This is a genomic window from Aureimonas sp. AU22 (genome assembly GCF_001463745.1).
In the GTDB taxonomy this organism is placed as follows: domain Bacteria; phylum Pseudomonadota; class Alphaproteobacteria; order Rhizobiales; family Rhizobiaceae; genus Aureimonas.
Genome location: NZ_BBWJ01000022.1, coordinates 1 through 87,845 on the forward strand (window position 1 = coordinate 1; position 87,845 = coordinate 87,845).

89 protein-coding genes, 1 tRNA gene and 1 pseudogene are annotated in these 87,845 nt (G+C 68.7%); 35 read left to right on the top strand and 56 right to left on the bottom strand.

Annotation, left to right across the window (positions count from 1 at the left end; translation table 11 throughout):
• The 3 genes from AUL34_RS08320 to AUL34_RS08330 all read left to right on the top strand — a co-directional run.
• On the top strand, positions 1–674 hold a 674-nt coding region (locus AUL34_RS08320), incomplete at its 5' end, for a DUF2252 family protein (protein ID WP_156420838.1).
• Positions 675–985: 311 nt separating this feature from the next.
• A complete protein-coding gene (locus AUL34_RS08325; protein ID WP_061933135.1) occupies positions 986–1,657 on the top strand; it encodes a response regulator transcription factor in 672 nt (223 codons plus the stop codon).
• A complete protein-coding gene (locus AUL34_RS08330) occupies positions 1,654–3,132 on the top strand; it encodes a HAMP domain-containing sensor histidine kinase (protein ID WP_061933138.1) in 1,479 nt (492 codons plus the stop codon). The genes AUL34_RS08325 and AUL34_RS08330 overlap by 4 nt, the downstream gene beginning before the upstream one ends.
• Positions 3,133–3,395: 263 nt before the next feature.
• Here AUL34_RS08330 and AUL34_RS08335 read toward each other — a convergent pair whose 3' ends face one another.
• Together AUL34_RS08335 and AUL34_RS08340 are read right to left on the bottom strand one after the other, a co-directional pair.
• A complete protein-coding gene (locus AUL34_RS08335) occupies positions 3,396–4,217 on the bottom strand; it encodes a class I SAM-dependent methyltransferase (RefSeq protein WP_061933141.1) in 822 nt (273 codons plus the stop codon).
• Between the two features lie 350 nt (positions 4,218–4,567).
• Complete coding sequence (locus tag AUL34_RS08340) at positions 4,568–5,518, bottom strand: NmrA/HSCARG family protein (RefSeq protein WP_370539034.1); 951 nt, start codon at positions 5,516–5,518, stop codon at positions 4,568–4,570.
• A gap of 66 nt (positions 5,519–5,584) precedes the next feature.
• Between AUL34_RS08340 and AUL34_RS08345 the strand changes: the two genes are divergently transcribed.
• Positions 5,585–5,998 (top strand): helix-turn-helix domain-containing protein, encoded by a 414-nt coding sequence (locus tag AUL34_RS08345; RefSeq protein WP_061933144.1) that lies wholly within the window; start codon positions 5,585–5,587, stop codon positions 5,996–5,998.
• Positions 5,995–6,120: a hypothetical protein gene (locus AUL34_RS22995; RefSeq protein WP_274532650.1), complete on the top strand. Its 126-nt coding sequence runs from the start codon at positions 5,995–5,997 to the stop codon at positions 6,118–6,120. Before AUL34_RS08345 ends, AUL34_RS22995 begins: the two co-directional genes overlap by 4 nt.
• A 10-nt stretch (positions 6,121–6,130) precedes the next feature.
• Here the strand turns inward: AUL34_RS22995 and AUL34_RS08350 are convergent, their stop codons facing one another.
• From AUL34_RS08350 to AUL34_RS08405, 12 genes are all read right to left on the bottom strand, one after another.
• Positions 6,131–6,901: an SDR family oxidoreductase gene (locus AUL34_RS08350; RefSeq protein WP_061933146.1), complete on the bottom strand. Its 771-nt coding sequence runs from the start codon at positions 6,899–6,901 to the stop codon at positions 6,131–6,133.
• Complete coding sequence (locus tag AUL34_RS08355) at positions 6,901–7,824, bottom strand: dihydrodipicolinate synthase family protein (protein ID WP_061933149.1); 924 nt, start codon at positions 7,822–7,824, stop codon at positions 6,901–6,903. Before AUL34_RS08355 ends, AUL34_RS08350 begins: the two co-directional genes overlap by 1 nt.
• Positions 7,821–8,501: an aspartate/glutamate racemase family protein gene (locus AUL34_RS08360; protein WP_061933151.1), complete on the bottom strand. Its 681-nt coding sequence runs from the start codon at positions 8,499–8,501 to the stop codon at positions 7,821–7,823. Before AUL34_RS08360 ends, AUL34_RS08355 begins: the two co-directional genes overlap by 4 nt.
• A complete protein-coding gene (locus AUL34_RS08365) occupies positions 8,498–9,961 on the bottom strand; it encodes an amidohydrolase family protein (RefSeq protein ID WP_061933153.1) in 1,464 nt (487 codons plus the stop codon). The genes AUL34_RS08360 and AUL34_RS08365 overlap by 4 nt, the downstream gene beginning before the upstream one ends.
• The gene (locus AUL34_RS08370) at positions 9,954–11,375 is read right to left on the bottom strand and encodes an ABC transporter substrate-binding protein (protein WP_061933155.1); all 1,422 of its coding nucleotides are present in this window, start codon (positions 11,373–11,375) and stop codon (positions 9,954–9,956) included. The genes AUL34_RS08365 and AUL34_RS08370 overlap by 8 nt, the downstream gene beginning before the upstream one ends.
• On the bottom strand, positions 11,372–12,388 hold the full coding sequence (locus AUL34_RS08375) for an ABC transporter ATP-binding protein (RefSeq protein ID WP_061933157.1): 1,017 nt from the start codon (positions 12,386–12,388) through the stop codon (positions 11,372–11,374). Before AUL34_RS08375 ends, AUL34_RS08370 begins: the two co-directional genes overlap by 4 nt.
• The gene (locus AUL34_RS08380; RefSeq protein WP_061933269.1) at positions 12,385–13,401 is read right to left on the bottom strand and encodes an ABC transporter ATP-binding protein; all 1,017 of its coding nucleotides are present in this window, start codon (positions 13,399–13,401) and stop codon (positions 12,385–12,387) included. Before AUL34_RS08380 ends, AUL34_RS08375 begins: the two co-directional genes overlap by 4 nt.
• 8 nt (positions 13,402–13,409) lie before the next feature.
• Positions 13,410–14,285: an ABC transporter permease gene (locus AUL34_RS08385; protein ID WP_061933159.1), complete on the bottom strand. Its 876-nt coding sequence runs from the start codon at positions 14,283–14,285 to the stop codon at positions 13,410–13,412.
• A 1-nt stretch (position 14,286) separates the two neighbouring features.
• Entirely contained in the window at positions 14,287–15,252 is a 966-nt protein-coding gene (locus tag AUL34_RS08390; protein WP_061933161.1) for an ABC transporter permease, read from the bottom strand.
• A 61-nt stretch (positions 15,253–15,313) separates the two neighbouring features.
• Positions 15,314–16,885, bottom strand: a complete 1,572-nt coding sequence (locus tag AUL34_RS08395; protein ID WP_061933163.1) for an ABC transporter substrate-binding protein — start codon at positions 16,883–16,885, stop codon at positions 15,314–15,316.
• Positions 16,886–16,944: 59 nt separating this feature from the next.
• Positions 16,945–17,337, bottom strand: a complete 393-nt coding sequence (locus AUL34_RS08400) for a VOC family protein (RefSeq protein ID WP_061933165.1) — start codon at positions 17,335–17,337, stop codon at positions 16,945–16,947.
• Positions 17,338–17,428: 91 nt separating this feature from the next.
• Positions 17,429–18,088: a GntR family transcriptional regulator gene (locus AUL34_RS08405; protein WP_061933271.1), complete on the bottom strand. Its 660-nt coding sequence runs from the start codon at positions 18,086–18,088 to the stop codon at positions 17,429–17,431.
• A gap of 138 nt (positions 18,089–18,226) precedes the next feature.
• Here AUL34_RS08405 and hydA (AUL34_RS08410) point away from each other — a divergent pair, with 138 nt between their 5' ends.
• Positions 18,227–19,663, top strand: a complete 1,437-nt coding sequence (gene hydA, locus AUL34_RS08410; protein WP_156420839.1) for a dihydropyrimidinase — start codon at positions 18,227–18,229, stop codon at positions 19,661–19,663.
• Positions 19,664–19,794: 131 nt separating this feature from the next.
• Entirely contained in the window at positions 19,795–21,378 is a 1,584-nt protein-coding gene (locus AUL34_RS08415; RefSeq protein ID WP_061933167.1) for a Na+/H+ antiporter, read from the top strand.
• Between the two features lie 376 nt (positions 21,379–21,754).
• Here AUL34_RS08415 and AUL34_RS08425 read toward each other — a convergent pair whose 3' ends face one another.
• Complete coding sequence (locus tag AUL34_RS08425) at positions 21,755–23,239, bottom strand: PAS domain-containing protein (protein ID WP_061933171.1); 1,485 nt, start codon at positions 23,237–23,239, stop codon at positions 21,755–21,757.
• A gap of 273 nt (positions 23,240–23,512) precedes the next feature.
• Between AUL34_RS08425 and AUL34_RS08430 the strand changes: the two genes are divergently transcribed.
• Positions 23,513–23,788 carry a hypothetical protein gene (locus tag AUL34_RS08430; protein WP_061933173.1) on the top strand — a complete coding sequence of 92 codons (276 nt, stop codon included), beginning with the start codon at positions 23,513–23,515 and terminating at the stop codon, positions 23,786–23,788.
• A 135-nt stretch (positions 23,789–23,923) separates the two neighbouring features.
• Here the strand turns inward: AUL34_RS08430 and AUL34_RS08435 are convergent, their stop codons facing one another.
• The 3 genes from AUL34_RS08435 to AUL34_RS08445 form a co-directional block, all read right to left on the bottom strand.
• Complete coding sequence (locus AUL34_RS08435) at positions 23,924–24,232, bottom strand: hypothetical protein (protein WP_061933175.1); 309 nt, start codon at positions 24,230–24,232, stop codon at positions 23,924–23,926.
• A gap of 192 nt (positions 24,233–24,424) precedes the next feature.
• A complete protein-coding gene (locus AUL34_RS08440; protein WP_061933176.1) occupies positions 24,425–24,952 on the bottom strand; it encodes a GAF domain-containing protein in 528 nt (175 codons plus the stop codon).
• A gap of 106 nt (positions 24,953–25,058) precedes the next feature.
• Positions 25,059–25,559: a hypothetical protein gene (locus AUL34_RS08445; protein ID WP_061933178.1), complete on the bottom strand. Its 501-nt coding sequence runs from the start codon at positions 25,557–25,559 to the stop codon at positions 25,059–25,061.
• Between the two features lie 127 nt (positions 25,560–25,686).
• On the opposite strand from AUL34_RS08445, the gene AUL34_RS08450 reads away from it, so the two are divergent.
• The gene (locus tag AUL34_RS08450; RefSeq protein ID WP_061933180.1) at positions 25,687–25,917 is read left to right on the top strand and encodes a hypothetical protein; all 231 of its coding nucleotides are present in this window, start codon (positions 25,687–25,689) and stop codon (positions 25,915–25,917) included.
• A 93-nt stretch (positions 25,918–26,010) separates the two neighbouring features.
• Here AUL34_RS08450 and AUL34_RS08455 read toward each other — a convergent pair whose 3' ends face one another.
• The 8 genes from AUL34_RS08455 to AUL34_RS08495 form a co-directional block, all read right to left on the bottom strand.
• Positions 26,011–26,301, bottom strand: a complete 291-nt coding sequence (locus tag AUL34_RS08455; protein WP_061933182.1) for a hypothetical protein — start codon at positions 26,299–26,301, stop codon at positions 26,011–26,013.
• A gap of 253 nt (positions 26,302–26,554) precedes the next feature.
• Positions 26,555–27,436: a manganese catalase family protein gene (locus AUL34_RS08460; protein ID WP_061933184.1), complete on the bottom strand. Its 882-nt coding sequence runs from the start codon at positions 27,434–27,436 to the stop codon at positions 26,555–26,557.
• 40 nt (positions 27,437–27,476) lie between these two features.
• The gene (locus AUL34_RS08465) at positions 27,477–27,974 is read right to left on the bottom strand and encodes a ferritin-like domain-containing protein (RefSeq protein WP_061933186.1); all 498 of its coding nucleotides are present in this window, start codon (positions 27,972–27,974) and stop codon (positions 27,477–27,479) included.
• 76 nt (positions 27,975–28,050) lie between these two features.
• Complete coding sequence (locus tag AUL34_RS08470) at positions 28,051–28,545, bottom strand: DUF4142 domain-containing protein (protein ID WP_082653244.1); 495 nt, start codon at positions 28,543–28,545, stop codon at positions 28,051–28,053.
• 272 nt (positions 28,546–28,817) lie between these two features.
• Positions 28,818–29,027, bottom strand: coding sequence for a cold-shock protein (locus tag AUL34_RS08480; RefSeq protein WP_061933192.1), 210 nt, complete (start codon positions 29,025–29,027; stop codon positions 28,818–28,820).
• A gap of 277 nt (positions 29,028–29,304) precedes the next feature.
• Positions 29,305–30,360 carry an acyltransferase gene (locus AUL34_RS08485; protein ID WP_061933193.1) on the bottom strand — a complete coding sequence of 352 codons (1,056 nt, stop codon included), beginning with the start codon at positions 30,358–30,360 and terminating at the stop codon, positions 29,305–29,307.
• 378 nt (positions 30,361–30,738) lie between these two features.
• A tRNA-Ala gene (locus AUL34_RS08490) sits at positions 30,739–30,814 on the bottom strand.
• A 159-nt stretch (positions 30,815–30,973) separates the two neighbouring features.
• Positions 30,974–31,405: a TIGR02300 family protein gene (locus tag AUL34_RS08495; protein WP_061933194.1), complete on the bottom strand. Its 432-nt coding sequence runs from the start codon at positions 31,403–31,405 to the stop codon at positions 30,974–30,976.
• Between the two features lie 249 nt (positions 31,406–31,654).
• Between AUL34_RS08495 and aroA the strand changes: the two genes are divergently transcribed.
• The 4 genes from aroA (at position 31,655) to AUL34_RS08515 (ending at position 36,809) form a co-directional block, all read left to right on the top strand.
• Positions 31,655–33,010 (top strand): 3-phosphoshikimate 1-carboxyvinyltransferase, encoded by a 1,356-nt coding sequence (aroA, locus tag AUL34_RS08500; RefSeq protein ID WP_061933195.1) that lies wholly within the window; start codon positions 31,655–31,657, stop codon positions 33,008–33,010.
• A 440-nt stretch (positions 33,011–33,450) separates the two neighbouring features.
• A complete protein-coding gene (cmk, locus tag AUL34_RS08505; protein WP_061933273.1) occupies positions 33,451–34,095 on the top strand; it encodes a (d)CMP kinase in 645 nt (214 codons plus the stop codon).
• A gap of 262 nt (positions 34,096–34,357) precedes the next feature.
• A complete protein-coding gene (gene rpsA, locus AUL34_RS08510) occupies positions 34,358–36,058 on the top strand; it encodes a 30S ribosomal protein S1 (protein ID WP_061933196.1) in 1,701 nt (566 codons plus the stop codon).
• A gap of 151 nt (positions 36,059–36,209) precedes the next feature.
• Complete coding sequence (locus tag AUL34_RS08515) at positions 36,210–36,809, top strand: N-acetyltransferase (RefSeq protein ID WP_061933198.1); 600 nt, start codon at positions 36,210–36,212, stop codon at positions 36,807–36,809.
• 25 nt (positions 36,810–36,834) lie between these two features.
• Here AUL34_RS08515 and AUL34_RS08520 read toward each other — a convergent pair.
• Positions 36,835–37,851: pseudogene (locus tag AUL34_RS08520) on the bottom strand (LLM class flavin-dependent oxidoreductase).
• Positions 37,852–38,184: 333 nt separating this feature from the next.
• Here AUL34_RS08520 and AUL34_RS08525 point away from each other — a divergent pair.
• From AUL34_RS08525 to AUL34_RS08540, 4 genes are all read left to right on the top strand, one after another.
• Entirely contained in the window at positions 38,185–38,574 is a 390-nt protein-coding gene (locus AUL34_RS08525; RefSeq protein ID WP_061933200.1) for a hypothetical protein, read from the top strand.
• 16 nt (positions 38,575–38,590) lie between these two features.
• Positions 38,591–39,448: an MBL fold metallo-hydrolase gene (locus tag AUL34_RS08530; protein ID WP_061933202.1), complete on the top strand. Its 858-nt coding sequence runs from the start codon at positions 38,591–38,593 to the stop codon at positions 39,446–39,448.
• Positions 39,449–39,521: 73 nt separating this feature from the next.
• Positions 39,522–39,707: a hypothetical protein gene (locus AUL34_RS08535; protein WP_061933204.1), complete on the top strand. Its 186-nt coding sequence runs from the start codon at positions 39,522–39,524 to the stop codon at positions 39,705–39,707.
• Positions 39,704–39,883, top strand: a complete 180-nt coding sequence (locus AUL34_RS08540) for a hypothetical protein (protein WP_061933206.1) — start codon at positions 39,704–39,706, stop codon at positions 39,881–39,883. Before AUL34_RS08535 ends, AUL34_RS08540 begins: the two co-directional genes overlap by 4 nt.
• Before the next feature lie 98 nt (positions 39,884–39,981).
• Here the strand turns inward: AUL34_RS08540 and AUL34_RS08545 are convergent, their stop codons facing one another.
• Together AUL34_RS08545 and AUL34_RS08550 are read right to left on the bottom strand one after the other, a co-directional pair.
• Positions 39,982–41,694, bottom strand: a complete 1,713-nt coding sequence (locus AUL34_RS08545) for a methyl-accepting chemotaxis protein (RefSeq protein ID WP_082653245.1) — start codon at positions 41,692–41,694, stop codon at positions 39,982–39,984.
• 150 nt (positions 41,695–41,844) lie between these two features.
• Positions 41,845–42,663 (bottom strand): lytic transglycosylase domain-containing protein, encoded by an 819-nt coding sequence (locus tag AUL34_RS08550; RefSeq protein WP_061933208.1) that lies wholly within the window; start codon positions 42,661–42,663, stop codon positions 41,845–41,847.
• A 243-nt stretch (positions 42,664–42,906) separates the two neighbouring features.
• Between AUL34_RS08550 and AUL34_RS08555 the strand changes: the two genes are divergently transcribed.
• A complete protein-coding gene (locus AUL34_RS08555; protein WP_061933210.1) occupies positions 42,907–43,344 on the top strand; it encodes a DUF2231 domain-containing protein in 438 nt (145 codons plus the stop codon).
• On the top strand, positions 43,341–44,666 hold the full coding sequence (locus tag AUL34_RS08560; protein ID WP_061933212.1) for a sorbosone dehydrogenase family protein: 1,326 nt from the start codon (positions 43,341–43,343) through the stop codon (positions 44,664–44,666). Before AUL34_RS08555 ends, AUL34_RS08560 begins: the two co-directional genes overlap by 4 nt.
• 40 nt (positions 44,667–44,706) lie before the next feature.
• Here the strand turns inward: AUL34_RS08560 and AUL34_RS08565 are convergent, their stop codons facing one another.
• Positions 44,707–45,585 carry an aldose 1-epimerase family protein gene (locus tag AUL34_RS08565; RefSeq protein ID WP_061933275.1) on the bottom strand — a complete coding sequence of 293 codons (879 nt, stop codon included), beginning with the start codon at positions 45,583–45,585 and terminating at the stop codon, positions 44,707–44,709.
• 268 nt (positions 45,586–45,853) lie between these two features.
• Between AUL34_RS08565 and AUL34_RS08570 the strand changes: the two genes are divergently transcribed.
• Positions 45,854–46,606, top strand: a complete 753-nt coding sequence (locus tag AUL34_RS08570) for a GntR family transcriptional regulator (protein WP_244492492.1) — start codon at positions 45,854–45,856, stop codon at positions 46,604–46,606.
• Positions 46,607–46,613: 7 nt separating this feature from the next.
• On the opposite strand, the gene AUL34_RS08575 is transcribed toward AUL34_RS08570, so the two are convergent.
• Positions 46,614–47,024, bottom strand: a complete 411-nt coding sequence (locus AUL34_RS08575; RefSeq protein ID WP_061933279.1) for a nuclear transport factor 2 family protein — start codon at positions 47,022–47,024, stop codon at positions 46,614–46,616.
• 162 nt (positions 47,025–47,186) lie between these two features.
• On the opposite strand from AUL34_RS08575, the gene AUL34_RS08580 reads away from it, so the two are divergent.
• The 5 genes from AUL34_RS08580 to hydA (AUL34_RS08600) all read left to right on the top strand — a co-directional run bounded on the left by AUL34_RS08580 (position 47,187) and on the right by hydA (AUL34_RS08600) (position 52,138).
• Positions 47,187–47,972 carry a transporter substrate-binding domain-containing protein gene (locus tag AUL34_RS08580; protein ID WP_061933214.1) on the top strand — a complete coding sequence of 262 codons (786 nt, stop codon included), beginning with the start codon at positions 47,187–47,189 and terminating at the stop codon, positions 47,970–47,972.
• A gap of 75 nt (positions 47,973–48,047) precedes the next feature.
• A complete protein-coding gene (locus AUL34_RS08585) occupies positions 48,048–48,722 on the top strand; it encodes an amino acid ABC transporter permease (protein WP_061933216.1) in 675 nt (224 codons plus the stop codon).
• Position 48,723: 1 nt separating this feature from the next.
• Entirely contained in the window at positions 48,724–49,476 is a 753-nt protein-coding gene (locus AUL34_RS08590) for an amino acid ABC transporter ATP-binding protein (protein WP_061933217.1), read from the top strand.
• Between the two features lie 47 nt (positions 49,477–49,523).
• Complete coding sequence (locus tag AUL34_RS08595; RefSeq protein WP_061933220.1) at positions 49,524–50,741, top strand: cysteine desulfurase-like protein; 1,218 nt, start codon at positions 49,524–49,526, stop codon at positions 50,739–50,741.
• Positions 50,738–52,138: a dihydropyrimidinase gene (gene hydA, locus AUL34_RS08600; RefSeq protein ID WP_061933222.1), complete on the top strand. Its 1,401-nt coding sequence runs from the start codon at positions 50,738–50,740 to the stop codon at positions 52,136–52,138. Before AUL34_RS08595 ends, hydA (AUL34_RS08600) begins: the two co-directional genes overlap by 4 nt.
• A 64-nt stretch (positions 52,139–52,202) precedes the next feature.
• Here the strand turns inward: hydA (AUL34_RS08600) and AUL34_RS08605 are convergent, their stop codons facing one another.
• The 8 genes from AUL34_RS08605 to AUL34_RS08640 all read right to left on the bottom strand — a co-directional run bounded on the left by AUL34_RS08605 (position 52,203) and on the right by AUL34_RS08640 (position 59,684).
• Positions 52,203–53,267, bottom strand: a complete 1,065-nt coding sequence (locus AUL34_RS08605) for an ABC transporter ATP-binding protein (RefSeq protein WP_061933224.1) — start codon at positions 53,265–53,267, stop codon at positions 52,203–52,205.
• A gap of 10 nt (positions 53,268–53,277) precedes the next feature.
• Positions 53,278–54,096, bottom strand: a complete 819-nt coding sequence (locus AUL34_RS08610; protein ID WP_061933226.1) for a carbohydrate ABC transporter permease — start codon at positions 54,094–54,096, stop codon at positions 53,278–53,280.
• Between the two features lie 14 nt (positions 54,097–54,110).
• Positions 54,111–54,989 (bottom strand): carbohydrate ABC transporter permease, encoded by an 879-nt coding sequence (locus tag AUL34_RS08615; RefSeq protein WP_061933282.1) that lies wholly within the window; start codon positions 54,987–54,989, stop codon positions 54,111–54,113.
• 47 nt (positions 54,990–55,036) lie between these two features.
• Positions 55,037–56,371 carry an ABC transporter substrate-binding protein gene (locus tag AUL34_RS08620; protein ID WP_061933228.1) on the bottom strand — a complete coding sequence of 445 codons (1,335 nt, stop codon included), beginning with the start codon at positions 56,369–56,371 and terminating at the stop codon, positions 55,037–55,039.
• 57 nt (positions 56,372–56,428) lie between these two features.
• On the bottom strand, positions 56,429–57,115 hold the full coding sequence (locus AUL34_RS08625) for a GntR family transcriptional regulator (protein WP_082653247.1): 687 nt from the start codon (positions 57,113–57,115) through the stop codon (positions 56,429–56,431).
• Positions 57,116–57,118: 3 nt separating this feature from the next.
• A complete protein-coding gene (locus tag AUL34_RS08630) occupies positions 57,119–58,006 on the bottom strand; it encodes a dihydrodipicolinate synthase family protein (protein ID WP_061933229.1) in 888 nt (295 codons plus the stop codon).
• 184 nt (positions 58,007–58,190) lie between these two features.
• A complete protein-coding gene (locus AUL34_RS08635) occupies positions 58,191–58,877 on the bottom strand; it encodes an MBL fold metallo-hydrolase (protein WP_202814940.1) in 687 nt (228 codons plus the stop codon).
• 72 nt (positions 58,878–58,949) lie between these two features.
• Positions 58,950–59,684, bottom strand: coding sequence for a GntR family transcriptional regulator (locus AUL34_RS08640; protein ID WP_061933231.1), 735 nt, complete (start codon positions 59,682–59,684; stop codon positions 58,950–58,952).
• Positions 59,685–60,097: 413 nt separating this feature from the next.
• On the opposite strand from AUL34_RS08640, the gene AUL34_RS08645 reads away from it, so the two are divergent.
• The 3 genes from AUL34_RS08645 (at position 60,098) to AUL34_RS08655 (ending at position 63,281) form a co-directional block, all read left to right on the top strand.
• Complete coding sequence (locus AUL34_RS08645; RefSeq protein WP_061933233.1) at positions 60,098–60,925, top strand: transporter substrate-binding domain-containing protein; 828 nt, start codon at positions 60,098–60,100, stop codon at positions 60,923–60,925.
• 78 nt (positions 60,926–61,003) lie between these two features.
• Positions 61,004–62,287, top strand: coding sequence for an FAD-binding oxidoreductase (locus tag AUL34_RS08650; protein ID WP_061933288.1), 1,284 nt, complete (start codon positions 61,004–61,006; stop codon positions 62,285–62,287).
• Positions 62,288–62,315: 28 nt separating this feature from the next.
• Complete coding sequence (locus AUL34_RS08655; protein ID WP_082653248.1) at positions 62,316–63,281, top strand: amino acid ABC transporter permease; 966 nt, start codon at positions 62,316–62,318, stop codon at positions 63,279–63,281.
• Positions 63,282–63,380: 99 nt separating this feature from the next.
• Here the strand turns inward: AUL34_RS08655 and AUL34_RS08660 are convergent, their stop codons facing one another.
• From AUL34_RS08660 to AUL34_RS08705, 10 genes are all read right to left on the bottom strand, one after another.
• A complete protein-coding gene (locus AUL34_RS08660) occupies positions 63,381–63,857 on the bottom strand; it encodes a VOC family protein (RefSeq protein WP_061933235.1) in 477 nt (158 codons plus the stop codon).
• Positions 63,858–63,969: 112 nt separating this feature from the next.
• Complete coding sequence (locus AUL34_RS08665; protein ID WP_061933237.1) at positions 63,970–65,562, bottom strand: DHA2 family efflux MFS transporter permease subunit; 1,593 nt, start codon at positions 65,560–65,562, stop codon at positions 63,970–63,972.
• A 4-nt stretch (positions 65,563–65,566) separates the two neighbouring features.
• Complete coding sequence (locus AUL34_RS08670; protein WP_370539035.1) at positions 65,567–66,757, bottom strand: HlyD family secretion protein; 1,191 nt, start codon at positions 66,755–66,757, stop codon at positions 65,567–65,569.
• A gap of 132 nt (positions 66,758–66,889) precedes the next feature.
• A complete protein-coding gene (locus AUL34_RS08675; protein WP_156420843.1) occupies positions 66,890–68,347 on the bottom strand; it encodes an MFS transporter in 1,458 nt (485 codons plus the stop codon).
• Positions 68,348–68,438: 91 nt separating this feature from the next.
• Positions 68,439–69,467: an aliphatic sulfonate ABC transporter substrate-binding protein gene (locus AUL34_RS08680; RefSeq protein ID WP_370539036.1), complete on the bottom strand. Its 1,029-nt coding sequence runs from the start codon at positions 69,465–69,467 to the stop codon at positions 68,439–68,441.
• A 90-nt stretch (positions 69,468–69,557) separates the two neighbouring features.
• Positions 69,558–70,412: an ABC transporter permease gene (locus AUL34_RS08685; protein ID WP_061933243.1), complete on the bottom strand. Its 855-nt coding sequence runs from the start codon at positions 70,410–70,412 to the stop codon at positions 69,558–69,560.
• Positions 70,413–70,425: 13 nt separating this feature from the next.
• A complete protein-coding gene (locus tag AUL34_RS08690) occupies positions 70,426–71,262 on the bottom strand; it encodes an ABC transporter ATP-binding protein (protein WP_061933245.1) in 837 nt (278 codons plus the stop codon).
• Positions 71,263–71,282: 20 nt separating this feature from the next.
• Positions 71,283–71,612, bottom strand: coding sequence for a ferredoxin family protein (locus AUL34_RS08695; RefSeq protein WP_061933247.1), 330 nt, complete (start codon positions 71,610–71,612; stop codon positions 71,283–71,285).
• Positions 71,609–73,243 (bottom strand): FAD-binding protein, encoded by a 1,635-nt coding sequence (locus AUL34_RS08700; RefSeq protein WP_061933249.1) that lies wholly within the window; start codon positions 73,241–73,243, stop codon positions 71,609–71,611. The genes AUL34_RS08695 and AUL34_RS08700 overlap by 4 nt, the downstream gene beginning before the upstream one ends.
• Before the next feature lie 26 nt (positions 73,244–73,269).
• Positions 73,270–73,857, bottom strand: coding sequence for a thioredoxin family protein (locus AUL34_RS08705; protein ID WP_061933251.1), 588 nt, complete (start codon positions 73,855–73,857; stop codon positions 73,270–73,272).
• A 312-nt stretch (positions 73,858–74,169) separates the two neighbouring features.
• On the opposite strand from AUL34_RS08705, the gene AUL34_RS21855 reads away from it, so the two are divergent.
• Complete coding sequence (locus AUL34_RS21855) at positions 74,170–74,769, top strand: DUF4142 domain-containing protein (RefSeq protein WP_244492493.1); 600 nt, start codon at positions 74,170–74,172, stop codon at positions 74,767–74,769.
• A 121-nt stretch (positions 74,770–74,890) separates the two neighbouring features.
• On the opposite strand, the gene AUL34_RS08715 is transcribed toward AUL34_RS21855, so the two are convergent.
• Positions 74,891–75,841, bottom strand: a complete 951-nt coding sequence (locus AUL34_RS08715; protein WP_061933296.1) for a LysR family transcriptional regulator — start codon at positions 75,839–75,841, stop codon at positions 74,891–74,893.
• Positions 75,842–75,926: 85 nt separating this feature from the next.
• On the opposite strand from AUL34_RS08715, the gene AUL34_RS08720 reads away from it, so the two are divergent.
• Positions 75,927–76,808, top strand: coding sequence for an oxidoreductase (locus AUL34_RS08720; RefSeq protein WP_061933253.1), 882 nt, complete (start codon positions 75,927–75,929; stop codon positions 76,806–76,808).
• Positions 76,809–76,888: 80 nt separating this feature from the next.
• Here the strand turns inward: AUL34_RS08720 and AUL34_RS08725 are convergent, their stop codons facing one another.
• On the bottom strand, positions 76,889–77,707 hold the full coding sequence (locus AUL34_RS08725; RefSeq protein WP_061933255.1) for an alpha/beta fold hydrolase: 819 nt from the start codon (positions 77,705–77,707) through the stop codon (positions 76,889–76,891).
• A gap of 232 nt (positions 77,708–77,939) precedes the next feature.
• Between AUL34_RS08725 and AUL34_RS08730 the strand changes: the two genes are divergently transcribed.
• From AUL34_RS08730 to AUL34_RS08745, 4 genes are all read left to right on the top strand, one after another.
• The gene (locus tag AUL34_RS08730; RefSeq protein WP_061933257.1) at positions 77,940–78,575 is read left to right on the top strand and encodes a TetR/AcrR family transcriptional regulator; all 636 of its coding nucleotides are present in this window, start codon (positions 77,940–77,942) and stop codon (positions 78,573–78,575) included.
• A 75-nt stretch (positions 78,576–78,650) separates the two neighbouring features.
• Entirely contained in the window at positions 78,651–80,879 is a 2,229-nt protein-coding gene (locus AUL34_RS08735; protein WP_244492494.1) for a prolyl oligopeptidase family protein, read from the top strand.
• A gap of 29 nt (positions 80,880–80,908) precedes the next feature.
• Entirely contained in the window at positions 80,909–81,226 is a 318-nt protein-coding gene (locus AUL34_RS08740) for a hypothetical protein (RefSeq protein WP_061933259.1), read from the top strand.
• A gap of 155 nt (positions 81,227–81,381) precedes the next feature.
• Complete coding sequence (locus tag AUL34_RS08745; protein ID WP_061933261.1) at positions 81,382–81,696, top strand: hypothetical protein; 315 nt, start codon at positions 81,382–81,384, stop codon at positions 81,694–81,696.
• Positions 81,697–81,772: 76 nt separating this feature from the next.
• Here AUL34_RS08745 and AUL34_RS08750 read toward each other — a convergent pair whose 3' ends face one another.
• The 3 genes from AUL34_RS08750 to AUL34_RS08760 form a co-directional block, all read right to left on the bottom strand.
• The gene (locus AUL34_RS08750) at positions 81,773–82,141 is read right to left on the bottom strand and encodes a hypothetical protein (protein WP_061933263.1); all 369 of its coding nucleotides are present in this window, start codon (positions 82,139–82,141) and stop codon (positions 81,773–81,775) included.
• Between the two features lie 67 nt (positions 82,142–82,208).
• The gene (locus tag AUL34_RS08755) at positions 82,209–82,967 is read right to left on the bottom strand and encodes an NNMT/PNMT/TEMT family class I SAM-dependent methyltransferase (RefSeq protein WP_244492495.1); all 759 of its coding nucleotides are present in this window, start codon (positions 82,965–82,967) and stop codon (positions 82,209–82,211) included.
• Between the two features lie 161 nt (positions 82,968–83,128).
• Positions 83,129–85,414, bottom strand: a complete 2,286-nt coding sequence (locus AUL34_RS08760; protein ID WP_061933265.1) for a bifunctional diguanylate cyclase/phosphodiesterase — start codon at positions 85,412–85,414, stop codon at positions 83,129–83,131.
• A gap of 124 nt (positions 85,415–85,538) precedes the next feature.
• On the opposite strand from AUL34_RS08760, the gene AUL34_RS08765 reads away from it, so the two are divergent.
• A complete protein-coding gene (locus tag AUL34_RS08765; protein ID WP_061933267.1) occupies positions 85,539–86,090 on the top strand; it encodes a hypothetical protein in 552 nt (183 codons plus the stop codon).
• Here the strand turns inward: AUL34_RS08765 and AUL34_RS08770 are convergent.
• Both AUL34_RS08770 and AUL34_RS08775 read right to left on the bottom strand, forming a co-directional pair.
• A complete protein-coding gene (locus AUL34_RS08770; RefSeq protein WP_244492496.1) occupies positions 86,083–86,850 on the bottom strand; it encodes a GNAT family N-acetyltransferase in 768 nt (255 codons plus the stop codon). The two genes, AUL34_RS08765 and AUL34_RS08770, sit on opposite strands and share 8 nt — an antisense overlap.
• 350 nt (positions 86,851–87,200) lie before the next feature.
• Positions 87,201–87,845: sugar-binding protein (locus AUL34_RS08775; protein ID WP_156420844.1), on the bottom strand; the 645-nt coding region annotated here is incomplete at its 5' end.

Sequence of the window (87,845 nt, forward strand, 5' to 3'; positions counted from 1 at the left end):
ACCCGCCGATCCTGACCGCGATCAACGAGGCGACGCGCGAGGCGGTGATCTCGGGACTGGAGCACTATGCAGAGTCCCTGCCGCGCGAGCGACGCTTCATGCTCAGCCGCTACCATGTGGTCGACGTCGTCCACCGCGTGGTCGGGGTCGGCAGCGTGGGCACGCGGGCCTATCTCGCCCTCCTGTTCGGCAATTCCGATCAGGATGCCCTGTTCCTCCAGGTGAAGGAGGCGATCACCCCGTCCCACGCGCCCTATGTCGCGCCGCTGCCCGAGCCCTATGGCTCCCATGACGGCGCGCGCGTCGTCTACGGCCAGCGCCTGCTGCAGGCCGTCGGCGATCCGCTCCTCGGTTGGACGACGATCGGCAAGCGGCCCTTCTATGTCCGCCAGATGAAGAACATGAAGGGCGAGATCCCGCATTCGCTGCTCGGCGGCCGCTCGCTGACGTTCTTCGCCTTCGGCTACGGCGCGCTCCTGGCGCGGGCCCATGCGCGTACCGGCGATGCGGCGGCCATCGCCGGCTATTGCGGCGGGGCCGAGAACCATGCCTTCGACGACGCGCTCAGCGACTGGGCCGAGGGCTATGGCGACCAGAACGCGCGCGACCATCAGGCGCTCGTGGAGGCCATGGCCACCGGGCGTCTTCCCGGTGGCGCGGCGGCGCAGGCTTGAGCGCCGCGGACGTTCGGCGGACGCCGGAAATCCGCCAGCGGCCGCTCGGAGCCCGACGGGCGCTCCGGATCCCGTCGGCGTGGCTCGTCGTGGAAGCACACCGGATCCACGTCTCGCGGCGGCACACACGCTTGTGTCGCCTCATCACCCCATGCGTTCCTTTGGGTCGCGGATCATCCTTGTCGAGCCGGCGCCCTCGAACCCTGGCTGAACCCGCTCGTTCAGCTTCGGTTCAAGCGGATGGCCTATCGCGGGACGCAAGGTGACCGGCCGTTCGCAAGTGTCTGACGAGGTCGTTGGGAGTTCCGGACATGCGTGTGCTTCTCGTGGAAGACGATCCCGTCCTCGCTCGCGAGATCGCGCATGCGCTGCGCGCCGAGAACTTCGCCGTCGACCATGCGTCCAATGGCGAGGACGGGCTGCACATGGGCGAAACGGAAGCGTTCGACGCCGCCGTGCTCGACCTCGGCCTGCCCAAGATCGGCGGCGTCGAGGTGCTGCGCGGCTGGCGAGCGGCCGGGCGCGGCCTGCCGGTCCTGATCCTGACCGCACGCGACGGCTGGAGCGAGAAGGTCCAGGCGTTCAAGGCGGGGGCGGACGACTATCTCGTGAAGCCGTTCCGCGTCGAGGAACTCGTGATGCGGCTGCGGGCGCTCGTGCGGCGCTCGCGAGGCCACGCGGACGCCCGCATCTCGTGCGGGCCGCTCAGCTTCGATGCCCAGGTCGGCACCTTCGAGCGCGACGGCCTGCCCCTGAGGCTGACGGCGCTCGAATGGCGCATCCTCTCCTGTCTCATGTTGCGCAAGGAGATCGTCGTCCCCCGTGCCGATCTGATCGAGCGCGTCTACGAGGGCGACGCGGACGTCGATTCGAACTCGCTCGAGGTCATCATCGCGCGGCTGCGCCGCAAGATCGGACGCGACATGATCGAGACCTCGCGCGGCCTGGGCTATCGGTTGACGGCGAGCGGAGGGGCGGCGTGAGCAAGGGGGGTGCCGGGGCATCGCCATCCCAGGCATGGTCGCTGCGCGCCCGCCTCGTCGCATCGGCCGCCGTGTTCGTGCTCGCCGCGATCGTGGTGGTCGCCTTCGTGCTGACCGCCATCCTGAACCGCACCGTGCGCGGCGAGATCGCGAGCCGCCTCGATCTCCAGATCTCGACCATCCGAAGCGAGCTTCTTCTGCCACAGCCTCCCCCGCCCGGATCCCCGCCTCGTCCCGGCCCGCCGCTGGGCGGGGACGAGAGGGTCCGCATCGCGGGCGCCCTCGCAGGTGGACGCCTCGATGCCCCGCCCTTCGACCGACGCAGGTCAGGCTGGTACTGGCAGGTGGACGGCATGGACGAACGAGGGACCTTCGAACCGGTGGCTGCCTCCCGCTCGCTCGCAGGACGAGCGCTCCGCCTCGGCGACGAGGAGGCCGATCGACTGGCGCCGGGGCGCGGGCCGCCGCATCGGCTGGAAGAGGCGGTGGGCGTTGCGGGAGAGCGTCTTCTGCTGCGCGCGGCGAACGTAGAGCTGGACGGCCGACCCTATCGCATCCTGGCGAGTGCGCCTGCGGGCGCCCTCCGCGACCCGTTGCGGGCGGCCGCCGCGGCTGTCGCGCTGACGCTGTTCCTGCTCGGCCTCGCGCTGGTCGCGGCGATCGTGGTGCAGGTGCGCTTCGGCCTCCAGCCTCTCGAGGCGCTGCGACGTCAGCTGGCGGCGGTTCGCGCCGGCGAGGTGGAGCGGATCGAGGGCCGCCAGCCCTCGGAACTGTCGCCGCTCGTGGCCGAACTCAACGCCCTGATCGAGCAGGATGCGGCGAATCTCCGCCAGGCGCGTCTCCACGTCGCCAACCTCGCGCATGGGCTGAAGACGCCGCTCGCCAGCCTGTCGGCGATGGTGGAGCGGCAACCGGCGGACGCGGGCCGCACCGAACTGCTCGGCTTGGCGGAGCTCATGGATCGCCGCATCCGCCATCACCTGCGCCGCGCCCAGACGGCGGCCCTCGGCAGCTCGACGCGCCGGCGCACGGACCTCGCTGTTCACGTCGCCGACCTCGCCGCCATGTCGCGCCGGTTCCATGCCGGCTCGCCGCTGTCGATCAAGACGCAAGGCCCGGATACGCTGTTCGTTGCGGTGGACGGCGAGGATTGCGACGAGATGCTCGGCAACCTCCTCGACAACGCGATCCGCCACGCTCGGGCCCGCGTCGCCCTGTCCTACGGCCGGACCGAGAACGAGGCCTGGATCCGTGTGGCGGACGACGGGCCGGGCCTTGCGGAACACGAGATCGCCGTCGTGCAGCAGGCGGGGCGTCGGCTCGACGAGAGCGAGCCCGGCCACGGCTTCGGCCTGCCGATCACGCGCGAGATCGCCGAGCTCTACGGCGGCAGGCTGGAGCTCGGGCGAGCCGACGAAGGCGGTCTGGCGGCGTGCCTGCGCTTGCCGACGGCCTCCGGCACCGATCCGCGTTGAGCCAAGGCACACGCTCCCGCCGCCCCGGACGCGACCGCGCGGGGGACGAAGCGAACGATCAGGATCGACCGCTTCCGTTCAACGATCGAAGGGTCTCCGCCGACTGCGCCGAGCCGAAACCCGTCTGACCACTCCCAGGCGTCCGCGTTCTCGCCCGTCCGAGGCCAGAACGGGTGGTTTCCCGACGGTTTGCTCTCGAACTGGGAACCGAGAAAGCTGCCGCCCGCAAGCAAAGGTGAGCGTTGCGAACGAACGATCCCCTTCTATGCCGCAGGCACGGAAACGGTCACTCGCAGAAACGTTGCCTCGATCACGGTAGTCGATTTCGAGGGGCTGGCATTCTGTCTCTCGAAGAGGTCTTCGAGCTCGCCTTGAAGATCAGCGTTCCGACCCGCGGCGGCGGCGGCCTCAAACGCATTCATTGTCGGTCCGTAGTACAGCCGGAACGCGTCAACGACCTTGGATGGTGGATCCGGAAACTCGAACCGGAACGAGTCCCTGTCGAACGAAATCCGGTCCGCGGCGATGCCAGCCGCTTCGAAACGCTCGGTGACATCTGCCTCGATGCCCCACCTCATCGGGCTGACGAAACCTTCGGGCGGAGGCGGTGAGTACGCGGAGCTTATTTTCAGAACCTGCGCCACGAGCGTCGGATCGTTCGGGATCCAATTGCCCATGAAGATGCGTCCACCAGGGCGCGTGACGCGGACCATCTCCTTGGCAACGTCGAAGGGTCGGGGGGCGAACATGGCACCGAAGACGCTGACGACCAGATCGAAGGTCTTGTCTTCCAGGTCCGAAAGGTCGCTGGCATCGCCTTCCTGGAACAGAATATTCGTGAGGCCCTGTTCCCGCGCCCGTCGATTTCCGGCCGCAACGAGATTGCTGGCGATATCGACGCCCAGCACATCTGCCCCTAGCTTCGCCGCCGGGATGGCGGTCGTACCGTCGCCGCAGCCGAGATCGAGGACCTTCATGTCCGATCTTATGCCCAGGCTGCCGACAAGAGCTTCGCCACTGCTGCGCATGCCGGTCGCGATGCGCGTAAAATCACCTTTCTCCCAAAGCGCTTTGTTCGGATTCATCACATCCTCCCATGAGACTGATGCCGACTATCTCTGCATTCTCAGCGCGAGCAGGACGGAAAATGGCATGGGGCAGGTCGCGAAATTGGCGGCGGCGGTCGAGTCAGGTTGTGAGCGGGCAACTCTCCCCGCATTCTACCCAAAGACATCGTGGTGACAGCGACGCCCAAGCATCGCCTGATCGCTCATGGATCATACCGCATTCGTTGTTGAGCGCAAAGCCACCGCCATTGGATGTCGCCCGAATGAAGTCTTAAGAAAAAGAAGGATCGAAAGTTGTCGGTCCACCCGACCAGAGACACCTCGGCCTTCAAACGGGTGGCCAGGGGATCGTCCGCTTTTCGGCGGCCTCAGGCCCTGTTGTAGGCCCAGCCGTCCTTGGCGCCGAGCGCCTTGGCGAAGGCGTCGCGGCCGGTGCCCGCAAGCCATTGCGAGAAGCGTTTGAGGTCCGGCTCGATCCGGCGCAGGGCGTCGAGATCCGCGTGTCCCGCGACCGGACCCTCGTCCATGAGCTCGGTCAGCTTGGCGAGAAAGGGATTGGCCGCCAGAACGTCGTCGGCAAAGCGCGCATAGGCGATGGGGCGGCCCGCCGCGTGGCTGAACAGCGCTTCCAGCTCGCTCCCCGTCAATGCGTCGCCTGCGATCTCGAACGTCTGCCCGCCGAACCGTTCCGGGCCCGCGAACACGGCGGCCACGATCCGGCCGATATCCTCGACGGCGATGAACTGCATCGACTGGTCGGGCCGGGCGAAGAAGGTGAAGCGGTCCTCGTCCAGCCCGAAGCCCGGCATCGTCAGCATCTCCATGAAGGTCGCCGGGCGCACGATCGTCCAGGTGATCGGCAGGGTGCGGATATGGGCCTCGATCCGCGCCTTCGTATCGAAGTGAGCGACGCCCGTCGGCTCCTCGCCTACCGCAGCGCCCGAACTGTAGACGAGATGCCGGACGCCGCTCTCCACCGCCAGATCCGCGACCGCGACCCCGTACCGGACCTCGTCCTCGTCCGTCACCTCGCCGGTCGGCGAACTCGGCTGGACGCTGAACACCCCCCGGACGCCCTCCATCGCGCGTTGCAGGGAGGCCCGGTCGTCGAAGCTGCCCTGCACCAGTTCGGCACCGGCCTCCGCAAGCGCCCTCGCCTTCGCGGACGACATGTCTCGCACCAGGGCGCGAACGGGTCGCTTCCCCCTCAAAAGAGCGTTCGCGACCGATCCGCCCTGTTGGCCGCTGGCGCCGAACACGAGAATGGGCAAGGGACGGGACATCGTGAGAACCCTTTGGTTGCTGCAAGGGTTCTCCATCTATACCCATGCAGCCCGGGTCGGAAGACGGCACACGAGCCACCCTCGGGCACAGGAATGATACGAATGGAGCGACGGATCCACGGACGGCCCTACGAGGAGACCGACAAGGGCCCCGTGTTCCGCCCGTGCGCCCCGAACAGTGTCCTCGCGCGGCTCGGCGACAAGTGGACGATCCTCGTCATGAGCCATCTGGCGGTGGCGCCGGGGCACCGCCTGCGCTTCTCGGCCCTGAAGAACGGCATCGAGGGCATCACGCAGCGCATGCTCACCGTCACGCTGCGCCATCTGGAGCGCGACGGGCTCGTGGCGCGCCATTACTTTCCCGAAGTGCCGCCGCGCGTCGAGTACGAGCTGACCGAGATGGGGACGGGCATGCTGCCCGCCCTGGAAGGCTTCACCTCCTGGATCCGGGACAACTGGCCGCGCATCGAGGCGTGCCGTCGCCGCTACGACGGCGGGGACGACGCCGCGCCATGACCCCGCGGATCCGACACCTCGTGCCGGTCGGCGGATGGGCGCCGCGTTCGCCGGGGCGCGACATCCGTTTCCCGATGGCGGAGGCCGCGCGTGCGCAGATCGCCGCGCCCGGCTGGAGATGAACCCCGTGCCCTAGATCGCGCGCGTCGCTCCGCCGTCGACGCGCAGCTTGGTGCCGGTGACGTAGGATGCCTGCTGCGAGGCGAGGAAGACCACGGCCGCCGCGAACTCGGCGGGCTGGCCGTAGCGTCCGGCGGGGATAGCGGCGATCGAGGCTTTCTGCACGGCCTCGACGCTGGTGCCGGAGCGCGTTGCGTTGGCCGCGTCGAGTTCGGCGAGCCGCGTCGTCTCGATGCGCCCGGGAAGCACGACATTGACGGTGACGCCGTCGCCCGCGACCTCCCCGGCCAGCGTCTTCGACCAGCCGACGACGGCGGCCCGGATGCCGTTGGACAGGGCGAGGTTCGCGATCGGCTGCTCGACGCCGGACGACGCCACCGTGACGACGCGGCCCCAGCGGCGCTCGCGCATCGGCGGCAGGAGGCGTCCGGTGAGGTGGAAGAGGTTGGCGGCCATCGTCTCGAACTGCGCCAGCCAGATGCCGCGCGCCACCGACGCGGCCGGGCCGGGCGGGGGGCCGCCGGAATTGTTGACGAGGATGTCGACGCCGCCGTCCGCCAGGAGCCGGTCGGCCAAGGCGTCGATCGTGGCGACGTCCGAGAGATCGGCCGAGACGGCGGTCAGCCCCGCGATGCCGCCGCCCCAGGCCTCGATCGCCTCGGCGTTGCGGGCGACGGCGGTGACCGCAACGCCCTCGGCGAGCAGCCCCTCGGCGATCGCGCGTCCGAGGCCGCGGCTCGCGCCCATGACGAGCGCGCGGCGGCCCGTGATTCCGAGATCCATCAGTTCAACTCCTTCAGGCGCTGTTCCTGCCGCGCCACCAGCCGTTCGATGTCGGCGACCGTCTGCGGCGTGAGGCTGCCGCCCGGCCGACGCAGCGCGGCGCTCGCAATGATGCCGCGACGTGCCATGACATACTTGCGCACCGCAAGGCCGACGCCCGGCTGCTGCTCGAAGCGGGCGAGCGGGAGATAGGCGTCGAAGAGGTCGTGCGCACGCTCGACCTCGCCGGCCTGCATGTGCCGGACGACGTCCACCATCATCTCGGGATAGGCGAAGCCCGTCATCGCGCCGTCCGCGCCGCGTCCCATCTCCTCGGGCAGGAACATGCCGCCGTTGCCGCACAGGATCGAGATGCGTCGGTCGAGCGAGCCCTCGGCACGCAGCGCCGTGATCTTGTCGAGCCCCGGCCAGTCCTCGTGCTTGAGGCAGACGCAGGTCGGCAGATCGCGCACGATGCGCCGGATCACCGGCACCGACATCTGCACGTTGGTGACGAGCGGGAAGTCCTGCAGCACGAAGGGCACGTCGCCGGTGAACTCGGCGGCCTGCTGGTAGTAGGTGACGATCTGGTCGTCGGTGCGCAGCGCGCCGGGCGGCGCGATCATCACGCCCGCCGCGCCGTCGTCCATCACCATCTTCGTCAGCGCGGCCATCTGCGCGAAGCCCGCCGCCGAAACGCCGACCACCACCGGCACGCGGCCGGAGACGCGGGCGAGAATGCGCCGGACGACCGTCTGCGATTCCTCGATCGTCAGCTTCTGCGCCTCGCCCATCATCCCGAGCACGGTGAGCCCCGTGGCGCCGCAATCGAGGTAGAAGTCCACCATCCGATCGGTGCTTTCGAGATCCAGCGCCCCGTCGTCGCCAAACGGCGTGACGGCGATGACGTAGACGCCCTTCGCGCTTTCGTTCAGTCGCATCACCGGTGTTCTCCTTGGTTCTGTTGGGCGCGGGCCAGCGCCACGCGGCCGATGGCCATGGCGGCCGCGGCCTCGCAGGGTTCGATGACGGGTCTGCCGACCGCGTCCTCCAGCGCGGCCCGAAAGCGGGTCATGCCGGCGCAGCCGAGGATCAGGACGTCGGCGCCATGCGCATCGCGTAGAGTCCGCCCGACCTCCTGGAGGCGCCCGAAGGTCCGCGTCTCGTCGGTGAGTTCGGCGACGCCGAGTTCGAGGGGCAGGTCGGCGGCGAGGCGGTCCATGACGCCCATGGCGCCGAGCATGCGCATGTGGCGCGGCACCGAGCGCTGGAGGATCGACAGGATGCCGAAGCGCTGGCCGACCGACATCGCCGTCAGGATCGCGCTTTCCGCAATACCGAGCACCGGGCGACGGCTCTGCTCGCGCAGTGCGGCAAGACCGGGATCGGAGAAGCAGGCGACCACGAAGGCCGAGGCTTCGTCTTCCAGCGCTGCGGCGCGCCGGAGGAGCGGCGCGACGACGCCGTCGACATGGGCCTGGGTCTCGATCCCCTTCGGTCCCTCGTCGAGCTGGATCGCCGCGATCGGCACGGGGCTGGAGGCGCGTAAGCCGTCCATCGCCCGGTCGATGCCGGCCGTCACCACCTCGCTGGAATTCGGGTTGACGATGAAGATGGTCATGGGCGCTTGCCCTCCGCGTCGGTTCGGGGATAGCGCGCCCGGCCCCAGAAGCCGTCCGGCAGCCCCAGCATGTCCTTCGCGCCGATCCGCGCGATCATCCGCTCGGCCTCGGCTTGCGCGTCGGCGAGGACGCCGGCCATGTCGGTGCGCACCGGCCGTCCGTTGCGCAACAGGACCTCGCCGCCGACCAGCACCGTGTCGACGTCGTTGCCGTTGGCGAAATAGGCGACGCGAAAGGGCTCCATGTTGGCGGGATAGAGATGCGGGCGCTGCATGTCGACGAGGATCAGGTCTGCCGCCTTGCCGGGCTCGAGCGAGCCGATCGCGTCGTCCATCCCGAGCGCCCTCGCCGCGTCGATCGTCACCATCTCCAGCGCCTTGCCCGGCGGCAGGACGCTCGCGTCGCGAAAATGCCGGCGATGGTAGTGCATGGCCTGCTGGACGTGGCGGAACATGTCGGCGGAGCGGTCCGGTGCCGTGGCGTCCGATCCGATCGCGACGACCGCGCCCGCCTCGATCAGCTCGATCGCCGGGCAGCGGCCGAGGATTGAGGCGATGGCGCTCGGGTTGTGGGCGATCCGCGTCTGCGTTCGGGCGCAGAGCGCGATCTCGTCCTCGTCGATGTCGATGCAGTGGGAGAGAAGCGCATCGGGGCCGAGGAGGTCGAGAGCGGCCGCGCGGCGGATCGAGCCGCGCCAATGGCCGTCCTGCGTGAACAGGAGGCCGTGCTCGCGCGAGGCGGCGCGCACGAGCCTGGCCTGCCGCAACGCCTCGGCATAGTCGGCCGGCGGCATCGCCGCCTCGTGCTCGTCGCGCAGCACGGGGTAGAGGAGGGCGAGGCTCACCGTGCCGCGCCCGTGCCAGTCCCGGATCAGGCTCCGGCACGTGTCCATCTGCTGCTCGAAGCTGACGGGATAGGGCAGGGGACGGTCGTGCGCGTCGCGCGTGGCGTAGGTGCGCGGATGCGGTGCGCGTGTCGGGCCGACGGCCACCACCGAGCGCGTGCCGATCTCCTCGACGCCCTCGCAATGGGCGGCGCCATAGGCGGGATCGTCCGTGCGCATGATCGTGTCGCCGCCGCCGAGCAGCGAGACGCCGCAGGTGACGCCGAAGCGCAGCCGCTCCATCGCGGCCAGCCGCGCTTCGGCGTACCAGAATTCCGGCGGCGATCCTTGCGTGTAGACCTCGCCGCAGATCCGCTCCCAATGGTCCCCCTGTTCCATGCCCATGGTCTTGATCAGACCGTGGCCGGCATGGGCGTGAACGTCGATGAGGCCCGGCAGCATCACCTGGCCCGCAGCATCGATCGTCCTGGCGGCGGGATGGCTCGCCGCGACATCCGCCCGTGGGCCGACGGCGACGATGCGGCCGGCCTCGATGGCCACCGCACCATCGGGGATGACCCGGCGCGCGGCATCCATCGTGACGACGTGGGCGCCGGAGACGACGAGGTCAGCCACGAAGCACCTGCGCCAGTCGCGTGACGTCGAGGACGGCGTCCTTCGGCAGCGTGAAGCCCGGATGATCCCCCCGCAGCCCCGTCACGCGGACCGGATTGTAGAGCGTCAGCCAGGCGGGATCGTGCTGCAGGACGCCGTAGGCCTGCGCGTAGATCGCGTCGCGCGCCGCCTCGTCCGTGGTTCGCCGCCCTCGGTCGATCAGGTCTTCGACCTCGGGGTTGTGGTAGCCCTCCCACCAGGACCCCTGGACCCGCGCATCGAGCTTCTCGACGAGGACGCGGTAGGTCGAGAGCGGGCTGGAATCGAACACGGCGAGGTCGCCGATCTCCTTGCGCCGCACCTGATGGGCATAGGCCTCGCGGTCCTCGTGATAGGTGACGTCGAGGGCGACGCCGATGGCGGAGAGCTGGGTTCCGAGCGCCGCCGTGAGCCGCACCGCCTCGTCCGGCAGGCGGGTCGGGCAGGAGACCGTGAGGGTCAGCGCGCCGGGATGACCGGCCTCCGCCAGAAGGGCGCGCGCCGCCTCCAGATCGCGCGCGGGCGCCGGGTCGCGCCCGGCGCCGAAATGAACGGGGCTGACGAAGCCGTGGAGCGGCGTCGCGCCGCCGTCCATGACGTCGCGCACCAGCGCGTCGCGGTCGAGCGCCAGCGAGAGGGCACGGCGAAGGCGCGGGTCCCGAAGCGGACCGCGCGCGGCGTTCATCAGGAAGATGATGGCGACCGGATTGAGTGTCTCGACCCGGGTCGTCCCGGGGCCGAGATCCCCTGCGAAGGGAAGGTTGGTCGCCACATCGGCCCTTCCGTCGTGCAGCGCCGCCAAGCGCGCCTCGGCATCCGGCATCGCCTGAAATACGAGCGAAGGCCGCGCGCCGCCCGCAAGGGGACGAAGGCGCACCGACCCTTCCGACACGGCATCGACACGGTAGGGGCCGGTTCCCGCGATCGCCGCGACGTCGCCGGCATCCATCCGGCGCAGGCTGTCCGGCGAAGCGATGAAGCCCTGCACGAGGACGTCGAGGAGATCGGCCATCGGCTCGGCGAGATCGATCCGGAGGTCGAGCCCTTCGCCCGCGATCTCGGCGTCGCCGAGATACTGGCGCCAGACGGCGGGGGCGCCGAGCGTGTAGCCCTTGTCCTCGCGCGCCATGCGGCGGAGAGATTGCGCGGCGGCATCCGCATCGCAGCGGCTGGCGTCGTGGAACGTCGCGCCGTCGCGGAGGCGGAACCGCCAGCCGCGGGCGTCCGGCTCGACCGACCAGCTTTCGGCGAGGCCGGGAACGAAGCCGGCGTCGCCGCGCCGCACGAGCGTTTCGCAGATCGCCGAGAGAATCGACAGGTCGTCCGCCGCGTCGGTGCAGTCGTGCGGGTCGACGAGATCGGCCCGCCGCTGGAGAATGGTGACGGGCGGCGTCATGCGAGGTCCCTTTCCGGCTCGTCGGTCAAATGGCAGGCGACCGACCGGCCGCCGCCGGCATCGCGCAGCGCGGGCCGCTCGGTCCCGCAGCGCTCGAAGGCGAAGGGGCAGCGGGTGCGGAAGCAGCAGCCATCGGGAAGCGACAGGGCGCTCGGCACCTCGCCGGTCAGCGCGATTTCCGTCTTCGCGCGGGCCGGGTCGATGCTCGGCGCTGCCGACAGGAGCGCGCGCGTGTAGGGGTGGCGCGGACCTTGGAACAGGGTGTCGCGAGGGCCGATCTCGACGAGGAAGCCGAGATACATGACGCCGATCCGGTCGGCGATGTGATGCACCACCGACAGGTCGTGGCTGATGAAGAGATAAGCCAGCGCGAATTCGTCGCGCAGGTCCATCATCAGGTTGAGGATCTGCGCCTGCACGGAGACGTCGAGCGCCGAGACCGGCTCGTCGGCGATGATGAGGCCGGGATTGACCGAGAGCGCGCGCGCGATGCCGATCCGCTGTCGCTGGCCGCCGGAAAACTGGTGGGGATAGCGACCGGCATGCTCGGCGTTGAGCCCGACCTTGGCGAGCAGCAAGGCGACGCGTTCGGCCACCTCGCGCGGGGCGAGCGTTCCTTGCGCGCGCAAGGGTTCGGCCACGATGTCGCGCACCTTCTGGCGCGGGTTCAGCGAGGCGAACGGGTCCTGGAAGATCATCTGCATCTTGGAACGGTGCGGCAGCAGCGCGCCTTGCGGCAGGGCGGCGATGTCCTGACCATCAAGCCGGATCGTGCCTGCGGTCGGCTCGTAGATGCGCGCCACGGACTTGGCGAGCGTGGACTTGCCGCAGCCGGACTCGCCGACGATCGCCAGCACCTCGCCCTTGGCGATCGACAGGCTCACCCCGTTGACCGCCTTCACCACGCGGTCCTCGAGGCGCAGACGGCCGCCTCGCAGGCTGATGCGTTCGAGAAGGCCGGGGTTGAGGCTGAACTCCTGGCGAAGGTCGCGGACCTCGAGCATCGCCGTCATGCCGGGCCTCCCGCGGCAAGAGGAAAGTGACAGGCCGCGAGGCCCCCGCCCGGCTGCGGCAGGAGCTGCGGCTCGACGCTGGCGCACAAGGGTTGCGCGCGCGGGCAGCGGGCGCGGAAGGCGCAGCCTTCGGGCAGGTGGCGCACGTCCGGCACGGTGCCGGGGATCTGCCGCAGGCGGGGCTGACGGTGATCGGGGTCGGGAATCGAATCGATCAGTCCGCGGGTATAGGGATGGGCCGGCGCTTCCAGGATCTGCCGCACCGGGCCCGTCTCGACCACGCGTCCGCAATAGAGGACGGTCACCTTGTCGACCATCTCGGCGACCACCGCGAGGTCGTGGGTGACGAGGATCAGCGAGGCACCCTGGTCGCGGATCTCGCGGCGCATGAGGCGCAGGATCTGCGCCTGGATGGTGACGTCGAGCGCCGTCGTCGGTTCGTCGGCGATGATGAGACGGGGCTTGGCGAGCAGCGCGATGGCGATCACCACGCGCTGGCGCATGCCGCCGGAGAACTGGTGGGGATAGCTGTCCAGCCGCTCGGCCGCGCGCGAGATGCCGTTCGCCTCCAGCATCTCGATGCAGCGGGCACGCCGCGCCGCCTTGTCGAGATCGGTGTGGAGGCGCAGCATCTCGTCCATCTGCCGGCCGATCGTCTGGACCGGGTTCAGCGAGGTCATCGGATCCTGGAAGATCATCGCGATCTCGCGCCCGCGGATCGCGCGCAGGCGCTTCTCCGATGCCTTGGCGAGGTCTTCGCCGCGGAACATGATCTCGCCGCCCTCGATCCTGCCCGGCGGGTCGATGAGGCCGAGCAGCGAGAAGCCGACGACGGACTTGCCGCCGCCCGACTCGCCGACGAGCCCCATGATCTCGCCGGCGCCCAAGTCGAAGCTGACGCCGTTCACCGCCTTCACGGTGCCGGAGAATGTGTGGAACCAGGTGCGCAGGTCGCGCACGGCAAGGAGGGGAGGGTGTTCGGCCCGGGGTTCGGGCGAGGGTCGGGAATGCATGGCCAACCCTATTTCAGCCGGGGATTGAGTTCGTCGCGCAGGAAGTCGCCGACGAGATTGATGCCGAACACCATCGCCATGATCATCAGGCCGGGGAACAGGGAGGTCCACCAGAGGCCGGAGAAGAGGACGTCGAAGCCGTTCTTGATGAGAAGGCCGAGCGAGGGCTGGGTGACCGGCACGCCGACGCCGAGGAAGCTGAGCGAGGCCTCGATCAGGATGAAGGTGCCGACCTGCACCGTCGCCACCACGATCAGCGGGGTCAGGACGTTGGGCAGGATGTGGCGGCGGATGATCGGCCCGGTGCGAAGGCCGGCGACGCGCGCCGCCTGGACGTATTCGCGGTTGCGCTCGCCGAGCGTCGAGCCGCGCACCGTGCGGGCGTAGACGACCCAGCCGACGGCGGTCAGCGAGATCAGGATCTTGTCGATGCCCGTACCGAAGGCCGACATCAGGAACAGCGCGATCAGCATGGACGGGAACGACAGCTGGATGTCGGCGACACGCATGATCACGGCGTCGATCCAGCCCCCGAAGTAGCCCGCCATGAGGCCGAGGAAGGTGCCGATGACGCAGGACATCAGCGTCGCGGCGAGCCCGATCAGGGCCGAGATGCGCGTGCCGTAGACGACGGCCGCCAGCACGTCGCGGCCCTGCCCGTCGGTGCCGAGCCAGTATTTCGGATTGCCGCCGTCCATCCAGGCGGGCGGCAGGTAGCTGTCCATCAGGTCGAGTTGCATGACGTCGTAGGGGTTCTGCGCCACCAGCGCGGGGCCGAACACGACGATGAAGGCGCACACGAGGATAATCGCGGATCCGACGATGGCGGAGGCGTTGCGCCGCCAGTTGTGGGCGAGCTGCGAGGAAAGGAGGCCCGTCGTCATCTCAGCGCACCGTGATCCGGGGGTCGATGACCGTGTAGAGAAGGTCGATCACGAAGTTGATGACCACGAAGATCAGCGCGACCAGCATGAGGTAGACGACGATCACCGGGCGGTCGGCGCGGTAGATGCTGTCGATCAGGAGCTTGCCCATGCCGGGCCAGGCGAAGATCGTCTCGGTGATGGTGGCGAAGGCGATGAGATCGCCGAGCTGCAGGCCGAAGATCGTCACCACCGGGATCAGCGCGTTGCGCAGGCCGTGCCCGTAGAGGACCTGGGATCGCGAGGCGCCCTTGGCCCGGGCGAATTTCATGTAGTCCTGCCGCGTCACCTCCATCATGCCAGCGCGCGTGATGCGCAGGAGGATGGCGAGCGTGCCGACCGAGAGCGTGACGGCGGGCAGGACGATGTGCTGCCAGCCCGACCAGGTGGCGAGCGAGGTCTCGATGCCGAGGACGGTGCCGACCGCGCCGCGCCCCGAGGAGGGAAAGATCCGGTACTCCACCGCCAGCACCCAGATCAGCATCATCCCCACCCAGAAGCCGGGCAGCGAGACGCCGAGCAGCGAGCCGGACATGATGAGCCGCGACAGGGGCTTGCCGGGATTGGCCCCGGCATAGACGCCGAGCGGGATCGCCACGACGGTGGCGATACCCATGGCGACGACGACGATCTCCATCGTCGCCGGCAGGCGTTCCAGGATCAGCGAGAAGGCCGGCTGGCGGAACACGTAGGACAGGCCGAGGTCCCCCTGAAGGAGGCCCTTCAGGAAGATGCCGTACTGGACGAGCAGCGTCTGATCGAGGCCGAGGATGCGGCGGGCCTGCTCGATCTCGGCCTGCGTGGCATCGATCGGGACGACCATGAAGACGGGGTCGCCGGTGAAGGTCGTCATCAGGAAGACGATGACCGAAACCGCCCAGAGCACGACGAGCGTCTGGATCAGCCGTCTGACCGTGAATGCGAACATGAGGGATGCCCTTCAACCGGAGCCGGGACGCGGCACGCGCGCCCGGGCGATCGGCAAGTCCTTACTCGGCGACGTCCATCTCGTAGGCCCAGATGAACTTGTCGACGCGCGGCTCGAAGGTGACCGTGTCGCGCGAGGCGTAGATGTCCTGCTCGTAGTGGATCGGGATCATCGGGATGTCGGCGAGAAGAAGCTTGGTCGCCTCCTGCAGATGGGCGTCGCGCTCCTCGACCTTGGCAGTCGAGTCCGCCTTGTCGAGGAGGGCGTCGACCTCCGGGTTCGAGTAGCTCGTCCGGTTCACCTCGCCGTAGCCCGGCTTCTTGTCGCGGCTGTAGTAGAGCGAGTTGTACATCGAGCCGGCATCGCCGGACGGCACGTCCCAGCCGGACATGATCATGCTGGAGTTCGGCGAGGGCGTGCGGATGTAGCCCCAGAAGTTCGATTTCGGCATCAGGTTGAGCTTCAGCTGGATGCCGATCTTGCCGAGCATCGAGGTCAGCGCCTGGGCGACCTGCGCGTCGTTGACGTAGCGGTTGTTCGTGGCGTCGAGCGTCACCGCGAAGCCGTCGGCGACGCCCGCCTCCGCCATCAGCGCCTTGGCGCGCTCGAGATCGAACGGGTACATCTGACGGAAGTCGGCGCCCTCGACATAGCCGAGGTGCGATTCCGGCACGAACTGCGCGGACGGGGTCGCCAGCCCGTTCATGATGACGCGGTCGATGGCGGCGACGTCGATCGCGCGGGCCATCGCCTCGCGCACGCGCCGGTCGGTCATCGGGTTTTTGCCGGTGATGGTCGGCGAGGCCTCGCGCACGTCGAGCGCCAGGAGGATGTTGAGAAGGCTCGGTCGCGTCTCGACCGTGACGCCGCTTTCCGCCTTCACGCGGTCGATGTCGCGCACCGCCAGGTCCTGCACCACGTCGAGCTCGCCGGTCAGAAGCGCGGCGGTGCGCGTGGCGGGGTTGGTGATCGGGCGGAACACCACCGTGTCGATCTTCGCCTTGCCGCCGTAGTAGTCGGGGAAGGCTTCCAGCGTCAGCCGGTCTTCCTTGGCCCACTGCTTCAGGCGATAGGGGCCGGTGCCCATGGGCTTGAGGCCGAGCTCGGCGTCGCCGACCTTCTTGGTGTAGGCCTCGTTGAGGATCAGGATCGCGGCGAGGTCGTTGGGCAGGGCGGCATAGGGGCCGGGCGTCGCGATCTCGACCGTGCGATCGTCCACCGCCTTGGCGCTCGCGATGTTGGCCGAGAGATTGGACATGACCGAGGCCTTGAGCCGATCGATCGTGAACACGACGTCGGAGGCCTTCAGCGTCTCGCCGTTGTGGAACTTGACCCCCTCGCGGAGCTTGAAGACCCAGGTCTTGTCGTCCTTCTGCGACCAGCTTTCGGCAAGGCCCGGCCCGAACTTCAGGTCCTTGTCGCGCCGCACCAGCGGGTCGTAGAGGTGGTAGAACATGATGTTGCTCGACAGTTCCTCGCCCGCCTGCGGGTCGAGGATCGTCGGGTCCGAGGTCAGGCCGATCGTCACCTCCTTCGCGTCCGCCGCGGTGGCGAAGGCCAGGGGCGCGAGGGGAAGGGCGGCGGCCAGCGCCGCGCCGGCGAGCAGGCAACGGATCGATCGATGCAGGGTCATCAGGTCCTCCTCCAGGTGGTGTCTTGCCGGCGTTCGCCGCGTCGTGTCGGGGCGTGGGTTCAGTCCAGCGCGGACTGAACCTCGATCTGGTAGCCTTCGGGGTCGTCGAAGACGAAGGCGCGGATCCTCAGCGCCGCGCTGTCCTTCGGCTCGGTGAGGCCTGCGACGCCATGCGTGCTCACATGGGCATGCCAGGCATCGACGTCGGGCACGCGGATGCAGAGCTGCACGGGCTTGGGGTCGCTGGCGCGGTGCATGCCGCGCGTTTCGTCGACGAGGCCGACATGGGCCGCGCCGGTGATGCGGTAGATCTTCGACCAGCCCTGGTCGATGGCGAGCTCGAAGCCGAGGACGCTCTCGTAGAAGGCCACGGCACGATCGAGGTCGCGATAGTAGAGAAACGTGATCCCGAGGCTCGGCCCTTCCGGCCGCGCGGTGAACTCTCCGGTCATCGATTCCCCCTCTCGTATGCTGTCGATATCCAAACGGTATACACAGAAAATGGCAAGAGGATTCTATGCTGCCCTGCAGCATGCCGTCGGGTCAGAACAGGCGCGACAGGTGACCGAGGATCGCGGCGCGGGCGTTGTCGATATGGCGCAGCATCGCCGCCTCGGCGCGCTGCGGATCGCGGGCGAGGATCGCATCCACGATCGCGATATGCTCGTGGCATCCCGGTTCGAAACGCTCGGGAATCGAGCCGTTGTCGAAGATGCGCGTCTTCAGCTTCAGGCCCTTGACGAGGTCGGTCAGGAGAGCGGAGCCTGCCGTTCGCGCGATCAGCGTGTGGAAGTCCTCGTCGAACTGGGCGTAGTCCGCAACGCTCGGGCGCTCGCCCTCCAGATATTGCGCCAGCCGCTTGCGCATGGCGAGGAACGGCTCCGGCGAGACGTTCACGCCGGCGGCCTGGCGCGCCGTCTCGCCTTCCAAAAGCCGCCGGACATGGAGGATCTCCATGATCTCGGTCACCGAGATGCGGCTCACCGTCGGCACCCCGCCGCCGCCGTTTCGGGTGACCAGCCCCTCGCTCGTCAGCTTGGCCACCGCCTCGCGCACAGGGGTGCGCGAGACGCCGAGGCGCTCGGCGAACAGCTTCTCCTGCAACGGCGTGCCGGCCGGCAGTTCGCCCGCGAGGATCATCGCCTTCAGGCGATCGTGCACCGATTGCCCCAGCGTCTGCGCCGTCGTGGATTTGAGGCTCATGATCGCTCCTTCGCCTCGCGCCTTTGCGCCTGCATATGCCATGGATCCATGCTCGCCGTCATCGACGGTTTCCGGTTGCGCGACAGTGTATACATTGGGTATCCCTTGGCAAGAAGCCGGTCGATACGGGAGGGTGCGATGCTGGACGTTCTGATCGAAGGCGGACGCGTGGTGACGGCCGACGGCTCGTTCGACGCGGACGTCGGCATCGTCGGCGAGCGCATCGTCGCGGTCGGGCCCGATCTCGGCGAGGCCGGGCGCCGGATCGACGCGCGCGGCCGCCTGGTGATGCCGGGCGGGGTCGACACCCACTGCCATGTCGAGCAGATCTCCGGCGCCGGGTTGATGAACGCCGACACGTTCGAGAGCGCGACGCGCTCGGCGCTGCACGGCGGCACCACCAGCATCGTCTCCTTCGCCGCCCAGCACCCCGGCAAGCGGCTGCGCACCGTGGTCGACGACTACGCCGCGCTCGCTGCGCGCGGCGCCATGATCGACCACGCCTTCCACATGATCGTGTCGGACGTCTCGGGCGAGAACCTCGTGCGCGACCTGCCCGAACTCATCGGCGAAGGGCATCGCTCGATCAAGATCTTCACCACCTACGACAAGGTGCGCCTCGGCGACGAGGACATCCTCGACGTCCTCTGGGCGGCGCGGGCTGGCGGGGCGCTGGTCTGCTTCCACGCCGAGAACGACGGCCTGATCCGCTGGATGACGCGGCGCCTGACCGCGAGCGGGCGCACCGAACCGCGTTTCCATCCCCTGTCGCACCCACGTGCCGCCGAGGTGGAGGCCCTGTCGCGCATGTGCGTCTTTTCCGAATTCACCGGCCAGCCCATCATGCTGTTCCACGTCTCGACGCGCGAGGGCGTGGAGATCGTCCGTGCGGCGCGGACGCGCGGCGTTCCGGTCGTCGCCGAGACCTGCCCGCACTACCTGTTCATGACCGGAGACCAACTCGACGCGCCGGGCCGCGACGTCGCCGGCCTGATGTGCAGTCCGCCGCAGCGCCGCGCCGACGACCAGGACGCGCTCTGGGCGGGACTGGGCGACGGGACCCTCGAGGTCGTCTCCTCCGATCACGCGCCCTATCGCCTGGACCGGAGCGGCAAATTCGCCAACGGTGCGGATGCCCCCTTCAACCGGATCGCGAACGGGATGCCGGGCCTCGAGGTTCGCCTGCCGCTCATGTTCGACGCCATGGTCAGCCGCGGCCGCCTCGGGCCCGAGAAGTTCGTGGAACTGACGGCGACCGCTCCGGCCGCGATCTTCGGCCTGTCGGCGAAAGGGCGGATCGCGGTCGGGGCCGACGCCGACATCGCCATCTGGAATCCCGACGCTCGTGTCACATTCGCGGCCGACGACCTCCACGACAACACGGGATACAATCCGTTTGCGGGGCGCAGCGTCACGGGATGGCCGGAAACCGTCCTGTCGAGGGGAGAGGTCGTCCTCTCGCAGGGCGCTTGCCTCGCAGCCCCCGGGCGGGGGCGCCGGATCGCGATGCAGCGCTCCGACGCCATGCAGGCGAGAAGCGGGGCCGAAGCGGACCGACTGGACCACGGCGCGTAGGCGACACGTCTCCGCGCGCAGGCGACGGCGCCTGAACCGACGACATCGGGCTTGATCGGGGCCCACAAATCCACCACCCATGGGGTCGGCGTTCGGCGAACGCCATTGGCAAGCTCAGCCTGGATCACCCCATGCACCCGACCGAGATCTTCGAGCTCGTCTTCATCCTGCTGCTGGCGATCCTGATCCTGCATTGGCTGGCCGGCCGCGCCGGCCTGCCAGCGTCGGTCGCGCTGCTGATCGGCGGCGGTGCGCTCGCCTTCGTGCCCGGACTGCCTGCGATCGAGCTCGATCCGGAACTGGTGCTCGTCCTGTTCCTGCCGCCCCTCCTGATGGACGGCGCGTACTTCACCGCGATCGCCCCCTTCCGGCGCCAGATCGCCGGCATCCTGTCGCTCGCCGTTGGCGCGGTCGTCTTCACGACGCTCGTCGTCGGGCTCGCCGTGCACTGGCTCGTTCCCGGCCTGCCCTGGGCGGCCTGTTTCGCGCTCGGCGCCATCGTCTCGCCGCCCGACGCCGTGTCCGCACGCGCGGTGCTCCAACGTGTCCGGCTGCCGCGGCGGCTGACGACCCTGCTCGAAGGCGAGAGCCTGCTGAACGACGCAAGCGGCCTCGTCCTCTTCCGCTTCGCCGTTGCCGCCGCCCTGACCGGGTCCTTCGACGCCGTGGACGCGGGCATGCAGTTCGCCTGGCTCGCCGTCGGCGGCATCATCGTCGGCGGGCTGATCGGCGGTCTCTGGATGGTCATCCTGCATCGCCTGCGCGACGACATGCTGACCACCGCCGCTTCGCTCATCCTGTGCTGGGCCGCCTACCTCGGGGGAGAGGCGCTGCACGTCTCGGGCGTGATCTCCACGGTCACCGCCGGCCTCGTCTTCGGCTGGTACCAGCACGTCGTCTTCACCGCGGGCGTGCGTATCCGCAGCAGCGCCTTCTGGCACGTCATGGTGTTCCTGTTCGAGGCGATGATCTTCATCCTGATCGGCCTGTCGCTTCGCGGCGTTCTGGAGCGCGTGGGAGGGTTCGAGGTCGTCCTGTCGACCATGGCGGTGCCGGTCGCCGGCATCATCGTCGCGATGACGCTCGCCCGCTTCGCCTGGGTGTTCGGCTGCGACGCCGCTGTCGCCGCCCTTCGTCGGCTGACGCCGTCGTCGGCCATGCCGCTGGGGTCCGGGAGCGCCTTCGTTCTGAGCTGGGCGGGGATGCGCGGCGTGGTGACGCTCGCCGTCGCCCTGACGGTGCCGGAGACGATGCCGGGCCGCGATCTGATGCTGGTGGCGGCCTTCGCCGCCATCCTCGTCACCGTCCTCTTCCAGGGCACGACGCTCGGCCTCGTGATCCGCGCCGCCGGACTGACCGATCGCGGCGTTCGCCCGCCTTTGTCGCTCGGCGAGGCCGAGGCCGCGGTGGCGCGGGCGCAGCTCGGCGCCGTCGCGGCGCGCGCCCATGCGCCGGACGGCACGCTCGTTCATCCGCGTCTTCTGGATACCTACACGCGGCGAGCCGAACAGACGGCAAACTACATGGGCAACGAGGACACCTTCGGCCCGGCGATCATGGAGCACTTCGACATCGTCGTCGATGCCGTGAAGGCGGGACGGATGGAACTCGTGCGGCTTCACCGGGCGCACCAGATCGACGACGAGACGCTGCACGACCTCGAACGGGATCTCGACCTCGAGGAGCTCGCGGCGCGAGCGGCGATGACGGTGTGAACTCGCCTGCGTGAGCCGGCAGGCCGCAATCCGGGCCGCTTCTGCTCCCGACGTGGAAGGGGCCGCTTCTCCAGCGCGCCATCGTCCGCTGGTCCGCGACGCGGCAACCGGCGATGGCGGCACTCCTCGACAAGCTGGAAGCGATGACGCTGATCCAGCGCGCCGTCCCGCAGCGATCGCCAGAAGGCCTGCAGGCGCGAGGGCTTCGCGGATGTCGGATGGCCAAGGCGGAGCGCGTGCTTGCCGGCATGGACGGAACGCACGCCTTCTACTTCGGCGTCCTCCGGCAAATGCGGAGGAAGCGCTGGTCGACGGGGCGCGTCGTCCTGACCGGCGACGCCGGCCGGCCGAGTCGAACCGAGCCGATCGTCGCGGCTCAGCCCGAATGGGCCGCGTTCTCGACGATCGCGGACAGGTCGGCGTGGAGGCAGTATCTGAGACCCGTCGGCCTGTAGTCCATCGTCGCCTTGCCGCCCAGCTCCGCCGGCAACGCGCGATCCAGCATCGTCGATCCGAAGCCGCGCCGCGTCGGCGCGGTGGTGCCGGGACCGCCGTTCTCTTCCCAGCAGAGTTCGAACCGGTCGTTCGACGGTCCGTCGATCTGCCAGGTCAGCGACACGGATCCGTCCCGGTTCGACAGCGCGCCGTACTTGGCCGCATTCGTCGCCAGTTCATGGATCGCGAGCGTCACCGTCGTGGCGACGCGCGAGCGAAGACGGATCGACGGCCCGGTCACCCGGATCCGTCCGTCGCCGGCGGTCCCGAACGGCGTCAGGGTCTTGGTGACGAGCTGGCGGAGATCGGCGGACGTCACTTCGTCGCTCAGGAGCACGTCATGCGCGGAGGCGAGCGCCTGGATGCGACTGCCGAGGATCTTCGCCGCCTCCTCCAGGGAGGGAGCGGTCCGAAGGGTCTGGCTGATGATCGACTGGACGTTCGCCAGCGTGTTCTTCACGCGGTGATCCAGTTCGCCCGCCAGCAGCGCGCGATGTTCGTCCGCCTGCTTGCGGTCGGTGATGTCGATGGAAACGCCGGCCATGCCGATCGGCACGCCATCCACGTCGCGGTTCACCTGACCGCGCACCTCGACCCAGCGGACCCGGCCGTCCGGTGCCACCGCGCGGTACTCGATGCCGAACTCTCCCGTATGGTCCGCGATCGCCGCGTCGAGGGTCTCGCGCCAACGCAGACTGTCGCCCGGATGGATCGAGGCGATGAGGTCGTCGTAGGTGAAGCTGTCGGTCGGTCCCCTGCCGAAGTTCGCCTTGCAGAGAGGCGACGAGACGAGACGCCGGTCCTTCAGATCGAGCGTCCATGCGCCGAGGCGGCCGGCCCCGAGGGTGAACCGCAAGCGATCCTCGGTTCGCGCGAGATCGCCGATGCGCTTCTCGATCTCGTGCTCGAGGTTGGCGCGGTCCCGCTGGACCTCCGCCAGTCGGTTGCGCTCGGGCGTCACGTCGAACTGCGAGGCGAAGAAGAAGGCCGGCGTTCCGTCGTCGTCGAACACCGGCGAGATCAGGACGTGGTTCCAGAACGTGGAGCCGTCCTTGCGGTAGTTCAGGATCTCGGTTTCCACCGTGGTTCGGTTCGCGATCGCGTCGCGCAGCTTGGCGACGTCCTCGGGGTTCGTGCCCGGCCCCTGAAGGAAGCGGCAGTTGCGACCGATGCATTCGTCGCGGGCGTAGCCCGTCAGCCGCTCGAACGACGCGTTCACGAAGACGATCGGATTGTCGGGCTTCAGCGGGTCCGTGATGACCATCGGCATGCGGGTGGCGCGCACGGCGGCCGCGAACGGGTCGTTCGTGGCCGACGAACGACCGATCTCACCGTGAATGCGGGCCTGCTCGAACCTGTCTGGCACGTGTCTGCGCTTGCTCCATGCTGATGGAAGGCACGCATACCCGGTCCTGACCTTTCGTGCACGAAGTTTCGGCTCAAACCGGGAACGGATGTCTGCGGTGTCGCGGACAGTGCGGGAATCACCCGATGGCGAGGACCGGGAGCGAGGTTGTCCACCGTCTCCTCGGCGGAGGCGGGAACCGATGGCCGGGAAACGACTTAGCCCTCGATCGATCTGTCCTGGAAGCCCGCCGGTGAAGACGCCATGCCTCACAGAAGCCACCTCCCGTTAGCGGTGACCTACGCCACGGAGCGTGACCTCGAAGCCTTGTCGCCGGAGCAACTCGCCGGGTTGCTCGACGAATGCCATCGCTGGTTCGACAACATGGACGCGTTTCAGAGCGCGATCCGTACCGAGGCGGGCCGCACGGAGTGGAGCGTCCTCACCCGCAAGGACGTCGCCGAGGCGACCGCCGCAAGGGAGCGGGTTCGCAACGAGATCGATCGACGGCACCGGGATCTCTTCGACCAGCTCGGCGCCGTCGACGTCGATCCGATCGATCAGCGGTAGGGAGGGGCTCGCGACCCTCTCCTTGTCGGCGCCGGACGACGGCTCGCGGCGAAACGGACACGGGAGCCGTCCGCAACGCGCGACGCCGGGCGGCGGTCCGCGGCCAGACAAGGCACGGGAACAGGCCGACGGGGGTCAGAGCGTCTGTATGTCGCCGGACGCGACCTCGGCGCTGATGTCGATCAGGCAGGTCGGGCCTCCCGTGACGGGTTCGCCGCCCCACCGCACCACATCGGCTGCAGGCAACTCGATCTTGTAGCGTTTCCGGGAGCGCTCGACGCCCGATCGTGTCGCCGTCTCCTTCCAGGCCACCGTCCCGCGATAGCGATCGGGCGGAAGCGTGATGCTCCCGTCGATCTGCGTATCCACCGAGACGAGGAACCCCATCGGCCCGCCCATCATCCGCGAGCCCTTGCGAAGCCGCGGCATCTTTTCAGTCTTCATCGGTACCTCAACGATCGAAGCGGCGCGTCCCTTGCGGAAACGTCGGTGAACGCTTCGCGCAGCCACCGCCGCGGACAGGATCCATCCGGCCGTCGCCCCTCTATGCCTTCCGGCCGCTCATAGAGATAGCGTCCGTCCTTGCGGACGAAGAGACGTGGACACCCGTCGCCGTCGGTCCGGTCACAGAACGATCTAGTCCTCGCTCGGCTTTTCGGCCGCGCGGCGTCGTTCGAGCTCGCCCATGACCTCGCCCGCCAGTGCGCGCAGCCGGTCGGCCTGTTCCGGCGACAGGCCCGCCGGGCGCGGCACGTCGTCCACGACGCAGAGCGTGCCGAGAACGTGGCCGTTGGGCGCGACCAGCGGTGCGCCGGCATAAAAGCGCAGGTGCGAGCCGCCGGTGACGAGCGGGTTGGCCGCCGTCCTCGGGTCCAGGCTGAGATCCGGGATCACCAGAAGCTCGCGGCTGCCGAGCGCATGGGCGCAGACCGACTGGTCGAGCACCGTCTCGGTTTGTTCGAGCCCGTGACGCGCCTTGAACCATTGGCGCTCGCGATCGACCAGGGTGACGAGAGCCACCGGTGCCGCGCAGGTGCGGGACGCCTCCCGCACGATGGCGTCGAAGCCCGGCTCCGGCGCTGTGTCGAGAATTTCGTAGCGGTTCAAGGTCTCGAGCCGCGCCTCGTCGGTGGCACAGGCGATGGTCGGTCCGGTTTGCGACATCAACGATCCTCGGCCGGCGAAGGGACCGGCGCCACCCCGAACGTGGCAGCGCCGGCAGCGTCCGTCCAGAGCATCGCCCGGCGATTTCGCCGGGCCGGATGATGCCCTAGTTCGCCGGCTGCGGCGGAATATACGGGCGTGGTCGGCCGGGGGCCGTGGGCGGCAGGGCGCGCTCGTTGACGGGGCGTCCGACGCGGCTCTCGTTCCTCGCCCAGGGACCGGGGCGGACCCCGGACGGCGTCAGCCGCGGGTCGTCGGCAAGCGACGTCCGCTCGAGGCGCGGCGGCGGAACGGGGCGGTCGTAACGCTGCGGGCGCTGCGGACGATCAAAGCGCGGCCGCCCCGGGCGCAGGTCCTCGCGATAGCCCGGCCGGTCGTAGCGCCCGTAACGCCGGTCGTCGCGCCGGTCGTAGCGCCACTGGGGGCCGCGATCGTAGCGGTAGTTCGGCCGCGGACGATACCGGTCCTCGTAGATCACCACCGGCCGCGCATCGTAGATGCGCGGGCGCGGGCTGTCGTAGACGGGGTAGTCGTCGTAGACCGGATAGTCCGACACGCAGCCCGACAATCCCGCCAGAGCCAAGCCCAGCACCAGAAGACGTTTCATGAAGGCCTCCCACACGTCCAGAGGGAAGTAGGGGCATCGCGCGCGGCGTCGATCATGTCGCGCCAAAATGTATCGCCGGAACGCGAGCCGGCGTGACGCGTCTCTTCCTGGAAAGGAGACGGCACACATGACGGACACGAAACGCACGAACGACGCGGACGAGGCGGCGCACGGCGGAGGGATCGGCGACATCGCACGCCAGCCCCTCGACCAGACCTCCGAGAACCCCGGCAACGGCACGCCGCAGACCGGCACGGGCGGCACCGCAGGCACGGGGCTCGCGGTCGACCGGGACGTCGCGCCCTCGGGTGAGGATCCCGACCGCGAGGCGGACGAGACACTCGGCACGGTGGTCTGAACAAGGGCAGGCCGGCGGCATCTCGCCGCCGACCTGCCATCCCAAGCGCGGGTCCCCCTCGGCAGCACTGCTGCAGGGCGTCGCCTGACCCGTCTAGAGACGGCTCTCGTCGAGTTGCGCCCTCAAGGTCATGGCGAAGGCGTTGAGCGCGGCGCGGACGTCGGCCATGTGCCGGTCGTGCCCCTCGAAATCCTCGTCCTCGGCGCCGGCCAGCGCCGCACCGAGGCCGAGCACCTCCTCCGCCGCCTCATGCGGAAAGGTGCCGCGCTGCAGGGCGCGCTCGGCATAGAGCGCGCGCAGGAGAAGATCCTGTGCCTGAAGCTGGGCCTGCAGCTTCATCACCGCGCCGGCCATCACGCGGATCGTGTCGTCGGAAGTCGCCATGGATCGGGTCCTTGCAGGTCGCGCCGGACTGCGCCGGCCTGGGGCCCATCCATAACGGCCGCTCCGCGGACGGCAAGGGGCGGCGGGCGCCATCTCCAGCGCCCGCCGCCCCTTGGTTCTCGCCTGGAGCCCATCCCGTGAACTTCGGTTCACCGGATGAACTCCAGCGCCTTGGTTCGCCGCATTGTCCGCGGGCGAAAGCCGACCCGGCTCTCGCTGGAAATGCCCTAGTCGGGTGGGAAAGCCCGCCCCGTCAGAGGTTGCGCTCGATCGCGCCCTCGACCTGGCCGAGGAGGCCCGTCGCGCCGGACTTCGAACTCTGCGCGGCCTGCGCGCCGCCGTCGGGCCGCGCCGGTGCGAGCGAGGGCTTGCCGCCCATCGGCTCCGACTTCATCGCCGAGAACTCGCCCCTCCCGTCCATCGACGGCCCGGCGCTCCAGCGACCCTCGGGGATGGTGCCGTCGACCATGTGCCCGAAATAGGCATAGGAGTATTCGCCCGCTTCCTGCGACTGCGCGAAGGAGTTCGGGATCGGCAGGTTTTCCACGGCGCCGCCCATGTCCTCGATCGCGGCCAGCCACTGCTGCTGGTGCATCGTATCGCGGGCGATCAGGAAGCTCAGCATGTCCTTCATGCCGGGGTCGTCGGTCATGTTGAAGAGCCGCACCGCGAGCACGCGCCCCGAGCTCTCCGCCGTGACGTTGGCGTACATGTCGGCGGCGAGGTTGCCGGACGCGTAGACGTGCGAGGCGTCGAAGGGCACGCCGTTGGCGTCCGAGGGCAGGGCGGCGAGGCCCGTCGACAGGATATGGCGCATGTCCAGGCCGTTCAGCACCGCGCCGCCCATTGCGTCGGCCGACACCTCCTCCTGGAAGGAGAGCGGCGCGCCTTCGAGATTGAGCGCCACGGCGGTCGACAGCATCTCGATATGGCCGAGCTCTTCCGTCGCGGTGTTGAGCAGCATGTCGCGGTACTTGGCGGGACCGCGCGCGCCGAAGGCCTGGAACATGTATTGCAGGGCGACGCGGATCTCGCCCTCGACGCCGCCGATCGCCTGCTGGAGCGCTCTGGCGAAATGCGGGTTGGGGCGCTCGACGCGCACGGGATACTGCAGCTTGCCGTCGGTATAGAACATGGGATGGTCGCTTCTTTTGCGGGGGGATGGCGGTGGTGGTTCAGGCCGCGTTGGGGCGCTCGTAGGTCAGGCTCTCGGCCACCTCGGTCAGGAGCGCGTCGGTCTTCTTCTCCTCTTCCAGCGTCTGATCGAGGAGGTCGGCCGCTTCGTCGTGGCCGAGCTTGAGGGCCCAGGACTTCAGGAGGCCGTAGCGCGCGATCTCGTAGTGTTCGATCGCCTGGGCACAACCGATCAGGACGTGATCGGCGGCATCGGTGTCGCCGAAGTCCTCGAGATCCTCTTCCATCTCGGCAGTGAGGCCCTGGATCGCCTCGCAGGTCTTGGCTCGCGGCGCCTTGCCGATGATCTCGAAGACGCGGGTGAGGCGCTCGACCTGGCCCTGGCTTTCCTCGGCATGGGTCTCGAACGCCTGGCGCAGGGCGTCGGCCTGCGCCGCCTTGGCGGATTTCTTCAGCGCGCGGACGGACGCCTTCTCGGCGAAGTAGACGTCCTTCAAGGTCTCGTAGAAGGCGTCGTTCAGGGTCTTTTCCTTGGCCATCGGATGATCCTCGTCTGATGGAGAGCGTTGCCTCGCCGACATCACGTCGACGGGCGGCAGGAAACGGTGAGCGCGATCAGGCGATCTGGCGCTTGATGTTCTCGAGAAGGAAGAGGTGCGTCTCGATGCCGGTGACGCCGACGAGCGAAGCGCCGCGCGCCATCGGGTCCGAACCGCTGCGCGCATAGCGGCGGTGAAGCGCGAGAAGCTCGCGGTGTCCCGCGATCTGTCCCTCGACATACATCATGTCGAAGCGTGCACCGCGCGCGGCGTCGAGTCCGGCGACGATCGCGGCCTGGTCCGGGCGGAGCCCCGCTGCACCGGGCCGCGCGCCGAAGGCTTGCGCCACGGCGGCCTGCTCGGTGATCTCGAGCTTGGCGAACTCGCGCACGGCCGGGCTCTGCGCCATCCGGGCGGCGAGCCGGCTGGTCGCGGTGGAAAAGTCGCCGCCCATCAGGATGGGCATCTTCATCCGGTCGGAGGGTGCCCTCGCCTGGGCCAGCGCCAAGCCCGGCACGGCGCTGAAGACCGCGGCTCCAAGGAAACTACCCGCGAGCTGTCGTCTGTTCATGATCGATGTCCTTTCCGATCGAGCGTCTTGGCTCAGAAAGCGGCAGGGACAACTGATGTTCCAAAGGAAGGGCTAGAGCTTTATTGGCTGGCGTCAGGATTTTTTCGTCACGACGGGACGGATATAGTTCGCCGGGTAAACATGGCTCGCTAAGCGTCTTTGCGAGGCATGCCCAGAACGAAGAAAGGCCGGGCGATGCCCGGCCTTTCCTTTTGCGTCTTTCCGTCTTTCATGCCGATACATCCGCGGTCATGGAAGCGGAACGCTGGACCTCAGAGGGCCTTGATGTTCTCGGCGGCGTTCTTGCCCGAGCGACGGTCGGCGACGACCTCGAAGCTGACCTTCTGCCCTTCGGCGAGGCCGCGCATGCCCGAACGCTCCAGTGCGGAAGCGTGCACGAACACGTCGTTGCCGCCCTCGTCCGGTGCGATGAAGCCAAAACCCTTGGTGTCGTTGTAGAACTTGACGGTTCCGTTAGCCATGACGATGCCCTTTCCAGACAAAGCAAAATGCTCGATGCGCCGAATGCGCAGCGATGCAGAAATCGACAGTGCAAAAGAGGATCGTTCGGGCGACGAGGCGCCGGGAAATTGATCGACTGACAAAGTTCGATGGCTAGAGAATACGTCGTCTACCTTGCTTTGGCAACGCCTGTCCCGAATAAACATCCGACGGCGTTTTCGCCGCCGGTCGGCGAGACCCCGCTCTTGCGGAACCACGCCGCTCCAAGGCTCTTCCGCGCAAGTCCTCCGCTGAAGATCATCGGGCCAAGCGCTGCGCGCGCAACGGGCGGGCCGCCACGGCCGCGGCCAGCGCGCCTTTGAGCCGGAGAGCCGGCTTTTCCACCAGGAACCAGGACGCCACCGCCAGCGCCGTCACGATCGGCAGGGCGCAGAGGGCGTTTACCAGCCCGCTCTGCCCTTTCCACCACACGAGCTGCTGAATGGGCCACGCGTAGATGTAGATGCCGTAGGAGAAGTCCCCATAGCGGTCCATGTCGAACGCGGGGACCCAATAGGCGAGGAAGAAGACGAGATAGGAGCTTCCCACGATGTAGCCGGGCCACCAGAGCCAGGTCCCGTTGGTGCCGAAGATCAGGGCGAGCGCACCGGCCGCAAGGATCGGGTTGAGAGGGATGCGGTCGCGATTGATCCAGAATGCCGCGCCGACGAGGAACGCCGCCGCGGGTCGGTCGAACCGCTCGTACGCTCCGAAGACGGGCACGCTCTCATAGGCGAACCAACCGACCGCAGCCAGGAGGAGAAGACCTGCATTGGCGCGAAGACGGCTGTCCAGCGCACCGAAGAAGCCTGCCACGGGCACCGTGACGTAGCACAGCAATTCGGCCGGGAGCGTCCAGGTCGAACCATTGGTCGCCCCCGGAAACGGGTTATCCGGAGCGTGGTTCGGGATATTGTAGTAGAGGTCCCAAATCCGTGCGTTCTCCCAGACGAACCAGTAGACATGGGGGTTGGAATAATACTCCCGAAGCGACATCGTGTTGTCGATCGGCCCCAGGATCATCGCGACCACGATCAGGCATACGATGAAGCCGGGATACAGCCTGAGGATGCGGGCCGCGATGAAGTCGCCGATGGGCCGGTTCTGAAACGACGCCGTGATCAGGAAGCCGCTGATCGTGAAGAACCCCAGGACGGCCGCCTCGCCGATCCACATGTTCTGCATGAGGCTGGATAGGGGATCGTAGCCGTTGCCGCTGATGGGATAGGAGTGCCCCACCAGGACGAGAAGAGCGAACGCGAGACGCATGATCGTGAAGTTGTTGCGTCTTTGTCCGTCGTAGTGGGAAAGCATGGGGGACCGGAAGGGCAACAAGACTCGGCTCCGCCTCTGAAACACGCAGCGAGCCTTTAGCCGCTATTCGCCCGACCGGCTATCGGCGATGCCCCGATCGAAGATCGAAGACGAGGATCAGGCCCACCATTGGTTGTGCGCTCGGTCCGGCGTCCCGTGGCGATGAAGGGGAAACCACGGAACCGGCTGGCGTCCGGCGCCGCCTCACCCCGCCCTCGCGGGGACGCGACGAGATCCACGGACCTTCGCAGCGGCGGAGGCATGCAGACCAGAGCCGAAAGGAGAGGCGTTGCCGCCATCTTGGAAAGGTCCAAGTACGATCCGCAGGCGGCGAACCGCTTCTCCGCAATCGATGTCGTCGCTTGATGATTTGAGAAGTGGTGGAGCCAAGCGGGATCGAACCGCTGACCTCTACAATGCCATTGTAGCGCTCTCCCAGCTGAGCTATGGCCCCATCGCCGCCGTCAGGCGGACATTCCGTCGGGACCCTTGGGCAGGCCCCGCGACCGGTGTGGCGGCTAGGTATGCCAACGCCGCGCGGAGATCAAGCGAAAAAAGAAGGGGCGGGAGGATTTCCCCTCGCCGCCCCCTCGTACCCGAAACCTCTGCGGGTTCAGGCGTCGTCCTCGTCGTCGCGGCCGCCGCCGATGATGTCCGTCATGTCGTCGTCCTCGTCCTCGTCGTCGGCAAGGAACGTGTCGTCGTCGTCGTCCGAGTCGTCGTCGTCGATGACGTCGTCGTCCTCGTTGCCGTCGACGTTCGGCAGATCGTTCGACGAGCCGCCGTCCTCGTCCTCGGCCACCTCGTTCAGCGACACCGTCTCCTCATCGGTGTCGGCGACCTCGGTCACCTCGACCTCCTCCTGTTCCTCCTCTTCCGCCGCCTTGCGGCTCACCCGCGCGGCGGTCGCCTTGACGGTCTCGAAGAAGGACAGGGGATAGGTCTTGCCGGTGAAGGGCGAGACGATCGGATCCTTGTTGAGGTCGTAGAACTTGCGGCCCGTTTCCGGGTCGATGCGCTTGGTGCCGAGTTCGGGTTTTGCCATGGGGAGGCCTCGCGGAGGGGAGGGGAGGGCCGCGGACGCGACCGTTCGAGGATCGTCGGGACAAACCGGCGCGGAGCCGATCGTTCCCGCGGAAAAATCGGTGGTCCCTTAGCGTCCCGGGCCCCGGCTTGTCAAAGCACGGCGCCGCCCGCGCGTGACGCCCCGCCCGACGCATGATAGGGCCTTGCGCCGAACCGTCGGCGGTCCCGCCGCCCCGTCGCCTTGCCGCCCACCCCGTCCGAGGATTCCATGACCGCCCACGCTTCCCATCCCCGCCCCCTGACCAGCCGGCGCGACGGCGCCCTCCGGGGCCGGGTGCGCGTGCCGGGCGACAAGTCGATCTCGCACCGCGCCTTCCTGTTCGGCGGCCTGGCGAGCGGACGCACCCGCGTCGCCGGCCTGCTGGAGGGGGAGGACGTCCTGGCGACGGGCCGCGCCATGCGCCAGATGGGCGCCAGGATCGAGCAGGAGGGCGACGCCTGGGTCATCGATGGCGTCGGCAACGGCGCGCTGCTGGAGCCCGAGGGCGTCCTCGACTTCGGCAATGCGGGCACGGGCTCGCGCCTCACCATGGGTCTCGTCGGCTCTTACGAGTTCACCACGACGTTCGTGGGCGACGCGTCCCTGTCGCGCCGGCCGATGGGGCGCGTCCTCGACCCGCTTCGCGAGATGGGGGTCCAGGTGCTCGCCCGCTCGCGGGATCGCCTGCCGCTTTCGCTGCGGGGCCCGCGCGTCGCCGCCCCCATCCAGTACCGTGTTCCCATGGCCTCGGCGCAGGTGAAGTCGGCCGTGCTCCTGGCCGGTCTCAACGCGCCGGGCATCACCACGGTGATCGAGCCGGTGATGACGCGCGACCACACGGAGAAGATGCTGGAGGGTTTCGGCGCCGCGGTTTCCGTTGAGACGGACGGGGCGGGGGTGCGCACCATCCGCCTCGAGGGCCAGGGCGAGCTCAGGGGCGTGCCGGACTTCGTGGTCCCGGGCGATCCGTCCTCGGCGGCCTTCCTCGTCGTCGCCGCGCTCCTCGTGCCGGGCTCGGACGTCGTGATCGAGAACGCGCTGATGAACCCGACGCGCACCGGCCTCGTCGAGACGTTGCGCGAGATGGGCGCCGCGATCGATATCCTCGACCCACGCGTGTCGGGCGGCGAGGACGTCGCCGACCTCCACGTGCGCCATTCCGCGCTTCGCGGCGTCTCCGTGCCGGCGTCGCGCGCGCCGGCGATGATCGACGAGTATCCGGTGCTCGCCGTCGCCGCGGCCTTTGCGGAAGGAGAGACGCGGATGGAGGGGCTGGAGGAGCTGCGCGTCAAGGAATCCGATCGCCTCGCGGCCGTGGCCGCCGGTCTTGCCGCCAACGGCGTCGCGCACGAGGAGGGCCACGACTGGCTCGCCGTGACGGGCCGGCCGGACGGCAAGGGGCTCGGCGGCGGCACGGTCGCAACCCATCTCGACCACCGCATCGCCATGAGCTTTCTCGTGATGGGCCTCGCATCGGAAAACCCGGTCACGGTGGACGACGCGACCATGATCGCGACGAGCTTTCCGGAGTTCGAGGGGCTGGTGACAGGCCTCGGTGGCAGCCTGGAGCCCGCTGCCCGGTGAACGGCTGGCTCGCCGGCCTCCTGGCGTTCGTCTTCTTCGCGCCGCTCGCCTTCATCTATGCCCGCTCCTTCGCGGGCCGCCTGCAGGCGGCGGCGCTGGCGCGCGGCCGTTCCGTCGTGGCCACGGCCGCGCCCAAGCTCGTCTGGCCCGCCGTCCTCGGCTGTGCGCTCGCCCTGCGCCTGTCAGGCCCGGACCTTCCCGAATGGCAGCTTGCCGCCGGCAGTCGGACGCTGGCAGCGGGCCTGTCGGTCCTCTGGTTCCTCGGCTCGCTCGCGGCGATCCTGTTCTTCGTCGTGATCCCCTTCGTGATGGGGCGCCTTCTCGGCACGCTCTTTGCGTGCATGGGGAAATTCGCCGCGACGCGCGACGATCCGTTGAGCTTCGGGGCGCGAGGCTTCACAAGGGAAGGCTTCGGCGAGGACGGGACGGAAAGCACGCAAATGGGTTTCACGGTGGCGATCGACGGGCCCGCGGCGGCCGGCAAGGGGACGATCGCCAAGCGCCTCGCCGCGCATTACGGCTTCGCCTATCTCGACACCGGCCTCCTTTACCGGGCCATCGGGCGCGTGGCGTCCCAGCGCGGCCTCGATCTCGACGACGGGGCGACGATGGGCACGGTCGCCCTGGCGCTCGACCCGGCCATTCTCGACGACGGGTCCCTGCGCGGGCGCGAGGCGGGCGAACTGGCCTCGCGGGTCGCGGTCCATGCGCCGGTGCGCGCCGCGCTCACCGAGTTCCAGCGCGGCTTCGCGCGTCGCCCGGGCGGCGCGGTGCTCGACGGGCGCGACATCGGGACGGTGATCTGCCCGGAGGCCGAGGCGAAGATCTTCGTCACCGCCAGTCCGGAAGTGCGCGCCCGGCGCCGCACGGACGAGCTCCACGCCAAGGGCCGCGCGGTGGATTACGAGACGATCCTCGACGAGGTGCTGGCGCGCGACCGGCGCGACACGGGCCGCGCCACGGCACCGCTCCGGGCGGCCCCCGACGCCGCCTTGCTGGACACGAGCGAACTCGATATAGAGGAAGCGTTCCAGGCGGCTTGTCGCATCGTCGACGCGTCGCTACATCGACGGAACGGAGCGTAGCGCGCAACCGCCCATCGACTGGCCTTCGGGGCCGGGCGTCGGGTGGATCGCACGCGTTTCAAGATCTGAATTCACCGCCGGCCGCCGGTTCCTCGCGCCGAAACGGGTTTCCCGCCGCAAAAGGTCGGGGTCTCCCGTGCCGCCAGCCGACCCGCAACGCGCGGGGCGGCCGGGGGCGGAACCGGCCGGATGGCCCCGAAGCGACGAACCCCCGGCGCGATGCCCCAGTCCTTGCAGAGAGGCGGGGTCCCAAGGAGAACGAATGTCCAACGCAGCAGTCTCGCGCGACGATTTCGCCGCGCTTCTCGAAGCGTCCTTCCATGAGAACGATGTCGCCGAAGGCGCCGTGGTCAAGGGAACGGTCGTCGCGATCGAGAAGGACATGGCCGTCATCGACGCCGGCCTGAAGGTCGAGGGCCGCGTCGCCCTCAAGGAATTCGGCTCGAAGGGCGGCGAGTCCACCCTGAAGGTCGGCGATGTCGTCGACATCTATGTCGAGCGCATCGAGAACGCGCTCGGCGAAGCCGTCCTGTCGCGCGACAAGGCGCGCCGCGAGGAGAGCTGGGTCAAGCTCGAGGTCAAGTTCAACGCCGGCGAGAAGGTCGAAGGCCAGATCTTCAACCAGGTCAAGGGCGGCTTCACGGTCGACCTCGACGGCGCCGTGGCGTTCCTGCCGCGCTCCCAGGTCGACATCCGTCCGATCCGCGACGTCGGCCCGCTGATGAACACCCCGCAGCCGTTCCAGATCCTCAAGATGGACAAGCGCCGCGGCAACATCGTCGTGTCGCGCCGCACGGTCCTCGAAGAGAGCCGCGCCGAGCAGCGCTCGGAGATCGTGCAGAACCTCGAGGAAGGCCAGATCGTCGACGGCGTGGTCAAGAACATCACCGACTACGGTGCGTTCGTGGACCTCGGCGGCATCGACGGCCTGCTGCACGTGACCGACATGGCCTGGCGCCGCGTCAACCACCCGACCGAGATCCTCCAGATCGGCCAGTCGGTGAAGGTGCAGATCATCCGCATCAACCAGGAAACCCACCGCATCTCGCTGGGCATGAAGCAGCTCGAGGCGGATCCCTGGGAAGGCATCGGCGTCAAGTACCCGATGGGCGTGAAGGTCTCCGGTCGCGTGACCAACATCACCGACTACGGCGCCTTCGTCGAGCTGGAGCCGGGCATCGAAGGCCTGATCCACGTCTCCGAGATGAGCTGGACCAAGAAGAACGTCCATCCCGGCAAGATCCTCTCGACCTCCCAGGAAGTCGAAGTGGTGGTGCTCGAGGTCGATCCGGTCAAGCGCCGCATCTCGCTCGGCCTCAAGCAGACGCTCCAGAACCCCTGGGAAGCGTTCCGCGACCAGTTCCCGGTGGGAACGATCGTCGAGGGCGAGGTCAAGAACAAGACCGAGTTCGGCCTGTTCATCGGCCTCGAGGGCGACGTCGACGGCATGGTCCACCTGTCCGACCTCGACTGGTCGCGTCCGGGCGAGCAGGTCATCGACGAGTTCAACAAGGGTGACACCGTGCGCGCCCAGGTTCTCGACGTCGACGTCGAGAAGGAGCGCATCTCGCTCGGCATCAAGCAGGTCGGCGGCGACGCCATCACCTCGGCTCCCGAGGCGGGCGACCTGCGCCGCGGCGCGATCGTCACCTGCGAGGTCACGTCGGTGAACGAGGGCGGCATCGAGGTCCAGATCCTGGACACCGAGTTCTCGGCCTTCATCCGTCGCAACGATCTCGGCCGCGACCGCGACGACCAGCGCCCCGAGAAGTTCTCGGTCGGCCAGAAGGTCGATGCGCGCGTCACGCAGTTCGACAAGAAGGCGCGTCGCGTCGGCGTGTCGATCAAGGCGCTGCAGATCGCCGAGGAGAAGGAAGCGGTCGCCCAGTACGGCTCGACCGACTCCGGCGCTTCGCTCGGCGACATCCTCGCCGCCGCGATGAACAAGCGCGACGCCGAGTAAGCATCGGAACCGGGCGGCTCCCGCCGCCCGTTTCACGTGAAACAGGAAGGCCCGCGCCGAGGCATCGGCGCGGGCCTTCTCGTTGTCGGGCCTTGCCCCGCCGTAAGCGCCGTGGCATCCGCCGGGGACCCATCGAGGCAGCAGGACCCCCATGAGCGAGACTACACGCTTCACCCCGATCGGCCGCGGCAAGATCGCGGCGATCGCGACCACGCTGGAAATGCGCGCGGCTGCGCCGCCTCGCCCCGTGCCGGCAGGAATCGACGGCGAGATCGTGTCGCTTCGGGACATTTCGGCCGACGACTATCTCGATCTCTTCCGCCGCGTCGGGCAGGACTACCTCTGGCTGACGCGTCTCGTCATGAGCCGCGAGGATCTGGAGACGCTTCTCGCCAGTCCCGACGCGCAGATCTTCGGCGAGCGGGTGGACGGGCGGCTGGAGGGGCTGCTGGAACTCGACTGGTCCGCCGGGGACGGCACCTGCGAGATCAAGTATTTCGGCGTCACTCGGGGCCGGCAGGCGACGGGCGCGGCGCGCCGCCTGATGAACCATGCGATCGAGGCCGCCTTCGGTGCCGGCGCGACCCGCCTCTGGCTCCACACCAACACCATGGATCACCCGCGCGCGCTGGCCTTCTACGCGCGGTCGGGTTTCGAGCCGGTGCGCCAAGAGGTCGAGATCAACGACGACCCCCGCCTTGCCGGGCTTCTGCCCCGCGACGCGGCACCGCACGTCCCGATCTTCGAATAGCCGCCCTGTCCGAAGCGAGAGACCGTCAGCGCCAGCCGAGCGCCGGCGCGACGTGGCGCAGGATCGCCTCGATGACGTGTGTGTTGTAGTCGACGCCAAGCTGGTTGGGCACGGTGAGGAGCAGGGTATCGGCCTCCGCGATCGCCTCGTCGCGCCGGAGCTCCTCCACCAGCCGATCGGGCTCGGCGGCATAGGAGCGACCGAACACGGCGCGCATGTTGTCGATGACGCCGACCTGGTCGTGCGACGTGTCGCCTCCGAAATAGGCGCGGTCGAGATCGTTCGTGATCGCGAAGATCGAGCGCGACACGGAAACGCGCGGCTCCCGCGCGTGACCGGCGGCCTTCCAGGCATCCCGGTAACGGCGGATCTACCGGGCCTGCTGCACGTGGAACGGCTCGCCCGTCTCGTCGGCCTTAAGGGTCGAGCTCTGAAGGTTCATGCCCCTCTCGGCCGCCCAGACGGCGGTCGCATCGGAGGCGGAGCCCCACCAGATGCGAGTTCGAAGCCCCTCCGAATGGGGTTCGAGGCGCAGGAGGCCGGGCGGGTTCGGAAACATCGGACGCGGGTTCGGCTCGGCGAAGCCTTCCCCCTTCAGGACCTCCAGCAAGGTTTCGGTGTGGCGGCGGCCCATGTCGGCATCGCTCTCGCCGGGCCGGGGGACATGGCCGAAATGGCGCCAGCCTTCGATCACCTGCTCGGGGCTCCCGCGGCTGAGGCCGAGCTGCAGGCGCCCGCCGGAAATAAGGTCCGCCGCGCCCGCGTCTTCCGCCATGTAGAGCGGGTTCTCGTAGCGCATGTCGATGACGCCCGTGCCGATCTCGATGCGGCTCGTCTTCGCCCCGACCGCTGCCAGGAGCGGAAACGGCGAGGCCAGCTGGCGGGCGAAGTGGTGGACACGGAAATAGGCGCCGTCCGCGCCCAGCGCCTCGGCGCCGACCGCCAGATCGATCGACTGGAGGAGGACGTCGCGGGCCGAGCGCGTGCCCGAACGCGGCGAGGGCGACCAGTGGCCGAAGGACAGAAAGCCGATCTTCTTCACGAGCAATCTCCGATGCGGCCTCGCGGGACCGGATAACGGGCCGGTCTGGGTCTGACGGCCGGCGCTCAAGCGTTCCTGCGCCGATCGAAGGCGTGAGTCGAGCCGTCGGATGGTGACCTCAGCGTCTCCAAACCGTGCCCTTCCGCCGCAAGAATATTCCCCGCGAAAGCTGCGTCGGCTCTCGCGTCCGGAGAGTGCGCCGGACAGGACTCCCGAGCCCGTCCGGGCGACCCGAGTGGACCGGATGGGCTCCTGTCTGCAGCCGCCCAAGGATTTCCCGGCGAACGCATCGGGCCCCGCCGCCCTTTCCCCGGGACGGAAAGGAGACGACCGATGCATCGCTCGCGTGAACCCAGACACCCCAACACCGACGCACAGATCCTTGCCCGAGGCCTCGGATGGTTCTCGATCGCTCTTGGCCTCTTGGAACTCGCCGCCCCCCGCCGCCTGCGCGAGGAGACGGGTTTGCCCGCCCCGGCGGGGCTCGTGCGCGCTTTCGGTTGGCGCGAGATCGCGACCGGCGTCGCCATCCTCGCCTCCCGCCGTCCGGTCGCCATGGTCTGGGGTCGGGTCGCGGGCGACATGGCCGATCTCGCCGTGCTCGCGCCCACGCTTCGCCCCGACAACCCGCATCGCCTGGGCGGCGGCGGCGCGCTGGCGATGGTGGCGGCCATCACCGCTCTCGATCTCTGCATCGCGCTTCAGGGCGACGAGACGAACTGATGGAAAGTCTTTCCCGATGACGGTTCAGATCCCACTTTCCGACGAGGCGCTGGCACCCGAGCGCGCTGGTCCCGCTCATCTCCACGAGGTGCGCCCCGATCTCGCCTATCTCAGGACCGCGCTCGTCAACGTCGTCCTGATCGGCCACCCGAATGCCGGCGACCGGGGCTGGGTTCTGGTGGACACGGGTATCACCGGCGGACGCGAGGCGATCGTTGCGGCCGCCGGCGCCCGTTTCGGCCCGGGCGTGCGCCCCGCGGCGATCCTTCAGACGCACGGGCATTTCGACCATATCGGCGCACTGGAGGCCCTGAGCGACGCCTGGGAAGCGCCCGTCCTCGCCCATCCGCTGGAGCACCCGTTCCTGGACGGTCGCGAAAGCTATCCTCCGCCCGACACGAAGGCGGACGGCGGCATCATGCCGAAGCTGGCTCCGCTGTTTCCCCGTTCGCCGGTCGACGTCTCGCGCCGGCTGCGGGCGCTGCCGGAGGACGGCACGATCGCTGAGCTGCCCGGCTGGCGCTGGCTCCACACACCCGGCCATACGCCCGGCCACGTCTCGCTCTGGCGCGCGACGGACCGGACGCTGGTCGCCGGCGACGCGGTGATCACGACCGGCCAGGAATCGGCCTACGAGGTGGCCGCCCAGACTGCGGAAATGCACGGGCCGCCACGATACTTCACGCCGGACTGGACGGCCGCCGCCCACTCGGCGCGCGATCTGGCGGCGCTGGACCCCGAGCTTCTCGTCACCGGCCACGGGCGCGCCATGGCGGGCCCGCTGATGCGAGGCGCGCTACATCGGTTGGCCGACCACTTCGAGGAGATCGCCCCGCCCGCGCACCTGCAGGCAGCGGCGCCGCCCACGCCTTGAACGGCGCGACGAAACGGCCCGGCATCCAACACGGGCCGCGCGCGTTTCACTTGCGGAAACAAGGAGACAGGCGATGAACCAGTCCAAGATCACCGACGGCATGAACGACCGGCCGCGCGACGCCTCGATCGGTCAGACGGCAGGAGGATTGCCCGACGACAGCGGCCGCCCAATCGAGGTCGACGAAAAGGAGGCGTCCCGTATCGAAGCCGCGATCGGCGGCGCGGGCGAGGACGAGAGCGAGGCACACCCGTCATGAGCTGCCGGGGATCCCACGCGCTGCGCGTCGCCCTCGCGCTCTCGGCGGCGCTGACGCTGGCCGCCTGCAATGGTTCGGCGGGTCAGAAGGCCGGGAGCGGCGACGGACCGACCGGCAGCGCCGGTTCGTCCAACGAGCGCGGCACCGCCACGAACGGCGCACCGGCGGCCGAGTAGCGCCGAAGCGGCGGCCGCTCAGCTCGAGGCGCGGTCGTCGCCTACGCCATTCGATCGGCGCCGGGGCGGGCTCGTCGACGCCGCCCGCCCGTCCGGCCTCAGGGTCGACCGCCCATCGCGCGGCGTGCCGACGCGCGCTGGGCCGATAGCGATGCGACCGGTGCGCCACCGGTCTGGAAGGTGCCGACCCGCTCGGACAGTTTGGCGGTTTCGGTCATCAGCGCCTTCGTGGCGGCGGTGGTCTCCTCCACCATCGCGGCGTTCTGCTGGGTGACCTTGTCGACCTGGTTGGCGGCGGTCGATACCTCCGACAGGCTGATCGACTGGTCCTGTGCCTTCTGCGCGATGGCGCTCACCACCCGGCTCATCTCGCCGACCTGCGCGACGATCTCCTCGATGCTCCGGCCGGTCGCGGTGACGAGTTCGACGCCGGCCTCGACATGACCGCCGGACGCCTGGATCAGGTCCTTGATCTCCTTCGCCGCTTCCGCCGAACGTTGGGCGAGGCCCCGGACCTCCTGGGCGACCACGGCAAAGCCCCGGCCTGCCTCGCCCGCACGTGCCGCCTCGACGCCGGCGTTCAAGGCCAGGAGATTGGTCTGGAAGGCGATCTCGTCGATCACCGAGATGATCTTGCCCACCATGTCGGACGACTGCTTGATCGCGCCCATGGTCTTGATCGCCGACGCGACGATCTCCTCGCCCTTCTGCGCGTTGCGCAGGGCGACGCTCGCCGTCTTCTGCGCCTGGGTCGCCTCGCTCGTGGTTTCGCGCACCCCCTGGCTCACCTGACCGATCGCGGCCGACGTCTGCTCGAGGGCCGCGGCCTGCTGTTCGGTGCGCTGAGCGAGATCGCCCGCCGCCACCGCGATCTCCGACATGCCCTCGGCGATCCGGGTCGAGGCGCCCTGGACCTCGCGGATCGTGTCGCCGAGCGTCGTGCGCGCCCGGTTGTAGTCGAGCCGCAGCTGGTCGAGCTCGGGCGTGAGGGGAACATCGAGCTCCTGGTCGAGCCGGCCTTCGGCGAGCGCTCCCAGCGCCCCGCCGATCTGGCTCACGGCCCTGACCCGCGGCGTGACGTCGGTGGCGAACTGCACGATCTTGGCGACCGCACCCTTCGCATCGAGGATCGGATTGTAGGATCCCTGGATCCAGACGTCCCCGCCGCCCTTCGCCCTCCGGCGGAACTCGCCGCTCTGGAACCGGCCTCCACGCAGCTCGCCCCAGAACCGCGCATAGGCATCGCTCGCGCGGTGGGCGGGATCCACGAACAGGGCATGCTCCTGGCCGACGATCTCGCCGAGCTGATAGCCGAACGCCTTCAGGAAGGTCTCGTTGGCGGTCAGCACCGTGCCGTCGGGACGGAACTCGATCACCACCTGGCTGCGGTTGATCGCCGCGATCTGGGCGGTGAAGTCGATGTTGGCGAGACGCTCCTTGGCGTCGGCCCATTCGACGCAGAAGCCGAGGAGCCGCCCGTCGCGACGCATCGGCGTCACCATCAGGTCGAAGCTCCAGTTGGCCACGCGGATCGTGGCGCTGTAGCGCGACTGGAGCGCGGCGAGAAGCTTGCGCTGGTGGGCGGGGGCCTTGTGGAAGATGTCGATGTTGCTGCCGATCAGCGTGGCGACGGAGAAGTTCGGCAGTTCCTTGCGCAGGTCGGCCTCGGCCTCGCGCAGGAGTTCCGTCAGGGTCGCGTTGACGAAGGTGATGCGCAGGTCCGCGTCGGCCAGCATCACGTTGGCGTTGAGACCTTCGAGCGCCATGCGCATCGTCGCCGCGCGCGAACTGCCGAAGATCGCGAATGTCATGTCATCCCTCCATCGCCGCGTCCGAGGCGCGCGCCGGGGTTGCATTCTGATCGCGTAAAATTGCCGTGTGGTTAATGATGTGGATATCGCCGCCCGTGGGGAGATAGGCGGCGGCTTTCCGTCGACCGGTCGCAGCCGGGGGGTCCGCGATCAGTTGCGCGTGGTCAGGCACGCCGCGCCGGCTGCGCGCATCCGTCCGCACAGGCGGGTGGCGGAGGCCCGATCCGGGAAGGCGATGCGAACGCGGTAGTACGACCGTTGTCCCCGGCCGCCGAGCTGCGTGGTGAGCACCACCGGCTGGTGGTCGCGCAGAAGCGTGCCGAGGCGTCCCTGCAGCGACCGGTAGGCGTCGAGGGCCCGCGCCTTGTTCGGCCCGGCCACCAGTTGCACGCCCCAGGGCGCGATCGCTTCCGCCAGCGCGCTGCGGGTCTTCGGCGGGCTCCCCGTCTGGATCGCGGCGAGCGTCGTCAGGCAGTCGGCGGACGCGTCGTTCCCGGGGCTCGCGCCGACGCCCTCTGAAAGGCTCACGCCCGTGATGAAGCGCACATGCGCCAGCGTCTCGCCGGGAAGGCTGGCCTCTCCGTTCTGCCACCGTGCGATGCGCCCCGGGCCGGCATTGTAGGCAGCGGCCGCGAGTTCCAGGCTGCCGAACCGGCCGCGCAGCTCGGACAGGTAGCGAGCCGATGCCGGGATCGCCGCTTCGGGGTCGAACGGATCGGCCAGGCCGCGCTCGCCCGCTGTCGCCGGCATGAACTGCGCGATCCCCTGCGCCCCGACCCGGCTGCGCACGTCCGGCCGAAAGCTGCTTTCGCGCCAGATCAGGCGTGTCAGGAAGGAGGGCGGAAGCGCATGGTCCGCCGCTGCGCGGTCGATCAGCCCGCAGATCACGCCGCGCGACGTTTCGTCCGCGCGGGCGGTGGCGCCGGCACCGGCGAGACCAAGCGCCAGCGTGGCGAGGGCGGCAATCATGCGCAAGCGTCGGTTCCTCCGGCTGGCGCCGTGTCATTCGACAAGACCTAGCGGCCTTGCCTTGCCCCGAGATAGACGGGCGCCGGCAATTCTCGCCGTGGTGTGCCGACGCCTCGTTCGGGAAGGCGGCCTTACCAAGGCGGGTTCGCGCCATAGCTTTCCGAGGAGTTGGCCCACCGGAGCAACGCGTATGCGCGCGTTCGCGGGTCGGATCGACGACCAGATGTGCAAGGAGTGTCGAGTATGCCGGGTACGAGCGAAGCCTCGGGATCGTTCGCGAGCGGGTTGCACGGCATCGTCCTCAGCTTCCCCGTCGCGCTGTTCACGACGGCGCTGGCGGCCGATGCGGCGTATCTGGGAAGCGCCGAGATCCAGTGGAGCAATTTCGCCAGCTGGTCGATCGCGGGCGCCCTCGTCTTCGGTGGCCTTGCCCTCCTGTGGGGGCTGGTCGACTGGCTGCGCTTCCTTCGCCGGCCGGGCGGCGCGCGGCGCCTGGCCTATGTCGTGGTGCTTGCCGCGATGTTCGCGGTCGGCCTCGTCGATGCCTTCCACCATGCACGCGACGGCTGGAGTTCGGTCGGCATGACCGGCCTCGGCCTCTCGGCCGCCGCGACCCTTCTCGCGCTGGTCGCCGGCTGGATGATGTTCTCGCGGGTCGCGCGATGGGAGATGGTTCGATGACGAAGGCTCTCTGGACGACGCTGGCGGCGGCGCTCGCCCTTTCCGGCTGCGAGGGCAGCGACCCCGGCCTGAACCAGACCGGCGCGCAACCCGACCTGCCCGCCATCCGTGAGACGCTGGTTCCGCCGATGAACATCGCGACGCCAGCCGGATGGAACGGCGAGGCGCCGACGGTTCCGGACGGCTTCACCGTCACCGCCTTCGCCAGCGACCTGTCGATCCCGCGCCAGATGCTGATCCTGCCGAACGGCGACGTGCTGGTATCCGAAGGGCGCGGCGGCCATGCGCCGGCGCTCCGGCCGAAGGACATCATCGCCGGCGTCATCAAGAAGCGGGGCAATTCGAGCGGAAGCGGGGGCAACCGCATCACCCTCCTGCGCGATGCCGACAACAACGGCCAGCCCGAGGTGCGCACCGTTCTCATCGACGATCTCGATGCGCCCTACGGCCTCGCCTATGTCGACGGCTTCCTCTACGTCGCGAACCAGGGAGCGCTGATGCGCTTTCCCTACGAGGAAGGGCAGACGGAGATCACCGCGCCGGGCGAGGAGGTGGCCAAGCTGCCGTCCGCGATCAACCACCACTGGACGAAATCGCTGGCTGCCAGCGCCGACGGCTCCAAGCTCTACGTGGGGATCGGCTCCAACAGCAATGTCGGCGAGCGCGGCATGAACGTGGAGGAAGAGCGGGCGGTCGTCTGGGAGATCGATCGCGCCACCGGGGCCCGCCGCACCATCGCGCGCGGCATCCGCAACCCGACGGCGCTGGCGATCGAGCCGACGAGCCGTGCGCTCTGGGCCGTCGTCAACGAGCGCGACGAACTGGGGCCCCAGCTCGTGCCGGACTACCTGACGCAGGTCCAGGACGGCGCCTTCTACGGCTGGCCCTACAGCTACTGGGGCAAGAATCTCGACCCGCGCGTCGAGCCGCAGCGGCCCGATCTCGTCGAGACGGCGATCGCGCCGGACTACGCGCTCGGCTCCCATGTGGCCGCGCTGGGCCTGTCCTTCGCCACCGACGGCGGGTTCGGCGGCACCTTCGGCCAGGGCGCCTTCATCGGCGAGCATGGCAGCTGGAACCGTCAGGACCTGTCCGGCTACAAGGTGGCGTTCGTGCCGTTCCAGGACGGCCGGCCGGCCGGCGAGCCGGTGGATTTCGCGACCGGCTTCCTGACCGGCGACGGTCAGGCCCGCGGGCGTCCGGTCGGCGTCGCGTTCGATGCGCAGAAGCGCGTCCTTCTCGTGGCCGACGATCTGTCCAACACCGTCTGGCGCATCGCGCAAGGCGAGCCGGCGCAAGCGTCTCTGCGGCCCGCGCGGTAAGCGGGAGCGGCCGGCGCCGCTCCCCCGCCCGTCGGCAAGCCTAGACGGTGACGCGCCACGTCATGGCGCGGCTCTCGCCCGGCGCGAGATGCACGATGCCCGGCTTCTCGGCGAACTCCCCGTCCCAGCCCTCCGGGCTCGCCATCGAATACCAGGGCTCGATGCACAGGAAAGCGGCGCCGGTCGGCTTCGACCAGAGCCCCAGGTCGCGGTAGCCCTCCCAGGCGAACAGGAGAGCGCGCTCGACCGAGCCGTCCGCCGCCCGTGCGACGTAGCGCACCGAGCGGCTGGCGACATCGGGCAGCACGAGGGCGTCGGCGGCAAACAGCTCTTCCGAGAGCGGCAGGACGTGACCCTCGAGGGGAATGCGCCTTACGGGGCCGAGGAGCCCGTTCCGCACCGAGAGCGCCTCGCCCGTCTCCACACCGTCGAATTCGATGGCGTGGTCGCCCTTGGCCACGCCATCGACGAGCGGCCAGCGGAAGCCGGGATGGGCGCCGAGCCCGAAGGGCAGGACCTGCGATCCCGGATTGGTCACCTCGGCCGTGACCTTCAGCGTCGCGGCCTCGATCTCGTAGGTCATGTCGAGCCGGAAGGCGAAGGGGTAGCGGGCGCGGCTCTGCGCGTCGTCCTCGAGGCGCAGGACGGCGCGCGTGGGCGCTTCTTCGACGAGCCGGAACTCGCCGTCGCGGGCAAAGCCATGCTGCGTCATCGGGTAGGGCCGGCCCGCATGGTGCAGCGTATCGCCGGCCAGGCGGCCTACGATCGGGAAGAGGACCGGCGACCGGCGCGGCCATTCGGGACCGCCCTGCCAGAGAAGCTCGTCGCCGTCCCGATCTTTCAGGCTGGAGAGTTCCGCACCGACAAAAGCGATCTCCGCCGACAGCTCGTTCGATTGAAGGGTGATCCGGTCGCTCATGCGCGCTCCCATTCTGGAGCACTTCCCCTACGCCAAGCCGCGCGTCGAGGACAGGGTCTATGCGGCCGCCGGGCCGCCGTGCGGGAGCCCGCCGCGGTCTTCGGGATCCGTCCGCGACGCTGCGGCCTGGTCGTTCGGATGTCCGTCGCTGATGACATTCCGGGAAAGTTGCGCTTTCCTGTCTTCGACGGATAATCTGTATGCAATTTCGAGCGGAAGATGTCGGCAGCTCGCAGTCGAGGCTGCGGATGGTGAATGGGTTTGTGGCGTGACGAGTGAAACCATCCCGGACGACAGGGGCGAGGCCACGGACCGCGCTTCCGTGATCTGCCGCGCCATCCGGCGCGCGATCCTGGAGCGTGCGTTGGCGCCGGGCGACAAGCTGCCGGAGGACCAGCTCGGCGAGCGCTTCGGGGTCAGCCGCACGCTGGCGCGCCATGCGCTCGGCCAGCTCGCGTCCGAGGGCCTGGTGGAGCTGCGCCGCAACCGGATCGCCGTGGTCGCCACGCCCTCGTTCGAGGATGCGCGGGACGAGTTCGACATGCGCATCGAGCTGGAGCGGCTGGTGGTCCGCCGTCTCGCGGGCCGGTTGACTCCCCGCCAGATCGCCGAGCTTGCGGCCCATGTGGAGGCGGAGGAAGCGGCGCGGGGCGGCCCGGACGCCGCCTCGCTGCGCCTCGCCACCGAATTCCACGTGAGGCTGGCCGAGATGACGGGGCGACCGACCCTGTCGCGCTATGTCAGAGAAACCGCCTACCGCTCCTGCCTGTCGCTCGCGACGTTCGGTCGCCCGCATTCCTCGGAATGCGCGATTTCCGAGCATCGCGAGGTCCTCGCCGCGCTGGAGGCGGGCAACGAGGCGAGGGCGGGCGAACTCATGGCGCATCATCTCGACCAGGTAGCGCAGCGCGCCCTCCTGAAGGCGCCGGAGGCGCGGGGCGACCTGATGGACATCCTCGCGCCCTATGCGCAGCTGGAGGCGCCGCCGCCGCGTCGCAAGCGGGTCGCGACGGACGGCTGACGCGCCGTCAGCGGCGCAGTGCCGGGTCGAGGATCCATTCCGCGCTGTCGTTCCAGACGTCCATCCTGGTGATGCGCCCGTCCACCACCTCGAAGCGATCGACATAGCGGTTGCCGTCGAAGGCCGTTCCGTCCGGCCATTCGCCGAAGAGATGGCCGATCGAATAGACCACGGTCGCATCGGGACCGGGCGCCACGTCGAACCGCCCCATCCGCTTCTTCACCCACTTGTAGCGCGCCGCATTGACGGCCGTCGGCCCGCTCGGGTGATCGAACACGCGCCCGCCCGTGAAGGTGATGGTGCAGCCCGGCGCCATGAAGCCGGCCGCCCGGTCGGGATCGGGCACCATCGAGGCTTCGAGATAGGCACGCACGATCGCGGCGGGGTCAGTCGCGTCCCCATTCGAAACTGTATGCATTTTGAGGTCCATTTCGCTTTTCCCTCTTTTCAAGTCCGCATGCAGTCCATACGATTGCCCGGTGTGGTGCAGTGCGAAGATGTGTTCAATCTTTGCGCAGCCTTGCGCCGCCGTCCATCCGCCGTGCCGCGATTCCGTTCCCACCCCACTTCAGGAGCCGACATGACCCGCTTCAAACTGGCCGCCATGGCCGCAGCCCTTCTGGCCCTGGCCGGACCTGCCAGCGCCAAGTCGCTGACCGTCGGCGCCAACATCGGCAACGTGCCCTGGGAGTTCCAGGACGAAAAGTCCGAGACCGTCGGCTTCGAGGTCGAGCTGGTCCGGGAAGCCGCCAAGCGCATGGGCTACGACGACGTCCAGTTCGAGAACATCCCGTTCAACGGCCTGTTCTCCGCCGTCCAGTCCGGCCGCATCGACGCCGCGATCTCCTCGATCACGATCACCAAGAAGCGGCTGGAGTCGGTCTCCTTCGCCCAACCCTACTACGACAGCGACCAGTCGCTCTCGGTGCTGAAGGACTCCGGCATCACCGGCCTCAAGGGCCTCTCCGGCAAGGTCGTCGGCGTCGACACCGGCTCCACCGGCGACATCTACGCCACGCAGCACGAAAAGGACCTCGGCCTCTCCGAGATCCGCCGCTTCGAGGGCCTGTCGCCGGCCATGCTGGATCTGGCCGCCGGCCGCATCGACGGCTACATCTCCGATATTCCGGCCGTCGCCTACTACATCAAGGACAAGCCGCAATACGCCGTGGTCGAGCGCATCCCGACCGGCGAGCAGTATTCGGTGATGTTCGCCAAGGACTCGCCGCTCGTTGCCGAGGCCACCAAGGCGATCACGGAAATGAAGTCCAACGGCTTCCTGTCCCAGCTTCACGAGAAGTGGTTCGGCACCAAGCCCGATGCCGCGACCTCGACCGTGAAGGTTCTCGACGCGCCGAAGCTCTGACGCGGCGGTTCCGAACGTTACCGGATGCGGGGTGCCACGCCCCGCATCCGCGATCCCCCGATGGCAGGGTCAGGCATGGACATCGTCACAACCTTCTTCAATGTCGACGTTCTCTGGCGCTCGATGCCCCAGCTCCTCCAGGGCCTGTGGCGCACGGTGCTGCTCGGCGGACTGTCGATCCTGCTCGGGCTCGTCGGCGGCCTCGCCCTGGCCCTGGTGCGGCTCTACGCACCGCGCCCGCTGCGCTGGCTCTCGATCGCCTATATCGACGTCTTCCGTGCGCTCCCGGTGCTCGTCTGGCTCGTCATCGTCTACTACGCCTTTCCCTTCATCGGCATCCGCCTGTCGCCCTTCGCCTCCGCCTGCCTGGCGCTGACCACCGTGTCGGCGGCCTATACGGCGGAGATATACCGCGCCGGCATCGAGGCGATTCCGCGCGGCCAGTTCGAGGCGGCGCAGTCGATCGGCCTCAACGCGATCGACGTGATGCGCGACGTGGTGCTGCCCCAGGCGGTGCGCATCGTGATCCCGCCGCTCACCAACAATTCGATCAACGTGATGAAGGACACCGCGCTCGCGTCCGTGGTCGCTCTGCCCGACCTCCTGAAGCAGGCGACGCAGGCGCAGGCGCTCGCCGCCAACCCGACGCCGCTGATCGGCGCGGCGCTGCTTTACCTCGTCCTGCTTCTGCCCTTGGTGCGCCTCGTCGCCCGCTTCGAGACCCGCTACTCCAGCCGGGAGGCCCGCTGACATGGCTCCGACCCCGTCCGCCGAGCCGATCATCCGCATGCGCGGCGTCCAGAAGCGCTACGGCCATTTCACCGCCCTGAAGGGCGTCGATCTCGACGTCGCCGCGGGCGAGGTCGTGGTGCTTCTCGGGCCCTCCGGGTCGGGCAAGTCGACGCTCATCCGCTGCATCAACCATCTCGAGGAATACGACGCGGGCGACGTGTTCGTCGGCGGCGTGCGCGTCGAGCGGGGGCGCAATCTTCTGAAGGTCCGCCAGCAGACCGGCATGGTGTTCCAGGCCTTCAACCTCTTCCCCAACCTCACGGTGCTCGACAACGTCGCGCTCGGGCCGGTGCGGGTGAAGAAGCTGTCCTGGGACGAGAGCCGCGCACGGGCGCAGACGCTGCTCGACCGCGTCGGCATCGGGGCGCAGGCGCAGAAGTTTCCGACCCAGCTGTCCGGCGGCCAGCAGCAGCGCGTCGGCATCGCCCGCGCGCTCGCCATGGAGCCGCGCATCCTCCTCTTCGACGAGCCGACTTCGGCGCTCGACCCCGAAATGGTGGGCGAGGTTCTCGACGTCATCAAGGGGCTCGCCCATTCCGGGGTGACCCTCGTCCTCGTGACCCACGAGATGGGATTCGCCCGTCAGGTCGCCGACCGCATCGTCTTCATGGAGGACGGCGAGATCCGGGAGGTCTCGACGCCCGACGTGTTCTTCTCCTCGACCCGCAACGAACGCGCCCGCGCCTTCCTCGACGCGGTGCTCAACCACTGATTCCACCAGACAGGCGCGGGGTGGACGCGCCAGCAAGGCCAGGCAGCATGACCCTCGATCTCGATTTCGTCCGCGCCCAGTTCCCGGCGCTTCAGGGCGAGTGGACCTTCATGGACAACGCCGGCGGCAGCCAGGTGCTGCGCACCGTCGCCGAGCGCGTGTCCGACTACCTTTTGACCACCAACGTCCAGACCGGCGCGAGCTACGAGCCGAGCCGCGTATCGACCGCCCGCGTCTCGCAGTCGCGCGAGGCCTTCGCCCGCTTCATGAACTGCGACCCGGGCGAGATCGTGGAAGGGCCCTCCACCACGATCCTCATCCGCTTTCTATCGGAGGCGATGACCGGGCGGCTGCAGCCGGGCGACGAGATCATCCTCACCAACACCGATCACGAGTCCAATATCGGCCCGTGGCTGAAGCACGAGGCGCGCGGGGTGAAGATCCGCTGGTGGCGCTGCGACCCGGAAACCTACGAGCTCGACCTTGCCGAGCTGAAGGGAATGATGAACGAGCGCACCAAGCTCGTCTGTGTCACCCACGCCTCCAACATCCTCGGAACGATCAACCCGATCCGTGCCATCGCCGATGTCGCCCATGCCGGTGGGGCGGAGCTCTGCGTCGACGCCGTCGCCTATGCGCCGCACCGGGCGATCGACGTCCGAGCGCTCGATGCCGACTACTACATCTTCAGCATCTACAAGGTGTTCGGCCCGCACCATGCGGTGATGTTCGGCAAGCGCGACAAGCTGCTCGCGCTCGACAACATCTATCACTACTTCTTCGACAAGACCCGCGTGCCCCACAAGCTGGAGCCCGGCAACATCAACTACGAATGCGCGTGGGGCTCGATCGGCGCGGTCGAGTATGTCGAGGAGCTCGGGGCCCGCGCGGGGGCGGGGGAGGGACGCGCCGCGATCGAGGCCGGATTTGCCGCGATCGCGAGCCAGGAGCGTGCCGTCAGCGGGCGCCTCATGGACTTCCTTCAGAGCCGCAACTCGGTGCGCATCATCGGCCGCACCTCGACGGCGATCGCCGATCGCGTCTCCACCATCTCCTTCACGGCCGGCGAACGAAGCTCGCGCGAGATCGTCGAAGCGGTGGACGCCGCAAGGATCGGCATCCGCTACGGCGACTTCTACGCCAAGCGCATCGTGGAGGAGCATGGACTGACGAGGACCGAGGGCGTGGTTCGCGTGTCCATGGTCCACTACAACACGCTGGACGAGGTCGACCGCCTCATCGCGGCGCTGGAGCCCGCCCTGTGAGCGAGCCGTTCGACCTCGTGATCCGCGGCGGCACGGTCGCGACCGCTTCGGACGTCTTCACGGCCGACGTCGGCATTCGCGACGGGCGCATCGTCCAGATCGGCGAGACGCTGGCGGAAGGGCGCCAGGATATCGACGCCGCCGGCCGCTACGTGCTGCCGGGCGGCATCGACAGCCATGTCCACATCTCGCAGCCGTCCGGGGACGGCATCGTCATGGCCGACGACTTCGAGAGCGGCACGCGCTCGGCGCTGTTCGGCGGCAACACCACTGTCCTGCCCTTCTGCCTGCAGGAGAAGGGCCAGTCGCTGCGCGCGGCGCTGACGGCCTACCACGCGCTGGCGGACGGCAACTGCTACACCGACCATTCCTTCCACATGATCGTCTCCGACCCGACCGCGTCCGTGCTCGGCCAGGAGCTGCCGGCGCTCGTCGCCGACGGCTACACCTCGTTCAAGGTCTTCATGACCTACGAGGGCCTGCGGCTGAACGATGCGCAGATCCTGGAAACGATGGATGTCGCCCGCCGCACCGGGGCGCTCGTCATGGTCCACTGCGAGAACGAGGACGCGATCCGCTACCTCATCGGGCGGCACGAGGCTTCGGGCGACGTCGCGCCGCGGGCGCATGCGACGACCCGGCCGATCGTGGTGGAGCGCGAGGCAACGCACCGTGCCCTGTCGCTCGCCGAGGTGGTCGACGTGCCGGTGGTCATCGTCCACGTCTCCAACGGCGCGGCGATCGACGAGATCCGCGCCGCGCGCGCGCGCGGCCGCAAGGTGATCGGCGAGACCTGCCCGCAATATCTCGTGCTCACCGCCGACGACCTCGACGGCATGGACTGGGAGGGGGCGAAGTTCGTCTGCTCGCCGCCGCCGCGCGACACGGCCTCCCAGGAGGCCTGCTGGCGGGGCCTCGAGACCGGCGTCTTCGACCTCTTCTCCTCCGATCACTGCCCCTTCCGCTACGACGATCCCGCCGGCAAGCTGAACCCGAAGGGCAAGACGAGCTTCCGCCACATCCCGAACGGCATTCCCGGCGTCGAGACGCGGCTGCCGATCCTGTTCTCCGAAGGGGTGATGAAGGGCCGGATCGACCTCTCCCGCTTCGTGGCGCTGACCGCCACCAACCATGCCAAGGTCTACGGGCTCGAGCGAAAGGGCCGGATCGCGGTCGGCATGGACGCCGACATCGCGATCTGGGACCCCGAGGCGCGGCGCACCATCCGCCACGCCGACCTCCACGACGGGGCCGACTACAGCCCCTACGAGGGGATCGAGATCCGGGGCTGGCCGACCACCGTGGTGCTGGGCGGCAAGATCATGGTGCGGGACGGCACGCTCGTCGGCGCCAAGGGCGACGGGCACTACCGCGCCCGGGCGCTGCCGACGATCTGACGACGCCGCATTCTCCGCGAAAGCCGAGCAGGCTTTCGCGTCCGGACATGCGAAGATCGGAGCGCTACGCGGCGTCCGCGATGCGGGCGCCGCTCGCGCCGTCGAAAAGGTGGGCCGTTGCGGGATCGAAGCGGACCGGAATGGTCTCGCCCGGCCGCAGCGCCAGGCGTTCGCGGAACAGGCAGGAGATCGCCTGTCCCCCAAGCCGGGCGCCGACCATCACCTCGGACCCCGTGGGCTCGACGACCTCGACGCGGATCGGCACGCCGCCGTCCTCGATGCGCACGTGCTCGGGACGGATGCCATAGGTGGCCTCGCCCGGCTTCACGGTGCCGGCCCGGCCCGGCAGGGGAAGCTCCTGACCGTCGGCCGTGACGAACCGGTCGGCATCGATCCGCCCTTGCACGAAGTTCATCGCCGGCGAGCCGATGAAGCCGGCCACGAACGTGTTGGCCGGCCGATCGTAGAGGTCGAGCGGGGCGCCGACCTGTTCCACCCGGCCGTCGCGCATCACGACGATCTTGTCGGCCATCGTCATCGCCTCGATCTGGTCGTGCGTGACGTAGACGATCGTGGTCTTCAGGCGCTGGTGCAGGTTCTTGATCTCGGCCCGCATGGAGACGCGCAGCTTGGCGTCGAGGTTCGACAGGGGCTCGTCGAACAGGAAGACCTGCGGGTCGCGCACGATGGCGCGGCCCATGGCGACGCGCTGGCGCTGGCCGCCGGAGAGCTGGCGCGGGAAGCGGTCGAGTAGCGGGGTGAGACCGAGGATGTCGGCCGCCGGCTTCACGCGGCTCTCGATCTCGGACCTCGCTGCGTTCTTGAGCTTCAGCGCGAAGCCCATGTTGTCGGCCACCGACATGTGCGGGTAGAGCGCGTAGTTCTGGAACACCATGGCGATGTCCCGCTCCTTGGCGGGCAGGTCGTTGACGACCCGCCCGCCGATCCGGATCTCGCCGCCCGAAATCTCCTCGAGTCCGGCCAGCATGCGCAGGAGCGTGGACTTGCCGCAGCCGGACGGCCCGACGAGGACCACGAACTCGCCGTCCGCAATGTCGATCGAGACGCCGTGGATCGTGGCGACCGAACCATAGCTCTTCTTCACGTCGCGGATGGTGACGGGGGCCATGACGATTTCCTTATTTGACCGCGCCGGCCGTCAGACCGGCGACGATCTGGCGCTGTGCGACGATGGTGAGCACGAGGACGGGCAGGGTGACGACGAGGGCGGCCGCCGCCAGCGGGCCCCAGCTCACCTGCTCGAAGGACAGCATGTTGTAGACGGCGACGGGCAGCGTGCGCGTCTCGCGGCTGGCGAGCACGATGCCGAAGACGAAGTTGTTCCAGGAGAAGATGACGGCGAGGATCAGCGAGACCACGATGCCGGGCCGCGCGATCGGGAGCGCCACCCGGGAGAAGACCTGCCAGCTCGTCGCCCCGTCGATCACCGCAGCCTCTTCCAGCTCCAGCGGCGTCGTCTCGAAATAGCCGATCATCACCCAGATCACGATCGGCACCGTGACCACGAGATGGATCACGATCTGCGGCAGAAGCGTGCCGAGAAGGCCGATCGTCTGGAACAGGAGGAAGAGCGGGATCAGGAAGGAGAGCCCCGGCGTCATGCGCGCGATCATGATGACGATCGCGGCCTTGTTGGCCTTCAACCGGGCGATGCCGTAGCCGGCGGGAACGCCGACCACGAGGGCCAGAAGCGTCGCCGTACCGGTGACGAGGACCGAGTTCCAGAAATAGAGAAGGAAGTCGTTCTCGGCGAAGATCCTGACGTAGTTCGCCCAGGCGATGCGCTCGGGGATCAGGATCGGCGGGTAGGCGCCGTTGTCGATCTCGAACTTCAGGGAGAGCGACAGCATCCACACGAAGAAGAACACGGCCGGCGACACGAAGACGAGACCGAGGAACAGGAGGCCTGCGCGGTCGGCGATACGACGGAGCTTCATGGCGCGGTGCCCTTTCATCCGTTCCACTTCGCCCGCTGCTTCAGATGCAGCATGACGAGCGACATGGCGACGATGACGACGAAGAAGACGACGGCGATCGCCGATCCGTAGCCGATGTCGTAGTAGGAGAAGGCGACGTTGTAGAGGTAGATGTTGATCGTCTCCGACGCGGTGCCGGGCCCCCCTTGCGTCATCGCGTAGATGATGTCGAAGCTCTTCAGGGCGTCGATCGAGCGGATGATCACGGCCACCATCATGAAGGGCGCGATGAGCGGCAGGGTGATGTAGCGGAACTTCTGCCAGCCGTTCGCGCCGTCGATCTCGGCGCCCTCGTAGGGCTCGCGCGGCAGCGAGGCGAGGCCGCCGAGCACGATCAGCATGACGAGCGGCGTCCACTGCCAGGTCTCGACCAGCACCAGCGAGGGGATCACGGTGGACTGGTCGTAGATCCAGGACTGCTCGGGCAGGCCCGCCACCGACAGGAGGTAGTTGAGGACGCCGAGCGAGGGGTTGAACATCATCGTCCAGACCAGAGCGATGGCGACGGGCGTCGCCATCATCGGCATGACGAAGATGGCGCGCAGGATCCCCTTGAGCGGCATCCTGGAATCGAACAGGACGGCGGCGATCGTGCCGAGGACGAGGGGCGCGACCACCGACAGGGCGGTGTAGACGAGCGCGTGGCCCATCGATTCCCAGAAGCGGATGTCGGTGGCCAGCCGCGCGTAGTTCTCCCATCCGACGAACGTCACCTCGCCGCCGAGCCGCCAGGCGTTCACGCTCATGTAGAGCGTGAAGACCCAGGGGAAGACGATCACCGCCACAACCACGACGAGCGCCGGAATGACGAAGGGCCAGTAGCTGGGGCGAAGTCGCCCCCGCTTTCCCGTCATGGCGGAAGCCGCGACGGGATCGTCGGCGTGGGAGGTCACGGCGCTCATCAGGCCTCGCTGCGCTCCAGGATGGGCTTGAACTGCTCGGTCGCGGCCTTCAGCTCCGTCGCCGGGTCGGCGCCGCCCAGAAGGTTGGTGAGCGCCACGCCGTAGATGTCGCGGAACTCGGTGACCGGGATCACCACGGGAAGGGCGATCTGGCTCACCTTGGCGGACCCCGCCACCGCGTCGGCCCATTCGGCCGGCATGGTCACGCCCTTGCGGACCTCGGCGTCCTCCACGATCGAGGTGCGGAACGGAACGCCTGCGCCGGCCTGGAAGAGACGGGCGCCCATCTCCTTCGAGACGGCCCACTGGCAGTAGAGATAGGCCGCTTCCTTGTTCTGCGAGGCCTCGGTCACCGCGATGCCGTCGCCGAGCGTCGGGGCGGCGCGCCCGGCGGGGCCCGCGGGAACCACGCCGTAGCCGACCTTGCCGACGACGCGCGAGAGCTCGGGGTTCTCCAGGGGTGCCGCGAAGCCGACGCCGTCGAACCACATGCCGACCTTGCCCTGCAGGAAGGCGGACTGGCATTCGGCCCAGTTGAAGCCGGTGACGCCGCGCGGCGCTGTCTCGGTCATCAGCGCCTGGTACAGCTTGGCCGCCTCGACGCCCTTGTCGTTGTCGGCGAGGATCGTCCCGTCCTCGCCGATCGCCTGCTGGCCGAAGCCGAGCATCAGCGAGGTCCAGACCGGCGTGTTGGCGTTCTTCATGCCGCGCGCGACGAAGCCGGAAGTGCCGGCCTCCTTGTCGGTGAGCGCCTTGGCGGCGGCCAGCATCGCGTCGAAGGTTTGGGGGTAGGCGAGGCCCTTGGCTTCGAAGAGCTCCTTGTTCCAGTAGACGATCCAGTAGTCCACCGAGAAGGGCAGCGCGCGGATGCGGCCTTCGCCGTCCTTTGCGTAGGAGAGGCCCGCGGGCGCGAAGTCGCCCTCGTTGAGCGAGGCGTCCGTCAGCGCCGGGTCGGCCATGAAGGGCGACAGGTCGGCCAGCCAGCCGGCCTTCTCGAACTGCCGCTTCTGGGCGTGAAAGCTGATATGGATGACGTCGAAGCTCGGACGCCCGGAGGTGAGTTCGATCACCGCCTTCTGGCGCTGCTGCTGCTCGGGCGTGGCCTCCGAGTTGACCTTGATGCCGGTCAGCGCCTCGAACTCCGCCTGATACTTGCGCAGGAGTTCGCCGCGCGGGTTCTTCGTGAGGTTCACCTCGATCGTCGTGCCGGCGTGCTTCTTCCAGTCGACGCCGGCCGCCCAGGACGGGCGGACGCCGGCCAACGCCAGTGCAGTGACGGCGGCGGTGCCGGCGAGGAAGCGGCGGCGCGACAGGTGCAGGGTCTCGTTCGGCATGCGGGTTGTCCTCCCTCGGGGCCGGGGCGTCCTCCAACGCTTTTCGTCCGGCCGGTTTCAGATGGTGAGCGCCAGCCTCCTGGCGTTGTCGATATGCACGCCGACGGCATCGGCGGCGCGGGCAGGTTCACGGCTCTCGATGGCCTCGATAACGGCGAGATGCTCGCGCATCACCGGCACCACGCGCCCGTCGATCCGGTAGCGCTCGTGGTGGATCAGGCGCAGCTTCACCGAGTTGACGCGGTAGGCCATGGAGATGATCGAGTTGCCGAGCGCGTCGATGAACGTGTCGTGCAGACGCCAGTCGATCGCCTGCGCCGCCTGTTCCTCCTCGCGGGTCAGGGCGCGCGAAAGCGCCATCGCCAGCATCTCCTCGTGCTCGCGGCGCAAGCCCGCCACCACGAGGTCGGGCGCCGAGCGCGTGAAGGTCGCGACCGCCTCCTTCTCCAGGAACAGGCGGAACTGGAAGGCCTCGCGGATGAGGTTGAGATCGACATGGGCGATCTGGATACCCCTTTGGGGCACCGTGCGCAGAAGTCCCTCCGATTCGAGGCGCGGGATGATCTCGCGGATGGCGCCGAGCGGCAGTCCGGTGCGCTGGACGAGCTGTCGCTGCGTGACGAACTCGCCGGGCGCGAAGTCGCGGGAGATCAGCTTCTCGATGATGCTCTCGTAGGCGAGCTCGCGCAGCTTGAGCGCGTCGCCACCCTTCGCTCGCCCGGATTCGCCCGCGACCTCGTCCACGGTTCAGGCCGCCGCCGCTTCGCGGAAGCCGTCGAGCAGGCGGCCTAGCGTCGCCCGTCCGTCCGCGGGGGTGGAAACGAGCGGCGCGCGCACCCGCGTCCAGCCTTCCTCGCCCGTGCGATGGGCGACCAGCGCCTTGACGGCGGGCGTCACCGGATGGCGCAGCACGGCTTCCACCAGCTCGTTCAGGGCGGGATCGTCGCGCCCGTCGCGGATCAAAGCCGAGAGGCGGCCGGCCAGGACGTTGGCGAGGCCCGAGATCGCCCCTTGGGCACCGAGTCGCACACCGGCCGCTAGGCTCCGCTCGTCGCCGATCAGGATGGCGAGATCCCGGTGCTCGGCCAGGAGCCGCTCGGTATAGGACCAGTTGCCCGACGAATCCTTGACACCGGCGATCGCCTGGGGAAATTCGGCGCGCAGCGCTGCGACCAGCGACACCGGCAGTTCCACCGCGGTGACGGAGGGGATGTTGTAGAGGATGATGCCGCGCGCGGCTTCGCCGAGCGTCTGCAGAACCTCTCGGAACCAACGCCCGACGCCCTCTTCCGAGACGTTCTTGAAGTAGGACGGGGGCGCCAGGAGGACGCCGCGCGCGCCAAGGTTCAGGATCTCCGCGGCCTGCGCGGCGGCGTCGCCGCTGGCGTTCGCCATCACGCAGGCGACCAGCCTGTCGCCGCCAAGGCCCGCCGCCGCGAACGCGCTCAGCATCCGGCTGCGCTCGGCCTGGTCAATGGACGAGCCCTCGCCGGTCGTGCCGAACAGTGTGACGCTCGCGCATCCCTCGTCGAGGCAGCGCCGGGCATGGCGAACCGCAACGGCGGCGTCGCATCGGCCTGCCGTGTCGAAGGGCGTCGTCAGCGCGGCCGACAGTCCGAATGGCGATTGGGTCATGGTGGATCCTCCTGCCCGATCACTAGCTAACATGTCAGATGGTTGTCAATCGGTCATCGCGGTTCGCGATGCATGGGCGAGCGGAGGAACGGATCATGCCTCGACGCCTCGACTTGAATGGAGGGGGCCCATCACCTGTCCTGCGTTCGACCGCGCCCGGGCCGGCGCCCGACCTTGCGAGGCCTCAGCGCGATTGATCGAGGACGAAGACGACCGGACGATCGTGGCCAAGCATCTCGCGGGTCAGCTCGAGCCTGCTCGAGCCCACCCGCCGCACCTCTGCGGCGGGAAAGCGGTCGAGGAAACGCTCCACCGGCTCGATCGCCAGCACGCCCTTCGGGCTGTGGTAGTGCATCGGAATGATCGCCCCCGGCCGGATGCGCTCGATCGCCCGGTCGAGATCGTCGAGCGCGATCGTCGCATGGGCGCCGGTCAGGGCCAGCAGGAGATCGACCTCGCCCGCGAGCGCGTCGAGATGCTCGGGCGGGACGGGATTGCCGATGTCGCCCATGTGGAGGACGCGGATGCCGCCGAGTTCGAAGAGGTAGAGGGCGTTGGCGTCGGGATCGCGTCCCCCGAAATCGAAGGTGAGGCTCTCGTAGGCGGGAAAGGGGCGGATGCGCAGGCCCCCGACGAGCGCCCCCTCCGGCGGCAGTTCGAGCGCGTTCACGACGATCGGATCGCCCGACACGTGGCTCGGATCGGAATGGAAGCGGTCGGTCGCCGAACTCATGACGACGAGATCGGCGGGCTCGTCGATCCGGTCGAACCCGCTTCCGTGCGCGCCCGGCGTATAGGGATCGGTGACGACCGCAAGACCGTCCGCCTCCAGACGGAAGCTCGCATGGGCATAGAAGGTGATCGTCAGCATCCGGGTCCTCCGCCGCCGCGCCGCCGCGGTCCGAAGCGTCCTAGCACCTTGCGCGCCGCCGCGTCCGGCGCATCAGCGCCGGGCGAAGCTGAAGCTGAAGGCGTCGCCGCGATGGTAGTCCTGCGCGAACAGGACGGCCTCGCCGCGTTTGGTGAAACAGGTCTCGGTGATCAGGAGTGCGGGTTCGAAGTCGGCGAGGTGATGGGCCTTCACCACCTCCCTCGGCAGCGGCACCGCGGCGACCGTCGCCGTCGACATCACAGGCTCCTTGTCCTGGCCGCGCAGGAGATCGACCACCGAACCGGTCCAGTCAATGGCGTCCGGATCGCCGCCCGGCAGGTCGTCGATGCGCAGGTAGTTCAGGGAATAGACGAGCGCCTTGCGTTCATGGAAGCGGAGCCGTTCCACCCGCGCCACCGCCGTCGCCGGGCTGCACTGGAGCGCGTTCGCGACCATCGCGCCCGCCTGCACGGCGCCGACGCCGATCAGCGTGCTGGCGGGGCGGTAGCCGAGCCCGCGCATCATCGTCGAGACGCTCTCGAAGCACGTGATGGGCCGCTCCACCATCAGCGTCGCGCCGGCGGTCAGGAAGCGGCCCCGGCCGTGCTGCGTCTCGATGATGCCGTCCTGTTCCAGGATCTTCAGCGCCTCCCGCAGGGTCGGGCGCGAGCACGCGAAGCGCTGGGTAAGCTGGTCCTCGCTCGGCAGCCTGTCGCCCGGAACCAGCGCGCTCCGCTGGATGAGGTCGAGGAGGCCGAGATGGATCTGGTCGACCGCGGAGGGCTTCTTGGGATGGCTACGCGCCATGCCGGCTCCTCCGTCGACACCCGGTCTGGCGGATCGTGACGGGCCTGCCGGACCGGGGGCGGCACGCGCTGGCGGCATGAGGCTCGACCGTCACGATGGGCTCCGGGGCTTGTGTTGCGCGGCAAGCTCGTCGCCCGTGGCCGGACCCGGCTGCGGGATGAGAGGTCTGACAACTAGCCTACGCTTTTTCGGTCCTGTCAACACGATGCAACGCGACGTCGCTAGTGACATCAAGGCCCTCGTTCGTGCTGCACTGCGGGGTGGCGATGAGCGGACGGGATCCCCGGCAAAGCGGATTGACAGGGTTCGGCGCCAGTGCAAATCTCGAACTCGTCGGACGTCTATCAACGACTGCGACCCGCCGAGGCGAGTGTCCAGCATCCGGCCTACCGATCGAGGGAGGAACCACCATCATGTCCAAGCGCATGCTCGCGTTCGCCAGCGTCGCCGCGCTCTTTGCCGCGACCATCGCCGCGCAGGCGGGAGCCACGCTCGACCGGGTCACCAGTTCGGGTCAGTTGAACGTCGCGACCAACAGCGGATGGCCGCCGCAAAGCTTCCTGAACGACAACAACGAGATGGTCGGCTTCGACATCGACGTCGCCAACGAGATCGGCAAGCGCCTGGGCGCGAAGGTGACCTTCTCGACCCCCGAGTGGCAGGTGCTGACCGGCGGTCACTGGAACGGCCGCTTCGACCTGGCCGTCGGTTCGGTGACGCCGACGAAGGCGCGCGCCCAGGTGATCGATTTTCCCGCGATCTACTACTATAGCCCCTATGTCTTCGCGGTTCACAAGGACTCCAAGGCCGAGAGCCGCGCCGACCTCAACGGCAAGGTGATCGGCGTCGAGACCGGCACCACGTCCGAGGACTACATCCGCGGCCAGCTGCAGATCGACGCGCCCGACCTCGCGCCCGTCCAGTACGACGTGAAGCCCGGCGAGGTGCGCACCTATGCCAACTCGATGCTGCCCTTCGACGACCTGCGCCTCGGCGACGGGCTCCGGGTGGACGCGGTGATCGCGCCCGAGCAGACCGTGCTCCAGGCGATCAAGAGCAACTATCCCCTGAAGATCGTGCCGGGCGACTACGCGTTCCGCGAACCGCTCGTGGTCGTGGCCGACAAGGGCGATCCGGAATGGACGCAGAAGGTCGGCCAGATCGTCGAGGAGATGAAGAAGGACGGCACGCTCTCGACGCTGACCACCAAGTGGTACGGCAAGGACTACAGCAAGGACTGAACGGGTCCGCCGAGCATCGCCCGAAACCGTGGCTTCGCGCCGATGCGCGAGGCCCCGACGTCTCCGCAAGGCCCGCTCATGTCCTATGTCGACACCTTCTACAAGCGCACGCTGCAGAGCGGCGAGGGGTTCGCGCGCCTCGACCGGGATGCCGAATGCGACGTCTGCGTCGTGGGCGGGGGCCTGGCCGGTCTCACGACGGCGCTCGAGCTGGCGCGCCGCGGGCGCAGCGTGACGCTTCTGGAGGCCCAGCGGATCGGCTGGGGCGCGTCGGGGCGCAACGGCGGCTTCGTGAGCCCCGGCTATGCCAACGGGCGCGACGCGATCGTGCCCGTGGTCGGCGAGACGGCCGCCGACGAGCTTCACCGCATGTCGATCGAGGGGATGCGGATCGTCGCCGACAACATCGAGACGCTCGGCCTCGAAAGGGCGCGTCCCCAGCCCGGCATCATCGGTGCCCTTCGCACCGACGGCGAGGCGGAACTCCATCGCACCCGCGACCGGCTGGACCGGAGCTTCGGCTACCGGACGGAGGTCGTCTCCCGTCCCCGGCTCCAGGAACTCCTCCTTTCGCCCCGCTATTTCCAGGGGCTCCTCGATCCCAACGCCTTCCACATCCATCCTTTGGAATACGCGCTCGGCCTTGCCCGCGAGATCGAGCGGCTCGGCGGCTCGGTGCGCGAGGGAAGCGCGGTGGTCGAGACGGAGCTGGAATCGGCCGAGAAGCGAGTGCACACGGGCACGGGCACCATCCGGGCGCGCGACGTCGTGTTTTGCGGCGGTGGATACACGAGCGGGATGCTTCCCGCGCTCCAGCGCAGCTTCCTGCCGATCGCCACCTACGTGCTCCTGACGCGAGAGGCGCCCGAGCTGATCGCCACCGCGATCCGGACCCGGGCCGCGGTCGGCGACAACCGGCGGGCGGGCGACTATTACCGCCTCGTGGACGACGGTCGCCGGCTCCTCTGGGGCGGCAAGATCACGACGCGGACCAGCGAGCCGCGCGCGCTCGGCAAGCTGCTTCGCCAGTCCATGGTGTCGACCTATCCGCAGCTGGCGGAGCTCAAGGTCGAGCTCGCCTGGTCCGGGCTGATGTCCTACGCGCGGCACAAGATGCCCCAGGTCGGACAGTGGCGCCCGCATGTCTGGTACGCCACGGCGTTCGGCGGCCATGGTCTCAACACGACCGCGATCGGCGGGCGCGTCGTCGCCGAGGCGATCACCGGCGAGACCCGGCGGATCGAGGCCTTCCGTCCCTTCGGGCTGGACTGGACCGGCGGGCCGCTCGGCATGCTGGCCGTCCAGCTCACCTACTGGGGCCTCCAGGCATCGGACTGGTGGCGCGAGCGCAAGGCGGCCTGAGCGCCCCATCGAGAAGGCACGCAGCAACATGTCGATCGTCCTGCCCACCCGCACCCCGTCGCGCCCCGTCCCCACCCGCTGGGTCTGGATCGTTGCCAGCTTCGCCGTCCTGACGGTGCTCCTGCAGCGCATGGGGGTCGCGGCCGGATGGGTCGCCTCACTCACGGGCGCCGATCCCGCGCCGGCGTTCGCGCCCTGGCTCGGGGCCGCCGGCGTCGCGGCGCTGATCGTCCTCAACGTCGTCGTGATCAACCGGCTCCGGCGTAGCGCACAGATCGTCGCGATCTGGGGCGAACTCGTGGTCCTGCTCCTCGCCTTCTTCTATTCGTTCGACCTCAGCTTCGCCTTCATCGCCAAGAAGATCGGCTTCCTGATCACGCAGGGCGTCACCACCACGCTCTACATCTCGGCCATCTCGATCGTGATCGCGTCGGCGATCGCGCTCGTGGGGGCGGTCGCCAAGCTGTCCCCGAACGGCATCGCGTTCGGCCTGTCGAGCTTCTACACCTCGCTGTTCCGCGGGCTGCCGCTCCTGATGCAGATCTACATCATCTATCTCGGCCTGCCGCAGCTCGGCTATGTCGTGGGTCCGGTGCCGGCCGGCATCGCCGCCCTGTCGCTCTGCTACGGGGCCTACATGACCGAGATCTTCCGGGCCGGCATCGAGAGCATCCCGCGCGGCCAATGGGAGGCGTCCGAGGCGCTCGGCCTGAAGCGGACGCAGATCATGCGTATGATCATCCTGCCCCAGGCGATGCGCATCATCGTTCCACCGACCGGCAATCAGTTCATCGCGATGCTGAAGGACAGCTCGCTCGTCTCGGTGATGGGCATCTGGGAGATCATGTACCTCGCCCGGACGCAGGGGCAGACCGAGTTCCGTCACATCGAGATGCTGATCACGGCGTCGATGATCTACTGGCTCCTGTCCATGGTGCTGGAATACGGGCAGGCCCGGCTGGAACGCCATTTCAGCCGGTCGCTCCGCCGCTGACCGGCGAACGCCCGGCCCGGACCTAGAGGCGCGATCTCCCGGGAGAGGGGACGGTGGGCGCAGCTCCGTCGAGCCCGTCGACCGGGTGTAGCGCCCGCTTCAGCCGCGCCGGGCGGCCTCGATCGCCGCAACGTCGATCTTGCGCATGGTCATCATGGCCGCGAACGCGCGCCTGGCCTCCTCGCCGCCGGCCGCCAGGGCATCGGTGAGGACGCGCGGCGTGATCTGCCACGAAAGTCCCCAGCGGTCGCGACACCAGCCGCAATCGCTTTCCTGTCCGCCGTTGCCGACGATGGCGTTCCAGTAGCGGTCGGTCTCCTCCTGCGTGTCGGTCGCGATCTGGAAGGAGAAGGCTTCGGAGTGCCGGAAGACCGGACCGCCGTTGAGGCCGAGACAGGGTATGCCCGCCACCGTGAACTCGACGGTGAGGACGTCGCCCGCCTTGCCCGACGGGTAGTCGCCCGGCGCGTGGTGAACGGCGGTGACCGCGCTGTCGGGAAAGGTCTCGGCATAGAACCGTGCGGCCGCCTCGGCATCCCGGTCGTACCAGAGACAGATGGTGTTCTTCGCGACCATGCGTTTCCTCCCGTTCCACGAGACGGGGGGAGCTTCCCGCTTCGGGCGCGCCGAGGCAAGCGGCATGTGTCCCGTCCGAGGCGGCCAGATTCGCCCGAGGTGGCCGGGGCTCTCAGTGACCGCCGGCCGGCGCCCCGCCGCCGCGCTTCACGTTGCGCAGGATGAGGGCGAGGGGCACCGCGGCCGCGGAGATGATCATCAGCACGTGGAACACGTCGATATAGGCGAGAAAGCCCACCTGCCGCTGCAGGGTCTGCCCGATCAGCGCGATCGCGCCGGACTGCGCGTCGGCCGGCGAGAGGCCCTGTGTCTGCAGATACTGGCTCATGGTGCGCATCGTCTGCTGGTAGGCCGGCTCGCTCGGGACCACGTGTTCCACGAGACGGTTCTGGTGGAACTGCTCGCGCCAGGCCAGCGTGTTCTGCGCGACCGAGACGCCGATCGAGCCGCCGACGTTGCGGGCGACGTTGATCAGGGCCGAGGCCTGGTCGGTCTTGTCCGGTGGAATGCCGTCGTAGGAGGCGGTGGTGATCGGGATGAAGATCAGCGGCAGGCCGAGCCCGACATAGACGCGCGACCAGACGAAGAAGCTGAAGTTGAGCTCGGGGAAGAGCCGCGTCAGGTCCCACATCGCACCGGCGACGATCGCCGCGCCGAGAGCGATCAGGTATTTCGGCTGGACGGCGTTGGTCAGGCGGCCGACCACGAACATCATCGTCATGGTGACGACGCCGCCGGGCGAAAGCGCCAGGCCCGCCCAGGTCGCGGTGTAACCGTAGTAGGTCTGGAGCAGTTCGGGCAGGAACTGGGTGGTGGCGATGAGGATCGCGCCGGTCGCCATCATCACGAGGAAGCAGGAGCCGAACTGCCGGCTCCAGATCATCCGAAGGTCCACCACGGGATTGCGGTGCCGCAGCTCCCACGGGATCATGAACAGGAAGGCGAGGATGCAGACCGCTGTCGCCAGGATGATGAAGTTCGATCCGAACCAGTCCTCCGTCTGGCCGCGGTCGAGCACGAGTTCGAGGGCCCCGAGGAAGGTGGCGACGGCCAGGAAGCCGACGATGTCGAACCGGATGCCCCGGCGCTTCAGCTCCTGCCGCTCGCGCCGCGTCTCATCCGATTCCTTCACCAGGCTCCAGACCAGCCCGAAGGCGAGGACGCCGATCGGGCCGTTGATCAGGAAGCACCAGTGCCAGGAGTAGTTGTCGGACAGCCAGCCGCCGAGCGTCGGGCCGACCACCGGCGCCACGACCACCGCCACCCCGAACAGCGCGAAGGCCTGACCGCGCTTTTCCGGCGGAAAGCTGTCGGCGAGGATGGACTGCGAGATCGGCACCATGCCGCCGCCCGCAAACCCCTGCAGCACGCGGAAGAACAGGAGCGACTGGATGTTCCAGGCGAGCCCGCACAGGACCGAGGAGACCGTGAAGAGCGCGAGGCAGGCGAGGTAGAAGCGCTTGCGCCCGTATCTTTTGGCGATGAAGCTCGAGGCGGTGAGCACGATGGCGTTGGACACGAGATAGGTGGTGACGACCCAGGACGCCTCGTCGGACGAGACCCCGAGGCCGCCCGAAACGTAGCGCAGCGCCACGTTGGCGATCGTCGTGTCCAGAACCTCCATGAAGGTCGCGATCGACACCACGACGGCGATCAGCCAGGGGTTGCTCGGCCGCCCGGCCGAAGCGCTCGCCGCCGCGCTCATCGGATCAGTCCCGAGGGCGGACGGTGACGGTCGGCACCACCGACATGCCGGGTCCGATCGAGACGTCGGTCGGCCAGTTGTCGGCGACGATCTTCACGGGAACGCGCTGCACGACCTTCACGTAGTTGCCGGTCGCGTTCTCGGCCGGCAGGAGCGAAAAGGCCGTTCCCGATCCCGGCTGCACGGAATCGACGTGCCCGTTGATCTTGTGATCGGGATAGGCGTCGATGCGCACGTCCACCGGCTGGCCGGGGCGCATGTCGGTGATCTGCGTTTCCTTGAAGTTCGCGGTGACCCAGATCTCGTCCGGCACGAACATCGCAAGGCTCTGGCCCGCCTGGACATACTGGCCCTTCGCCCCGGTCAGCCGGACCACGCGCCCCGATTGGGCGGCCGCGACGGTGACGTAGGACAGGCTCAGTTCGGCCTGCGCCCGCTGCGCCTCGGCCTGCCGGAGATCGGCGATCGCCGTCGCCTTCTGCGCCTGGAGGGAGCCGACCTGCTTCTGCGCCGAGACGACGCCCGCGCGCGCGCTGCCGAGTTCGGCTTCCTGCTGCTGGAGGGCCGACGTCTGCTGCTGGGCGGTCTGCACGGTGCCGGCGCCCGAGCGCACGAGTTCCTGGGCACGCTGGGCCTGCTGCTGCGCGAAGGCCAGGCTCGCCTGCGCCTGCTCGACGCGCGAATTCGCCTCCTCGACCTGCGCCTGCTGCGCCGCGATCTGGGCGTCTGCCCCGTTCACGCTGGCCTGGGCGCTCGCGACGCGCGCCTTCGCCTCCTCCAGCGCCGCCTGATAGTCGCGCGGATCGATGCGGAACAGAGGGTCGCCCGCCTGAACATGCTGGTTGTCCTCCACCAGCACTTCGGCGATGGCGCCGGAGACCTGCGGAGCGACCGCGAACTGGCGCGAATCGACGAAGGCGTCGTCGGTGGTCTCGTAGGGGTGGGAATAGGTCAGCCAGTACCAGTAGCCGGCGGCGGCGGCGACGGCGACCACGACGACGGCCATGAGGATCCAGAACGGATGGCGCCGCAGGAAGCTCGGGCGCTTCGGCTGCACCTCGGCCGGCGCCGCCTTTGCCTTCTCGGGCTCGCGCGCGCCGCCGTCCGAAGACGGCTTGGCCTCCGCACGCATCTCGGTGGGCCGTTCATCCCGGCGGTCCGACCGGTCGACGCGTCCGTCCTCATCCAACGCCATGGCACTCCAGCCCGCACACGCTCGCAACGTTCACGGTGCTATCAACACTTCGAGAGCGGGGAGCGTTCCGAGCCGCGCCGATACGTTCGGTCGCATGTCATCCGAAGTGCACGATCCCCCGGCGAACGGAACTCAGCCGTTGCGCTTGCGCCCCGCCGCCGCGCGCGGGTGATAGGCTCCGCCGGAGACCTCGAGACCGGCGTCTCGCGCCAGGACGAGGTATCGCAGCGACACGAGGACGCCGATCGCGCCGAGGATTGCCAGCGCGGCGTGGACGTCGCGAAGGGTGGCGGCGGCTTCGAGGGTTCCGGTCCCGACGAGCACGCTGAGGCGGATCAGGAAGGCGGCGACGGCCACGGCCAGCAACGCGGAGAGCTGCTGCGTCATCGAGGAGAAGGTCGTCGCGGCGCCGCGCATCGCCGGTTCGACGTCGGCGAAGGTGAGGGTGTTGAGCGCGGTGAACTGCATGGAGCGCGTCAGCCCGGCGGCGAAGAGAAGCGCGAGCAGGAGCGGGCGCGGCGTCGCGGCGTCCACGAGCGCGAAGCCAGCCACCGCCAGGGAGGCGACGATGCCGTTGACAACCAGCAGCGTCCGGAAGCCGAAGCGGCGCAGCGTGCGCGTCGTCGCCGCCTTCATCGCGAGATTGCCGAGGAAATAGACGAGCATCAGGGACCCCGTCTCGACCGCACCCAGGCCCAGGCCCACCTGGAACAGGAGCGGCAGGAGAAACGGCGTCGCGTTGATCACCATGCGCGCCGCGGTTCCTGTGGCGAGCGAGGACAGGGCGAAGGTCCGGGTCGACAGGACGCGAAGGTCGATCAGGGGATCGGCCACCCGCCGCAGGTGCCGCACCGCGAGCCCGCCGAGCGCAAGGCCGGCGAGCGCCAGCGCGGCGGCCGTGCCGCCCGCGTCCTGCGACAGAAGCTCGAGACCCACGAGGATCGACGCCATCGCACCGGCCGTGAGGAGAAAGCCGCGCCCGTCGAAGGGACGCCGTCTCTCGCGTTCGCCGCCGACGAGGAACAGGACGGTGAGGGCGAGCCCCAGCGCTCCGATCGGCAGATTGAGGAGGAAGTTCCAGCGCCAGCCGGCATGGGTCGTGATCCAGCCGCCGAGGACGGGGCCGACGACCGGGGCGATCAAGGCCGGCCAGGTGATCAGCGCGATGGCGTGGACGAGCTCGGATTTGGGCGTGTTGCGCAGGACGATCTGGCGCCCGACCGGCGTCATCAGCGCACCGCCGACGCCTTGCGCGATGCGCGCGGCGGCAAAGGTCCATAGCCCTTCGGCCAGCGCGCAGGCCAGCGAGGACAGGGTGAACAGGACGATCGCACCGAGAAACACGTTGCGCGCGCCGAGGCGGTCGGCGAGCCAGCCGGCCGGCGGAATGCAGACCGCCATCGCCAGGAGATAGGCGGTGAAGCCGACGTTGAGGCTGACGACGTCGGTGCGGAAGTCGGCCGCCATCGCGGGCAGGGAGGTCGCGATGATCGTCCCGTCGAGCGCCTGCATGAAGAAGGACACCGCCACGATGCCGGCCATGAGCCGGGGGCGGGGGAGAGCGGAGGCGCCCGGTGCTGTGACGGTCATGAAATGCCGAACCCGTGTCATGCCGAAAGACGAAGGGATCGAGCGCAGACGGCTCGATCCCCTGTACCGATAGCGAAGTCCTGGCGATCCGTCAGTTGCTGGCGGTGACCTGCGCGGCGGCCGCTTGGTAGAAGCTGCGGTCGATCCAGGTGTCGTAGTCGACCTTGCCCTTCAGAAGGCCGGTTTCGGCCATGAAGCGCTCCTCGCCCTTCAGCGCCTCGATCGCCTGCGGGGTGATCTCGGGGTTCTGGTAGAACTTGCCCTGCGCATAGGTCGAGCGGACCGCGCTCTCGCTGTTGCCGGTCTCCTTCACGAAGATGGCGACCGTCTCGTCCGGATGCGCGTCGGCCCAGCGCGCGGTCTCGATGTCTACCTTGAGAAGGCGCTCGACGATGCGCGGATAGGTACGGGCGAAGTCGCCGTTGACGCTGATGAGGTAGGGCACCGCCCATTCGGGCTTGCCGGCCGTCGCGGCGTCGAAGAGGACGCGCGCCGCGCCGGCGTCGACCAGCTTCTGCGCGGGGCCGGTGCTTTCCACGATCGCATCGACGTCGCCGCGCGCCAGCGCCGGCCCGGAGTTCTCGATGCCGATGTTGAGGCTCTCGACGTCGTTGATCGAGACCCCGACGTCGCCCAGCGCCTTGGCGAAGGTCGAGTGGCGAACCGTGCCCGAGAGGTAGGCGACGCGCTTGCCCTTCAGTTCGGCGAGCGACCGGACGGGCGAGTCCGGGCGCACCACCACCAGCGTCTCGTTGGACGGGATCCAGCTCGACAGTCCGATGGCCTTGACGTCGGCACCGCTCGCGCCGAGGCGCAGCGAGGGGTTGTTGCCGATATAGGTGAAATCGATCGCGCCGGAGCCGAGCGCGACGGATGCGGCGGAGCCGCCGTCGAAGGTGGTGAGCTCGATCCGGATCCCATCCCGCTCGAACTCCTTCTCCAGGAGCTTCTGGTTGCGGAACAGGATGAACTTCAGATGGCCGGGCGCGGTGGAGCCGATGCGGATCACCTCGGGCTTGGCGTCCTGCGCGAGGGCCGGGGCACCACTGAAGGCGCCCAATACCAGGGACAGGGCTGCAAGCCGCAGGATGGCGCGGCGGGGAAGAGTGGCGATGGGCATGGACGAGATCCTTTGAGGGACGTGAGGGGTCGTTCCGTCCTGGCCTTCGGGGGCGGACGGGCTTGGCTGCGTTGCGGTAAAAGGTCCGGCTCAGGCGGGGCCGGCGCCCTCGCTGGCCTTCCAGCGCGTGGCACGCGCCTCGAGGGCGACGAGGAGGTAGTTCACGAGGAGGCCCGTCGCGGTGAGGGTGAGGATGCCGGCATACATGCGGTCGGTCTCCAGCATGAGCGAGGCGTTCTGGATGAGGAACCCGATGCCCGACTGCGCCGCCAGCATCTCGGCGGCGATCACCGAGAAGAGCGAGGTCTTCACCCCGAGGCGCGCGCCGGCGACGATCGAGGGCACGGCCGAGGGCAGGATGACCTTCTTGAAGAGATCCCAGTCCGAGGTGCCCATGGAGCGCGCGGCCTTCAGGAGCAGCGGGTCCACCGACTTGACGCCGACGATGGTGTTGACGAGCAGAAAGAACACCGCGGCGTAGAAGGTGATGGCGATCTTCGAGGCTTCGCCGATGCCCAGCACCAGGATGAAGACCGGCATCAGAGCGAACTGCGAGGTGTTGCGAAGGGTCTGGACGAGGAAGTCGCTCATCCGCTCGAACAGCGTGTAGCGGCCCATGAGGAGGCCGAGCGGCACCGCCACCACCACCGCCAGCAGGAAGCCGATCGCCGCGCGCTGCAGGCTGATGCCGATGTGCTCGGCCAGCATGCCGCTGGCGATCATCTCCCACAGCGCCGCAAGGACCCGGCTCAGCGGAGGAAAGAACAGCGCGTTGATCCAGCCGAGACGCGGCGCGGCCTCCCACAGAAGGGCGAAGGCGAGAAGCGCGGGCAGGCCGAGGCCGAGGCTGGTGGCGGCACGCCGCAGGCGCGAGGTGACCGGCGCAAAGCGCAGGCGCGTGCCGACGAAGGGGGCGAAGACGGGCTTGGGCGAGACGAGGGTCATGGCGTCGGTCCTTTCAGTGCGCGAGCCGCGCGGCGAGGGACCAGTCCCCTTGCGCCTTGCGCACCTCGTCGCGCAGCGCCTCCCAGACGCGGGCGCGGTAGCGGTTGAAGTCGTCGCCGTTGCGCAGTTCGATGTCGCGCGGGCGCGGCAGGTCGATGTCGATGATCTCCTTCACCCGCGCGGGCCGGGCGGTCATCACCACGATGCGATCGGCCAGGAAGATCGCCTCGTCGATGGAATGGGTCACGAAGACGACCGTGGTCTTGATCGTCTCCCAGATGCGCAGGAGCTCGGACTGGAGGATGTCGCGCGTCTGGGCGTCGAGGGCGGCGAAGGGCTCGTCCATGAGGAGGACTTCGGGATCGTTGGCGAGCGCCCGGGCGATCGCCACGCGCTGCTGCATGCCCCCTGAGAGCTGCGCGGGATAGCGGTCTTCGAAACCTGACAGGCCGAAGAGATCGAGGAGTTCGCGCGCCCGCTCGCGCCGCTCCCGCCGCCCGGCCCCGCGCACCTCCATCGCGTATTCGATGTTCTCCAGCGCCGTGCGCCAGGGAAAGAGCGCGTATTGCTGGAAGACGTAGGCGGTGCCGGCATGGGGCCGCGTGACGGGCTGGCCGTCGATCCGCGCCACGCCCGACGATGCCACCGTCAGCCCCGCGATCACGTCGAGCAGCACCGACTTGCCGCTGCCCGACGGGCCGACCAGCGTGATGAACTCGCCCTGGCGGATGGCGAGATCGACGCCGCCGAGGACGTCGACGCGGTCGCTGCGCCGCCCGTCCACGGTGACGCTCTGGCCGGGCTTCAGCTGGAATGTCTTGCGCAGGTCGCTGACGTCGATGCGGTCCATGGATCGGCTCCTCGAAGGGTTCAGTTCTGCGCCGCCCGCAGGCGATGGGTGGGGTCCCGGTCGGCGCCGCCGGCTCGTCCCCGGCTCCAGCCGAGCGCGCGGGCATAGGCGCCGAAGAGGTCGCGCCCCTCGACCTCGGCCTCGGTGATCCCGGTCGGGCCGTCCGCCCGCTCGGCGACGAAGAGCGCGTCGGCGGGGCAGTAGATCTCGCAGAGGTAGCAGGTCTGGCAGTCGTCCTGCCGGGCGATCACGGGAAGGCCGCTCTCGTCCCGGTCGAACACGAAGGCGGGACAGATGCGCTCGCAGATGTCGCAGCGGATGCAGCGCTCGGCCGATACGACCTCGATCATGACGCGGCTCCTTCGAGAAGCGCTTCGGCCGGCTCGTCCCACTCCGCGCGGACGGTTCGCAGGCCCGCAACGGTGATGCGACGGGCGAGGGCAACGTCCGTCTCCGGGAAGTCGCTCCGGCGATGGGCGCCCCGGGTCTCGGTGCGCAGTTCGGCGGCGGCGAGCGTCCAGCGCGTGACGGCGGTGACGGCCGCGACCTCGCGGGCGCGCAGGCGCCCCGCGCCGTCGGCCTGGAGATGCGCTTCGACGTCCCGCCAGACCGCCTCGACCGCGCGGCGTCCCTCCGCCAGGGTCTCGGCATGCCGGCGGTAGTTTCGGGCGAGCGGCGCGATCCGGCCGCGGACCTCGGCCACCGCTCGCGCGAGGTCGACGGGACGCGCTTCCTCGGAAGGGCGAAGGCCCGCGCGCCCGAGGGCGGTGAGCCGGCGCCCCGACTGCGCCGCCGGGCGACGCGCGGCAAGGCTGGCGCCGCGCCCCGCCCACCAGCCGCTCGCCATCGCCCAGGAGGCGTTCACCGCGCCGCCCCCGGAGACGCCGCCCGTCACGTTCTCGCGGCTCGCCGCGTCGCCGGCCGCAAACAGGCCGGGAACACCGACGGAGCAGTCGGCCGATGCGATGCGGATGCCGCCGGTGCCGCGCACCGTGCCCTCGAACTTCAGCTCCACCGGGAACAGGTCGCGAAACGGGTCGAGCCCCATCCGCTCGTAGGGGGTGAAGCAGTTCGGCTGGCCGCGGCGCAGCGCCTCGGCGATGGCGGGGTCGGCAAGGTCGAAGCGCGCGAGCACCTCGCCTTGCGTCAGGGCGTCGGCGATCAGCCGCTCGGCCGCGCCGATGCCGTTGGTCACCGGCTCGCCGTCCGGCCCACGCAGCGGCGTGCCGTCGGCCCGGTAGAAGCTCGCCCAGCGGAAGGGCAGGCCCTTGTTCAGGGAGGAGCCGCGAGGCGCGAGCGTGTACTTGGCCGTGAACTCGAGGCCCGACATGGCGGCGCCGGCCTCGGCCGCGAAGAGATGGCCGTCGCCGGTGAGGCCGGTTCCGCCGAGGATGCGCTCGAAATAGGCGCAGCCGCCGCTGGCCAGCACCACCGCGCCGGCCGCAATCTCGAAGCTCGCTCCGCTGCGCCGTGAGAGCCCCCGTGCGCCGGCCACCGCGTGACCATCTCCCAGAAGCTCCAGGAGCGGGTGGTGGTCGAGGATGCGCACGCCGCGTTTGGCCACCTGGGCGCGCATGAAGCGCATGTAGTCGGGGCCGCGAAGGTTCGCCACGTAGAGATTGCCGCCGTCGTCGCTCGGGAACGGGTAGCCCCATTCCACGAGCCGCGAGAGGTTCTCGAAGCTCTGGTCCACGCAACGCAGCATCCAGCGCCGGTCGCCGAGGCCCGCCGTGCGCTTCCAACGCGCCTCCACCGCCGCCAGCCGACCCTCGCCGGGGGGCACGCACCACGTGCCGGTGTTGGACGGCGCGGTCGCGCCGCTGGTGCCGAAGTAGCCCTTATCGGCCAGCACCACGCTCGCGCCCGCCTCGGCCGCCGACAGGGCGGCCCAGGCCGCGGCCGGGCCGCCGCCCACGACCAGGACGTCGCAGGCGAGGCGCTCGCCGTCGGGCAGTGATCGGTCCTTGGCGGTGGAAGCCATGCGTCGTGCTTTCGTCGGAGGGTGGGTCAGGCCGCGGCGGACACGGCGGCAGGCGCGTTGCCCTCCGCCCACTTGATGTTGCAGCCGATGGACGGCGTCTGGCGCTCGGACGGGGCCTCGCCCGCCAGCACCGCGTCCACGGCGGCCCGCAGGTCCGCGCCGGTCACAGCGCGCCCGTTGCCGGGACGCGCGTCGTCGAACTGGCCGTGATAGCGGAGCCGGCGCTCGGCATCGAACAGGAAGAAGTCCGGCGTACAAGCCGCGTCATAGGCCTTGGCGACCTCCTGCGAGGCGTCCTTGAGATAGGGAAACCCGTAGCCCTGCTCGCGCACTTCCGCCTCGATGCGCTCGAGCGTCTCTTCCGGATGGGCCGTGGCGTCGTTGGCGTTGATCGCGATGACGGCGAGGCCCTTGGCGGCGTATTCGTGGGCGAAGGCGGAGAACTGTTCGCGCAGGAGCACGACGAAGGGGCAGCGGTTGGAGATGAAGGCGACGAGCAGCGCCGGGCGATCGGCGTAGTCCGCGAGCGCCACCTCGCGGCCGCCGGGGCCGGGAAGCGAAAAGTCGGGCGCCTTGGTGCCGAGGGCGACGGCGTTGGATTCTGTCTTGGGCATCCGGGCCTCCAAGCTTTCAGCGAATGCGGAGAGAAGACCACTAAATCTACCGACTGAATAGATAAAAAGTTCCAGGTCGGCGCGCGGAAGCGGATTGCTTGTTTCAACTCGTTAGGCGACTGGAAAAATCCGGCGCTGTTCCGATCCCCCCGGCCGCCGGCTGCGGCATCGGGACATAAGCGCGCAGCGCCGTGCCTCCGCTCCGCGATCGCAGGGCTTGCAGCGCAGGCTGGATAGTCAGCCATGCGAATAGATCGCGGGCGGAGCGGGCGCGTGGGAAGGCTGCCTTACAACCCGTTGGGGATTCACCCAATGGGAGTCACGTCCATGATGCACCGCCGCCAGATGCTGGCCAGCGCCGCCGCCGCCTCCGTCGCCTTGATGGCGACCTCCGTCCTCACCCAGTCCGCCTTCGCCCAGACCGCGATGCCGGGCGAGGCGGCCATGGGAGAGGCCGAAACGAAGCATGCGGAGGAGACCGGGATGGTCGGCTCGCTGTCGCTGGCCACCAGCCGCGTCGCCGCCGAGAAGGCCACCGACGCCATGGTCAAGAAGTTCGCCGGTTTCGAGGTGGCCGAGCAGGAGACGGTCGCCGACATCCTGATGTCGATGAAGGCCGATCCCGCATCGGCCGAAGGCGCCCTGAAGAAGCCGAGCGAGGCCGAGGTCGAGGCGATGATCGATCCGGCCGGCAAGGAGGCCCTGACCAAGTTGCGGGGCCTATCGGGCGCCGAGTTCGACAAGATGTACGTCACCGCGCAGCTCGACGGGCACCGCAAGCTCCTCGCGATCCAGGAGGACTACCTCAAGGTCGGCAAGAACCGCGAGCACCTGTCGGTCGCCAAGCTGGCGCGCGGACAGGTCAAGGAGCACATCGCGCTGCTCGAGGACATCCAGTCCAAGATGGGCTGACCCAGCCGCACGACGCCCCGGGCGCCGACGTTCCGAATGGAGCGCGGGCGGCCGGGGCGCGGACGTCTGCGACGGGCGCCGCCAAGGCTGCGACGGATCGGACGGCCGAAGCGAACCCGGCCTATCGATCCTCAACCGGATGGTCGTCTCGCGCGCGGGGCGTTCTCGGATCCTCCCGCACGAGATCCACGAAGGCCCGCAGCGGCGAGGGCATGAAGCGCCGCGAGAAGTACAGGCGGGGGCCTTCGTAGCGGGGCCACCAGTCCTGGAGGAGGGGCACCAGGGCGCCGCTCTCCAGGTGCGGTCCGAGCCAGTTGCGAAACGTGTAGACGATGCCCCGGCCCGCCACCGCGTGGTGCAGGAGAGCTTCGGCGCCCGCCGTCCCGAGGACGAGATGGGCGGGCGGATCGACGAGCAGCGTCTCGCCGCCCCGTTCGAACTCCCATGGGCCGAGGGCCGCCCCGGAGAAGCGGATCCGCAGGCAGCGATGGGCCAGAAGGTCCTGCGGATGCTCGGGCGCCGCGTGGCGGGCGAGATAGGCGGGTGCGGCCGCGACGGCGCCTTCCTGATGGCGCGGGCCGATCGGAACGGCGATCATGTCCTTCTCGAGATGCTCGCCGTAGCGGATGCCCGCGTCGCAGCCGGCAGCCGTGATGTCGACCAGCCGATCTTCCACGACGATCTCCACCTGCACGTCGGGATGACGATCGAGATAGCGGTCGACGAGCGGCGGCAGGATGTCGCGCATCACCGCACCCGGCACGTTCAGCTTGAGGCGACCGCGCACCGTATCCTTCGAGGTCGCGACGTCCCGCGTGGCCGCCAGCGCTTCGTCGAAGAGCGGAAAAAGGCGCGCCGCCAGCGCTTCGCCCGCCTCGGTCGGCACGACGCTGCGCGTGGTGCGGGCGAGAAGCGGGACGCCGAGGTCCGTCTCCAGTCGCGAAACCGTCTCGCTGATCGTCGAGGGCGACAGTCCGAGCGTGCGCGCCGCCACGCGAAAGCCGCGCGCCTTCGCCACGATCAGGAACACGCGCAGGTCGTCGAAGGAGGGGGGTCGATCATTGATCGGCATGGCGAACAACCTATTCGCCAACGGGCGGATTATCAAATCCCCGTCGAACAGCCATGTCTGGCTCCACCCAACATAGGAGACCGTCATGACCGAAGCGCATTCCACCCCGTCGGCGGCCGCGGCCGGCCGCTTCACGTTTCCCGGAACATCGATCTCGGTGAACCGCATGGGCTACGGCGCCATGCAGCTTGCCGGGCCGCACGTCTTCGGCGAGCCGAAGGATCCCGACGAGGCGAGGGCTGTGCTGCGCGAGGCCCGCGAACTCGGCGTCGACCATATCGACACCAGCGACTTCTACGGCCCGCACGTCACCAACCGACTGATCCGGGAGGCGCTCCATCCCTACGCGGACGACCTGACGATCGTCACCAAGATCGGCGCCTATCGCGACGGCGAGGGCCAGTGGATCCTGAAGCGCGACGCCGATTTCCTGCGCCGCTCGGTCGAGGAGAATCTCGAGCGCCTAGGGCTCGACCGGATGGCGATCGTCAATCTGCGCATGGGCGGGCCGGAGGATGACGTCGCCGCGCCGATGGAGACCATGCGACGGATGCAGGAGGAGGGTCTCCTCGGGCACATCGGGGTGAGCACGGTGGACGAGCGCCAGCTTGCGATCGCCCGGTCCATCGCGCCGGTGGTCTGCGTCCAGAATCACTACAACCTCGTGCAGCGCGCCGACGAGGCGATGATCGATGCCTTGGCGGCGGACGGGATCGCCTATGTCCCGTACTTCCCGCTTGGCGGCTTCACGCCGCTGCAGGCCGACCGCCTGACGGCGGTCGCGGCCGATCTCGGAGAGAGCGCGCAGGCGGTGGCCCTCGCCTGGCTTCTCCAGCGCAGCCCCAACATCCTCGTCATTCCCGGCACATCGCGGCGGGCGCATCTTCGCGCCAACGTCGCCGCGGCGTCGCTGCGCCTGTCGCCGGACCACGTCCGTCGCCTGGACGAGATCCGCACCGCGCAGTGAGGCATGCCCGAGGGCGCCCGGCGGGGAACCGGGCGCCCTCGGCGGCTATCTCGAGGATCGGCGCGCCGGGCGCACAGCCGTCAGCGCAGGAACTCGATGAGATCCCGGTTGAGGCGGTCGGGCACGGTGGCGAACAGGCCGTGCGGTTCGCCCTCGTATTCGATCAGGCGAGCGCCCGCGATGGCTTTGGCGGCCGCGCGCCCCGTCGGGTCGATCGGAACGGTGGCGTCGCCGGTGCCGTGGATCACGAGCGTCGGCACGGTGAAGCTCTTGAAGTCGGGCCGGAAGTCCGTCTTGCCGAAGGCGTCGACGCACCGGATCGTCGCCAGCGGGCTCGCCATGACGCCGAGCACGAAGCTCCAGTCGAGAACGCCCTGACTCACCGGCTTCGACAGGACGCCGACGCCGTAGAAGGTCTTGGCGAAGCTCTGGAGGAACGCGAAGCGATCCTTGCGGATCTCAGCCTTCATGTCCTCGAAGACGCTGGCGTCCACGCCGTCGGGATTGGTCCCGTCCTTCAGGAGATAGCCCGCGACGGAGGCGACGAGGGCGACCTTGGCGACGCGCGAGGCGCCGTGCCGGGACAGATACCGCGCGATCTCGCCGCCGCCCATCGAGAAGCCGACGAGCGAGACATCGCTGAGTTCGAGCCCTTCGACCACCGCCGCGAGATCGTCGGCGAACGTGTCGTAGTCGTAGCCGGTCGCGGGATGGCCGGACTGGCCGAAGCCGCGCCGATCATAGGTGATGACGCGGTAGCCCGCCTCCAGAAGGGCAACCGTCTGGTATTCGAACATGTCGCCGGTCAGCGGCCAGCCGTGGATCAGCACCACCGGACGGCCCTCGCCCATGTCCTTGACGTGGATCTGGGTGCCGTCCTTCGATTCGATATAGGCCATGCTTGCGCGTCCTTTCGCTTGGGTTTTCACCAAACCGACGGGGGTGACGCATGTTCCCCGCCTGAATCGACGACCGCTTCGCCGCTTGGCATGGGGCCGCGGGACCGGCAGAACGGGCGGCGGACAGGCGCCCGGCGCCCCGGCGCATCGAGCCTCGAAGCGATCATCCGGCTCTTGTACGAATTGCGCTTGCGCGGCCTGTCACTAAGTGACATAAATGGATTGGCACTAAGTGACACAGAGGACGAAGATCGAACGGTCTCACGCGGAACAGGCCAAGCTCGCGGTTTCCCGACATGCGGCGGACCTGTTCTGGAAGCATGGGGTCGACGGAACGAGCGGCGAGGCCATCGCGGAAGCCGCGGGGATCTCCAAGCGGACGGTCTGGCGCTACTTCCGCTCGAAGGAAGCATGCGTCGAGCCGTTGCTTCTGGCCACCGGCCTGCGCTTCGTCGGACATTTGCGGGACTGGCCGCGAGGCGAGACCCTGGAAACCTATCTGCATGCCACGATGCGCTCGTTCGTCGAGGGCGATCAGACGATCCGTGACGGGATCGCGGCGGTTCGCATCGTGGCGATGCTGCACAAGGAGCCCGCGCTCCGGTCGGCCTGGCTGATGGCATGCCGGCAGGCGGAGGAGGAACTGGTGCCGGTCGTCGCCGCGCGCGCCGACCGGACGCCGGACGATTTTGACGTGAAGCTTTGCGCGGCCGCCATGATGGCCGCGATCCGGGTCGTCGACGAGGAGATCAGCTCGGCGGCCATTCATGAGGGTCGGCGTTTCGAGCAGAGCGAGACGACCGACAGGCTGGCCGCGGCCATTCGTGCCGCGAGCACCCTGCCGATCTGCGATCCCGTCGGGGGATAGGTTCCACGAACCTCGCAGGGGGGCTTTGCCGGGCCTAGAGACGCGCGCCCCTCGCGCCGACAGTGGAGACGATCGATGACGATGAATTCGACCCGCAACCGCGGGCCGGCTGGCCGCTGCCTGGACGAAAGGCGGGCAAGCCCGCACGCCGCGACGGCGAGACCCGCCCTTGCCGCCCTGGCGGCCGGGCTCGTCCTGACCCTCTCGCCCACGGGCGGAACGGCCTTCGCCAACGAGGAAACACCGATGACCTATCCCGAGACCCGCCGGATCGATCTCGTCGAGACGACATTCGGCGCCGCCATCGCCGATCCCTACCGATGGCTGGAGGCCGACGTCCGGCGCGACCCGGACGTTCGCGCCTTCGTCGCCGCCCAGAACGCTCTGTCGGCATCCTACCTGACCGCCATCCCCGAACGGACCGCGTTTCACGAGCGCTTGATGGCGCTCTTCGATCACGAGCGGTTGACCGCTCCCGAAAAGCGCGGCGGGCGTTATTTCTTGACCCGCCATTCCGGCCTCGACGGGCAGCCCGTTCTCCTCGTCCGCGACGGGGCGAACGGGGCGGACCGTGTCGTCATCGATCCCAACGGATGGTCCGAGGATGGCGCCACCGCGCTCGCGGAATGGGAGCCGTCCCCCGACGGAACGCATCTCGCCTTCGCCATCCAGGAAGGGGGTTCCGACTGGCGCACGATCCGCATTCTGGATGTCGAGAGCGGCGCGATCCTCGACGACGAAATCGAATGGGCGCGCTTCACCGCGATCGCCTGGACGGCGGATGGCTCGGGCTTCTTCTATGCCCGCAATCCCAAGCCCGAGGCGGGCAGCGCGTTCGAGGCCCCGGTGCTCGGGCACGCCATCCATTTTCACAAGCTCGGCACGCCCCAGTCCGAGGACCGCATCGTCCATGCGCCTGAGGGCGAGCGTCCCTTGCTCCATACGGTCGAGGTGACGCCGGACGGTCGATACGCCGTGATCTATTCCTCCGCCCTGACGGGCGGGAATGGGCTCGCGGTCGCGGACCTCTCGGACCCCGCCTGGCCGATCCGGACGCTCGTCGGCGAATTCGACGACAGCTGGATCGTCGCCGGCAACCTGGGCACGCGGTTGTTCCTGTCGACGCAGAAGGATGCCGAACGCGGCAAGATCACCACCGTCGATCTCGCCGATCCGGAGCCGGTCTTCACCGATCTGATCGCGCAGAAGGCGAACGCGGTGATCCTTGCCGCTGCCCTCGTCGGCGATCGGCTGCTCGTGTCCTTCATGGCGGACGCGACATCGCGGGTCGAACGCTACCGGACGGACGGGACGCCCGACGGCGTGGTCGAGCTTCCCGGCATCGGCAGCGCCGGCGGCTTCCGCGGCCGGCCGGGCGACGACGAGGCCTTCTTCGTCTTCACCAGCTTCGACGCGCCGACCACGATCCTGCGCCACGATGTCGGCACCAACGCCACGACCGCCTGGGCCGAGCCGAAGGTCGCGATCGATCTCGACCGGATCGCCGTGGAACAGCGCTTCTTCGCCTCGAAGGACGGCACGCGCGTGCCGGTGTTCGTGGTCCGGCGCCGGGACGTCGCCGGACCCGCGCCGACGATGCTGATCGGTTATGGCGGCTACGGCATCCCGATGATCCCGGCATTTTCGCCCGGGCCCCTGGCCTGGGTCGAAGCGGGAGGCGTCTTCGCGCTCGCCAACATCCGCGGCGGCGGCGAATACGGCAAGGCCTGGCATGACGCGGGACGTCTCGGCAAGAAGCAGAACGTCTTCGACGATTTCATCGCGGCCGCCGAATTCCTGAAGGCGGAAGGGATCGCGTCGGCCGATGGGCTCGCCATCCAGGGCGGATCGAACGGCGGCCTTCTCGTCGGGGCCGTCGTCAACCAGCGACCGGACCTGTTTGCCGCGGCCCTGCCCGATGTCGGCGTCATGGACATGCTGCGGTTTCACCGGTTCACCGGCGGACCGCTCTGGATGCAGGAATACGGCGATCCGGCCAAGGAGGCGGACTTCCGCAACATCCTGACCTACTCGCCGCTGCACAACATCCGCGAAGGGGTGGATTACCCCGCGATCCTCGCCACCACCGCCGACACCGACGACCGCGTCGTGCCCGCGCATTCCTTCAAGTACGTGGCGACGCTGCAGGCCGCCGATCTCGGGTCCCGGCCGCATCTCCTGCGCGTCGAGACGCGGGCCGGACACGGCGCCGGCAAGCCGATCCGCAAGGTGATCGAGCAGACCGCCGACATGTGGGCCTTCGCCGCCCGCTGGACCGGGCTGACGCCGGAGACGCCGAAATGACCGCTCGCTCCCAGAACCGGAGAATCGCGATGAAGACGCCCACCCCCACCCCTCCTGTCCGGACCGCCCTGTCGCTCGCCGGGCTCCTCGGTGCCGCGCTCACCCTCGCCGGTTGCATGTCGAGCGAGGAGATGCGACGGGCGAACCTTGCCGAGGATACGGGCACCTGTTCCGACTTCGGAGCACGCTACGGCTCGCGCGAGCACACCCGCTGCATGCTCCAGCAGCAGGAGCGCCGGGACGGGGAACAGCTGATCGCGATGGAGAAGGCCCGCATCTCGTCGGAGACGGCGCGCAACAATCTCGAGATGCTCGAACTGATGCGCGAGCGACGGCGACGCGATTAGAGGTCGGAAGGGCGCCCGCCCGCGGCGCTCCGGCCAAGGATCGGGCGACGCCCTCGCACGTTCCCGCGTGGCGAAAGGGGCGCCCGCTCCGGCAATGGCGGCGGGGCCTACGCCGCAAGGGTGACGATGAAGGGCACGGCCACGAGGGGATTGGCATGATCGTTCTGGATCAGGAACCTTACCGCTGGCTCCTCTTGGACGAGGACGGGCGGCTCTATCTCGATGTCTCGTGCAGTCACAGCGCCGTGGACTACCTCTTCCTCATGGCGCTGACCGACGAGGAGGTCGCGCAGTTCCGGGAGAGAGGGCGAGGCTACCTCGACGACCTTGCCGCTGGGATCCAGTGGAGCGCGCCGGGCGTGAGGGGAAGCCGATCGCCCTACAAGGCGCGAAGCCTCGTGATGACCCCGGAGCGCGAACGGGCGAACGAAGCAATCCGTGAATGGAGCGCCGCGCAACCACCGGCGTGACGCATCGCCCGCCGGCCCTTGCCTGACGACGAGCGGCGGCCGACGCTTCCGGCCGATGCATCCCGCGCCGCCGCTGTCAGGTCAGCATCCGGCCGAGCGGCGGCAGGACCACGGCGGCCAGGAGCAGGATGATCGGTCCAAGCGCAACGGCGAAGTGCGCCCATCGGACGAGCCTTATGGCGATCCGGACGCGCGGCCAGCCCCAGCGCCGCGTCAGCCTCTCGAAGAGCGCGCAAACGGCCATCGAGGGCGCATACGCCAGGAACGCCAGATAGCCCGCGAACCACCAGGACCCGGCGATCTCGTCCGGCGCGGTGTTTCCGGGTGCGCCCATTGCCCAGAAGGCCCAGGCGAACGGAAGGGCGAGGAGGGCGACATAGGGGATCGTGTCGATGCCCCTCGCATAGGCGCGCAGCGTATGAGGCGAGGGGGCGGGGCTCGTCATCGGGTGGCCTGGCCCTCGCAACGGCGCCGGATTCTCGCCTTCGGCGCCGTTGCGATCCGACGCGCCCTTAAGCGGCCGCCTCGCGGCGGACGGCCGACGCGAACAGCATCCCGGAATATCCGCTGCGGATCTCGCGATCCACGAGACCGATCGTTTCCATTTCGAGATCCCTCACCATCGGTTCCAGGACCTCGCGGATCCGATCGGGCGAGACGTCGAGGATCGGGAAGGGGCGTCCGGCGACCTCGTAATCGGAGGACCCGACGAGGAAGGCGCCGACGAGGCTGCCGCCGGGCTTCACGCACCGGACGAACCGCGTGCAGGCCCGCTCGAATTCCCTGTCGTCTCCGGTGATGGATTCGGCGCAGAAGAACATGGTCGCGAGGTCCCATGTCGCTTCCGGTAGATCGAAGACGGACCCCTGGCGGATCTCGGCCCTCTCGCGCAGGACGGCGAGGGGATCGGACGCAAGGCGCGAGCCCGGCGGGTAGGAGCGTTCGACGACGTTCCAGAAATGCGCCCATTGGGGGCGCAGCGAGCGTGCCGCCAGCTCGCCCTCCAGCCACGCGACATTGCTCGACGAGAACTCCCAGGCGGTCAGGCGGCGGGCTCGCGGCAAGGCGCAGAGGAGCGGAAAGAGGTTCGGTCCGGTGCCGATGTCGACGGTCTCGAGATCGCGCCCGAAGGGCTGCGCGCGGGCGATGGCCCGGCTGGCGAGCCCGACGACGACCTCGTCGTCGACATGCGGCTCGCCGTAGTAATGCTGGAAATAGCTCTCCGAATCGAAGCTATCCCAACCGTAGCCCGCGTTCGCTCTGGTCGCCATCGTCCCCTCCGACATCGCCCATCGCTTCTGGCATGGATCGTCGGGGACCGGAAGCACGGGCGACGGGCGCGGCCGGCCCCGGCGCGCGACGCCGCTCGGCCAGAGCATTTCCAGCGAAAGCCGAGTCGGCTTTCGCGCGGACAATGCGACGAACGAAGGCTCTAGTTCGCCTGCGCCCCCTGTTGGGGCGCCGTGCCGGCGCGCCGGTCGACCTCCGCGTTGAAGGACGCGACGAAGCCGGCAAGCCCCGGCCCGGGAAGCGGCTTGGAGAAGAGATAGCCCTGCAGCTGGTCGCAGCCCAGTTCCACCATGACGCGGCGCTCGTCCTCGCGCTCCACGCCCTCGGCGACGATCCGGCTTCCCAGCGCATGGCCGAGGCCCACGATCGCTTCCACGATCGGGCGGGCTGCCGCATGGCGGGAGATCCCGCTGACGAAGGAGCGGTCGATCTTGATCGTGTCGAACTCCAGATCGAGGAGATATTTCAGGCTGGAATACCCCGTGCCGAAATCGTCGAGCGCGATCCGGAAGCCGGCCTGGCGCAAGCGTTTCAACGTGCCGGAGGTCTCGGCGTTGACGTTGAGCAGGAGGCTTTCCGTGACCTCGAGGACGATGCGGTGCGGGTCGACCCCGTCCGCGGCCGTGAGCGCCAGCAGCGTTTCGTCCAGCTTGCGGTGACGGAACTGCAGGGGCGACAGGTTCACCGCGATCGACAGGTCCGGCCAGTCGCGCGCCTGGCGGACCGCATATTTCAGGACGAGGTCGCCGAGGTCGCCCATCAGCCCGGTCTCCTCGGCGACGGGCACGAAGACCGAGGGCGGGACGGCCCCGAGCACCGGATGGAACCAGCGAAGAAGCGCCTCCACCTCCCGGATGCGCCCCGTCGCCACGTCGACCAGCGGCTGGAAGTGGAGCTCCAGCTGCTCGTCGCGAATGGCCTCCCGGAGATGGGTCTCGATCTGGTGCCGCTCGGACAGGTCCCTTGCCATCGACGCGTCGAAGACGACGGCGCGGTTGCGCCCGTTCCGCTTGGCCTCGTAGAGGGCGATATCGGCATGCCGCGTCAGTTCGTCGATCGTGGTGCCGTGCTGCGGCATGGCGGCGAGGCCGACCGACGAGGTGATGGTGACGGCCCGGTTGTCGAGCCGCAGCGGGGTCGCCAGGGCGTCGGCGACGACGGCGCCGATATCGTAAGGCTTTCTGAGACCGCGCTTCTCGATGAAGGCGAACTCGTCGCCGCCGATGCGGGCGAGAAAGACGTCGTCGGGCAGGGCGCTGCGCAGGCGGCGGCCGAACTCCTGGATGAGCTGATCGCCCATGTGATGGCCGAGCGTGTCGTTGATGTCCTTGAAACGGTCGATGTCGACATAGCCGATGCCGAGACGCTCGCCCGTCGCCCGTGCGGCCTCTATCCGTCGCCGCGCTTCGTCCTGGAAGGCGGCGCGATTGGGCAGGCAGGACAGGTCGTCGTGCAGGGCATCGTGCCGCGCCTTGTTTTCCCGCTCCGCCAGCGCGTCGGTGGTGCGCTCGATGCGAGCGAGCATGCGACCCGCCAGGACGCCGCCGACGACCGAGAAGATCGCCACCAGCGGCAGGATCACGGAGAGAATCGGATGCCCGGGCGCGGCCGTGCTCCAGGTCAGGTAGCCGGCGGGAACGCCGTCGTCGGTGACGAAGGCCTCCGACGCCGTGAAGGTGCCCGTGGCGGGTTCGGTGGTGCGATGGAGATCGGCAATCAGGAGGGATTGCCCGAGCTGGCCGAGGACCTCGTCGCTGACGGCGACGACGCTGACCAGCAGGAAGGGCGGGTTCATGATCAGGGACTGGTCGACATTCGGGGTGATGGTGATCGCCGTCACGATCGACGGGCGCTCGTCCACCATCACGATGGCACTGAACCAGTTCGCCGATGTGCGCACGCCCGCGAGGCGCTGATAGGATGTCTGGCGATCGACGAAGAGGTCGGGCCGCTGCGCCATCGAGGTCCGCTCGCCCTTTCGCACGCCCTCCAGGACGGCGCGCAGCTGCTGCAGCCGGGACGAGGCGAGGGCGGGGTCGAGAGCCGTTCCCTCGGCGTCGTTCCGGCGATGCGCGTAGACCGGCCGGTCCGAACCATCGACGATGTAGACCTCGTCCTGCTGATAGGTCTCGGTCAGGAAGATGCCGAAGTTGGAATCGGCGAACTCGAAGTCGAAGCTCTGCGCCACCTGGCGCACGGCATCGTCCCACCATGCCACGCTGCGCTGCTGGTCGAGGATGTTGGCGATGGTCTGATTGAGGGCGTTGTCGATCCGCAGACGCTCCGCCTCCAGTTCGTTGCGGTTGCTCGACCAGCCGAACCAGCCCGTCAGCCCCACGAGCGCGGCTCCGAAGACGATGATGAAAAGGCGGATGGCCGACGCGGTGGACCGGGCGTTCGAGCGGAGTTGACCCTTTCTGTTCTGCATGGATGACCAAGCTCCCGAGCGTGCGCGGTGCAACCGCTAACCCGCATGTTTATCGCAGCGACCTTGCGAAAGACTTCACCGTTTCCGTTGCAATTTGAGGTCGAGGCTTGGCGGAGGCGACGCTTTGGCGCTCCTGTCATCGGTCGTCGCCATCCGCATCGCCGCGCACTACGGGAAGGGACGGGAGATGGGTCTCGACATCGCAGCGAGCGCGTTCGCACCCTGGGTGCAGCACTACGTGACGGCGAGCAATGCGCTGTCGGGGATCCAGCGTGCTGCCACGCCGGCCGAACTGGCCGCGCATCGGGGCCTTTTCGCGCGGCGAACGCTCGGCGCCTCCAATCTCGTCCTTCTGCGATCGCACCTCAGCGACGCATGGGGCGAGCGGCTGCCGGAGGACGCGCCGGACGCGGCGGTCGTGTCCGGGATCGCGTGCCTTCTGACGGCCGACCTGTCGCCCAAAGCCCTTGCGGACGCCTTCTGCGAACTCGCGCCCTTCCGCTTCGCGAACCATCGCTGCGCACGGGCTTTGGGGATGGGCCGGCTTCTGCAGCAGGGCTACGCACCCCGGGCGGCGTGGTCCCCGCGCGATTGGGAGACGCGTTTCCCGTTCGGCGGCGTGCGGGCGCAGAAACGAACGAGTTGGATCGGCCCCGCGAACCCGTCCCTCAATTGAGGGCGGAGTGACCGCCGCAGTCGTAACGAACCCAGACGTTCGGCTCCTCGTAGATCCCGACGTCCCGTTCCAGATCGATGAGGACGGGAACGAGCCCGCCCTCGACGCAGAACGTACCGGACCGGTCGAACCGGCGGCCGGCCCAGGTTTCCCAGAAGGCGACGGGTTGCACGACCACCATCGAGCGCTCGCAAACGCCCTGCACGCGCGCGCCCTGTTGCAGGTGGCTCCGCAACCAGGGGTCGTAGCAGCGCCCGCTTTCGTCGGTCCATCCGACATAGTCCCGCATGCACACGCTCTGGTGCTGGAACTTCCGGGACGGACGGACGGGGGCGATCAGCGACGTGAAACCGTGACGTTCGCACAGGCGCTTCAGTTCGCCGATCATCCGCTGGGCGTGGCCGGTGCCGCGGTGGCGCGGCGGGACGGAGATGGCGAGGGCACCCAGCGTATTGTGCGGCACGTCGCGGTCCCGCGCGCCCTCCTCGACCAGCCAGTCCCACCCTGTCGAGGGCAGGGCGGCGCCGTTCCACTTCAGCGGCGCGCAATTGGCCAGCGCCACGAGTTCGTCGGTCTCGTCGTCGATGAGGCAGAGCTGTAGATCCGCGAACGTCTCGAGAATCCGGTCGTAGTGGCGATGATGGGCGTCGGTGGCGTTGAGGAAACCCAGGTGCCCCCAGACGTCGTCCTCCAGGGAGCGCGCTGCCGCCGCGACGCTGGGACCGTGGCTGCGGGCTGCGATGCGGAAGCGATCGGACATGCGAATCGGTCGAAATCCGGAGGAATATCCTACCGAGGATTAACCATAGAGGTGTCCGCGACAATCGTGGTCGTTAGCTGTCACTTAAACTTGTACGTGAACGTTCCGGTCACTTGCCCGTCGGAGCGGCGATCGGGTTTTCTCTTCTCGCGTGTAACGAGGAAAGCCGACGCCGGGCCGAGCCATTTCGCGTCGCACGGGGCGTCATCGCGGTGCGCGCGCCGCCGCCCGGCGGCACTGGGGAAAACGCACTTCCCGCCACGCCACGCCCCCTCCGCACGGCCAGGGTCCGCTTCAGCGGACGAAGGGCGTCGATCGACCGGCGCCCTTCGGGTTTCGATCCGCGCGGCCTACTTCAGCTGGTCGGCCGTGTAGTAGCCGCTGTCCACGATGATCTTCTGGATGTCGTCCTTCGTGACGAGAACCGGCGTCAGAAGGTTCGCCGGTACCACCTTCACGCCGTTCTCGTAGGTCTTCGTATCGTTGACTTGCGGCTCCTTGCCCTGGCCGATCGCGTCGATCATGTCGACGGTGACCTTGGCGAGGTTGCGGGTGTCCTTGAAGACCGTGGAATACTGTTCGCCCGCCAGGATCGCCTTGACGGAAGGAAGGTCGGCGTCCTGGCCGGAAATGACCGGCATCGGCTTGCCGTTGCCGCCGTAGCCGTTCGCGGTGAGCGCCGAGATGATGCCGATCGCGAGGCTGTCGTTCGGGGACAGGATGGCGTCGATCGTCTTGCCGCCGTAGTAGGCGGACAGGAGGTTCTCCATGCGGGACTGCGCGGTGGCCGGGTCCCAGCGCAGGGTGCCGATCTTGTCCATGCCCATTTCGCCGGACGTGACCACGAGCTTGCCGCTGTCGATGTAGGGCTGCAGCACGCTCATCGCGCCGTTGTAGAAGAAGAAGGCGTTGTTGTCGTCCGGCGAGCCGCCGAAGAGCTCGATCGCGAAGGGGCCCTTGCCGTCCTTGAGGCCGAGCTTGCCTTCGATCGAGGT

Excerpts from the sequence above, each read along its gene's own strand:
- AUL34_RS08325 (WP_061933135.1), top strand. The coding sequence starts at position 986 with ATGCGTGTGCTTCTCGTGGAAGACGATCCCGTCCTCGCTCGCGAGATC.
- AUL34_RS08335 (WP_061933141.1), bottom strand. The coding sequence starts at position 4,217 with ATGAATCCGAACAAAGCGCTTTGGGAGAAAGGTGATTTTACGCGCATC.
- AUL34_RS08340 (WP_370539034.1), bottom strand. The coding sequence starts at position 5,518 with ATGGAGAACCCTTGCAGCAACCAAAGGGTTCTCACGATGTCCCGTCCC.
- AUL34_RS08345 (WP_061933144.1), top strand. The coding sequence starts at position 5,585 with ATGGAGCGACGGATCCACGGACGGCCCTACGAGGAGACCGACAAGGGC.
- AUL34_RS22995 (WP_274532650.1), top strand. The coding sequence starts at position 5,995 with ATGACCCCGCGGATCCGACACCTCGTGCCGGTCGGCGGATGGGCGCCG.
- AUL34_RS08350 (WP_061933146.1), bottom strand. The coding sequence starts at position 6,901 with ATGGATCTCGGAATCACGGGCCGCCGCGCGCTCGTCATGGGCGCGAGC.
- AUL34_RS08360 (WP_061933151.1), bottom strand. The coding sequence starts at position 8,501 with ATGACCATCTTCATCGTCAACCCGAATTCCAGCGAGGTGGTGACGGCC.
- AUL34_RS08370 (WP_061933155.1), bottom strand. The coding sequence starts at position 11,375 with ATGACGCCGCCCGTCACCATTCTCCAGCGGCGGGCCGATCTCGTCGAC.
- AUL34_RS08375 (WP_061933157.1), bottom strand. The coding sequence starts at position 12,388 with ATGACGGCGATGCTCGAGGTCCGCGACCTTCGCCAGGAGTTCAGCCTC.
- AUL34_RS08380 (WP_061933269.1), bottom strand. The coding sequence starts at position 13,401 with ATGCATTCCCGACCCTCGCCCGAACCCCGGGCCGAACACCCTCCCCTC.
- AUL34_RS08385 (WP_061933159.1), bottom strand. The coding sequence starts at position 14,285 with ATGACGACGGGCCTCCTTTCCTCGCAGCTCGCCCACAACTGGCGGCGC.
- AUL34_RS08390 (WP_061933161.1), bottom strand. The coding sequence starts at position 15,252 with ATGTTCGCATTCACGGTCAGACGGCTGATCCAGACGCTCGTCGTGCTC.
- AUL34_RS08395 (WP_061933163.1), bottom strand. The coding sequence starts at position 16,885 with ATGACCCTGCATCGATCGATCCGTTGCCTGCTCGCCGGCGCGGCGCTG.
- AUL34_RS08400 (WP_061933165.1), bottom strand. The coding sequence starts at position 17,337 with ATGACCGGAGAGTTCACCGCGCGGCCGGAAGGGCCGAGCCTCGGGATC.
- AUL34_RS08405 (WP_061933271.1), bottom strand. The coding sequence starts at position 18,088 with ATGAGCCTCAAATCCACGACGGCGCAGACGCTGGGGCAATCGGTGCAC.
- hydA (WP_156420839.1), top strand. The coding sequence starts at position 18,227 with ATGCTGGACGTTCTGATCGAAGGCGGACGCGTGGTGACGGCCGACGGC.
- AUL34_RS08415 (WP_061933167.1), top strand. The coding sequence starts at position 19,795 with ATGCACCCGACCGAGATCTTCGAGCTCGTCTTCATCCTGCTGCTGGCG.
- AUL34_RS08435 (WP_061933175.1), bottom strand. The coding sequence starts at position 24,232 with ATGAAGACTGAAAAGATGCCGCGGCTTCGCAAGGGCTCGCGGATGATG.
- AUL34_RS08440 (WP_061933176.1), bottom strand. The coding sequence starts at position 24,952 with ATGTCGCAAACCGGACCGACCATCGCCTGTGCCACCGACGAGGCGCGG.
- AUL34_RS08445 (WP_061933178.1), bottom strand. The coding sequence starts at position 25,559 with ATGAAACGTCTTCTGGTGCTGGGCTTGGCTCTGGCGGGATTGTCGGGC.
- AUL34_RS08450 (WP_061933180.1), top strand. The coding sequence starts at position 25,687 with ATGACGGACACGAAACGCACGAACGACGCGGACGAGGCGGCGCACGGC.
- AUL34_RS08455 (WP_061933182.1), bottom strand. The coding sequence starts at position 26,301 with ATGGCGACTTCCGACGACACGATCCGCGTGATGGCCGGCGCGGTGATG.
- AUL34_RS08460 (WP_061933184.1), bottom strand. The coding sequence starts at position 27,436 with ATGTTCTATACCGACGGCAAGCTGCAGTATCCCGTGCGCGTCGAGCGC.
- AUL34_RS08465 (WP_061933186.1), bottom strand. The coding sequence starts at position 27,974 with ATGGCCAAGGAAAAGACCCTGAACGACGCCTTCTACGAGACCTTGAAG.
- AUL34_RS08470 (WP_082653244.1), bottom strand. The coding sequence starts at position 28,545 with ATGAACAGACGACAGCTCGCGGGTAGTTTCCTTGGAGCCGCGGTCTTC.
- AUL34_RS08480 (WP_061933192.1), bottom strand. The coding sequence starts at position 29,027 with ATGGCTAACGGAACCGTCAAGTTCTACAACGACACCAAGGGTTTTGGC.
- AUL34_RS08485 (WP_061933193.1), bottom strand. The coding sequence starts at position 30,360 with ATGCTTTCCCACTACGACGGACAAAGACGCAACAACTTCACGATCATG.
- AUL34_RS08495 (WP_061933194.1), bottom strand. The coding sequence starts at position 31,405 with ATGGCAAAACCCGAACTCGGCACCAAGCGCATCGACCCGGAAACGGGC.
- aroA (WP_061933195.1), top strand. The coding sequence starts at position 31,655 with ATGACCGCCCACGCTTCCCATCCCCGCCCCCTGACCAGCCGGCGCGAC.
- cmk (WP_061933273.1), top strand. The coding sequence starts at position 33,451 with ATGGGTTTCACGGTGGCGATCGACGGGCCCGCGGCGGCCGGCAAGGGG.
- rpsA (WP_061933196.1), top strand. The coding sequence starts at position 34,358 with ATGTCCAACGCAGCAGTCTCGCGCGACGATTTCGCCGCGCTTCTCGAA.
- AUL34_RS08515 (WP_061933198.1), top strand. The coding sequence starts at position 36,210 with ATGAGCGAGACTACACGCTTCACCCCGATCGGCCGCGGCAAGATCGCG.
- AUL34_RS08525 (WP_061933200.1), top strand. The coding sequence starts at position 38,185 with ATGCATCGCTCGCGTGAACCCAGACACCCCAACACCGACGCACAGATC.
- AUL34_RS08530 (WP_061933202.1), top strand. The coding sequence starts at position 38,591 with ATGACGGTTCAGATCCCACTTTCCGACGAGGCGCTGGCACCCGAGCGC.
- AUL34_RS08535 (WP_061933204.1), top strand. The coding sequence starts at position 39,522 with ATGAACCAGTCCAAGATCACCGACGGCATGAACGACCGGCCGCGCGAC.
- AUL34_RS08540 (WP_061933206.1), top strand. The coding sequence starts at position 39,704 with ATGAGCTGCCGGGGATCCCACGCGCTGCGCGTCGCCCTCGCGCTCTCG.
- AUL34_RS08545 (WP_082653245.1), bottom strand. The coding sequence starts at position 41,694 with ATGACATTCGCGATCTTCGGCAGTTCGCGCGCGGCGACGATGCGCATG.
- AUL34_RS08550 (WP_061933208.1), bottom strand. The coding sequence starts at position 42,663 with ATGATTGCCGCCCTCGCCACGCTGGCGCTTGGTCTCGCCGGTGCCGGC.
- AUL34_RS08555 (WP_061933210.1), top strand. The coding sequence starts at position 42,907 with ATGCCGGGTACGAGCGAAGCCTCGGGATCGTTCGCGAGCGGGTTGCAC.
- AUL34_RS08560 (WP_061933212.1), top strand. The coding sequence starts at position 43,341 with ATGACGAAGGCTCTCTGGACGACGCTGGCGGCGGCGCTCGCCCTTTCC.
- AUL34_RS08565 (WP_061933275.1), bottom strand. The coding sequence starts at position 45,585 with ATGAGCGACCGGATCACCCTTCAATCGAACGAGCTGTCGGCGGAGATC.
- AUL34_RS08575 (WP_061933279.1), bottom strand. The coding sequence starts at position 47,024 with ATGCATACAGTTTCGAATGGGGACGCGACTGACCCCGCCGCGATCGTG.
- AUL34_RS08580 (WP_061933214.1), top strand. The coding sequence starts at position 47,187 with ATGACCCGCTTCAAACTGGCCGCCATGGCCGCAGCCCTTCTGGCCCTG.
- AUL34_RS08585 (WP_061933216.1), top strand. The coding sequence starts at position 48,048 with ATGGACATCGTCACAACCTTCTTCAATGTCGACGTTCTCTGGCGCTCG.
- AUL34_RS08590 (WP_061933217.1), top strand. The coding sequence starts at position 48,724 with ATGGCTCCGACCCCGTCCGCCGAGCCGATCATCCGCATGCGCGGCGTC.
- AUL34_RS08595 (WP_061933220.1), top strand. The coding sequence starts at position 49,524 with ATGACCCTCGATCTCGATTTCGTCCGCGCCCAGTTCCCGGCGCTTCAG.
- AUL34_RS08605 (WP_061933224.1), bottom strand. The coding sequence starts at position 53,267 with ATGGCCCCCGTCACCATCCGCGACGTGAAGAAGAGCTATGGTTCGGTC.
- AUL34_RS08610 (WP_061933226.1), bottom strand. The coding sequence starts at position 54,096 with ATGAAGCTCCGTCGTATCGCCGACCGCGCAGGCCTCCTGTTCCTCGGT.
- AUL34_RS08615 (WP_061933282.1), bottom strand. The coding sequence starts at position 54,989 with ATGACGGGAAAGCGGGGGCGACTTCGCCCCAGCTACTGGCCCTTCGTC.
- AUL34_RS08620 (WP_061933228.1), bottom strand. The coding sequence starts at position 56,371 with ATGCCGAACGAGACCCTGCACCTGTCGCGCCGCCGCTTCCTCGCCGGC.
- AUL34_RS08630 (WP_061933229.1), bottom strand. The coding sequence starts at position 58,006 with ATGACCCAATCGCCATTCGGACTGTCGGCCGCGCTGACGACGCCCTTC.
- AUL34_RS08635 (WP_202814940.1), bottom strand. The coding sequence starts at position 58,877 with ATGCTGACGATCACCTTCTATGCCCATGCGAGCTTCCGTCTGGAGGCG.
- AUL34_RS08640 (WP_061933231.1), bottom strand. The coding sequence starts at position 59,684 with ATGGCGCGTAGCCATCCCAAGAAGCCCTCCGCGGTCGACCAGATCCAT.
- AUL34_RS08645 (WP_061933233.1), top strand. The coding sequence starts at position 60,098 with ATGTCCAAGCGCATGCTCGCGTTCGCCAGCGTCGCCGCGCTCTTTGCC.
- AUL34_RS08650 (WP_061933288.1), top strand. The coding sequence starts at position 61,004 with ATGTCCTATGTCGACACCTTCTACAAGCGCACGCTGCAGAGCGGCGAG.
- AUL34_RS08655 (WP_082653248.1), top strand. The coding sequence starts at position 62,316 with ATGTCGATCGTCCTGCCCACCCGCACCCCGTCGCGCCCCGTCCCCACC.
- AUL34_RS08660 (WP_061933235.1), bottom strand. The coding sequence starts at position 63,857 with ATGGTCGCGAAGAACACCATCTGTCTCTGGTACGACCGGGATGCCGAG.
- AUL34_RS08665 (WP_061933237.1), bottom strand. The coding sequence starts at position 65,562 with ATGAGCGCGGCGGCGAGCGCTTCGGCCGGGCGGCCGAGCAACCCCTGG.
- AUL34_RS08670 (WP_370539035.1), bottom strand. The coding sequence starts at position 66,757 with ATGGCGTTGGATGAGGACGGACGCGTCGACCGGTCGGACCGCCGGGAT.
- AUL34_RS08675 (WP_156420843.1), bottom strand. The coding sequence starts at position 68,347 with ATGACCGTCACAGCACCGGGCGCCTCCGCTCTCCCCCGCCCCCGGCTC.
- AUL34_RS08680 (WP_370539036.1), bottom strand. The coding sequence starts at position 69,467 with ATGCCCATCGCCACTCTTCCCCGCCGCGCCATCCTGCGGCTTGCAGCC.
- AUL34_RS08685 (WP_061933243.1), bottom strand. The coding sequence starts at position 70,412 with ATGACCCTCGTCTCGCCCAAGCCCGTCTTCGCCCCCTTCGTCGGCACG.
- AUL34_RS08690 (WP_061933245.1), bottom strand. The coding sequence starts at position 71,262 with ATGGACCGCATCGACGTCAGCGACCTGCGCAAGACATTCCAGCTGAAG.
- AUL34_RS08695 (WP_061933247.1), bottom strand. The coding sequence starts at position 71,612 with ATGATCGAGGTCGTATCGGCCGAGCGCTGCATCCGCTGCGACATCTGC.
- AUL34_RS08700 (WP_061933249.1), bottom strand. The coding sequence starts at position 73,243 with ATGGCTTCCACCGCCAAGGACCGATCACTGCCCGACGGCGAGCGCCTC.
- AUL34_RS08705 (WP_061933251.1), bottom strand. The coding sequence starts at position 73,857 with ATGCCCAAGACAGAATCCAACGCCGTCGCCCTCGGCACCAAGGCGCCC.
- AUL34_RS21855 (WP_244492493.1), top strand. The coding sequence starts at position 74,170 with ATGGGAGTCACGTCCATGATGCACCGCCGCCAGATGCTGGCCAGCGCC.
- AUL34_RS08715 (WP_061933296.1), bottom strand. The coding sequence starts at position 75,841 with ATGCCGATCAATGATCGACCCCCCTCCTTCGACGACCTGCGCGTGTTC.
- AUL34_RS08720 (WP_061933253.1), top strand. The coding sequence starts at position 75,927 with ATGACCGAAGCGCATTCCACCCCGTCGGCGGCCGCGGCCGGCCGCTTC.
- AUL34_RS08725 (WP_061933255.1), bottom strand. The coding sequence starts at position 77,707 with ATGGCCTATATCGAATCGAAGGACGGCACCCAGATCCACGTCAAGGAC.
- AUL34_RS08735 (WP_244492494.1), top strand. The coding sequence starts at position 78,651 with ATGACGATGAATTCGACCCGCAACCGCGGGCCGGCTGGCCGCTGCCTG.
- AUL34_RS08740 (WP_061933259.1), top strand. The coding sequence starts at position 80,909 with ATGAAGACGCCCACCCCCACCCCTCCTGTCCGGACCGCCCTGTCGCTC.
- AUL34_RS08745 (WP_061933261.1), top strand. The coding sequence starts at position 81,382 with ATGATCGTTCTGGATCAGGAACCTTACCGCTGGCTCCTCTTGGACGAG.
- AUL34_RS08750 (WP_061933263.1), bottom strand. The coding sequence starts at position 82,141 with ATGACGAGCCCCGCCCCCTCGCCTCATACGCTGCGCGCCTATGCGAGG.
- AUL34_RS08755 (WP_244492495.1), bottom strand. The coding sequence starts at position 82,967 with ATGGCGACCAGAGCGAACGCGGGCTACGGTTGGGATAGCTTCGATTCG.
- AUL34_RS08760 (WP_061933265.1), bottom strand. The coding sequence starts at position 85,414 with ATGCAGAACAGAAAGGGTCAACTCCGCTCGAACGCCCGGTCCACCGCG.
- AUL34_RS08770 (WP_244492496.1), bottom strand. The coding sequence starts at position 86,850 with ATGTCCGATCGCTTCCGCATCGCAGCCCGCAGCCACGGTCCCAGCGTC.